General features: G+C 50.7%; 82 protein-coding genes. 62 read left to right on the plus strand and 20 right to left on the minus strand.

The features are described 5' to 3' along the window. Positions 1–471 (minus strand): hypothetical protein (locus BUE76_RS06065; RefSeq protein WP_216820632.1); only part of this gene is annotated, 471 nt, incomplete at its 3' end. A gap of 106 nt (positions 472–577) precedes the next feature. Here BUE76_RS06065 and BUE76_RS06070 point away from each other — a divergent pair. The 9 genes from BUE76_RS06070 (at position 578) to BUE76_RS06110 (ending at position 8,744) form a co-directional block, all read left to right on the plus strand. Further along, positions 578–2,020 carry an LptF/LptG family permease gene (locus BUE76_RS06070; protein ID WP_073040838.1) on the plus strand — a complete coding sequence of 481 codons (1,443 nt, stop codon included), beginning with the start codon at positions 578–580 and terminating at the stop codon, positions 2,018–2,020. Positions 2,021–2,061: 41 nt separating this feature from the next. Next, positions 2,062–2,811 carry a superoxide dismutase gene (locus BUE76_RS06075; protein ID WP_073040836.1) on the plus strand — a complete coding sequence of 250 codons (750 nt, stop codon included), beginning with the start codon at positions 2,062–2,064 and terminating at the stop codon, positions 2,809–2,811. Positions 2,812–2,927: 116 nt separating this feature from the next. Next, on the plus strand, positions 2,928–3,968 hold the full coding sequence (locus BUE76_RS06080) for a cation diffusion facilitator family transporter (RefSeq protein WP_073040834.1): 1,041 nt from the start codon (positions 2,928–2,930) through the stop codon (positions 3,966–3,968). Between the two features lie 66 nt (positions 3,969–4,034). Next, positions 4,035–4,424, plus strand: a complete 390-nt coding sequence (locus BUE76_RS06085) for an OsmC family protein (RefSeq protein ID WP_073040832.1) — start codon at positions 4,035–4,037, stop codon at positions 4,422–4,424. Positions 4,425–4,488: 64 nt separating this feature from the next. Further along, positions 4,489–4,938, plus strand: coding sequence for an RrF2 family transcriptional regulator (locus BUE76_RS06090; protein WP_073040830.1), 450 nt, complete (start codon positions 4,489–4,491; stop codon positions 4,936–4,938). Positions 4,939–5,014: 76 nt separating this feature from the next. Further along, positions 5,015–5,656 carry a peroxiredoxin gene (locus BUE76_RS06095; RefSeq protein WP_073040828.1) on the plus strand — a complete coding sequence of 214 codons (642 nt, stop codon included), beginning with the start codon at positions 5,015–5,017 and terminating at the stop codon, positions 5,654–5,656. Positions 5,657–5,736: 80 nt separating this feature from the next. Then, complete coding sequence (locus BUE76_RS06100) at positions 5,737–6,435, plus strand: phosphoadenylyl-sulfate reductase (RefSeq protein ID WP_073040827.1); 699 nt, start codon at positions 5,737–5,739, stop codon at positions 6,433–6,435. A gap of 57 nt (positions 6,436–6,492) precedes the next feature. Next, the gene (gene cysD, locus BUE76_RS06105) at positions 6,493–7,404 is read left to right on the plus strand and encodes a sulfate adenylyltransferase subunit CysD (protein ID WP_073040824.1); all 912 of its coding nucleotides are present in this window, start codon (positions 6,493–6,495) and stop codon (positions 7,402–7,404) included. Positions 7,405–7,499: 95 nt separating this feature from the next. After that, positions 7,500–8,744: a sulfate adenylyltransferase subunit 1 gene (locus BUE76_RS06110; protein WP_073040822.1), complete on the plus strand. Its 1,245-nt coding sequence runs from the start codon at positions 7,500–7,502 to the stop codon at positions 8,742–8,744. A gap of 458 nt (positions 8,745–9,202) precedes the next feature. On the opposite strand, the gene BUE76_RS06120 is transcribed toward BUE76_RS06110, so the two are convergent. The 5 genes from BUE76_RS06120 to BUE76_RS06140 all read right to left on the minus strand — a co-directional run bounded on the left by BUE76_RS06120 (position 9,203) and on the right by BUE76_RS06140 (position 14,041). Further along, entirely contained in the window at positions 9,203–9,913 is a 711-nt protein-coding gene (locus tag BUE76_RS06120) for an RluA family pseudouridine synthase (RefSeq protein WP_073040818.1), read from the minus strand. 248 nt (positions 9,914–10,161) lie between these two features. Beyond that, the gene (locus tag BUE76_RS06125; RefSeq protein WP_073041018.1) at positions 10,162–11,076 is read right to left on the minus strand and encodes a pseudouridine synthase; all 915 of its coding nucleotides are present in this window, start codon (positions 11,074–11,076) and stop codon (positions 10,162–10,164) included. 90 nt (positions 11,077–11,166) lie between these two features. After that, positions 11,167–11,763 carry a hypothetical protein gene (locus tag BUE76_RS06130; protein WP_143157220.1) on the minus strand — a complete coding sequence of 199 codons (597 nt, stop codon included), beginning with the start codon at positions 11,761–11,763 and terminating at the stop codon, positions 11,167–11,169. A 388-nt stretch (positions 11,764–12,151) separates the two neighbouring features. Beyond that, on the minus strand, positions 12,152–13,216 hold the full coding sequence (gene rlmN, locus BUE76_RS06135; RefSeq protein ID WP_073040814.1) for a 23S rRNA (adenine(2503)-C(2))-methyltransferase RlmN: 1,065 nt from the start codon (positions 13,214–13,216) through the stop codon (positions 12,152–12,154). A gap of 60 nt (positions 13,217–13,276) precedes the next feature. Beyond that, positions 13,277–14,041 carry a DUF2490 domain-containing protein gene (locus tag BUE76_RS06140; protein ID WP_073040812.1) on the minus strand — a complete coding sequence of 255 codons (765 nt, stop codon included), beginning with the start codon at positions 14,039–14,041 and terminating at the stop codon, positions 13,277–13,279. Between the two features lie 152 nt (positions 14,042–14,193). Between BUE76_RS06140 and BUE76_RS06145 the strand changes: the two genes are divergently transcribed. The 3 genes from BUE76_RS06145 to BUE76_RS06155 all read left to right on the plus strand — a co-directional run bounded on the left by BUE76_RS06145 (position 14,194) and on the right by BUE76_RS06155 (position 16,329). Further along, the gene (locus tag BUE76_RS06145; protein ID WP_073040810.1) at positions 14,194–15,405 is read left to right on the plus strand and encodes an acetyl-CoA C-acyltransferase; all 1,212 of its coding nucleotides are present in this window, start codon (positions 14,194–14,196) and stop codon (positions 15,403–15,405) included. Position 15,406: 1 nt separating this feature from the next. Then, positions 15,407–15,826, plus strand: coding sequence for a hypothetical protein (locus BUE76_RS06150; RefSeq protein ID WP_073040808.1), 420 nt, complete (start codon positions 15,407–15,409; stop codon positions 15,824–15,826). Positions 15,827–15,936: 110 nt separating this feature from the next. Next, entirely contained in the window at positions 15,937–16,329 is a 393-nt protein-coding gene (locus BUE76_RS06155) for a DUF3471 domain-containing protein (RefSeq protein WP_073040806.1), read from the plus strand. A 27-nt stretch (positions 16,330–16,356) separates the two neighbouring features. Here BUE76_RS06155 and BUE76_RS06160 read toward each other — a convergent pair whose 3' ends face one another. The 3 genes from BUE76_RS06160 to BUE76_RS06170 all read right to left on the minus strand — a co-directional run bounded on the left by BUE76_RS06160 (position 16,357) and on the right by BUE76_RS06170 (position 18,994). Beyond that, the gene (locus BUE76_RS06160) at positions 16,357–16,911 is read right to left on the minus strand and encodes a Uma2 family endonuclease (protein ID WP_158069932.1); all 555 of its coding nucleotides are present in this window, start codon (positions 16,909–16,911) and stop codon (positions 16,357–16,359) included. A gap of 53 nt (positions 16,912–16,964) precedes the next feature. Beyond that, positions 16,965–18,341, minus strand: coding sequence for a histidine--tRNA ligase (gene hisS, locus BUE76_RS06165; RefSeq protein ID WP_073040802.1), 1,377 nt, complete (start codon positions 18,339–18,341; stop codon positions 16,965–16,967). A gap of 182 nt (positions 18,342–18,523) precedes the next feature. Next, a complete protein-coding gene (locus BUE76_RS06170) occupies positions 18,524–18,994 on the minus strand; it encodes a low molecular weight protein-tyrosine-phosphatase (RefSeq protein WP_073040799.1) in 471 nt (156 codons plus the stop codon). Between the two features lie 237 nt (positions 18,995–19,231). Here BUE76_RS06170 and BUE76_RS06180 point away from each other — a divergent pair, with 237 nt between their 5' ends. The 29 genes from BUE76_RS06180 to mnmE all read left to right on the plus strand — a co-directional run bounded on the left by BUE76_RS06180 (position 19,232) and on the right by mnmE (position 45,778). Further along, positions 19,232–20,047, plus strand: a complete 816-nt coding sequence (locus BUE76_RS06180; protein WP_073040797.1) for an energy transducer TonB — start codon at positions 19,232–19,234, stop codon at positions 20,045–20,047. A 45-nt stretch (positions 20,048–20,092) separates the two neighbouring features. Next, positions 20,093–20,332, plus strand: a complete 240-nt coding sequence (locus BUE76_RS06185; protein WP_073040795.1) for a hypothetical protein — start codon at positions 20,093–20,095, stop codon at positions 20,330–20,332. 8 nt (positions 20,333–20,340) lie between these two features. Continuing rightward, positions 20,341–21,261: a PstS family phosphate ABC transporter substrate-binding protein gene (locus BUE76_RS06190; RefSeq protein WP_073041017.1), complete on the plus strand. Its 921-nt coding sequence runs from the start codon at positions 20,341–20,343 to the stop codon at positions 21,259–21,261. A gap of 59 nt (positions 21,262–21,320) precedes the next feature. Continuing rightward, the gene (locus BUE76_RS06195; protein WP_073040793.1) at positions 21,321–22,982 is read left to right on the plus strand and encodes a tetratricopeptide repeat protein; all 1,662 of its coding nucleotides are present in this window, start codon (positions 21,321–21,323) and stop codon (positions 22,980–22,982) included. A 132-nt stretch (positions 22,983–23,114) separates the two neighbouring features. Then, positions 23,115–23,528, plus strand: coding sequence for an NADH-quinone oxidoreductase subunit A (locus BUE76_RS06200; RefSeq protein ID WP_073041016.1), 414 nt, complete (start codon positions 23,115–23,117; stop codon positions 23,526–23,528). Between the two features lie 184 nt (positions 23,529–23,712). After that, positions 23,713–24,297: an NADH-quinone oxidoreductase subunit B gene (locus BUE76_RS06205; RefSeq protein ID WP_073040790.1), complete on the plus strand. Its 585-nt coding sequence runs from the start codon at positions 23,713–23,715 to the stop codon at positions 24,295–24,297. A gap of 66 nt (positions 24,298–24,363) precedes the next feature. Beyond that, complete coding sequence (locus BUE76_RS06210; RefSeq protein ID WP_073040788.1) at positions 24,364–24,936, plus strand: NADH-quinone oxidoreductase subunit C; 573 nt, start codon at positions 24,364–24,366, stop codon at positions 24,934–24,936. 92 nt (positions 24,937–25,028) lie between these two features. Continuing rightward, a complete protein-coding gene (locus tag BUE76_RS06215; RefSeq protein WP_073040786.1) occupies positions 25,029–26,261 on the plus strand; it encodes an NADH-quinone oxidoreductase subunit D in 1,233 nt (410 codons plus the stop codon). 64 nt (positions 26,262–26,325) lie between these two features. Then, positions 26,326–26,823, plus strand: a complete 498-nt coding sequence (locus tag BUE76_RS06220) for an NADH-quinone oxidoreductase subunit NuoE family protein (protein WP_245798310.1) — start codon at positions 26,326–26,328, stop codon at positions 26,821–26,823. 140 nt (positions 26,824–26,963) lie between these two features. Beyond that, entirely contained in the window at positions 26,964–27,377 is a 414-nt protein-coding gene (locus BUE76_RS06225; protein ID WP_073040782.1) for a VOC family protein, read from the plus strand. A 120-nt stretch (positions 27,378–27,497) separates the two neighbouring features. Continuing rightward, positions 27,498–28,850, plus strand: a complete 1,353-nt coding sequence (gene nuoF, locus BUE76_RS06230; protein ID WP_073040780.1) for an NADH-quinone oxidoreductase subunit NuoF — start codon at positions 27,498–27,500, stop codon at positions 28,848–28,850. A gap of 2 nt (positions 28,851–28,852) precedes the next feature. Further along, positions 28,853–29,176 carry a nucleotidyltransferase domain-containing protein gene (locus BUE76_RS06235; protein WP_073040778.1) on the plus strand — a complete coding sequence of 108 codons (324 nt, stop codon included), beginning with the start codon at positions 28,853–28,855 and terminating at the stop codon, positions 29,174–29,176. Then, the gene (locus tag BUE76_RS06240) at positions 29,166–29,558 is read left to right on the plus strand and encodes a HEPN domain-containing protein (RefSeq protein WP_073040776.1); all 393 of its coding nucleotides are present in this window, start codon (positions 29,166–29,168) and stop codon (positions 29,556–29,558) included. The genes BUE76_RS06235 and BUE76_RS06240 overlap by 11 nt, the downstream gene beginning before the upstream one ends. Beyond that, positions 29,559–30,722 carry a 2Fe-2S iron-sulfur cluster-binding protein gene (locus BUE76_RS06245; RefSeq protein WP_083596385.1) on the plus strand — a complete coding sequence of 388 codons (1,164 nt, stop codon included), beginning with the start codon at positions 29,559–29,561 and terminating at the stop codon, positions 30,720–30,722. 130 nt (positions 30,723–30,852) lie between these two features. Then, positions 30,853–31,899 carry an NADH-quinone oxidoreductase subunit NuoH gene (gene nuoH, locus BUE76_RS06250; protein WP_073040774.1) on the plus strand — a complete coding sequence of 349 codons (1,047 nt, stop codon included), beginning with the start codon at positions 30,853–30,855 and terminating at the stop codon, positions 31,897–31,899. Between the two features lie 85 nt (positions 31,900–31,984). Next, entirely contained in the window at positions 31,985–32,287 is a 303-nt protein-coding gene (locus BUE76_RS06255) for a nucleotidyltransferase family protein (RefSeq protein ID WP_073040772.1), read from the plus strand. Next, the gene (locus tag BUE76_RS06260; RefSeq protein WP_073040770.1) at positions 32,268–32,615 is read left to right on the plus strand and encodes a HepT-like ribonuclease domain-containing protein; all 348 of its coding nucleotides are present in this window, start codon (positions 32,268–32,270) and stop codon (positions 32,613–32,615) included. Before BUE76_RS06255 ends, BUE76_RS06260 begins: the two co-directional genes overlap by 20 nt. Next, on the plus strand, positions 32,616–33,164 hold the full coding sequence (gene nuoI, locus BUE76_RS06265) for an NADH-quinone oxidoreductase subunit NuoI (RefSeq protein WP_073040768.1): 549 nt from the start codon (positions 32,616–32,618) through the stop codon (positions 33,162–33,164). Positions 33,165–33,233: 69 nt separating this feature from the next. Beyond that, positions 33,234–33,791, plus strand: a complete 558-nt coding sequence (locus BUE76_RS06270; RefSeq protein ID WP_083596384.1) for an NADH-quinone oxidoreductase subunit J family protein — start codon at positions 33,234–33,236, stop codon at positions 33,789–33,791. Between the two features lie 43 nt (positions 33,792–33,834). Further along, positions 33,835–34,173: an NADH-quinone oxidoreductase subunit NuoK gene (gene nuoK, locus BUE76_RS06275; RefSeq protein WP_073040766.1), complete on the plus strand. Its 339-nt coding sequence runs from the start codon at positions 33,835–33,837 to the stop codon at positions 34,171–34,173. Between the two features lie 68 nt (positions 34,174–34,241). After that, positions 34,242–36,122, plus strand: a complete 1,881-nt coding sequence (gene nuoL / locus BUE76_RS06280; protein ID WP_073040764.1) for an NADH-quinone oxidoreductase subunit L — start codon at positions 34,242–34,244, stop codon at positions 36,120–36,122. A gap of 185 nt (positions 36,123–36,307) precedes the next feature. Continuing rightward, entirely contained in the window at positions 36,308–37,783 is a 1,476-nt protein-coding gene (locus BUE76_RS06285) for a complex I subunit 4 family protein (protein ID WP_073040762.1), read from the plus strand. Between the two features lie 2 nt (positions 37,784–37,785). Further along, positions 37,786–39,165, plus strand: coding sequence for an NADH-quinone oxidoreductase subunit N (locus tag BUE76_RS06290; RefSeq protein WP_073040760.1), 1,380 nt, complete (start codon positions 37,786–37,788; stop codon positions 39,163–39,165). A 285-nt stretch (positions 39,166–39,450) separates the two neighbouring features. Further along, positions 39,451–40,725 carry an ABC transporter permease gene (locus BUE76_RS06295; RefSeq protein ID WP_073040758.1) on the plus strand — a complete coding sequence of 425 codons (1,275 nt, stop codon included), beginning with the start codon at positions 39,451–39,453 and terminating at the stop codon, positions 40,723–40,725. Positions 40,726–41,022: 297 nt separating this feature from the next. Further along, positions 41,023–41,892 (plus strand): MotA/TolQ/ExbB proton channel family protein, encoded by an 870-nt coding sequence (locus tag BUE76_RS06300; RefSeq protein ID WP_073040756.1) that lies wholly within the window; start codon positions 41,023–41,025, stop codon positions 41,890–41,892. Between the two features lie 62 nt (positions 41,893–41,954). Further along, positions 41,955–42,608 carry an ExbD/TolR family protein gene (locus BUE76_RS06305; protein WP_073040754.1) on the plus strand — a complete coding sequence of 218 codons (654 nt, stop codon included), beginning with the start codon at positions 41,955–41,957 and terminating at the stop codon, positions 42,606–42,608. Between the two features lie 36 nt (positions 42,609–42,644). Further along, positions 42,645–43,211, plus strand: a complete 567-nt coding sequence (locus BUE76_RS06310; RefSeq protein WP_073040752.1) for an ExbD/TolR family protein — start codon at positions 42,645–42,647, stop codon at positions 43,209–43,211. 30 nt (positions 43,212–43,241) lie between these two features. Continuing rightward, complete coding sequence (locus BUE76_RS06315) at positions 43,242–44,078, plus strand: energy transducer TonB (protein WP_073040751.1); 837 nt, start codon at positions 43,242–43,244, stop codon at positions 44,076–44,078. A 326-nt stretch (positions 44,079–44,404) separates the two neighbouring features. Beyond that, positions 44,405–45,778, plus strand: coding sequence for a tRNA uridine-5-carboxymethylaminomethyl(34) synthesis GTPase MnmE (mnmE, locus tag BUE76_RS06320; protein WP_073040749.1), 1,374 nt, complete (start codon positions 44,405–44,407; stop codon positions 45,776–45,778). A 333-nt stretch (positions 45,779–46,111) separates the two neighbouring features. Here the strand turns inward: mnmE and BUE76_RS06325 are convergent, their stop codons facing one another. Beyond that, on the minus strand, positions 46,112–49,081 hold the full coding sequence (locus BUE76_RS06325) for a ligand-binding sensor domain-containing protein (RefSeq protein WP_073040747.1): 2,970 nt from the start codon (positions 49,079–49,081) through the stop codon (positions 46,112–46,114). Between the two features lie 411 nt (positions 49,082–49,492). On the opposite strand from BUE76_RS06325, the gene BUE76_RS06330 reads away from it, so the two are divergent. The 8 genes from BUE76_RS06330 to BUE76_RS06365 all read left to right on the plus strand — a co-directional run bounded on the left by BUE76_RS06330 (position 49,493) and on the right by BUE76_RS06365 (position 64,652). Next, entirely contained in the window at positions 49,493–50,305 is an 813-nt protein-coding gene (locus tag BUE76_RS06330; protein ID WP_073040746.1) for a hypothetical protein, read from the plus strand. A gap of 66 nt (positions 50,306–50,371) precedes the next feature. Next, positions 50,372–53,476 (plus strand): SusC/RagA family TonB-linked outer membrane protein, encoded by a 3,105-nt coding sequence (locus BUE76_RS06335; RefSeq protein ID WP_083596383.1) that lies wholly within the window; start codon positions 50,372–50,374, stop codon positions 53,474–53,476. 42 nt (positions 53,477–53,518) lie between these two features. Then, positions 53,519–55,192 (plus strand): RagB/SusD family nutrient uptake outer membrane protein, encoded by a 1,674-nt coding sequence (locus tag BUE76_RS06340; protein WP_083596382.1) that lies wholly within the window; start codon positions 53,519–53,521, stop codon positions 55,190–55,192. A 74-nt stretch (positions 55,193–55,266) separates the two neighbouring features. Next, entirely contained in the window at positions 55,267–58,632 is a 3,366-nt protein-coding gene (locus BUE76_RS06345) for a VCBS repeat-containing protein (RefSeq protein ID WP_073040744.1), read from the plus strand. Between the two features lie 49 nt (positions 58,633–58,681). Then, positions 58,682–59,866, plus strand: coding sequence for a family 16 glycosylhydrolase (locus tag BUE76_RS06350; RefSeq protein ID WP_073040742.1), 1,185 nt, complete (start codon positions 58,682–58,684; stop codon positions 59,864–59,866). Between the two features lie 107 nt (positions 59,867–59,973). Continuing rightward, positions 59,974–60,870, plus strand: coding sequence for a glycoside hydrolase family 16 protein (locus BUE76_RS06355; RefSeq protein ID WP_216820633.1), 897 nt, complete (start codon positions 59,974–59,976; stop codon positions 60,868–60,870). Between the two features lie 40 nt (positions 60,871–60,910). After that, positions 60,911–62,203 (plus strand): glycoside hydrolase family 2 TIM barrel-domain containing protein, encoded by a 1,293-nt coding sequence (locus BUE76_RS06360; RefSeq protein ID WP_216820634.1) that lies wholly within the window; start codon positions 60,911–60,913, stop codon positions 62,201–62,203. A gap of 565 nt (positions 62,204–62,768) precedes the next feature. Next, the gene (locus BUE76_RS06365) at positions 62,769–64,652 is read left to right on the plus strand and encodes a T9SS type A sorting domain-containing protein (protein WP_083596381.1); all 1,884 of its coding nucleotides are present in this window, start codon (positions 62,769–62,771) and stop codon (positions 64,650–64,652) included. Between the two features lie 172 nt (positions 64,653–64,824). Here the strand turns inward: BUE76_RS06365 and BUE76_RS06370 are convergent, their stop codons facing one another. Beyond that, the gene (locus tag BUE76_RS06370) at positions 64,825–65,022 is read right to left on the minus strand and encodes a hypothetical protein (RefSeq protein ID WP_073040734.1); all 198 of its coding nucleotides are present in this window, start codon (positions 65,020–65,022) and stop codon (positions 64,825–64,827) included. Positions 65,023–65,205: 183 nt separating this feature from the next. On the opposite strand from BUE76_RS06370, the gene BUE76_RS06375 reads away from it, so the two are divergent. Continuing rightward, positions 65,206–66,147, plus strand: a complete 942-nt coding sequence (locus BUE76_RS06375; RefSeq protein ID WP_073040732.1) for a sugar phosphate isomerase/epimerase family protein — start codon at positions 65,206–65,208, stop codon at positions 66,145–66,147. A 225-nt stretch (positions 66,148–66,372) separates the two neighbouring features. On the opposite strand, the gene BUE76_RS06380 is transcribed toward BUE76_RS06375, so the two are convergent. Both BUE76_RS06380 and BUE76_RS06385 read right to left on the minus strand, forming a co-directional pair. Next, positions 66,373–68,913: an ABC transporter permease gene (locus BUE76_RS06380; RefSeq protein ID WP_073040730.1), complete on the minus strand. Its 2,541-nt coding sequence runs from the start codon at positions 68,911–68,913 to the stop codon at positions 66,373–66,375. Between the two features lie 112 nt (positions 68,914–69,025). Then, positions 69,026–69,727, minus strand: coding sequence for an ABC transporter ATP-binding protein (locus BUE76_RS06385; RefSeq protein WP_073040728.1), 702 nt, complete (start codon positions 69,725–69,727; stop codon positions 69,026–69,028). A gap of 100 nt (positions 69,728–69,827) precedes the next feature. Between BUE76_RS06385 and BUE76_RS06390 the strand changes: the two genes are divergently transcribed. Continuing rightward, positions 69,828–70,508, plus strand: a complete 681-nt coding sequence (locus BUE76_RS06390; RefSeq protein WP_073040726.1) for an arylesterase — start codon at positions 69,828–69,830, stop codon at positions 70,506–70,508. Positions 70,509–70,840: 332 nt separating this feature from the next. Here BUE76_RS06390 and BUE76_RS06395 read toward each other — a convergent pair whose 3' ends face one another. Both BUE76_RS06395 and BUE76_RS06400 read right to left on the minus strand, forming a co-directional pair. Then, positions 70,841–71,602, minus strand: coding sequence for a ThuA domain-containing protein (locus tag BUE76_RS06395; RefSeq protein WP_073040724.1), 762 nt, complete (start codon positions 71,600–71,602; stop codon positions 70,841–70,843). Positions 71,603–71,751: 149 nt separating this feature from the next. Then, a complete protein-coding gene (locus tag BUE76_RS06400; protein WP_073041006.1) occupies positions 71,752–72,606 on the minus strand; it encodes an alpha/beta hydrolase in 855 nt (284 codons plus the stop codon). Positions 72,607–72,764: 158 nt separating this feature from the next. Here BUE76_RS06400 and BUE76_RS06405 point away from each other — a divergent pair, with 158 nt between their 5' ends. Next, positions 72,765–73,766 (plus strand): glycoside hydrolase family 5 protein, encoded by a 1,002-nt coding sequence (locus tag BUE76_RS06405; RefSeq protein ID WP_073040722.1) that lies wholly within the window; start codon positions 72,765–72,767, stop codon positions 73,764–73,766. Between the two features lie 358 nt (positions 73,767–74,124). On the opposite strand, the gene BUE76_RS06410 is transcribed toward BUE76_RS06405, so the two are convergent. Next, positions 74,125–76,437 carry a T9SS type A sorting domain-containing protein gene (locus tag BUE76_RS06410; RefSeq protein WP_073040720.1) on the minus strand — a complete coding sequence of 771 codons (2,313 nt, stop codon included), beginning with the start codon at positions 76,435–76,437 and terminating at the stop codon, positions 74,125–74,127. A 354-nt stretch (positions 76,438–76,791) separates the two neighbouring features. Further along, positions 76,792–78,075 carry a Gfo/Idh/MocA family protein gene (locus BUE76_RS06415; protein ID WP_073040718.1) on the minus strand — a complete coding sequence of 428 codons (1,284 nt, stop codon included), beginning with the start codon at positions 78,073–78,075 and terminating at the stop codon, positions 76,792–76,794. A gap of 126 nt (positions 78,076–78,201) precedes the next feature. Between BUE76_RS06415 and BUE76_RS06420 the strand changes: the two genes are divergently transcribed. From BUE76_RS06420 to BUE76_RS06455, 8 genes are all read left to right on the plus strand, one after another. Continuing rightward, positions 78,202–78,831 (plus strand): 3-keto-disaccharide hydrolase, encoded by a 630-nt coding sequence (locus BUE76_RS06420; RefSeq protein WP_073040717.1) that lies wholly within the window; start codon positions 78,202–78,204, stop codon positions 78,829–78,831. A gap of 250 nt (positions 78,832–79,081) precedes the next feature. After that, on the plus strand, positions 79,082–80,203 hold the full coding sequence (locus BUE76_RS06425) for an acyltransferase family protein (protein ID WP_073040715.1): 1,122 nt from the start codon (positions 79,082–79,084) through the stop codon (positions 80,201–80,203). A 390-nt stretch (positions 80,204–80,593) separates the two neighbouring features. Beyond that, positions 80,594–81,619: a glutamine synthetase beta-grasp domain-containing protein gene (locus BUE76_RS06430; RefSeq protein ID WP_073040713.1), complete on the plus strand. Its 1,026-nt coding sequence runs from the start codon at positions 80,594–80,596 to the stop codon at positions 81,617–81,619. A 196-nt stretch (positions 81,620–81,815) separates the two neighbouring features. Then, complete coding sequence (gene mnmH, locus BUE76_RS06435; RefSeq protein WP_073040710.1) at positions 81,816–82,892, plus strand: tRNA 2-selenouridine(34) synthase MnmH; 1,077 nt, start codon at positions 81,816–81,818, stop codon at positions 82,890–82,892. Then, positions 82,876–83,931 carry a selenide, water dikinase SelD gene (gene selD, locus BUE76_RS06440; RefSeq protein WP_073040709.1) on the plus strand — a complete coding sequence of 352 codons (1,056 nt, stop codon included), beginning with the start codon at positions 82,876–82,878 and terminating at the stop codon, positions 83,929–83,931. Before mnmH ends, selD begins: the two co-directional genes overlap by 17 nt. A gap of 524 nt (positions 83,932–84,455) precedes the next feature. Continuing rightward, on the plus strand, positions 84,456–88,400 hold the full coding sequence (locus BUE76_RS06445) for a glycosyltransferase (RefSeq protein ID WP_083596380.1): 3,945 nt from the start codon (positions 84,456–84,458) through the stop codon (positions 88,398–88,400). Positions 88,401–88,409: 9 nt separating this feature from the next. Continuing rightward, entirely contained in the window at positions 88,410–89,804 is a 1,395-nt protein-coding gene (locus BUE76_RS06450) for a glycoside hydrolase family 2 TIM barrel-domain containing protein (protein WP_073040707.1), read from the plus strand. A gap of 239 nt (positions 89,805–90,043) precedes the next feature. Continuing rightward, on the plus strand, positions 90,044–91,162 hold the full coding sequence (locus BUE76_RS06455; protein WP_083596379.1) for an NHL repeat-containing protein: 1,119 nt from the start codon (positions 90,044–90,046) through the stop codon (positions 91,160–91,162). Positions 91,163–91,236: 74 nt separating this feature from the next. Here BUE76_RS06455 and BUE76_RS06460 read toward each other — a convergent pair whose 3' ends face one another. Next, positions 91,237–91,734, minus strand: a complete 498-nt coding sequence (locus BUE76_RS06460) for a DUF4112 domain-containing protein (protein WP_216820635.1) — start codon at positions 91,732–91,734, stop codon at positions 91,237–91,239. 133 nt (positions 91,735–91,867) lie between these two features. On the opposite strand from BUE76_RS06460, the gene BUE76_RS06465 reads away from it, so the two are divergent. Continuing rightward, the gene (locus BUE76_RS06465; protein WP_083596378.1) at positions 91,868–92,674 is read left to right on the plus strand and encodes a 3-keto-disaccharide hydrolase; all 807 of its coding nucleotides are present in this window, start codon (positions 91,868–91,870) and stop codon (positions 92,672–92,674) included. A 63-nt stretch (positions 92,675–92,737) separates the two neighbouring features. On the opposite strand, the gene BUE76_RS06470 is transcribed toward BUE76_RS06465, so the two are convergent. Then, positions 92,738–93,253 (minus strand): SET domain-containing protein, encoded by a 516-nt coding sequence (locus BUE76_RS06470; protein WP_073040705.1) that lies wholly within the window; start codon positions 93,251–93,253, stop codon positions 92,738–92,740. 201 nt (positions 93,254–93,454) lie between these two features. Beyond that, complete coding sequence (locus tag BUE76_RS06475; protein ID WP_073040703.1) at positions 93,455–93,811, minus strand: hypothetical protein; 357 nt, start codon at positions 93,809–93,811, stop codon at positions 93,455–93,457. Positions 93,812–93,990: 179 nt separating this feature from the next. Between BUE76_RS06475 and BUE76_RS06480 the strand changes: the two genes are divergently transcribed. Continuing rightward, the gene (locus tag BUE76_RS06480; protein ID WP_073040700.1) at positions 93,991–96,543 is read left to right on the plus strand and encodes an outer membrane beta-barrel family protein; all 2,553 of its coding nucleotides are present in this window, start codon (positions 93,991–93,993) and stop codon (positions 96,541–96,543) included. Positions 96,544–96,614: the final 71 nt, after the last annotated feature.

Below are 96,614 nucleotides of genomic sequence, written 5' to 3' on the forward strand. Positions count from 1 at the left end.
ATCGTCCAGGCCGGCAATAGCGATGTAGTTGTCCTGCTCAAAATGATGCGCCCATGTATCGGTACCTATGTGCAGGTAGTAGGCACCATCGGCCAGTACCTGCCGGGCCCCAAGGAGCGCATCTTTGTTTTGTGCTGCATGGCTGCCGGCAAGGTGAAGGGTGCTGCTGTAAAAATTGCCCCACCAGAAAAAGCTGCGTATGGCAAAGATATCGGGGTTGCCAAACAGGCGGGGATAATCGAGCACCAGCCAGGGCAGGCCTTTGTAGTTCTCGCCCCTGGAGATTTTTCCGGCATTGGCAAAGAGGGCAGGAGCGCCCCTGTTTACTGCCGCCATTTCCACCATTTGGTGCTGCAGGCCTGCCAGCAAATGGCTTGTTTGCTCCAAAATATGGTTCTTCGTTAAAATGATGTGGGCATCGGCAAACAAAGCCAGCGCAGCATCCGAAAGCGTTATTTTTGCCGCAGACATATCCGTCAAAATTAATTAGTTCACAGTCAATAGCTGAAAGGGGAAGTGCTGGTGTTGAAGGCCGTGCCTTTGGTAGTGCTTCCCTTTTTGTATCCAAACAAAGCCGGTGTTAAAAAAACTCGATAAACTTATTATCAGGGCCTTTATTGGGCCTTTTGTAGCCACCTTCTTCATCACCCTGCTGGTGCTGGTGCTCCAGTTTTTCTGGTTGTACATCGATGATTTTGTGGGCAAAGGTCTGAGTGCCGGCGTTATCCTGGAGTTTATCTGGTACCAGAGCGCCGCCCTGGTGCCGCTGGCGCTCCCGCTGGCGGTGCTGCTTTCCTCGCTCATGACCTTTGGCAACCTGGGCGAAACCTACGAGCTGGTAGCCATCAAATCGGCAGGTATCTCGCTGCTGCGTTTTATGCAGCCCCTGTTGTGGGTGGTACTGCTTATTTGCGGGGTCGCTTTTTTATTTGGCAACTATATTATCCCGGTAGCCAACCTTCGAAGCCGCACCCTGCTGGCCGATATCGTGTATGCCAAGCCCAGTTTCGATATCAGGGAAGGCGTGTTTTACGACAAGATCACGGGGTTTGCCATCAAAATCGGGAAGAAGGAAGCCAACGACAGTATTATCCGCGACATCATTATTTACGAGCAAAACAGTGTACACCAGGACAACTTCATCATCGCCAAAGATGGCGTGATGCGGGTGAGCGATAATAAGCGCTACCTGGAGTTCAACCTGCGCAACGGCTGGCGCTACCAGGAAAAAGGCAATTCGGGCCGGGAGAATACCGACTTTATACGCCTCGGCTTCAAGGAATACAACAAGCAATTTGACCTGAGCTCTTTCCAGTTTCAGCGGTCCGCAGATAGTGTGAACAAAAACAACCAGCGGATGCTGAGCATGCGCCAGCTGGATGTGGCCATCGACTCGCTGCGCAAGGATGCTTTTTCGTTCAGCGATGAAGTGCAGCGCGATGTGCTGCCCTCTATTGAGTTTGTGCGCTTCCTGGACAGCCCCTGGAAAAAGTATCCCACCGCCAGCAAGGCCCGCAGCCTGGATGCCCTGATTGCCGATTCACTGAAACAAACCATCTGGCTGCGCAGCCAGGGTCTTGCACAGTCGCTGAAATCGAATAACGAAATGATAGCCGGCCAATACGAGGAAAAGCAAAAAGACCTGTGGAAGCACCAGATTGAGTGGCATCGAAAAATATCGCTTTCGCTGGCCTGCCTGGTGTTGTTCCTGATTGGTGCGCCGTTGGGTTCCATCATCCGCAAAGGCGGGTTGGGTAGCCCGCTGGTTATTTCGGTCGTATTTTTTATGGTCTTTTACTTCCTGGGAACCACGGGGGAAAAATTTGCCAAGGCAGGCACCATGAGCCCCTTTTTCGGGATGTGGTTGTCTACATTTGTGCTGGTACCTGTTGGCTTATTCCTGACCGCCAAAGCCATCAATGACTCGCAATTATTCAATAAAGAATTTTATTACCGGGGCTGGCAAAAGTTGCAGGTTTACCTGCGCCGGAAAAAAGAAAAACGGGGCGCTACCGCTTAGTGAATGCCTGCTGTTTTTTACCCTAAAAAAACCTTCCTTCCATGGCTGAACCAAAGAACCGTCGTAAGTTTTTGATCGATACCGGAAAAGCGGGCCTTGGCTTGTGGGCCGCAGCAGGCGCTGCACCCTTGATTAGTTCCTGCACTGTATTGGGCAAGGTTGCCGGCAACAGTGCCGCCACCGGCTTCAAACAGGATCCGCTGCCTTATAGCTATGGCGCCCTCAACGATGCCATCGACGCCACTACCATGGAGCTGCATTTTACCAGGCATGCTGCGGGCTATGCCACCAACCTGCAGGATGCAGCTAAGGCTGAAGGCGTGGATATGAACAAGCCTTTGGAAGAGGTGCTGCGCAATATTTCGAAGTACTCGGCCAAGATGCGCAACAATGGCGGCGGGCACTACAACCACGAACTGTTTTGGAAAATCATGAGTCCCAACAGCAGCGGCAAACCTTCGGGTAAATTGGCGACGGCTATCGACAGCAGCTTTGGTTCTTTCGATGCATTTAAGACCCAGTTTACTGATGCCGGCAAAAACCGCTTTGGCTCGGGCTGGGCCTGGCTGGTGCTGGACGGCGACAAGAAGCTGCGTATTGGTTCGACACCCAACCAGGACAACCCGCTGATGAATGTATCCGAACTCAAAGGTTTTCCCATCATGGGCTTGGATGTGTGGGAACATGCTTACTACCTGCGCTATCAGAATAAGCGTCCCGACTATATCGCGGCCTGGTGGAAAGTGGTGAACTGGGATTTTATACAAAAACGCTACGATGCGGCTGTATAAGTACTGAGTCTGGAGTTCAAAGTTCAAAGTTGGAAAACTCCTTTGCGCTTTGAGCGATACAGGTGATATGTGAGGTGCCCGACTTTGAACTGTGAACTACTGACTGCCGATATATTATGACCGCTCCTGTTACCGATTCGCTCCGCAACATCCGCCTGCAAAGGGCCATCGCTATCCTGTCGGCACTGCTGCTGATCGTAAAGTTTACGGCCTGGTGGCTCACACATTCGGTAGCCGTGCTTACCGATGCCTTGGAGAGTATTGTGAACGTGGTGGCCGGTTTTATTGGATTGTACAGCCTGCATGTGTCGGCAAGGCCACGTGATGAAAACCACCCGTATGGCCATGGCAAAGTAGAGTTTATTTCGGCGGCTGTAGAAGGTACGCTGGTGCTGGCAGCAGGCGCCATCATTTTTTATACCGCCATCAAAAACCTGATTCACCCGCAACCTTTGCAAGAGGTGGATACCGGTATGTACCTGGTGGGCGCCACAGCGGTCGTAAACTGGCTGCTGGGACTAATGGCCCTGCGGCAGGGCAAAAGCACGGGTTCGCTGGCACTGATGGCCAGCGGCAAACACCTGCAAAGCGATACCTGGTCAACAGCGGGCATTGTTGCCGGCCTGTTGCTGGTAAACCTTACGGGGCTGGCATGGCTGGATGCTGCAGTGGCTCTTGGCTTTGGTGCTTTTATTTCCTATACCGGTTACCAGATTGTGCGCCGCTCGGTGGCAGGCATCATGGACGAGGCCGATATGGAGCTGTTGAACCAGATGGTGGGTATCTTGAACGCCGCACGCCGCGATGCCTGGGTGGACCTCCACAACCTGCGGGTAATAAAGTATGGCAACCTGCTGCACATCGACTGCCACCTTACCGTACCCTGGTATTTCAATGTGCACCAGGCGCACGAAGAGGTAGACCAGCTGGCGGCTGTGGTGCGCAAAGAATACGGCGAAAGCCTGGAACTGTTTGTGCACTCCGATGGTTGCCTGTACTTTCAATGCCCGCTCTGCGATAAAAAAGCCTGTCCTGTACGCCAGCACCCTTTTAAGGAAAGGCTGGAATGGACGGTGGAAAATATCCAGCAAAATCAAAAACACGGATGGAGCGAGGCGCCTGAAGAAGGCCAAAAGAGTGCGGAGCCGGCAAAGTGATTGTATGCACTTTTCTTTGCCGCAGGGTGCCCTGGCTTCGGTACATCATAAGCTTAATAGATCGTTATGGAAACAACTACTGTTTGGAAAAGCGCACATGCCTTTACCAGTACTTACAACAACAGCACCATTGAGATTGATGGCAATGGCTATAGTCCCAAGGCACTGCTGCTTACCGGCCTGGCTGGTTGTACGGGCATCGACCTGGTAGATTTGCTGGAGAAAATGCGGGTGCCCCATGGCGGTGTAGAAATCAAAGTACAAACCGAGCAAACCAGCGAACATCCCCGCGTGTTCAAGGACATTCATATTGTGTACCGCGTAAAAACAGGCGCAGAGAACCGCGACAAGGTGAAGAAAGCCATCGATCTTTCGCTGGAGAAATATTGCGGAGTGTCGGCAATGCTGCAGAAAAACTCTAAAATTGATTATTCAATCGAGTTGCTTGAAGCTTGATGGGATCGGTCAACCTATAAGGTTTTAAAAACCTTATAGGTTGAGTGTACACAAACTGAAAACTATGTTAACCAAAAAAGCATACTATGCCTTCCAGGCGCTTACCCACCTGGTGGAAAAATACAACGAGGGGCCGGTGCTGATTTCCGAGATCGCAGAGGAAAGGAAAATTCCGCTGAAGTTTCTGGAAAACATCCTGCTGCACCTCAAAAACACGGGTATCCTTGATTCCAAAAAAGGAAAGGGTGGGGGCTATTTTCTCAAAAACTCCCCTTCGGAAATCAAAATTGCAAAGGTGTTCCGCCTTATTGACGGGCCCATAGCCATGTTGCCTTGTGTAAGCCTGTACTTCTACCAGCGTTGCGAAAACTGCAACGAGAAGTTTTGCGGTCTGCACGATATACTGGTAGAAGTGCGCGATGCCACGCTGGCCATTATGGAAAACCGGACCCTTGCCGACCTGATATTGCGGGATAAGAACCCTGTTGGCGGATTGGTATCACCTGAAATGTGAAAAAAGTCTACCGGTTTGGTAGGGTGTTTAAAAGAACCTACTTTTACGCCCATTCGTCACCAAAAAACCTCCTGTTATGTCATTAAGATTAGGCGATATCGTTCCAAATTTCCAGGCCGACACCACTGCTGGCCACCTCGATTTCTATGAATTCCTGGGCGATAGCTGGGGTATCCTGTTTTCGCACCCTGCCGATTATACTCCTGTATGCACTACGGAGCTGGGTTTTACCGCAAAGCTGAACGACGAGTTTGCCAAGCGCAATGTAAAGGTGCTGGCAGTAAGCGTTGACGGCATCGATTCGCACCATGGCTGGAAGAAAGACATCGAAGAAACACAACTATGCAACGTGAACTTTCCCATCATTGCCGATGAGAACCGCACCGTTGCTACTTTGTACGATATGATTCACCCCAATGCTTCTGAAAAGGCTACCGTTCGCAGCCTCTTCATCATTGGCCCTGATAAAAAACTTAAGCTGAGCATCACTTACCCTGCTTCTACCGGCCGCAACTTCAACGAAGTACTGCGCGTGGTAGACTCCCTGCAGCTCACCGCCCAATACCAGGTAGCAACACCTGCCAACTGGAACCACGGCGAAGACGTGATTGTGGTACCTGCTGTTAGCACCGAAGATGCGATCGCTAAATTCCCCAAGGGTGTGAAAGTGGTAAAGCCTTACCTGCGCTATACCCCTCAGCCCAACGTGGAAGGATAATGAATAATGAGTGATGAGTAATGAATGATGAGCAGCTAACTCATTATTCATTACTCATCACTCATTTAATAAAACTGCACATGCAACTGCTGGAACAATTACAACACCTTTTTGAAAGTGAGCCGATAGAAGTGGCGCTGCAAAAAACAGCAGAACTTTTCCCCGGCCGTGTGAAGTTTTCTTCTTCGCTGGGCCAGGAAGACCAGGTGCTCACCGACATTATTGCCCGCAACAAAATAGGCGTCACCATCTTCACCATCGATACGGGCCGCCTGTTCAACGAAGTATACGATACCATGGAACGTACCGAAGCCCGGTACAAGATGAAGTTCCAGGTCTTCTTTCCCCAGGCACCTGCCGTACAGCAGATGGTGGAGGAAAAAGGCATCAACCTCTTTTACGAGTCGGTGGAAAACCGCCAGACCTGCTGTGGCATTCGTAAAGTGGAGCCGCTGAACCGTGCACTGGCAGATGCCGATGTGTGGATCACCGGTCTGCGTGCCCAGCAGAACGACCACCGCAAAAACATTCCGATGGTGGAATGGCTCGAAGACAAAAAGATGTACAAGATCAACCCCCTGCTCCACTGGAGCTACGAGGAGATGATGGACTACATCAAGGCGAACAATGTTCCCTACAATCCCCTCCACGACAAAGGCTTTATCTCGATTGGCTGTGCGCCCTGCACCCGTGCCATCGAGCCCGGCGAGGATCCGCGTGCCGGCCGCTGGTGGTGGGAAGCTTCGCACAAGGAGTGCGGGCTGCATTTAGTCAAATAGTTATCGCGCAGCTCTTCCATCTCTCAAAGAGATGGAAGAGCTGTTTAAATAAAAGCAATGAGTGCATTAGACCTGACCAATACTTTTCCCCGCGAACTGGAGCATGAGGCCATCTATATCATGCGTGAGGTAGCCGCCCAGTTCGAGCGCCCCGTACTGCTGTTCTCCGGCGGTAAGGATTCCATCACCCTGGTACGCCTGGCCATCAAGGCTTTCTATCCTGCCAAGGTACCCTTCCCCATGCTCCACATCGATACCGGCCACAACTTTCCCGAGACCATCGCTTTTCGCGACTGGCTGGCAAAGGAAAGCGGCATGCAGCTGATTGTACGGTATGTGCAGGACAGCATTGACCAGGGCAAGGTGAAGGAAGAAACCGGTAAATATGCCAGCCGCAACATGCTGCAAACTGTTACCCTGCTCGACGCCATTGAAGAAGGTAAATACGATGTCTGTATTGGTGGTGCCCGCCGCGATGAAGAGAAAGCCCGTGCCAAAGAGCGTATCTTCTCGGTACGTGACGATTTTGGCCAGTGGGATGCCAAGAAGCAACGCCCCGAACTGTTTGATATGCTGAATGGCAAGATCAACGTAGGCGAAAACGTACGCGTATTCCCCATTTCCAACTGGACCGAGCTGGATGTATGGAATTATATCCGCGAAGAAAAGATGGAGATTCCTTCCATCTACTACTCGCACAAGCGCCAGATCATCGAACGCGATGGTATGTACTGGCCTGCTTCTCCCTTCCTCAACACTACCGAAGACGAAGTGCCCTTTGAGGCTACTGTGCGCTTCCGTACCGTTGGCGATATGACCTGTACCGCAGCCGTGCTTTCCGAAGCCGTTACGCTCGACAAGATCATTGAAGAAATCAAGGAAGCCACCATCTCCGAACGCGGCGCCCGCATCGACGATAAGCGCTCCGAAGCGGCTATGGAGAAGCGGAAGCAGGTAGGTTATTTTTAAAAGCATTTGCCACTAAGGCACTAAGACAGAAAGTAACACAAAGACTTTGTGCTCCTTTGAGCCTTACTGTCTTTGTGGCAATAATTTAAGATATCATGGATGTTTTACGTTTAGCAACAGCAGGCAGTGTAGATGATGGCAAAAGTACCCTCATCGGCCGGCTGCTTTATGATACCAAATCGATCACCAAAGACAAGCTGGAAGCCGTAGAAGCCTCCAGCCAGCGAAAAGGGCTTGACTTTGTAGACCTGTCGCTGCTTACCGATGGCCTCATCGCAGAGCGTGAGCAGGGTATTACCATCGATGTGGCGCATATCTATTTTTCAACCGACAAGCGCAAATACATCATTGCCGATACGCCGGGCCATGTGGAGTATACCCGCAACATGATCACCGGTGCTTCGCATGCCGAGGCTTCCATTGTGCTGGTGGATGCACGCAATGGCGTGAGCGAGCAAACCCGCCGCCACCTCTTTATTTCCTCTTTGCTGGAGATCGATACGGTGATTGTTGCCGTAAACAAAATGGACCTGGCCAATTACGAACAGGCCACTTTCGAAGGCATCAAAGCCAATGTAGCAGGGCTGGCGCAAAAGATCGGTTTCAAAGGATCGCTGACCTTTATTCCACTGGCTGCCAAGTACGGCGACAATGTAGTAACGCTTTCCGATAAAATGCCCTGGTACACCGGTCAGCCTCTGCTCCAGTACCTGGAAACCATGCCCGTACACCAGCGCGACGAAAGCCTGCCTGCCCGTTTTCATGTGCAGTTCGTGATCCGTCCGCATAGCGACGAGCACCACGATTTCCGTGGTTATGCCGGTAAACTGGTAAGCGGTTCGCTTAAAGTTGGCCAGCGCGTTGCGGTACTGCCTTCATTGAAAGAAAGCACCATCAAAGCGATCTATTCCGGTCTCAATAAAGTAGAACAGGGCCATGCCGGCGACAGCCTCAACATCGAACTGGAAGATGATGTGGACATTAGCCGGGGCAATACCCTGGTGCCTGTAGATGCGCCTTACCAGCAATTGCAACAGTTTGCTGCCAAGCTTACCTGGATGGACGAGCAGCCGCTCACTGCAGGCAAAACCTTTTTGCTGCAGCATGGTGTGAACCGCATCAAAGCAAAAATTAACTCTGTTGCCCATGTCATAGATATGAGCACCATCGAGGAAAAAGCCGATGCGCAAGCTTTCCGCCTGAATGATATTGGTGAAGTAAGCATCAAAACTGCCAAGCCCATTTTTGCCGATCGTTATGCCGACAACCCGAAAAACGGTGCATTCATCCTCATCGATGAATTCAGCAATACTACCGTGGCAGTGGGTTTTATCCTGTAAGTAGTAATTAGTTAGTGGAGATATAAAAAGGAGCAGCCTCAGGGTTGCTCTTTTTTGTTTCACGCAACGGCGCAACGGAGCCACGGCGCAACGAAAGGTTTCACGCAAAGGCGCTAAGGGGCAAAGTCGCCAAGAAGTTTTTGCGCGAAGGCAGGAATACAAAAGGCCTTGCTGGAAGATTAGGACGGGTTTTTTGGATTATTGATGATCATTCCCGGCCCCGACTTGGCATCCTGAGCGCAGCGAAGGATCTGAATGCCATAGATGGGAACACTTAAAGACTATTTTTTAATTCCATCTTTAAAACACAAAGAGCAGATACTTCGCTTCGCTCAGTATGCCAAAGAAAAAGTCCTGATCATCGATCAGGACTTCATTCTAAAATTCGTTGTGCCGTGGCTCCGTGGCGTCGTTGCGTGAAAATATACTTTGTTCCTTAGCGCCTTGGCGTGAAAATCCTACTTGTTCTTCCGCAGCTGTTGCAACGTAGCCCTGATATCCTTTGGTGGCTCTGCTTCCAGGTTGTATTCTTTGCCAGATAAGGTGAAAGACAGCTTATAAGAATGGAGTGCCAGGCGGGCAAGCAGTGGCCTTTCTTCCAGTTCCTCTTTTGATAAGTTGTATTTGGTCTTAATACCGGAAAGAAAGACCGGTTTGGCATCGCCATACAATTCATCACACACCAGCGGGCAGCCAATGTCTTTCATGTGTACGCGTATCTGGTGCATGCGGCCGGTATGAATGCGGAACTGCATCCAGGTGTACTGGCGGAAAGATTCCAGCATTTCATAATCTGTGATGGAAGTTTTGCCTTTTCTATTGGCCACCATCATGCCCTTACGTACAGGATGTTCCAGCAACCCGATATCTACAGTGCCCGACTCATAAGGTGGTTTGCCCACCACCAGTCCAACATAGTACTTAGCAACATCGCGGCCTTCAAACAGCATGGACAACTGCCGGTGCGCAGTTTCGTTCTTAGCAAATACGATCATGCCGCTGGTATCTTTATCGAGGCGGTGTACGGTAAAAATTTCACCATACTTGTCCTGCAATAAATTTTTCAATGCAGGGTTGCCTGCACGATCCTGGATGGACAGCATGCCAGCAGGTTTGTTGATGGCTACCAGTTGGTCGTCTTCGTATACGATGTGGTCGTTAAGCTTCATAGTTGTCGTGAATCGTGAATCGTGAATCGTGAATCGTGAATCGTGAACAATTTTTTAAGGTACAACAAGTAGACTGTCTGGTATTGGAAACTTACTCACCATTCACCATTGACCATTTACATTTCACGTTTCACGTTTGTCGTTCTACGCCATTCACTATTGCCCATTCACCATTCACGCCTTACAAAAAATGGGCATCACCACGGACACCCATTAGCACAATCGCTAATTATCACATTAGCTCATTATCATTTCCCCCTGCCAAAAAACTTCAGCTCCCTGACTTCCCTTTCGGTGAGCAGGCGCCATTTGCCGCGGTTCACGTTCTTCTTGGTGAGGCCGGCAAACATTACGCGGTCGAGACCTTTTACATCATAACCGTAATGCTCGAAGATGCGGCGTACAATGCGGTTGCGGCCGCTGTGTATTTCAATACCAATTTGTGTTTTATCGCCAGCTTCGGTATAAGCAAGTGCATCAACATTGATGATGCCGTCTTCCAGTTCGGTGCCTTTTACAATAGCATCAAAATGCGCCTTGGTCAGGGGCTTGTCGAGGCTAACGGCATACACCTTTTTGATCTCGTTGCTGGGGTGCGTCAATTTTTGCGACAGCTCGCCATCATTGGTGAGCAGCAGTACACCCGAAGTGTTGCGGTCGAGGCGGCCTACGGGGTATACTCGTTCTGAAGTAGCCTGTTTAATCAGGTCGAGTACCGTTTTGCGGTTCTGCGGGTCTTCGGTGGTGGTGAGGTAATCTTTGGGTTTGTTCAGCAGGATGTACACCAGGCCTTTTACCGGTGTTACTTTTTTGCCATTCACCGTTACTTCATCCTTGACCTTAATTTTGTGGCCAGGCTCCAGGATGGTTTCACCGTTCACGGTAGCTTTGCCGGCTTTGATCAGCTCCACGGCATCCCTGCGCGAACACACGCCACAATGGGCGATGTACTTGTTCAGCGGCATATTGTCTTCCGCCTTGCGCTCAATGATAATGCGGGGCTTTTTTTCGCCTTCGGCCTTAGCTTTCAGCTCCAGCTTTTTGCGCTCCGCCTGTTGGGTCAGCTCTTTCTTGAACTGACGCTTCTCCTGGCGAAACTGCTCTTTCTTGGCGCCGCTGCTTTGCCCTTTGGCAAATTTTTCAAAACCTGTTTTCTTCTTCATCGCTGTAAATAAGTCTGCAAAGGTAAAAAAGACCATGCAGCGCATGGTCTTTTCTTTTTCTAAACCGACGGTATTGTAGTTAAACAGGCGTTATTTCCCGTTTTTGTTACGGTGTTCCTTGCGCAATTCCTGCATTTTCTGCTGCTGCTCGGTGGTAAGTACACCTTTCAGCTCCTGGCGGTGTTGCTTTGCCAGGCTTTTCATTTGCTCCTTTTTTTGTGCATCCGAGAGGGCTGTATTGCCTTTCAGGCTTTCACGTTTGGTCCGAAAATTTTTATTCAGGCTTTTCAGTTTTTCCTGTTGTGCCTGGCTCAGGTTCAGTTCCTGCTTTATTACTTTCCTGCTTTCCTGCATTTTACCACGTGCTTCCTTGCGGTGTTCGGAACGCAACTTGGCTAATTGCTGCTGCTGTTCGGCAGTGAGGATGGCTTTACGTTTTGTTTGGAACTGCTGCATCAACTCGCGGCGTTGCTTTTGCGCTGCTGCATCCTGGCCTTTGCTTTTAAGTTCGGCCCAAGCTTTTTTCTGTTCTTCATTGAGTGCCTGCAGTTTCGATTTCTGGTCAGCCGTGAGGTTCAGTTGCTCCCATTGTTGCCTGCGGTGTTCTTTACCTTTTTGTACGCTTTGCGCTTGTGCTGCCCCGGTGATGAGGAGGAGCGAAAGGGCGCCCATAATTATTCTTTTCATGCTTCTGTTTTTAGTTGTACAGGATAGACCGCAACCAAACAGTAGCGTTTAATGAACAAAGGTTAATGATGGTTAATGCCCCTTGTTCTTCTAAATGGGAGCTTAGGCCGGATTTGTTGAATGAAGATTACTGTATCAATACTTTTTGATGGGAACACGGATGGAACGGATATAACGGATAGGTACGGATATCCGTCTCATCCGTTCTATCCGTGTTCCCATCAAATTCCTGAACAAAGGTTTTTAACGGCAGTAGGTGCGAATCTGGAACAAGTTCAAGTCAATGCTGTCTCCAAAGCTTGATAATAGTATCGCTCCAAAAGCAACAAAGCCACCCTGCATAGGAGTGGCTTTGTTTTGAACAATCATATGAATGTGACTTTCCCTTTTAAGAGGAAAGTGGTTGTTGCTGCTTGTTCGCCAATTGCCCGCAAGCCGCATCAATGTCCTTACCGCGGCTACGGCGCAGGCGTGCATTCACCTTGTTCTTCTCGAGGTAAGCCATAAAGGCATTGGTCTTTTCCTCTGAAGGCTTTTCAAACGTAGCGAGGTCAATGGGGTTGTACTCGATGATGTTCACCAGGTCGGCGGGTACCTGGCGGTATACCTTAATCAGGTCGTCGGCATCCTTCAGGCTGTCGTTGAAATCCTTGAACAGGATATACTCAAGCGTGATCTCGTTCTTGGTCTTTTTGTGAAAATAGTTGAGTGCTTCAATCAGTGCCTTCAGGTTGTTGCTTTCGTTGATGGGCATGATCTCGTTGCGCTTGGCATCATTGGCGGCATGCAGCGAAAGAGCCAGCTTAAAGCGCACTTCATCGTCGCCCAACTGCTTGATCATTTTAGCTACACCCGCAGTAGATACGGTAATCCGGCGCGGGCTCATGGCCAGGCCGTCTTCAGCGGTGATGCGCTCGATAGCTTTCAGCACGTTCTTGTAGTTGAGCAGGGGCTCACCCATACCCATGAACACGATGTTGGAAAGCTTTTTACCATATGCCTTTTCGGCCTGCTCGTTCAGCAATACCACCTCATCGTAGATCTCGTCGTAATCGAGGTTGCGTTTGCGGTCGATATAACCGGTAGCGCAAAACTTGCAGCTCAGGGAGCAACCAATCTGCGAAGAAACACAAGCCGTGTTGCGGGTATCGGTGGGAATAAGCACACCTTCGCACAAGTGGCCTTCGTGGGTAACAAAACCCGTTTTGATGGTGCCATCGGCGCTGTGCTGCGATGTGTGGATGGTAAGTGCAGGCAGGGAGAAATGCTCGCCCAGTTTTTGGCGGAGGTCCTTACTCAGGTTGGTCATATCGGCAAAGGACTGTGCCTTTTTTTGCCAGATCCATTCCCATACCTGCCTGGCACGGAACTTCTTTTCACCCATCAGGATAAAGAAGTTCTCCAGCTCGTTTAAACTTAAATGGCGGATATTTTTTGCTGCACTCGCGATCATCGCGCAAAGGTACAGGCATTGTACCAGCCTTTATGTTAGCACAGGATTAAAAAGGGGTATTTATCGGCCGGACAGGTCGAAGTTCAGGTAAGTGTTCAAAATGAGGCCCCTGTTGTGCTGGAAAACATTGCGGCCTTCGACTTCGCGGCCCAGTTGTACAATCTGCTGCAGGTAGCCAGCTTCCAAACGAAAAGCTTTGCTAAAGCGGTAGCCAAGCAACAGCGAAAGGCGGTTTTGGTCAAACACATTTTCGCCTACATTTTTCCCAAAACCCATCAGTATTTCATCATAGCCAGCAACGTACAGGGTTTTGTCGCCCATTGTGGGCTTGTTCAGCGGCACCTGTGCCCGCAGCATGTACCTTACCCGGTTGGTGTAGCGGAAAACATCTTCTTTCTCTGCCTGCGGATCCTGGTACTGGCCCACCCAGCGTTGCTCCAGCATCAGCCGGTGGCTAAGGCCCACACGGCCTACTTCGTCGGTAAGTGTTGCCATCTGGAATGCGCGGTGTTCGGTATAGGTGCGGCCGATGGCCTGTATAGGGATGTCGCCATAAGGATAGGTTTCGGCCCAGGCATACCCAGCTCTCAGCTGCAGGCGATCGGTGGCTTCGTAGCTGATGCCGGTGCGCAAAAGCCCCTGCTGTCCATGTTTGATCAGCTCATCGCGCCGCCACTGGTATTCAAGGTGGCCGCTCCATTTGGGATGAAAGCGCAGCGTGGTTTGGTTGGTGTACCAGCCAATGGTGTTGACATCTTTGATCCGGCCAGTTTGGGCAAAAACTGGTAAGGATAGCAGCAGTAAAAGAACAAGGATAATGCGCATTGGGGTATTGGTTAAGGGAGGGCAAAGCTATGGGATTACCGAAAAAGGCAGGATACGGTTAAATGGCTATTACAAAAAAGCAGGGCCAGGCCGGTGTTGCATGTTTTTGGTGAAGCCAACCTGCATTGAATCATATCGCTATATTTAGTTGTATGAATGGAGTGCAACAAGTTTATGTGATTGATGCCCTGCGAACCCCCATTGGCAAGTACGGCGGCGCATTGAGTGCCATCCGCCCCGACGACCTGCTAGCCCATGTGATCCGCGACCTGGTGGCCCGTTTTCCGCAGATCAATCCCGCTGATATCGAGGATGTGATTGCCGGCGCGGCCAACCAGGCCGGTGAGGACAACCGCAACGTGGCCCGTATGGCTGCCCTACTGGCTGGTCTGCCCACATCGGTGGCGGGTACCACCGTCAACCGATTGTGTGCCTCCGGGCTTGAAGCCATCATGAACGGCGCCCGGCAGATACTATGCGGCGATGCCGAACTGGTGATTGCCTGTGGTGTGGAAAGCATGAGCCGTGCGCCTTTTGTAATGGCCAAGGCTACAACGCCTTTCCAGCGCAATGCGGAGGTTTGGGATACCACCATGGGGTGGCGGTTTATGAATCCGAAGCTCTCTGCATTGCACCATCCCTACAATATGGGCGAAACCGCTGAAAATGTTGCCCGGCAGTGGCATATCTCGCGGGAAGCGCAGGACGCCTTTGCGGCACGGTCGCAGGAGCGCTACTTTGCCGCACTCGAAAAGGGTGTGTGGAAAGAGGAGCTGGTAGCTGTTACCGTGGACAATGAAAGGGGCCATACGGCGCTGGTAGATACCGACGAACATCCAAGGCATACTACCATCGAAAAGCTGGCGACCCTAAAGCCTGCATTTGTTCAGGATGGTACGGTAACGGCAGGCAATTCCTCCGGCATCAATGATGGTGCGGCCGCCATGCTGCTGGCTTCCGAAGAAGCGGTACGGAAATATGGCCTGAAGCCCATGGCAAAAATCGTTTCCATGGCAGTGGCAGGCGTAGACCCCGCCACCATGGGTATGGGCCCGGTGCCCGCCACGCAAAAAGCTTTGCGCAGGGCATCGCTTTCTATTGCCAATATGGAGCGGATTGAATTGAATGAAGCCTTTGCTGCCCAGGCGCTTGCCTGCATGCATGACCTGCAGCTCGACCCCGAAAAGGTGAATGTAAATGGCGGCGCTATTGCCCTTGGTCACCCGCTTGGATGTAGTGGTGTGCGCATCAGCACCACGCTGGTACACGAATTGAAGCGGAGTGGTACCAAGTATGGCCTGGCCACCATGTGTGTAGGCGTGGGGCAGGGTGCTGCGGTCATTTTTGAAAATTGTAAACGCTGATATGCGGATTATTCCATTCTTGCTCTTGCTGCTTTGTTCGGGTTGTGCGCTCTTTGGCGATTACCGCCACCAGTATTACGATGCCGGTACTTTGGGCAAGGTAAAACTGCGGGTACCCAGAGGATTTTCGGATAAAGAATACACTACCGATAGTATGGGGCATCGCAGCCTGGTGTACCGTTATCCATACAACCAATCGCTTTTCATCACTACCGATACAACCCTGTCTGCGTACATCGACACGGCGGTACACAATGCACGTCCGCACTTGCAGGGTGGCCGTTTTTACAAAGGTGTATTACCCCAGCTCCAGTTATGGCGCGAAGTATATAGCCAGGGGCTTAAATACGGCTACCGCAATGCCAACCTGGAAGAAGAGCCGCTGTTTGATTCATCCCTGAATTTTATCCGGGTTAAATAAATTTTCGCTGCTACTGTAACTTATTCCGGGGCTCACCCGTTAGGCTGGTACATTCAATCAGTGCTATAATAGTGCTGTATCTATTTGCCCAATCACCAAAACAAAATCAAATGAAACGCGTATTGTTTCTGTCGGCTTTATTGCTGGCTGTAGGATCTGTTTTTGCACAAACCAAAGACACTGCCCTTACCAACTATGTTGGCAAGTACACTTTCCCTGAAGGAAGTTTTGTTACTGCTGCCGAAATTTCGATGCAGGGAAATGTGCTTTCCGTTTCGTCCACCCAAGGTGGGAGCGTATTGGAAAAGCAGGGTGTTGATACTTTCACCATGAAAGAGTTTGAAGGCAGCCGGATGGTATTTTTCCGCAACAAAGAAGGAAAGGTTGCCCGCATCAAAGTTGAAGTAGACGACATCCTGTTGGAAGGCGCCAAAGAAGGTGTACCCACGGCATGGTTGCGCCCGTTTTTGACAGATGACCGTAAAAACAAACAGGCCCGCTAAGGCCTGTTTGTTTTAGGTGTTGTAAGCTTACTGTTGTTGAAAATCTACGTTTCGGTACAACTCTTTTACCGGGCAACTAAAACCAATTGTTTCTACCTGGAACAAGCCTTCTGCATCACGTGTGTCGCTGAAGGCCCAGTGATGCGGCGCCTGCTTTACATATCGCTGCACCATTTGTTCTGTTGAGGCAATAAGGATGTACTCTTTCAAAGGAGGAATATCTCGGTATAGTTTGAATTTATCGCCTTGGTCGTAGCCTGCAGTAGAAGGGGAGAGCACTTCAATAATGACGGATGGATTAAGAATCATATCCGTTCGGTTATTCCACAATTCCGGCTCGCCACACAATACTGATACATCGGGGTAAGTAATAAGTGAGTTTGCTTCAATTCTTACCTTCTGATCGCTGTTGAATACTCTGCATGGTTTATCGCGTAGAAAATTCCAGAGCAGCGCTGTTGTGTTGGTAGAAATAGTATTGTGTGCAATACTCCCACCCGACATGCCAAATACTTCACCTTTATAGTACTCCGACTTTTCTACAGCCGTTTCTTCCATTTGCAGGTATTCGGCTAGGGACATAAGCTTTGTTGCAGGTACAGCACTCATGCTTTTTGCTTTCTGTAAATATACTTTTATTCGAAGCTCTGTGTCAACAGGTCGGCAAAGCCAATGGATTGCTGCTGTCCGTTGCGCAGGTCCTTTACATTGCAGGTGCCGCTTTCCAGTTCTTTGGAGCCAATGATGATGGCATAAGGAATGCCTTTCTTTTCGGCGTATTTGAACTGTTTATCCATCTTGGCTTGCTCGTGAAAGAGCTCAGTGGCAATACCCTTACCGCGCAGTTGCTGCACCAATGCAAAGGCCTGTTTGCTTTCCGATTCACCTAAATTGAAGAAGAGTACTTTGGTGCCCTGCGCTACGGTGTCTGGAAACAAGGCCAGTTCTTCCAGCACATCGTAAATACGGTCTACGCCAAAAGAGATACCCACGCCGGGCATATTGGGTACGCCGAACAAACCGGTGAGGTCATCATAACGGCCACCACCACCAATAGAGCCGATCTTTACGGTAGCGGGTGCTTTTACTTCGAAGATGATACCGGTGTAGTAGTTGAGGCCGCGGGCCAGCGTAAAGTCAATGATTAACGGTGCATTGGTGCCTGCCAATTGGGTGCGCTCCAGTACAAAGCGGATTTCGGCAATGCCCTTTTTGCCCTGTTCACTTTCGCTGAGCAGGGTTTCGATGGCAGCCAGCTTTGCTTCGTTGCTGCCGTCAATGGCCAGATATTGCTTAATGGTGCTGATCTGGGTTTCCTGCAAACCGCGTTGCCCCAGTTCTTCCTTTACTTTTTCAATACCGATCTTATCCAGCTTGTCGATGGCAATGGTGATGTCTACCATCTTGTCGGCGCCACCACATATTTCGGCAAGGGCTGCCAAAATTTTGCGCGAATTGATGCGCAGTTCAAAGCCGTCCATCTTTAGGCGGTTGAACACTTCGGTGTAAAGCTGCACCAGTTCCACTTCATTGAGCAGGGAGTTGGAGCCCACAACGTCGGCATCGCACTGGTAAAACTCGCGGTAGCGGCCCCGCTGTGGGCGGTCGGCACGCCACACGGGCTGCACCTGGTAGCGCTTAAACGGGAAGGTGAGCTGCCCGTGGTTCATGGCCACAAAGCGGGCGAATGGAATCGTGAGATCGTAACGCAGGGCACGCTCGGTAAGGTCTTTTGTGTTTTTCCCTTCCAAAGCTTTTTCAAAAGCAGCACGGGTGGCTTCCTGCTTGGCAGGGTTGTCCAGGCCATTGTTCAGGATCTTAAAAATCAGCTTATCGCCTTCTTCGCCGTACTTGCCCATGAGGGTTTCCAGGTTTTCCATGGCCGGGGTTTCCAGCGGCTGAAAGCCATAGAGCTCAAATACGGTTTTGATGGTGTGGAGAATATATTGCCTGCGGCGCACTACATCGGGTGCAAAATCGCGGGTGCCTTGCGGAAGGGAGGGCTTAGCCATTATGGGAGCGGTTCAGATTTTTGAAAAATTGAGTTTTGCGAATTTGGATCGCTGATTTGTGAATTTGTGATCGCGGATCTTAGATTTAGAAATATCTGGTTGCAAGTTTTTATTGAACAAATTCTGGAATCATCAATCCTAAATCAGCAATTACAAATCCACAAATCAGCGATCCGAAATCCTTATGCAGTTACCTGCCTGTACTTTCGAACAATGGCCTCGCAGGCCTTTTCTATTTCTTTATAAACGGCCATAAAGCCCGGCTCGGTACCATCGTACCAGGGATCAACTACCGAGCGGTTTTCACCGGGGTAAAGTTCGTTGAGCAAAAGGGCGGCTTTGGCAGCAATGAACTTTTTACCACAAATTTCCTGCATGTGCTCCAGCACGTCAGCCGACATGGCGTATAGCTTGTCGTAACGCTCAAAGTCGGCGGCTTCAAAGCGCCTGGCCAGCTGCTGGCAGATATCTACACCGTGGTGGAGCGCCACTTTTTGAGACAGCTTGTGCGGCGGCTCGCCCACATGGGCACCCAGGGTGCCGGCGCTTTCAACTATCCAGTCGAGACCGGCGGCATTGGCTTTGTGTTTCAGGATGCCCTCAGCCAAAGGGCTCCGGCAGATATTGCCCAGGCAGACCATCAAAATTTTCATGGCGGCAAAGGTAACCGGTGATGGGCAGGATTTGAAATGGAGGAACGAAAAGGTTTGGAATGAAGACAACAGATTAGGGACAACAGACAGCAGACGACAGTTGGCCAGCGCAACACAGACTATGGTCTATGGTCCATGGACCATAGACCATAGTCTGTCGTCTTCCCTTTACAACTTCCTGCCTTCACCCTTATGTATTTCCCAATTTCCCGCATCTCATTGGCAAACCACACAACCATGACCAGCTCTGAAATTCTTCATGCCGACGTTCTGGACATTGTATTTGACAACCGCAACAAAGCTTATGGCGCCTATGCACTCCGGAAGGATTACGAAAAACGATTGTGGCTAGCCGTTGGACTGGCTTTGGCAATAGGTAGTTTGCTGTTCCTGTTGCTGGCGCAAGAGCAGCCTTCCGATACCACTAGTGTCAAGGATCCGGGGCCGCTTGTTCTATCTACTGTGGAATTGCCCAAGCCTTTAGCCCAACCTGAAAAGCCAGCCGCTCCCAAATCCTCCAGTCAGCAGGTAGCTGCGGAGCATTTTGCAGGCAAAATCAAAATTGTTCCAGACCAACTGGTGCCACCCGAAGCAGAAGTGCCGCCGGTGCAAACCCTTGCTGTGGCAGCTTTTGGTACGGAAAAGCAGGAAGGCGACGCGCCAGCAGGTGATGATGCGCCCAGCCCTGCGCCAGCCACACCCGCACCGGAAGCGCCGGCACCGGAGCCAACTGTTATAGATGCTGCAACTGCTGAAGAGCCAGCCCTGTTTCCCGGCGGCCCCGAAGCATTTGCCCGCTACCTTTCGCGCCAAATCGGGCAACCCGAAGGTTTGGGCGCAGGAGGTGCGCTTACCACAAAAGTTCGTTTTGTAATAGGAAAAGATGGAACGGTTTTGGCTACAGAGGTGCTGCAATCATCAACGGTAGAGCTTGATAGGATTGTGCTGCGTGCACTGCAGCGTTCGCCGAGGTGGAAGCCGGCGCGGCAGCATGGAAAAGAAGTAGCTGTGCTGTTTACCCTGCCGGTAACATTTGTGGGAAGTGAAGAGTGAAAAATCCCTAAATTGCCAACCCCGGTGCTAAAGGACGGATTTGCAATGATTGAAGAATACGAAAAACAAAGACGCAAACAGGTTGCCGGCATGCGCTCCATACTGGACTACGGCATGGGAGTATTGTTTATAATAATAGGGGGCTATTTCCTGTTGTACGAAGCCCTGGACATGAACATTTTCCGGCAGAAACCTTCTGCAATAGACAAATTTGCCGGTGTCCTCTTCCTGATTTACGGCCTGTGGCGGATTTATCGTGGGTACAAGAAGAACTACTTCAGATGATAAGAAGCATGTATACAAAACTGTATGGCTGGCTGGGTACCCTGGTGATTTCCGCCGCCATCACAGCCTGTGGGAATAATACAGAGAGCGCACTGCCCACCGACACCCGTGAAGAAGGAACCATTCATATCAGTGCCGACGAGTCGTTCAAGCCGGTAATTGATGCGCAGGTAGCCGTTTACGAGTCATCCTATCCTAAAACAAAGATCATTGTGCACTACAAACCCGAGGCCGAGTGCCTGAAGGATTTTGGTGTAGACAGCATCCGGATGGTGATTGCTACACGGGGTTTTACGCCAGCAGAAGAAAAGTTTATGACCGACTCTTTTAAAGTGGCGCCTAAATACTCGACGGTAGCATTTGATGCCATTGCCGTTTTGGTAAACCCCACTGCCCCCGACTCTTTATTTACGGTACAGGAACTCAGGGATATCATCAAGGGCACCAGCCCCAAAAAACTGATCCCTGTTTTTGATGGGGTAAGGGCCACCAGTACGGTTCGGTATATCATGGATTCGGTACTAAGGGGCGATTCGCTTGGTCCCAGCGTGGTGGCGGCGCAAACCAGCGAGGGTGTTGTTGATTATGTAAGCCGCACACCCAATGCCATCGGTTTTGTAGGTGTAAGCTGGGTAGGCAACCGCCAGGATTCAACGCAACTTTCTTTTTTGCAAAAAGTAAAAATTGCGCATCTTGAAAGCCGCGACCTCGAAGGAAAGTTTGTACAACCTGTGCAGGCAAATATTTATGTAGGCCGTTACCCTTTGATCAGACGTTTGGTATACAATCTGAAGGAAAGACATAGGGGATTGGGCAATGGTTTTGCTTCATTTATGGAAGGTCAGCGTGGACAGCTTATCTTTCGGCGGGCATTTTTGGTGCCGGGTACATTGAAACTCAATGTGCGGCCCACCAGCATCTCGGAGTAACATTAACAAGTAGTAAATAAACCCCTGTACATTTTTTGACCTCTTAAAAGAAAAAAGAAATGAAGAAATCAGCGATTGTATTGTTTTTCGCGGCTTTCCTGTCTGTTGCTGCTTTCGCGCAGAACGTACAGGAAGGCGTCAACCACCTGTATGCGGAAAGGTATAAGAGTGCGAAGGACGTGTTTGACAAACTGCTGGCCGCAAATCCAAACAATATGGAGGCTGTATACTGGGCAGGCCAGCTGGCCCTGGCTCAAAACGATGCAGCCGGCGCTAAAGCCGTTTATGAAAAAGCACTGTCTGCCAATGGCAATGCCCCGCTGGTTTTGGTGGGTATGGGCCAGGTAGAGCTGCAGGAAGGCAAGGCCAACGAAGCCCGCCAGCGTTTTGAAACCGCCATTTCCCTGAGCAAAGGCAAGAAAGCCAACGATCCAAAGGTGCTTACCGCTATTGGTCGTGGTATTGCCAATGTGTATTCCGATAAAGAGAAAAAAGGCGATATCAACTACGCCATCACCAAACTGCAGGAAGCTACAACCGTAGACCCCAACAATGCTGATGCATGGCTGGCCCTCGGTAACGCTTACCGCAAGGCACACAATGGTGGCCAGGCCGCAGTAGCTTACCAGACTGCCGTTGCCAAGAACCCCAAGTTCGCCGTTCCTGCTTTCCGCCTGGCCGGTTTGTACACCAGCCAGCAAAACTGGGATGTGGTAGTAGAGCAGCTAAACAACGCGGTAACTGCTGATCCATCGTTTGCACCAGCTTACATGGACCTGTACGATTATTTCCTGCGTTACAAGCGCGACTTCCCCAAGGCTGAGGAGTATGCTAACCTGTACCTGAAGTATGCCGACCCCAGCCCCGAGAACGAGTACCTGAAAGCGCAGACTGCGTTTGTTCAGAACAAGTTTGATGATGCGATTACCATTGGTAAGAACATCATCAGCCAGGCTGGCGAAAAAACCCGCCCCAATGTTTACCGCCTGCTGGGTTACAGCTATGTAGGTAAAGGCGACTCTACTGCTGCCTGCCAGTATGTAGGACAGTTTTTTGCCAAGGCTAAAGAAGAAGATATCATTGGCAATGACTATATCCTCCAGGCTGATGCCTGCGGTAAGGACAACCCTGCCATTGTAAAAGAAAGCTACTACAAGGCTGCTACCATGGACAGCGTGCTGAGCAAGCAGGTAAACCTGCTGAACGAAGGCATTGAGCGTTTCAAGAAAGTGGGCAACAAGCGTTTTGAGGGCGACCTGCGCCTGCTGAGCTACCAGCTGCGTGGCACCCAGGCCAACCCCGCCGAACTGTTCCAGATCGGTCTGCCTTACTACCAGGCTGGCGACTTTACCCGCGCCGACTCGGTGTTTGGAGCTTATTCCAAGGCTTTCCCTGATAGCGTTTACGGTTACCTGTGGAGCGCCCGCTCGCTGGGTCGTATCGACAGCACCATGGAGCAGGGCCTGGCTATCCCTCAATACGAGCAGCTGCTGCGCGTATCTGAGCTGGACAAAACCCGTTTCAAGCCTTATGGCCTGGAAGCTGTAGGCAACCTGGCTCAGTACTATGTTAACGTAAAGAAGGATAAAGACAAAGGCGTTACTTACCTGCGTAAGGGCCTTGAGTTTGATCCTGAAAACGCCGCGTTTAAGAAGAATATCGAAATTCTGAGCAAGCCTGCGCCTGCTGCAAAGTCGTCGGCGGGAAGTAAGGGAAAGTAAATATTCAAATATTTTAATAGGTAAAAATCCCCCTGTTTTGCAGGGGGATTTTTTATTGTTTTTAGCTGATAAAGATTAACTGCGGTTGTAAACCAAACCCGCTTATTTTTGCTTGCCATTTTTTACACTTCTATGATCCACATTTTACAGGCAAATGTCACTACTGCGCTTTCCGGGGCTGCCAATAATGCGGAAAGTTACCTGCCCGTAGGCTTGCAACTTTTGTTTGCCGTTGGTCTGATTGGTTTTCTGATGACCCTGACCCACCTGGTAGGGCCCAAGCGTAAAACCACCGACAAGCTGGAAAGCTTTACCTCAGGTATCGAAACGCATGGCGACGCCCGCCAGCCTACGGCTATCAAGTACTTCCTGGTGGCCATCCTGTTTGTGCTGTTCGATGTGGAAGTGATCTTTTTCTATCCTTACGCTGTTAATTTCAGGGGTTTGGGTTGGAGTGGTTTTTGGGCAGTACTGATGTTTGTGGCTTTTTTCTTCTGCGGGTTTATTTATATCCTGAAGAAAGGCGCTTTGGATTGGGAAGATTAATTCCTGCCTCCCTGCAAAAGGGAAATTAGGCCGGAATAGCAGGAATATAAGGATGGTTCTTTTAGCAAAGAATTCCGGAAGTGGAGCCAACAAATAAGGTTTGGTAATCGTCTTTAGGGAGTTCAAAGTATTGTAAAACAGTTTAAATCTAAGTTCTCCTTTAGGAGAACGGGAGGATTTTAATATGGCACGTCCAGTTTCATATAATGTCAACGAGAAGCCGCTGGTGCAGGATATCAGTATGGCGGAAATGCCCGAAGGTTTCGAGGGTGAAGGCTTTTTTACCACCAAACTGAGCGATGTGGTAGGCCTGGCCCGGAAGAATTCTATCTGGCCCCTGCCTTTTGCTACTTCCTGCTGTGGTATCGAGTTTATGGCTACCGCTGCCGCCCACTACGACCTGGCCCGCTTTGGCGCAGAGCGTATGGGTTTCTCGCCCCGCCAGTGCGACCTGATGATGGTGATGGGTACTATTTCGAAGAAAATGGCACCGGTAGTGCGCCAGGTATACCTGCAAATGGCTGAGCCCCGCTGGGTGATGGCCGTGGGTGCCTGCGCCTGCAGCGGTGGTATTTTCGACAGCTATAGCGTACTCCAGGGCATCGACCAGGTAGTGCCTGTAGACGTGTACGTGCCCGGTTGCCCTCCCCGTCCCGAAGCCATCCTTGATGGTTTTATGAAAATCCAGGACCTGGTAGGCAAGGAAAGCATCCGCCGCCGCAACAGCGAGCATTATAAGAATTTGTTACAGAGTTACGGAATACAATAAGCCATTGGCTTTTAGCTGTTAGCTGTTAGCTAACAGCCAAAGGCTAACAGCTAACAGCTTTACATTATGTCCCTGACAAACGACTATATCCAACAGCGGCTCGAGGAGCAGTTTCCCGGGCAGCTGACCCAGTTCGAAGAGCCTTATGGCATGCTCACCTTTGAAGCTCCCCGCGAGCTGAACCTGAAGGTGATGCAGTTCCTGTTTGAAGACCCCGAACTGTCTTTCCGTTTTCTCACCGACCTCACTGCCGTACACTATCCTGCCTATACAGGCCGCGAGCTGGCTGTGGTGTATCACCTGCACAACCTGGTGGCCAATGTGCGCATCCGCTTTAAAGTGTATGCACCCATTGCCCAGCCCGATGTGTTTTCGGCTACCAAAATATTCATGTCGGCCAACTGGCAGGAACGGGAAGCTTTCGATTTCTACGGGGTCAATTTTGTAGGGCATCCCAACCTCAAGCGCATCCAGAACGTGGACGAAATGGATTATTTCCCCCTGCGCAAGGAGTTTCCGCTGGAAGACCAGACCCGTATTGACAAGGACGATGAAATGTTTGGCCGCGGTGGATCGTTTGATTTTGGCAACCGCCAGGAAGACGGCGCCCCAAGGCAGATACCGGATACCGAACAGTAAAACAGAATAAGGTTACGGTTGAGGTTAAGCATTGACGATTCACGCTTCAGGTTTAACGCACTCACCATTCACCATTCACGACAAAGCACACCATGGCACTGATTACTGCACCCAATATTTTCCCGAACGAAGAGCCGCTGGAAGCAGGCACCACCCGCCTCAACCTGGGCCCCACCCACCCGGCAACGCACGGCGTGTTCCAGAATATCCTGGAGCTGGACGGTGAGCGCATCATGTCGGCGGAACAGACCATCGGGTATATTCACCGCGCTTTTGAAAAGATCGCCGAGCGCCGCCCCCTGTACCAAATCACCCCGCTGACGGACCGCCTGAACTATTGTTCGGCGCCCATCAACAATATGGGCTGGCACCTGACCTGCGAAAAGCTGTTGGGTATCTCAACGCCTAAAAGAGTAGATTATCTCCGCGTTATCATCATGGAACTGGCCCGTATTGCCGACCACCTGATCTGCAACTCCATCGTGGGTGTGGATACCGGCGCCTTTACCGGCTTCCTATACGTGATGCAATACCGAGAACTGATCTATGAAATATGGGAAGAAGTGTGCGGCTCGCGTCTCACTACCAATATTGGACGGATCGGCGGTTTTGAGCGCGACTTCAACGATATCGCCTTCACCAAGCTGGAACGCTTCCTGAAAGAATACCCTGATGTGCTGCGCGAGTTTGAACGCCTGTTCAACCGCAACCGCATCTTTATGGACCGTACCATTGGTGCCGGTCCTATTTCCGCAGAGCGGGCACTCAATTACGGTTTCACCGGTCCCAACCTGCGTGCTGCCGGCGTGGATTACGACGTTCGGGTGCACAACCCTTATAGCTCTTACCAGGATTTTGAATTTGACATTCCAACCGGTACTACCGGTGACTGTTACGACCGCTTCCTGGTACGTAACCAGGAGATGTGGCAATCGCTGCGCATCATCGAGCAGGCATACCGCAAGATCCAGGATATGAAAGGCCAGGAAGGCACCATTTTCCATGCCGATGTTCCTGAGTACTACCTACCCGAGAAGAAAGATGTATATACCAAGATGGAATCCCTGATCTACCATTTCAAGATCGTGATGGGTGAAGTGGATATTCCACCGGGCGAGGTTTACCATGCTGTGGAAGGCGCCAATGGTGAGCTCGGTTTCTACCTGCTTTCCGATGGTGGCCGCAGCCCTTACCGCCTGCACTTCCGCCGTCCCTGCTTTATTTATTACCAGGCCTACGAAGAACTGGTGAAAGGAAGCATGCTGAGCGATGCCGTGATCGTACTGTCTTCGCTGAACCTGATTGCAGGGGAGATGGACGCCTAATAATGTGCTAATTAGCTAATGTGCTAAACAAGCGGCACAATAGTTCACCATAATAAATCGAACAGTGGTTTTTTCAGAAGATAAACTGCAGAAAGTACAGGAAATCATCGCCCGCTATCCCGAAGGAAAGCAGAAGAGCGCCCTCATCCCGGTGCTGCACCTGGCGCAGGAAGCCAACAATGGCTGGCTGAGCCCCGAGGTAATGGATTATGTGGCTGGCCTGCTCAGCATCAAGCCCATTGAAGTATACGAGGTGGCTACCTTTTACAGCATGTACAACATGAAGCTCATTGGCAAATACCTGTTTGAGGTTTGCCAGACCGGGCCCTGCATGCTCCGTGGCAGCGACGATATTATTGCCTACATCAAGGAAAAATTAGCCATCGGGGTGGGAGAGACCACGACCGATGGGATGTTTACGCTTAAAACCGTAGAGTGCCTCGGTGCCTGCGGCTATGCACCCATGATGCAGATGGGCAAGTTCTATAAAGAACACCTCACCCGTGAAAAGGTGGACCAGATCATTGAAGAGTGCCGCAGCAATGCAGCACTGAACAACTAAGGCGTTTTGTTATTGCTAAAAGAACCTATCTTTTTGCAATAACCTGCGCCGCCATCCTGCCTCGTGCAATAAACATTGAAGAAGGGAACCAACGGCATAACAGGTAAAATCGTTTGCACAACAAACCAAACATCAGCCATATGCAAGTAACACCCTACTTCACATTTGCAGGCAACTGCGAAGAAGCATTGAACTTTTACGCCAAGGCCTTTCACGGACAAATCAAAAACCTGTCGCGTTTTGAAGGCTCACCGGCGGAAGAAATGAGCCAGGATGGAAACAAAGTGTTGCACGCACAGTTTTGCGCCAAAAAGCTCCAGTTTATGGCCTCCGACAGCGGGGACAAAGACTGGAAAGCAACAGGCGGAAACATGGTGCACCTCAGCATCGATTTTGACGAGCCCGGCGAGCTGGAAAAAGTGTTCAAGGCACTAAGCGATGGCGCAACCATCACCATGCCTTTGCAGGATACCTTTTGGGGCGCCCGCTTTGGCATGCTGACCGATAAGTTTGGCATCAGTTGGATGTTCAACTACGATTATAAACAGGATTAAGGAGCTGTTGGCTATTGGCTTTTAGCTGTTAGCAGATCATGAAAATGGCAGCTCTTGAAAAAAAAAACGGCGGCTTGCCTGGCCAACAGCCAATAGCTAACCGCCAACAGCTACTATACCATGGGAAGAAAAGTCTTACTGGATAAAGCCCACATCGAAGGCATTCGTTATTACGACGTGTACCGTAAAAACGGTGGTTATGCAGCCGTGGAAAAGGCTCTTAAAATGGCCCCCGGCGATGTGGTGGAAGAGGTAAAGAAAAGCGGCCTCCGCGGCCGTGGCGGTGCCGGTTTCCCTACCGGTATGAAGTGGAGCTTTTTGGCCAAACCCGAAGGTGTGCCCCGCTACCTGGTGTGCAACGCCGACGAGTCGGAGCCCGGCACCTTCAAGGACCGTTACCTAATGGAGTTCCTGCCCCACCTGCTCATCGAAGGCCTGATTGTGGCCTCCTGGGCGCTGGGTTCCAACCGCACCTATATCTATATCCGTGGCGAATACGCCTGGATCGTCGACATCCTGGAGCAGGCCATTGCCGAAGCCAACCAGGCGGGCTTCCTGGGTAAGAATATCCTGGGTACCGGTTTCGACTGCCAGATCTATGTTCAGCGCGGCGCCGGGGCTTATATCTGCGGCGAAGAAACAGCCCTGATCGAATCGCTGGAAGGTAAGCGCGGCAACCCCCGTATCAAGCCTCCCTTCCCTGCCATTAAAGGCCTGTACGACTGCCCCACGGTGGTAAACAACGTGGAAACCCTGGCAGCAGTAGTGCCCATCATGAACCTGGGTGGCGAGGAGTATGCAAAGATTGGTGTAGGTAAATCTACCGGTACCAAGCTGATCTCCGCCTGTGGCAATATCAACAAGCCCGGTGTGTACGAAATCGACATGACCCAGTCGGTGGAAGAGTTCATCTTTAGTGACGAATACTGCGGTGGTATTGCTAATGGCAAACGCCTGAAGGCCTGTATCCCCGGTGGTTCGTCCGTACCCATCCTGCCTGCCAACCTGCTGCTGAAAACAGCCAAGGGCGAACAGCGCATGATGACCTACGAAAGCCTCGCCGACGGTGGTTTCCCTACCGGTTCGATGATGGGTTCGGGTGGTTTCATTGTACTGGACGAAGACCAGTGCGTGGTGCGCCACACCCTTTCGTTGGCCCGTTTCTACCGCCACGAAAGCTGTGGTCAGTGCAGCCCCTGCCGCGAGGGTACGGGTTGGATGGAAAAGATCCTCACCAAGCTCGAATACGGTAAAGGACAAATGAGCGATATCGACCTGCTCTGGGATATACAGCGCAAGATCGAAGGCAACACCATCTGCCCCCTGGGCGATGCCGCTGCCTGGCCTGTTGCCGCCGCCATTCGTCACTTCCGCGACGAGTTTGAGTGGCACGTAACACACCCTGAAGAAGCGCAGGTAAGGAATTTTGGGCTGGCCCATTATGCCGATCCGTTGGAAGTAGCCGTGGGATAAATATGGTAACAGACAAAGAGATAAAAGAACTAACCCGCCTGGTGGTCGATACTGTCCAGCCAAGAAGTCTTTATCTCTTTGGAAGTTATGCAACTGGAGCACAAGGACCGGACAGTGATGTTGATTTCCTGATTGTGATGCCTGACAGGACTAAGAAAGTTCAGGAAGTTATAGCCGGCATTCGCAAGGAAATGGGATGGAACAAGTATCCATTTGCAATTGACTTTGTGGTGGAGTACGCCGATAAGTTTGACAGGTTTTCAGACGTTCCACACTCGTTTATTGGCAATATTGTCAAAACCGGTAAGCTGTTGTATGCATCCTAAGCAGCAGGAACTGATAGAAGAGTGGTACGCCAAGGCCGATGCGGATTTGCAGACCTGCGAAATATTGCTGGAGTCGGGTGTGCAGTTATTTGATGTAATAGCCTTTCATGCACAGCAATGTGCTGAGAAATACCTGAAAGCTTATCTGACATTTCAGGAAACGATGGCTCCGAAAGTGCATGACCTGGCGGTTTTGTTGGGATTGGCCATTAAAATGGATGCAACATTTGAATCTTTGCAATCCGCTGTTACGCTTACACCTTACGCCGTTTACACCCGTTATCCCACAGATATGGGCGTAACAGATAAGGAAGAAGCAGAAAATATTGTAAACGAAGCAAGGTTGGTTAAAGACTTTGTACGGAATAAAATAGGAATATAGATGTCCGAAGAAAAAAAGTTATTCAAAGTAACTATTGACAATATCACGGTTGATGTTGAACCGGGAACTACCATCCTCATGGCCGCCCGTAAGATCGGTGGTGATGTGGTGCCCCCCGCCATGTGCTTTTACAGCAAGCTGCAAGGCAGTGGTGGTAAATGCCGTACCTGCCTGGTACGCGTAGCTGCCGGCTCTACTGCCGATCCGCGTCCCATGCCCAAACTGGTGGCCTCCTGCCGCACTACGGTAATGGACGGAATGGTGGTGGAAAACATCACCAACCCCGCCGTGCTGGAAGCCCGCAAAGGCGTGGTGGAATTCCTGCTGCTTAACCACCCCCTGGACTGCCCCGTGTGTGACCAGGCCGGTGAATGCGACCTGCAGGACCTGAGCTACGAGCACGGCTCGCAGGGTACCCGCTACGAGTTCAAGCGCCGAACGTTTGAGCGTATTGATATCGGCCCCTACATCCAGCTCCACATGACGCGATGCATTTTGTGCTACCGTTGTGTGTACACTGCCAACCAGGTGGCCGGCAACCGCGACCACGGTGTGCTTGACCGCGGCGACCATGCTCAGATTGCTACCTACGTGGAAAAAGCACTGGACAGCAACATGATCGGTAACGTGATCGATGTTTGCCCCGTAGGTGCGCTTACCGATAGAACCTTCCGTTTCAAAAACCGCGTATGGTTTACCAAACCCGTAGACGCCCACCGCAACTGCTCCTGCTGCAGCGGCAAGGTGCGCCTGTGGATGCGTGGCGATGATGTGCTCCGCGTTACTGCCCGCAAGGACCAGTGGGGCGAGGTGGAAGAATGGATCTGTAACGAGTGCCGTTTTGAAAAGAAAAAGGTTAGCGACTGGGTGATTGAAGGCAATACCAAACTGGACCGCCACTCGGTAATCAATGCCGGTCATTATACCAACGTGGTGAAGCCAAAAGAAACGTTTAAGGACGTAATGAAGGGCCGTGATCCGAAGTTGCTGATGGACATCCACGAAGTAAGCCAGGTAAACACCGTTGACCTGAACGTGCTGCCCGGGCCTGCAACAGCCGCCACCTTCAACGGTAATCCCAATGCCACCGGTACCAATGTTACCGATGTAAAGCAGGGTACCGGAAGGAACCTGGCAGGTACGGACACGACCAATGCGCATTAATTGAGACCGGAAAGTCGGGAAAGTCAGTAAAGACGGAAAAGCTTATTGACCATTCACGATTGCCGATTTACGAATAAACCGGAGCGGATCAGGCCAGAAGCTATTCGCTAACCGTTAACAGCCAAAAGCTATGTACTTATTGCAATTCGACTGGTGGATCATTTTAGAGAAGTTCATCCTCATCGCCATTATTGTAACCACGGCGCTGGTGGTGGCCATGTACAGCACTTATGCCGAGCGTAAGGTTGCGGCTTTCCTGCAGGACCGCCGCGGCCCCAACCGTGCAGGCCCCTTTGGTATCCTGCAGCCCATGGCCGATGGATTGAAGCTGTTCATGAAGGAAGAAATCATCCCAACGGCTTCCAACAGGTTCCTGTTTATCCTGGGACCTATGCTGGCGATGATCACCGCCACCATGACCTCCGCGGTAATTCCCTGGGGTTCTACCATTGATATCGGCGGCAGGCAGGTAGCCCTGCAAATTGCAGATATCAATATCGGTGTGCTCTACATCTTTGGTGTAGTGAGCCTGGGTGTATATGGTATTATGATTGGTGGCTGGGCTTCCAACAACAAGTTCTCCCTAATCGCCGCTATCCGTGGTGCTTCGCAAATGATCTCTTACGAACTGGCCATGGGTCTTTCGCTTATTGCCGTTCTGATGATCACCGGTTCGCTGCGTATGAGCGAGATCGTGAATTACCAGATTGCCAATGGCTGGAACCTGATTTACCAACCACTTGGTTTTCTGATCTTCTTTGTGTGTGCCCTTGCCGAGTGTAACCGGACACCTTTTGACCTTCCCGAAGCAGAGAACGAACTGAACTTCGGTTATCACCAGGAGTACTCTTCCATGAAACTGGGTTTTTACCTTTTTTCCGAATACATCAACATGTTCATCAGCAGCGTGGTGATGGCAACCCTCTTCCTGGGTGGTTATGATATTCCTTTTGTAAATGAAGCTGCCTGGGGTAATGCCTGGTGGGTAGGCCTGGTGGGTGTAGGCGTGCTGATGGCCAAAGCCTTCTTCTTTATCTTCTTGTTTATGTGGATCCGCTGGACCATCCCGCGCTTCCGCTACGATCAGTTGATGAACATGGGCTGGAAAAACCTGCTGCCTTTGGCATTGATCAATATGCTAATTACCGCAGTAGTGGTGTTGCTGTTGAACAAATAACGAGGAGTTGTAAAACCTGTCCAATTACAGTTGAATGGCAGGGAGACAATATATTTGCGGCGGAAGGCCAGCATAAATAGATTACATGCTTACAACCGATCAAATAAAAAAGACAGTATCTGCTTATTTCAGTGATAAGCCGGTAAAGAAGGTTTATTTATTTGGTTCGTATGCCCGGAAGGAAGCGGATGAAAGCAGTGATGTAGACTTATTAGTTGACCTGAACTACGAGGAGAAAATTGGCTGGCAGTATTTCATTTGGAGCGAAGATCTGCAGCAGATACTTGGTTCCAAAGTGGATGTAGTCAGCTCTAAAGGATTGTCGCCTTACCTAGCTCCCTTCATTCATAAAGAAAAACAACTGTTGTATGATAGGAGCGGCGGCTGACAAGCAAAGGCTGCTGCACATTCGGGACGCGATAAAGGAGATAGAGCATTATGTAGCAGGCTTGACTGCTTCAGTGTTTTTCGAGAATTCTTTGATCCGGTCCGGCTGTGTTTTCCAATTGCAAATAATTGGTGAAGCAGCAAACCATGTGTCAGAAAGCCTACAGTTGCAGCATGCCGAAATAGAGTGGAGGAGTATGGCAGGTTTGCGCAACATTATCGTTCACGCTTACTGGGGTATCGATTATGTTCAGATATGGCGGATTATTAAAGAAGATCTGCCGGCATTAAAAAATAATATTGATAAAATTCTTAGGAGTTTACCATAAATGCAATCACTTACCAACAGAGGAAAACAGGTAGAACGCAAGCCCATGACACTGGTGGAGAAGATGTACCTCCCCGCCATCTTCAAAGGCATGGGCATTACCTTTAGCCACCTCTTTAAAAAACGTCCTACCATCAGCTACCCCGAAGAGCAGCGTCCGTTTTCGGCCGTGTTCCGCGGACTGCAGATACTGAACCGTGACGAAGAAGGCCGGGAGCGTTGCACCGCCTGTGGCCTGTGTGCCGTTGCCTGCCCAGCAGAAGCCATTACCATGGAAGCCGCCGAGCGACAGGCCGGTGAAGAAAACCTGTACCGCGAGGAGAAGTATGCGGCCAAATACGAGATCAACATGCTGCGTTGCATTTTCTGCGGCCTGTGTGAAGAAGCTTGTCCTAAGGATGCCATTTACCTGTCGCAAACCTTTGCGCCCGCCAACTACGGCCGCACCGGTTTTATATATGGTAAAGAAGACCTGCTGATTCCTAACCCGGTTACCGATCCGGAAGGATACGCAAAAGCAAAAGGAACCATTCCGCAAGCAACTAAATAAGTAATAAAACAAGACCACGGACAACGGACGACTGATGTCTGTGGTCTGTTGTCCGTTGTCCCATTTATCATGAGCATTTCTGAAATTCTCTTTTACGCCCTCTCCGCTGTTTCGCTGGTAAGCGCCCTGATGGTGATCACCAGCAAGAACCCGGTGTACAGCGTACTGTGGCTGATCATCACGTTCTTTACTATTTCGGGTCACTACCTGTTGCTGAATGCACAGTTCCTGGCCATTGTAAACATCATTGTTTATGCAGGTGCCATTATGGTACTGTTCCTGTACGTGCTCATGTTGATGGACCTGCGTAAGGAGTCCGAGCCCCAAAAGAACAAATGGCTGAAGCTGGCTGGGGCCGTTGCTGGCGGCTCATTGCTATTGGTGCTGGTGGCTGCCCTGCGCAATGCCGATACCCGCATGGCGGAGATCAATACCGGTAATATCGGTTTGATTGAAAACCTGGGCAGGGTACTGTTTACGGAGTATGTGGTGCCTTTTGAAATCGCTTCCATCCTCTTCCTCAGCGCCATGGTAGGTGCAGTGGTCATTGGTAAAAGAGAAAAGACCATCCGGACTACCACCAATACCCTGCAGCAGGAAAAAACCGCAGAAGCGGTAACTGCATAAAGGATGAACCACCAACTTCGAATCCACTAAACCAATTCCGGCAATGCCAATCAACTATTATATCTTCTTATCACTTGCGTTGTTCATCATCGGCATCATCGGGGTGCTTACCCGGCGCAACGTGATCATCGTGTTCATGTGCATCGAACTGATGCTGAACGCCGTTAACCTGCTGCTGGTTGCTTTCTCCAAAATGCACCACCTGGCTGCCGCAGGCGCCGGCAACGCGGTGAACAACGTAGGTTCCGAAGGACAACTTTTTGTATTCTTCATCATGGTAGTGGCCGCCGCCGAAGTGAGCGTGGGCCTGGCCATCATCGTGATGTTGTACCGCAATACCCGTTCGGTGGATATCAATTTCCTGAACCGACTAAAACACTAATACAGCCTTTAGCTGTTAGCTGTTGGCCTTTGGCTAATAGCTAACAGCCAACAGCTAACAGCTCTTTTATGAAGAACTTGATTGCACTGATTCCACTGCTGCCTTTTATCGGATTCCTCATCAACGGCCTGGGCCGCAAGGTGCTGCCCAAGGGTGTTGCCGGCCTCATCGGCAGCGGCACCGTGCTGGCTTCCTTTATCATCAGCCTTACCATCTTTTTACAGGGCAACTATGCTGCGCCTGTGGTTCACCTGTTCGACTTTATATCGGTAGGTAGCCTGAAGATTCCGTTCGCCTTCCAGGTAGACCAGCTCACTACGCTGTTCCTCCTCATCATCACAGGCGTGGGTTTCCTCATCCATGTGTACTCCACCGCTTACATGCACGAAGAAGCCGGCCAGCATTTTGCCCGCTACTTTGCTTACCTCAACCTCTTCGTATTTTCGATGCTGTTGCTGGTGATGGGTGCCAACTTCGTGATCATGTTCATTGGCTGGGAAGGTGTAGGCCTTTGCTCTTACCTGCTGATCGGTTATTGGTTTAAAAACGTAAACTATACCGCTGCTGCGAAGAAGGCCTTTGTAATGAACCGTATTGGTGACCTGGGTTTCCTGCTGGCCGTGTTCTGGATCATTGCCAAACTGGGTACTGTTTCGTACAACGAAGTTTTTACCGCCGCCAACCTGGCTAAACTTTCTGCAACTGATATAACGGGCATTACCCTGCTGCTCTTTGTAGGTGCCACCGGTAAAAGCGCACAGATTCCGCTGTATACCTGGCTGCCCGATGCGATGGCGGGTCCCACACCTGTATCGGCGCTGATCCACGCCGCAACGATGGTAACTGCAGGTATCTATATGATTGCCCGCAGCAATGCGTTGTACCAATTAGCTGGGACAACTAATGCCATCATCGCCATCATTGGTGCAGCTACCGCACTGCTGGCTGCAACCATCGCCCTGCGTCAGAACGATATCAAAAAGGTACTGGCTTATTCTACCGTGAGCCAGTTGGGTTATATGTTCCTGGCACTGGGCACCGGCGCTTATACCGCTGCTGTGTTCCACGTAATGACACACGCATTCTTCAAAGCCCTCCTCTTCCTGGGTTCGGGTAGCGTGATCCATGCCGTGAGCGGTGAACAGGATATCCGCAACATGGGTGGTTTGAAAAAAGCGCTGCCCATCACTTACCTTACTTTCCTGATTGGCTGTATCGCCATTGCCGGTATTCCTCCGTTCTCCGGTTTCTTTTCTAAAGATGCCATCCTGCTGAATGCATTTGCATACGATAAGTTCCTGTGGGCTGTTGGTTTGCTGACGGCTGCACTCACAGCTTTTTATATGTTTCGGTTGCTCTTCATCACCTTCAACGGTTCGTTTCGTGGCACCGAAGCCCAGCGCCATCACCTGCACGAAAGCCCCATTGCCATGACCCTGCCCCTGATCATCCTGGCAGTGTTGTCGATTGCTGGTGGTTTTGTGGGTATTCCTGCACTGTTTACCGAAGGCGGTGAAAAACTGGCCGAGTTCCTGAAGCCTGTAATCAACCCTGAACATACCGTACACGTAGAACACAGCACCGAATGGGTACTGGTAGGCCTTACTACGGGTATCGCTGTTGCCGCCATCATCGTTGCTTTCCTGCGCTACCGCAACTACAAGGCAGAACAGCCTTCTGCTGTAGGCCGCCTGCTGGAAAACAAATGGTATGTTGATGAACTCTATAATGGTGTGGTGGTAAAACCTATCAATGCACTTGGTTCTTTTGCCAACAGCTTTATTGAAAAGAGCGGTATTGACGCCCTGGTAAATGGCGTAGGCAAACTGGTGAACTACAGCGGCCGCCAGTTGCGCTGGTTGCAAAGCGGCCAGGTAGGTAGTTATGTATTGCTGATGGTGGTGAGCATGGTGATGTTTTTTGTGCTGCAGTTTTTCCTGCGCAGGTAAAAACCACACCCCCTAGCCCCCTGAAGGGGGAACTTAGGTCGGAGTGTCTGGTAAATAACAAAAGTTCTTTTACGCAATAGATTTTTTAACAAGTAAAATTCCAAACACCCATTGCTTTGAACCGCTTCAAAACAGGTAGGGTAGATGGACCTAAGTTCCCCCTCTAGGGGGACAGGGGGTTTGATATGGTTACATTATTACTTTTTCTCGTTCCGCTGATCGGCGGCCTGGTAAGCTTCGGGCTCAAAGACGACCGCACTGCAAGAGGCTGGGCCCTGTTGGTAGCCACCATCGGCGTAGCACTGGCTGTGTGGGGTATCAACCTGCCCGCAGTAGATGCCGGCCGAAACTTTCATGCCGGTTGGATGGGCTCGCTTGGTTCTTCTTTTTCGTTGAACCTCGATGGCCTGTCAGGTATACTGACCCTGCTCACCACCATTGCCTACCCTGTAATATTGGTAGCAACATGGAACAGCACCTATAAAAAATCAAACAGTTTCTTTGGACTGATGCTGCTGGCACAAGCCGGTATCATTGGCGTGTTCCTGGCAACCGATGCACTTTTGTTCTACTTCTTCTGGGAACTGGCGCTCATCCCTGTGTACTTCCTCTGCTCGCAGTGGGGTGGGGAGCGCCGCATTGCCGTGACCTTCAAATTCTTTATCTACACCTTCACCGCATCGGTGCTGATGCTGATCGGTATTTTATACCTCTATTTCCAAACACCGGATAAGTCGTTTTCGCTGCAGTCGTTTTATAACCTCAATCTTTCTACCCGCGAGCAGTCGCATGTGTTTTGGTTGATGTTCCTGGCTTTTGCCGTGAAAATGCCCATCTTCCCTTTCCATACCTGGCAACCTGACACTTACGAGCAAAGCCCTACGGCCGCTACAATGGTGCTGAGCGGCATTATGGTGAAAATGGGTGTATATGGTGTGATCCGCTGGGTAATGCCGGTAGTACCTGCCGCTGCATACTCCTGGGGTGATGTCGTGATGAGCCTTTCGGTGATCGGTATCATTTACGCTTCCATCATTGCCATCCAGCAAAACGACCTGAAGCGCCTGATCGCTTATTCTTCTATCGCGCACATTGGTTTTATGAGTGCTGCGCTTTTTGCCGAAAGCACCAGCGGTGCACAGGGCGTGATGATGCAGATGTTCAACCACGGTGTAAACATCATCGGTTTGTGGATCGTTGTCGAATTGATCGAACGCCAGATGGGTACCCGCAAACTGAGCGAACTGGGCGGACTGGCACAAAAGGCGCCGGCGCTGGCCATCCTGCTGGTAATCGTTGCTTTTGCCAATATCTCCCTGCCTTTAACCAATGCCTTTGTCGGTGAGTTCCTCATGTTCAACGGTATCTTCAACAGCACCGTTACACAGTACAACCATGTGTTTGCCGTACTGGCAGGTCTCAGCATCATATTGGGCGCAGTATATACGCTGAACATGGTGTCCAAAGTGTTCTTTGGCAATACCAACCAGCTCACCGCCCGTGCTACCGACATCCTGTTCAACGAACGCGTGGCCTTGTCCATCGTTGTTGGAATCATAATCGTATTTGGTGTTTACCCGCAGCCTTTGCTCAACCTCACTGCTGGCTTTGTTGACAGCCTGTTGAAAGAAGCTTCTGTTGCACAACTGATCGGAAAATAATTATGAACGCTCTGATTTTTTCGGCCCTCAGCGGCGTGGCGATGATGTTTAGCGGTATCCTGCTGCACAACAAAGCTGCCATCCGCAACCTGGCCATTGTATTGTTGCTGGCAGTAATAGTGGCCAACATCGCCGAACTCCGTGGTGTGTCGTTCTTCAACATCAACACCGCAGGCCTGATGGCTTTTGACTCTTTCGCCCTCCTGTTTTCCACCATCGCGGCTGGTGCCACCCTGGTATTCTTCCTGCTTTCGGGCAGCGATATGGAAAAGGTAGGATCTAACTTTTCCGACTATTTTGCCCTCATCTTTTTTATCCTTTGTGGGGTAATCATTTCGGCGGCTTTCCAAAGCCTGCTGATGCTCTTCCTGGGTATTGAGATCATGTCCATTCCGCTGTACATCCTGGCAGGATCGGACAAGCGCAACCTGAAGAGCAACGAAGCTTCGCTGAAGTACTTCCTGATGGGATCTTTCTCTACCGGCATCATGCTGATGGGTATTGCCCTTTGCTATGGTGCAGCAGGCAGTTTCAACCTTACATCCGTTGCTTTTGATACCGCAAAGATTCCCGTACTGCTCATCGCAGGTATGATGCTCCTGCTTTTCGGTATGTCGTTCAAAGTATCGGCCGCGCCCTTTCATTTCTGGACCCCCGATGTGTACGACGGATCGCCTACGGTATTTACCTCTTTCATGGCTACGGTGGTAAAAGCCGGTGGCTTTATTGCCTTCATGCGTTTGTTTGCCGAAAGCTTCAATACCATACAAGGCGAATGGAAACTGCTGGTGGCCATCATTACGGCAGCTACGCTTTTTGTGGGCAATATCACGGCCGTTTTCCAGCAAAGCGTAAAGCGCATGCTAGCCTATTCCTCTATTGCACAGGCAGGTTTTATGATGCTGGCAATCTATGCCATCAACAGCGATGCTAAGGAAGGCCTGCTGTTGTATGCCGCAGCTTATTCGCTGGCTACCATCGGCATCTTTGCTGTGTTGATCCGCATGCAGGATTACACATTTGATGGTTTCAACGGCTTTGCCCGACAGCAGCCCGTGGTTGCCGCCGCACTGGTAATCTTTATCCTGTCTCTGGCCGGTATACCACTTACAGCCGGCTTTCTTTCCAAGTTCATGATGCTGCGTGCCGCCATTGCCAATGGCAGTGTATGGCTGGTGATCTTTGCAGTACTCATGGCCGCTGTTTCGGTGTACTATTATTTCCGACTGATACAGGCCATGTACTTCAAGGAGCGCACCAGTGGCAATGCCCTGGTGTTTAACGCCTCCCCTGCATTTACCTACACCCTGGTGGCAGTGGCAGCCATTACCATCATCCTGGGTTTATTCCCAAGCCTGCTGACCTACTGGCTGTACTTCTAAGTTGCAGCAGGTACAGAATGTTCAATATTTGCAAAGGTTCGCTTCGGCGGACCTTTTTGCTTTTTACGAAGAGTAGGCAAGGGAGCAGCGGGGCACAGAATAGATAAGAAAACAGGCAGGGAGATTTTTAAAGGTTCGCGCTCAATCCCGGTGCAGCATTGGCCTGCTTTGCTGCTTGGCGCTTTAGCATACATTATTCCTGTAGCCCAAACTGCGGTGCGTCAAATATTAGCTTTCCGTGAAACTTTCCGGCGCACTATTTAAATTCCTACCTTAGGCGTTGCCATGCATTTCTCCGACGTCTTCTCCCTTTCTTTCCGCACCGTGCGCGGCAATAAGCTGCGTACCGGCATTACGGTGGCCATCATTGCCTTTGGCATCATGGCCCTGGTAGGTATTATTACGGCCATCAAAGCCATGAACCAAAAGCTGACTGAGAGTTTCTCTACCATGGGGGCTTCCGGATTCAGCATCCGTTATAAAGAGCGGAATATCCGCTTTGGCGGTGGTGGTTCCGAAACATCGGTTACCCGCAAGGGCGCACGCCGCGAAAAGAAATCGAATCTCGATAAATTGGTTACTGAAGAGGAAGCTGCGGCTTTTGTCAACCGCTACCAGTTCGGTGCTACGGTAGGGGTATCTGTATTAGCCAACCGCAATGCCATTGTCAACAGCGGGTCGCGCAAAACCTCGCCTAATGTTTTTGTGTTTGGTGCCGATGACAATTACCTCACGCTTAATGGCTTCAACCTGCTGGCTGGCCGCAACTTCAGCAGGCAGGATATCAGGTCGGCAGGCAACTTTTGTTTGCTTGGATATGATGTAGCGAAGAAACTGTTCAAAACAGGGCCGGAAAAGGCGGTAAATGCCGTTGTCCGCATCAATAGTATTCCTTACCGCGTTATTGGTGTTCTGGCCAGCAGGGGCTCTTCTTTTGGCTTTAGCCGCGATAATGTTGTGGTGGCACCGTATAAGAACATTGAACAAAATTTTGGCGGCAAGGCTTCCTATGTAATTGGCGTTATGGCCAGCGACCTGTCGCAGGTAGAAAATGCGATGGGGGAGGCGGAAGGTATATTCCGCGCTGTACGCAAACTGAACACTACTGAGGAAAGCAATTTTGTATTGGACCGCGCAGACAGTGTTGCTGAAAAGGCAATGAACAGTTTGGGATTTCTCACAATCTCCGCAACCGTTATTGGGCTGATTACCCTGATAGGAGCGGCCATTGGATTGATGAACATCATGCTGGTATCGGTAACCGAGCGTACCAAGGAGGTAGGCCTGATCAAGGCCATTGGCGGCAAAAGCAAGGTGGTGCGCAGCCAGTTTCTGATAGAAGCCATCATCATATCCGTCCTTGGTGCAATATTTGGTATTGTGCTTGGTATCGGGGTTGGCAACCTGTTTTCATTTTTTCTTAATACGGGTTTTGTTGTTCCATGGGACTGGATATTTTACGGAATCATCATCTGCACTGTAGTGGGTTTGCTTGCAGGCTTGTACCCCGCCCTGAAAGCAGGAAAGCTAAATCCCATTGAAGCATTGCGGTACGAATAGAGACAAATAGCGTGCTGCGGAAGGAACGACAAATGGCTTATTTGCGTATAAATGACGCTTATTAATTCAATAGCTTCAATGCCCTGAAACCTTTGTCCCGCCTTCATTAAAGCTACGCTCCAAATAAGTAACCACCTGATTTCTGTCTGCTTGCATGTAAAAAAAACGCATGTGGGTAGTGATTGGGAAAATTTTTTACCGTTGGTAATATTTCACACAATTTTTCCTTAGAATTGTGCACTTGAAAAACAAAAGCAAAAACAAAATTCTCTTTTCAAATTTCAAAAATTAACGATCATGGCAGAAACAAGACCGACTGCAACCGCGACAGCCGCTAACGTGAAGGCTACCTCTGTGCAACCGAAGAAAAGCAGCAACGCCATTTCCTGGCTCGCTCCCATTTTGTGTATCCTGGCCGGTTACAGTGTTTGGCGTTTTTTGATGGGTAGTGCCGACAACTTCAAGCAACCCGACGCAGCTGGTGGTTTCTGGCCGCACCACGTAGGTCCCAAAGGTGCATTTGCTGCCATCTATGAAGGAGGTATCATCGTTCCCCTGCTGATTGGCCTGCTGTTCATGGTAATCGTATTCTCGATTGAGCGCCTGCTCACCATCAACAAAGCCCTGGGTAAAGGTTCAATCGCCGACTTCATCCGCAAAGTTCAGTATCACCTTGCTAACCGCAACGTAGACGCCGCCCTGGCTGAGTGCGACAAGCAGCGTGGTTCTGTTGCCAACGTAATGAAGGCTGGTCTGCGCCGTTACAAGGAAATGATCAACAACACCGAAATGGACACCGACCAGAAAGTGCTGAGCATCCAGAAAGAAGTAGAAGAAGCTACTGCCCTGGAACTGCCCATGCTGTCGAAGAACCTGGTGTTCCTGTCCACCATCGTATCGCTGGGTACCCTGGTAGCCCTGTTGGGTACGGTAATGGGTATGATCCGTTCTTTCGCCGCCCTGGGTGAAGAAGGTGGTGCCGGTGCTGCTTCCAACCTTGCCGTTGGTATCTCTGAAGCCCTGTACAACACCGCCCTGGGTATCGGTACTTCCGCCCTGTCGCTGGTTATGTACAACGTATTTACCACCAAGATTGACGCGATCACCTACGGTATCGATGAGTCTGGTTTTACCCTCACCCAATCTTTTGCTTCGCTTTACAAATAAGCTGCAAAAAGTTTTGTGGAAACAGGTAACAACTAGCATCTCATTCTAAATTCCTAACAAACATGCCGAGTGTAAAAGTTGCAAGGAAGACTGCAGATACGGATATGACTCCCTTCGTGGACATTGCCTTTCTGATTCTTACCTTCTTTATCATGGCAACCAAGATGAAGCCACCCGAGCCCGTGGAAATTACCACGCCCAACTCGGTGTCGACAAAAGAGTTGCCTGCCAACGATGCCGTAATGGTAGAAATGGACGGTCAAGGCCGTGTATTCTTTACCATGCTGTCGGAGAATGATCCCGAGGCGAAGCTGACCGTGATCCGTAACCTGAACCAGAACAAAAACCTGGGACTGACGGAAAACGAGATGAAGAACTTTGTGAAATCTTACTCCATCGGTGTTCCCTTTACGCAGCTGAAGCCCCTGCTGGCTACGCCTGCCGAACAGCAAAAGGACATCAAGCAGCCCGGTATTCCTGTTCGCGATACCACTAACAACGAGCTGACCACCTGGATCCGCGACGCTGTTACTGCCATGTCGGGTCGTAAACTAAACTACCTGATCAAGGCCGATAACAACGCCAAGTATCCCGATTTCAAGCACGTGTTGACCGCGTTCAAGAAAAACGACATCTACAAATTCCAGCTGGTAACCTCTCCTGAAGATGTACCTGCTGGTACCGACCTGGCACGTAGCCGCGCCGGTGCCCAATAAGTAAACAAGATCAATTCATCAAATTAACCAAACGGTATGGCTTCATTAGATACTGGTGGTGGCGACGTTGGCCATAAGAAAGGCCCGGGGGTCAAGAAGCAAAAGAAAATGTCTACCCGGATAGACATGACCCCGATGGTGGATCTGGGCTTCCTGCTCATTACCTTCTTCATCTTTACCTCTACCATGAGCACGCCCGCTACAATGGACCTGTTCATGCCCAAGGATACCGATAAGGACGAAGAGCAGAACAAAGCCAAGGAGTCTGGAGCGCTGACGGTAATGATGAGCAAAGACAACCACGTATATTATTACGAAGGTCAGCTTGCTCCCGATGCGTCCAACTTTAAAAGCACCAACTTCGATCCGGAATCCGGCATTCGTAAGGTGATCATGGACAAAAAACGCAGCACCAACGCTGAAGACCTGGTGATTGTAATCAAACCCGGAAAGGAAGCTACCTACAAAAACACGGTAGATATCCTGGACGAGATGACGATCAACGAGGTGAAGCGTTTTGCGCTGGTGGACATCTCCGAAGTTGAGGAACAGCTGATCGCTGCAACTGAAGGTGGTGGCGCGCCTGCCCCTGCAGCACAGTAATTGTAACGCAACCCATTTTAAACAACAAGCATGGAAGCAAATAAAATTCTGAGTGCCGATGTTTTGGATATCCTGTTTGAAGACAGGAACAAGGCCTACGGTGCTTATGAACTGCGCAGATCCTATAACAAGCGCATCTGGCTGGCGCTTGGTATTACTGCTGCCCTGGCACTTGCGCTCTTCCTCTACAGCTTTATTTCGAAGTCGCTTGCCGACAACGATAAAGCCGCGCTGGAGATCAAGGAAGTAGTGTTGGAAGACATCAAGCAGGAAGAAGAGAAAAAGCCCGAGCCACCTCCGCCGCCCCCGCCGCCAAAGCAGGAGCCGCCCAAAGTGGAAATGACCAAATTCACACCTCCCAAGATCGTTAAAGATGAAGAGGTGAAGAAGGAAGACATTCCACCAGAGGTTGAAAAGCTTGAAGACACCAAAATCGACGTAATCAGCCAGGAAGGTGAAAAAGATCTCGGTCTTGCAGCGCCTCCCGTAGTTGATGCCGGTAAAGGTGTTGTGGAAGCGCCCAAAGTAGAAGACGAAAACAAAGTATTCGAAAAAGTGGAAGTTGATGCCTCCTTCGTTGGTGGCGAGAGCGCCTGGCGCCGCTTCCTGGAGCGCAACCTGAACCCCAGTACACCTGTTGACAATGGTGCGCCTTCGGGTACTTACACTGTAGTAGTACAGTTCATCGTGGACAAAGGCGGTAACGTTTCCGACGTTAAAGCCCTGAGCAACCACGGCTTCGGTATGGAAGAAGAAGCAGTTAAGGTTATCAAGCGCGGTCCCAAGTGGACGCCTGCTATCCAGAACGGCCGTAACGTAAACGCCTACCGTAAGCAGCCCATCACCTTCGTGGTAGCTGAAGAATAATGGAACGTTAGACGTAAACCGTCAACCGTGAAATAATAGAGCCCCCTGCGTGCGCAGGGGGCTTTTTCGTGACCGCAGATTTGTGTGATTGGAAATGATTTGTATGATCGGTTAAAGAAGGTGCAGGATCAATACCAATCTTGTATTTTCTGAGTATGGCTACAAACAATAATCATTGTCTGCTATAATCCATTTGAAATAATAAAGTTTGTAAGCCAATCCTACCTAGCGAATAAGAACGCTGTTCAGAACGCGGTAATGTGCCGGCCAGGGATCATACAAATCATTTTAAATCATACAAATCTGCGGTTCTACCTTTGCAGCCTATGAGCTTAAAGCTTTCCGGTTGGGATGATACGATTGTAGCACTGGCAACACCCCCCGGTGTGGGTGCTATTGGCGTGCTGCGCCTTAGTGGTGCCCAAGCCATCGATGTGGTGAATGGCCTGTTCCCTGCAAAAGATTTGCATGCGCAGCCATCGCATACCCTGCATGTAGGTGCTATAAAAAAGGGCGGAGAGGTGCTGGATGAAGTAGTGATATCGCTCTTCAAAAATCCGCGCAGCTATACCGGTGAAGATGTAGTGGAAATCTCCTGTCATGGTTCCCCCTATGTACAGCAAAGGGTGCTGGAAGCCTGCATTGCTGCCGGTGCACGACTGGCCAAACCCGGTGAGTTTACCCAACGCGCTTTCCTTAATGGCAAGCTTGATCTTACCCAGGCTGAAGCTGTTGCCGACCTTATTGCAGCCAATACAAAAGCCTCGCAAAAAACCGCTCTGCATAATATACGCGGTGGCTTTTCTACGGTGCTCAGTGCACTGCGCGAACAGTTGATCCGCTTTTCCGCATTGATCGAACTCGAACTGGATTTTTCGCAGGAAGACATTGAGTTTGCCGACCGTACTGACCTTAAAAACCTCGTAACAGCAATCCTGAACCAGACCGGTTCCCTGCTGCAATCCTTCCAATTGGGTAATGTCATCCGGAATGGCGTGAGTGTAGCCATCATCGGAAAACCCAATGCAGGTAAATCTACATTGCTCAATGCCCTGTTGAATGAAGAACGGGCCATCGTGAGTGACATTCCCGGTACCACACGCGACACCATTGAAGAAACCCTCAACATTGACGGTATCCTGTTCCGGTTGATTGATACAGCCGGTATACGCAGCCACAGTGTTGATGCCATCGAACTGGTAGGTATTGAGCGCAGCCTGCAAAAGCGCCGCGAGGCCGACCTGGTACTGTACCTGTTTGATGCCACCAGTACAACGCCTGATGAACTGCTGAAAGTAGCCGATGACCTCAGGACTGAAGGCATTCGTTATTTGCTGGTAGGTAATAAGGCGGACCTGACAAGCGCCAACAACCTGAAGTTTGGCCAGGAGACATTGCTCATTGCTGCAAAAACTGGTACCGGTATCGACACCCTGCGCCAACGGATGGTAGCAGTTGTGTTACAGGAAAACACTTTGGGTGAAAACGTTGTAGTAACCAATGCCCGCCACTACCATGCATTGAAGGAAGTACAGCAATCCCTGCAAGAAGTTTTGAATGGATTGGATTTGAATATTCCCGGCGACCTGCTGGCTCTGGACATCCGTCGCAGCCTGCACTACCTGGGCGAGATCACCGGTGAGGTGACGAATGAAGACCAGTTGGATTTTATTTTTTCAAAGTTCTGTATCGGAAAGTGACCGGTCTTTCTTTAAGTTGCATTTAGTATAGTTTTTCCTGCTTTTAGCAGCACTTTCCTTGTCATTGCTTTGGTTACTTATCTCGCCTCAGTCATTATGCACTAAGGTGTTTTTGAGATAAGCTCTAGCAAACGAAGTTCTTGTGATCATAACAAAATCAGCACTGCTGCAGTCAAGCGACCAAATGCTGTCGTTTATTTCTGTTTGCAAAAAAAGGTATTCAGCCCTGTTGAAACGATTATATTTTGTTTATGGCATCTAAACAGGCAGTAAAACTGCTTTCTTTGATTGCAGCAGCTGGTGCCTTTGGCAATTTGATACCGTTTTTGCACTTTAATTCTGTGACCCGGTTTGTATGCTATTCAGCGATGCTTTCAAATCCGGTGCTGCATGAGGGCCTTTCTTGATTTCAAGGCTTAGCATGAATTGCGACAGGTTTACCTCTGTGGCTAGTTGCAGTTTTTTGCGCAACCGGTAACGCCCTATTTCCACGCCACGCACGGAAATATTCATTAGCTGCGCAATTTCTTTGCTGGAAAGATTCATGCGTAGGTAAGCACATAGCTTCAGTTCGTGTGGTTTCAAATCCGGATATCTTTCTTTCAGCATCAACAGAAAGTCATTATGAACTTTATTAAAGTGGACTGCAAATTGCTCCCAGTCTTCGTTTAATTTTTCCTCGTCACTTAATATGCGGATTACCTTTTTAAGGTCGTTCAGGGGCTCTAAATGCTTTGGATTTTTGTTCAGGCGCTGTAGTTCGTCTTTGATCTTGGTGAGCAGTTCTCCTTTTTGCACCAGGTGCATGGCAATGGACGCCAGTTCGGAGTTCTTGTATTCCAGTTCCGCGTTCTTGTATTCTATTTCTGCTTCCAGCTTTTCATTTTTCAGCTTTACAATTTCCTTTTCGTTTTTATCAATTTCCAGCTGATGGAGGTACTGCAGGTGTTCCTGCTCTTCGCTGTGTTTTTGCTGCTGGCGCAAAAAACGTTTTTGCTGTCTTTTGTACAGCAAAAAGGCGCCGAGGCAAGCCAAAATAAAATACGCCGCAAACGCCCAGGCCGTTGCGTACCAGGGCGGAAGCACCACAAAAGAATAGCTGCTGACGGTCGATTCGTTTCCGAGATTGTTTCTTGCCTTCACCTTGAACGTGTAGCTTCCTGCCGGCAGCGCGGTGTATTCTTTTTCGGTTTTTTTACTCCATTCCGACCAGCCTTTATCCAGGCCTTCGAGCTGAAAGGCATACTCAATATTTGCCTGCTGTTCGTAAAAAGGTGCCGAGTAAGAAAAGTGAAAAGAATTACGGTTGTGCTCAAGTTCGGCCTTGCTGACCTTTTTTCCAGCCGCACTGTTATAGCCCCCATATAGAAGGGTGTCTGTTTTACCGATGGCTTCCACCGAGCGGATCAAAACGTTCAGGCTGTGGGTATGGCTTTTATATTGCTCATAATTGATGTGGTAAAATCCTTTTTCGGCGCCAACCAAGATATTATTTTGATTGATGGGGTAGATATGCTCGTAGCCACTTACGATTTTTCGATTCAGCTCCGGCAGGTAAATGATTTTTGGCTTTAGGGTAGAAAAGTCAGCCACGCCCACGCTTTTTTCGTGGATAAACCAAATGTTGCCGGCTGCATCCTCTTTCAAGTAGCGAACGCTGGTGGTACCAAATACCGGTCGAAAGTACTCCGACGGTTCAAAGCGGTCTTTAGCCGGATCATACTCGTATATGCCGTGGATGGTAGCAACGACCATCCGGCCTTTCACTTTAAATACATGGTTGTCGAGCGAGGAGGGCAACCCGTCTTTACTGGTGTATAGCTTTCGGGATTTTTGATCAGGTCCTTCAAACAGGTAAATGCCTTGGTAAGGGTGGGAGGCCCATATGCGGTTTTCGTTGTCTACCACCAGAAAACGAGCTGATTCATCAAATGCCGGTATTGGTCGGGCAGACGCCATTGCACTGGTGCCGGTATTGAATAAGCTGATGCCGTGGTAATTGCCGGCAAGCACCTGGCTATCGCCATTAGTGTTTTGGTAGGGTTGAAAAGTCCAGTACCCTGTACCTTTTGCAATAGGCACGGCATGGGTGCCTTTTAGGGAAAACAAACCATCATGGCCACCAAGCAAAAGCAAATTGCCAAAGAGCCCCAGGCCATAAACCTGCCCTTCCGCGCCTGCCACGGGATGATAAGCGCTGGTGGCAAAGCTGTAATCTTTTAGTTTAGGCAGTTCCAGCCGATACAGCCCGTTGGAAAGTCCAAGGTAAAGCTGATTTGCATACACCAAGGCGGCATAACCGCTGCCATCGTTGAAAACGGCCGGATTGATTTTTTTAATGGCATTGTTGTAGGCAATAAAATCAATGCCGCCTTCCAGGCCTACCCATATATTTTTATTAGCGTCCTGAAAAAGGTTGGTGATGCGGTTGTTCTGCAGGCCGGTTTCCCGGCTAAAGTTCTGGATTACCTCACCGCTCATACGCACGATATAACATCCATTTGCACTGCTCCCCAAAGCCATTGTTTCCCCATCCAGCCGAACGGCCGTGGTAAAATGCATGCCCGCCGGAAAGCGGGCCTGTTTCAGGGTAAATGGAGCGATTTTCCCTGGTGTAAGCAAAAGCATGCCCTTATTAACCGTGGTAATGATCATGCTGTCAGCACCGCAACTGGTAAATGCACTGATGCGGAGCTCGCTGGTGAGTGGTTCCGGCAGGTTGAGGTGCTGCCATTGGCTGCCATCCCACTGGAAAAAGCCCGCTTTCAGGTCGTAAGCGTAAACCTTGTTGCTGCCCGATCCGATAAAACCCCAGCCGTTTTTGCTGGGAAATACCGACATGCTGCCATTTTGCAGGCGAAATATTTTGTTGCTGGTCCGGAAAAAAACATGGTTTCCCTGAAACTGGATATTCCATACATCGGCAAAAGGCCGGTGATTCCTGGGCACTATGTGTATCAGCGAAGTAAAAGATAGCCGGCCTGCAGCGTCCGGGCTGAAATAACCGATCTCGTCCTGGCCGCCTACATAAATCTTTCCATCGGGCGCAATGGCCACTGACCGTACAATGGTTTTATTGGGGAGCGGGTATAGCTTCCAGTAAGTACCGTCAAAACACAAAAGACCTTCGTTATTAGCAAAATACATAATGCCGTTTGCATCCTGGGCTATTTCCCGGTTTTGTGCACCGGCATTGTAGATGTTTTTGTCAAAATTGTCAGTTACCGGCAGCCCGATGGTATTTTGGGCAATGGCGGTAGCGGACCAGGTTACTAAAATAAATGCAAGCAGTTTCCTCAGCATACAGTAGCGCAACTAATGACGGAAAGGTACAAGGAATCGAAGATGTACTACAGATGTAGTGAAAAAGCATTGAAAACGAAGGCTTTTTAGCACCAGATGTAGTAGGGATGTAGTATAAAATGCAAGTGGGATGATGCAAGGAAGGTACTTTTGATGTTCGGCTGTACTGCAAAAATGCGGTTCTGGCCATACCGTTAACTGCGAATGCCTGTATATGAAACCTGATTGCTTTTTTCGCTGGCTACTTTCACTTCCGCATAATAATGCTATTGCCGGCCGCCATTCTGGCAGCCAAGGCCCATGTGCCGGGTCTGCTGGGCCCAGTGCAATAGCATCTTCCTGGGCTTGTATAACCTGCATCTTTTTCCACGCCTTATTCCTTACTATTTCTTTTTATCAACAATCTGCTATATGAAACTTAAATCGACTCCGACACACCTTACTGTTGGGCTGTTTGCTGCTTTCCTTTTGGCATCTGGCTGCTCCAAGGACGAAGGAACCCTTGGCAGCCCGGCAAAAGCTTCTTTTACGGCAACGCCTGTACCCGGCAGGGTTAACACCTTTGTCTTAGAAAGCACTTCCGAAAATGCATTTGCCTTCCAGTGGGATAAAGGCACAGGCAATTTTGTAAAAGGCAGCAAGATTGATACGGCTTATTTTCCTTTGAAGGGAAACTATACCATCAAGCTTCGGGCATTTGGAAGGGGCGGCTACGACAGCACCGGGCAGGCAGTAACGGCAACCGTTGATGATATTTTAAACGACCCCAATTTCAAGCTGTTGACTGCTAAAAGCTGGAAACTGGATCCCAATGGTGCCAATACCATTATTGTAGGTACAGAAAACAACCCGGCCGCATATTTTGGCGGCGGCCCGCTTTCCGATTGCCAGTTGGATGATTTGTATACGTTTTCCACTACGCTTAAGCTGACCTACAACGCCAATGGGTCTACCTTCAATGCCGGGAACATTCAGCCGAACTATACCTGTAGCGGCGACCGCTCATTTGCCAACGCCAGCTATTTGTTTGACCCAAGAAAGCCCGCACAGGGTGCCGGTATTGCTTCTATCACACTGTCGGCCCCGGTACCCAACCAGTTTATTGGCGTAACAGATATTTCCTCCAACAATTACCGGATTATTTCTATTTCACCCACCGCCATGGTGCTGCGCTCTGGGCTGCCCGGCGAAACCGTGCACCAGTTCAAGTTTATAGCCCAATAAGAATTACGCGCAGCAAGCCTTCGGGTTTGCCTATTACAACACAGTTAAACATTTTAAAAGCTGCATATGAATCTGAAAACCCTTTTTTTTTCAGCCATCCTGATGCTGTTGTGCTTCTTTGCAGAAGCGCAGGCACAGAATGTACCGGTAACCGGGCGTGTCACCCGCAAAACCAATGGGGAGCCGCTGTCCGGTGCCACCATTACCCTCAAAGGCAGTACTACTTATACTGTTTCCAATGATAGCGGAGTGTATACTATTTCCGTTCCGCGCAACGGCTCCTCGCTGCTGGTGTCTTACACAGGCATGGCTAATCAGGAAGTGCCGGTTAACGGCGCAAGCGTGGTTAACATCGTACTCGACGAAATAGCCACTTCTATGAACGAAGTAGTGGTGGTGGGATACGGTCGGCAACGCCGGGGCAATGTAACCGGTGCCATTGCTACGGTAAACAGCAAGGAACTGACGCAAAGCCCCGTAGCTGATATGAGTACTGCGCTGCAGGGACGTGTGCCTGGCATCATCAGCAAGCAGGCATCGGGCGAACCCGGTGCCGATGCGGCCGCCCTGTACATCCGTGGTAACTCCACTTTCGCGGGCAGCATGCAACCCTTGTTTGTGGTGGACGGTATTGTGCGGGATCAGCGCGACTTTTCGCAACTGGATCCCAACGAGATTGAATCGGTGAGCGTGTTGAAAGATGCTTCTTCTGCTGCCATCTTTGGGGTGAAAGGTGCCAACGGCGTTATTCTGGTGACCACCAAAAGGGGCCGCTCCGGCAAAATATCTACCAACTACTCCTTTAACTATGGCATACAAAAAGTAACCAGGTTCAACGACAACCTGGGCGCTTATGAATATGCCACCTTGCTGAACGAGGCGCTTTTGAACGATAACCTGCCGTTGGCCTTTACCAACGAGCAGATTGAAAAATACCGCACCGGTGCCGATCCGGTGTTGTACCCAAATACCGACTGGCAGCGTTTGGTACTGGGCGGCAACGCACCGCAGATGCAGCACAATCTTTCCTTCAACGGTGGCTCCGACAAGGTGCGGTATTTTGCCTCACTGGGCTACCTGGATCAGGATGGCTTGTACAAGTCGTTGAACTACAAACGCTATAATGTGCGCACCAACCTGGACATGCAGGTTACCCGTACCACCAAGTTCTCGGTGGACATTTCGGGCCGCATTGAAGACCGCACAGCGCCCACTACCGGTATTTCCGGCATCTTTGAACATACTACCCGCAACCCGCCCACCATTCCTGCTTATTATAATGGTGTAGGTTATGCGCAGGTAGGTTCCTATGTAAACACGCTGCGGGCCATTGACCCTGCCGCTGGCTACAACGACAACGAAGCCACGGTGCTGCTCTCAACCTTCCAGTTGGAACAGCAGATTCCATGGGTAAAAGGTCTTTCGCTGAAAGGCGTACTTGCTTACGACAAACGTTTTTTCTACAATAAGCGGTTTAGCGATAACGTATATGTATATACCGCCAACCCGGCTAACCCAACGGGCTACGACCGTTCGGCTTATCAGAACCCCAGCGTAGGCGAAAGTTTTACGCAGGTGCGGGCCACCGAACTGCAAGGTCATATCAATTATGAAAACAGGTTTGGCAAGCACGGTGTTTCAGCGCTTGTATTGCTGCTGCAGAAAGAATCGCCTTCTAATGGATTCAATGCCTCCCGCTCGGGTTACGAGTTTTCTACGTTTGACGTACTGGACCAAGGACCAGCTACCAACCCTGCCGGTGTAATTACGGAAACCATTGGCGGATGGAAAGACCGTACCGCGCTGCGCAGTGCCGCTGCCCGGGTAAACTATGATTATGACAACCGCTTCTTATTTCAGGCCAGCCTGCGCCGTGATCAGTCGGAGAACTTTGCGCCTGATGTACGTACCGGTTATTTCCCTGCATTTTCTGCCGGATGGGTACTTTCGAACGAGAAATTCATGGATGCTACTGATTCCTGGCTCAGCTATCTGAAAATCAAGGGATCCTGGGGTAAGTTGGGAAGCGATGCCCTTGGCAGCGGTGCCCGCTTTCTGTACCTGGCCAGGTATGGTTCTGTGGCGGCAAACTACGCCATTGGTGGTACCGTGGTGCCTGGCTTGAACCCCACCGCCGCTAACCCGCTGGTAAGTTGGGAAAGTTCGACAAAATCGGATGTGGGTTTTGAAGCACGTCTTTTTAACGGGCTGTTTGGTCTGGAGGTAGACTTATTTAAAGAACACCGTACAAATATCCTGGCTACCCGCTCTGCGCAGATTCCTGCAACTTTCGGCGGACCGCTGCCGGCCGAGAACATCGGTGAAACCGAAAACCGCGGCGTGGAAATTTCAATCAACCACGACAAACGCATCAGCAAAGACCTGTCGTACAGTGTCCGTGCAAACCTGACGCTGACCAACAACAAGATCATCTATGCCGCCCAGGCCAATAATGTGCCCGACGCTTTTAAAGTGGCTGGTCATCCCATTGGCTCTTATTTTGGTTACAAAGCCATCGGTATTCTTCGCGACTCGGCTGCTTTCAAGGCCTACGGTAAGCAGACACAGTATCCCGTTCAACTCGGCGATATTATGTATGAGGATGTAAACAATGATGGAAAGATCGACAATGCCGACCGGCAGTTCTTGAGCACTGGTCCCGTGCCTTTGGCAGTGTATGGTATTTCCGGTGGTATCAACTTCAAAGGTCTTGAACTGAACTTCCTGTTCCAGGGCGCTGCCAAAACAAATATGCAGCTAACCAACAATGCCGGATTTGCATTCTTTAATGGTGGCCGTGTTACAAGCGAGTGGCTTGACCGCTGGACGCCGGACAACCCGAATGCAGCATTCCCGCGCTTGTCTACCAACGCCACTGCCAGCACCAACAACTACCAGATTCCTGGTGCCCCGCCGTATGGAATTGGTGCCAACAGCTTCTGGATTCAGGATGCTTCTTACCTGCGCCTGAAAAACGTAGAGCTGGCTTATACATTCAAGCCTGTCTTTCTGTCGAAAGTGGGTGTGAGTCAATTGCGGGTATACGCAACAGGTCAGAACCTGGCAACCTTTACCAATATCCGGAACGTAGACCCCGAGAACACAGACGCTGGTGGCTGGTACTATCCAGTGCAGTCGGTATACAACTTTGGTGTAAACCTCCAGTTTTGATTTTTGGCCAACTGTAAATAACTACTATCAACAAACGATTTTATGATTGTTAATAAACTGAAACAATTTGCATCCTTGCTGCTGGTTGTGGTGCTGGCCGGTTCCTGTAAAAAGGACCTGCTTGACATCAAGCCAAGCGATGCCTTGTCGGATGCCGACGTGTGGACCGATTTACAATATGTGAACCGATTCTTGAATAACATATATGGAACCCTCCCCAGTGGCTTTGCCCGTGCCGACCAGGGCGTAGCCAACGGATGGGCGCGTGGCATGAGTGCCTTTGCCATGGCTACCGACGATGCCGAAGCCAACAACCTGGCAGCTTCTACACATACCCTAAACCAGGGCGTGATCCCCACTACCTGGGGCTACTCCGAGGACATGTGGAACCAGCACTACGCAATAATTCGTAAATGCAATATCCTGTTGGGAAGGATTGACGAAGTGCCTGGCGAAGCTACCCTGAAGGCCCGCATGAAAGGCGAAGCACAGTTTCTGCGGGCATTTGCCTACGAGGAACTGATCAAGTGCTTTGGCGGCGTGCCCCTGATTTTAACCGCCGGAACGCCTGATGAAGCGATTGTTGCCCGCAACTCCTACGAGGAGTGTGTAACCCAGATTATTGCAGATTGCGATGCAGCGGCTGCAAACTTGTCCGCAACTTACCCGGCCTCCGAAATGGGCCGTGCTACCAAGGTTGCTGCGCTTTCCCTTAAAGCACGGGTACTCCTTTATCGTGCCAGCCCCTTGAATAATACCAGCAGCAGTGCAGCACTCTGGAAGCAAGCTGCCGATGCAGCAAAAGCGGTAATGGCATTTGGCCCTGCTCCGGGCAGCGGCGACTATGGCCTGCACCCCGATTATTACAAAACCTTTATTGACAAGGTGGGCAACAAGGAAATCATTTTTGCACGCAAATTTCAAAATCCCAACGTACAGCCAAGCGATGGTGCCCGTGCCAAATGGTATATGAGCGTGCCGGGTGTAGGCGATGGTGCCTGGGGCAGCTTTTCGCCCACCCAAAACCTGGTGGACGCTTACGAAATGAAAAATGGTAAGCCTATCAGCGATCCTTCGTCTGGCTACAATCCACAGGATCCTTATAAAGACCGGGACAGCCGACTGGATAAATCGGTATTGCACCAGGGCTCTAAGTATAAGATGGGCGTGATCATTGAAACTTACCGCGGTGGCAACACCAACAACTCCAACCGCCTGGATAGCTCCAAGACCGGTTATGGTTTGCTGAAAATGGTGGATACTTCCAAGTATGGCGCTGCCGGTGGTGCAGACAACGACTGGATTTTCATCCGCTATGCCGAAGTGCTGTTGAATTATGCCGAAGCGCAAAACGAAGCAGTTGGTCCCGATGCATCGGTGTACGATGCAATAAACCAGGTGCGTGCCCGCTCGGGCCAGCCTGCGCTTTTCGGTTTGTCGCAGGCCGACCTGCGCGAACGCATTCGCAATGAACGCAGGGTAGAACTTTCTTTTGAAGAGCACCGGTTTTTTGATGTGCGCCGCTGGAAGCTTGGATCGGCATTATTCGAAGAACCGATCCGCAAGGTAAGCATCACCCGTAATCCTGACGGTACCTTTAGTTATGCTTACCCCGTATGGGAAGACCGCACTTTTAAAGATTTCCAAAACCTGATGCCTATTCCGCAATCGGAGATTGACCGCAACGCCCAGTTGGTTCAAAACCCGGGGTACTAGTTTCAGCTTTTTATGTATCATGGACTTCGGCGCTTGCCGGAGTCCATTTCTATCTTTATCTGCACTGATTGTTTATGCCGAAACGTGTTGTACTGATTTCTTTTCTTTTATGTGTCCTGGTTGCCTGCCGGCAGCAGCATACCTTATTTGAAAAGCTGCCCGAAAGTGAAACGGGTATTAATTTTACAAACACCATCACGGAAGACCAGGCGCAAAACGTATTTACTTACCAATATTATTACAATGGCAACGGCGTAGCCATTGGCGACATCAACAACGACGGCCTTGCCGATGTTTTTTTTACCGGCAATAAAACACCCTCCAAACTATACCTCAACAAAGGCGGTTTTCGCTTTGAAGATATTACGGCAACAGCCGGTGTAGCGGGCAAAGACGCCTGGCGCACCGGTGCCAATATGGTAGATATCAACGGTGATGGTCTGCTCGATATTTACGTTTGTTATTCGGGCTTTGGCTCCGATACCGACCGCGCCAACCAGTTGTTTATCAACCAGGGCACGGGGAAAAATGGTGTTCCTTCTTTTTCTGAACAAGCTGCGGCTTACGGTATTGATGCTCCAGGTACCTACACCAGCCAGGCGGCATTTTTCGATTTTGACCAGGATGGCGATTTAGATATGTTTTTGCTGAACCATGCCGCCGAGTTTTATTCTCCTTTTTTCAACACTACCCACCTCCGCAATTTGCGCCATCCTAAATATGGCAACCGGCTTTATCGCAACGATGCGGGTAAATTTTCAGATATCAGCGCCAGCGCCGGCATTTACGGCAGTGGCCTCAATTTCGGCCTGGGTATCGCAATCAGCGATATCAATAACGATGGCCTGTCCGATATTTTGGTGAGCAACGATTTTCACGAGCAGGATTTCTGTTACCTCAATAAAGGCGACGGCACTTTTAAAGAGATTGCCCAGCAGGCATTTCCGCACATGAGCCGCAATACCATGGGCCTCGACATAGCCGATTACAACAACGACCTGCTGCCCGATGTGGTGACGATGGACATGCTGCCCGAAACAAATTACCGCCAGAAAATATTGCAGGGCCCCGACGAGTACGACAAATACACCCTGATGGTAGACAGCGGCTACGGGCACCAAAACAACCGCAACGTGCTGCAACTGAACCGTGGCAGCGACGCTAACGGCATGCCTGTTTTCAGCGAGATCGGCCAACTGGCCGGCGTGTCGAATACCGACTGGAGCTGGGCCGCTCTTTTCGCTGATTTGGATAACGATGGCTGGAAAGACCTGTTTATAACTAACGGCTACCTGCGGGAATCCACCAACCTTGATTTCATGAAGTATCAGGTGGCTGAAGCGTACCAGCAGGCCGTGACAAAAGGCCTCGACGTTTCCACCAGGGAAAGCTACGAACGCAATATGCCCCTGTACGACCTGGTACAGAAAATGCCTTCCACCAAAATCAGCAACTATGCCTTTCGCAACAGCGGCGACCTTCGGTTTACCGACGAAAGCAAAGCCTGGGGTCTCGATGAGCCCGGTGTAAGCAATGGCGCGGCCTATGCAGATTTGGACAATGATGGCGACCTCGACCTCATTGTGTGCAACAACAACGATCCGGCTTGGGTGTATCGAAACAACACGGACAGGCAAAAGGAAAATAACTTCATCAGGATAAAGCTCACCGGCAGCAAAGGCAATACGTTTGGCCTGGGTGCAAAAGTGGTTGTAACTACGGTATCGGGCAGCCAGCTTCAGGAGCAATACCCCGTGCGGGGCTACCAGTCCTCGGTAGATTATGTGCTCAATTTTGGTTTGGGAAAAGAAAAGGAGGTTAAGGAAGTAAAAGTGCTGTGGCCGCGTGGCGGTGTGTCGGTGCTCCGCAATCCGGCCATCAATAAGGCACACTTGATTAAGGAACAGCAGCGGAGCGAAAGCCAGACTCCTGAAAAGGCTACCCCTGCATTTTTTACCGATGTAACCCCCACCAGCGGGCTCAGGTTCCGGCACCAGGAAAACGAGTTTGTTGATTTTAAAAGAGAATACCTTATTCCGTACCAGCTTTCGCGCCAGGGTGCCCGGATGAGCAAGGGCGATGTAAACGGCGATGGCCTTGAGGATGTGTACATTGGCGGCGCTGCCGAACAAAGCGGCGCCCTGTTTCTGCAAACTGCCGATGGGCGTTTTGTAAAGGGAAGTGAAAAGCCTTGGCAATCCGACGCCATTTATGAAGATGTTGGTTCCCTGTTTTTGGACGCCGATAGAGACGGCGATCTCGACCTGTACGTGGTAAGCGGCGGAAGCGAGTGGTCGGGAGCAGTACCGGGCCTGCAGGACCGATTATATGAAAACGACGGAAAGGGCAATTTCAGGCGCCAGCCCCTTGCGCTGCCCCGGGAAGCGTTTAGCGGCAGTTGTGTAACGGCTGCGGATTTTGATAAAGACGGCGACCTCGACCTGTTTGTAGGCGCCCGCTCTATTCCAGGCCGATACCCGTTTAGCGAAGGCAATATGATCCTGCGCAACGACGGCGGTGCGCAAGGCCTCAAGTTTACCGACGTTACTGATGGCTTAGCGGGTGTACATTTTACCAACACAGGCATGGTAACGGATGCAACATGGTCCGATATAGACAAGGATGGTTGGATGGACCTGATAGTGGTAGGCGACTGGATGCCTGTTAAAATTTACCGCAACGAGCAGGGCAAAAAGCTAAGCGACATTACTGCAAAATGGGGCCTGGAAAAAACAGGCGGCTGGTGGTGCAAGATCCTTCCTGCTGATGTGGATAAAGATGGCGATGTTGATTTTATTGTGGGCAACGCCGGTACCAACTCGCAGTTCCGGGCAAATGAGCAGGAGCCGCTTATTACTTATGCCGGACCTTTTGCTCCCGATGGTTCGATCGTGCCCCTGATGACTTATTATGTTCAGCATGCCAGCTATCCGTTCAACTCCCGCGATGAGGTGGTGGAAAAAATGCCGGCACTGAACAAGCGCTTTTTGCGCTACGCCGATTTTGCCAATGCCACCATCAACGACATCCTCTCGCCTGAGCAGCTGGCCGCAGCGGCCAAGCTGTACATCTACAACACACAGTCTTCCTTGCTGATTAATGAAGGCAGCCGCTTTTCCCTCAAACCCCTGCCATTGGAAGCGCAGTTTAGCATGGCCAACGGCATATTGTACAAAGACTTTACCGGCGATGGGAAAGAAGACATTCTGCTTACCGGCAATTTTTATCCCTTCAGGGTGCAGCAGGGGCGGTCCGATGCCAGCATCGGCTCTTTGCTCATGGGTAATGGAAAAGGAAGTTTTACGCCGGTAGCTGCTTCAAAAAGCGGGCTGCTGGTTAAGGGTGATGTGCGGGATATGCTGGAACTAAACGGCGGCAAAAAAACGTGGATTGTAGTATCAAAGAACAACGATTCGGTTCAGGTACTGTCCCGCAACTGATTAAATAATAAGACATAGCTAAAACAAAGCAAGATCTGGTTTACCGTTTATGAAAAAAATCATTGTAGCCTCGGTAATTGCAATTTGCGGATGCAGCAAAGGCAGCTCAGGCGAACCCGAAAAAACGCCCGCAATATCCATTTCAGATGTTGCTACCCGTGAAGGCAATACGGGCAAAAATGCTTTCGACTTCGAGGTGCGTTTAAGCAATAGCTTTTCAAAACCCGTAACCGTAAGCTATAGCACCGCCGATGAATTTGCCAAAGGTGGTGAGGACTTTGTGGCCGTGTCGGGCGGTACTGTAACCATCCCCGCCGGGCAAACAACAGGCAAGATATCCATTGAAGTAAACGGCGACGATGTACGGGAAGGCAACGAAACTTTTTCCGTGCGTTTGTCCGGCCCGGTAAATGCCACAATCAGCCGCGGAATTGCCAGCGGACGCATTGGAAACGATGACACCCGTATCGCTTTCAGCAATGAAGGTTTTGATGCGCCAGCAACTTATCCCGGTTACTCGTTGCTGTGGAGCGATGAGTTCAACGGTACGTCGTTGGACCAGGCTGCGTGGACCGCCGAAACCGGCGATGGCTGCCCCAACTTGTGCAGCTGGGGCAACAATGAACTGCAGTACTACTCCGGTAGCCCCAATACTATTTTTTTCCAGGATGGCAAAATGATCATCGAAGCTGCCAATGAAGCTTTTGGCGGCCGCAACTATACTTCAGCCCGTATCAAAACACAAGGCAAAAAAGCTTTCAAGTATGGACGTATTGATATCAGGGCAAAACTGCCGCAAGGCAAGGGCATCTGGCCTGCGTTTTGGCTGATGCCCGAAAACAGCGTATTTGGCGCATGGCCGCGCAGCGGCGAAATCGACATGATGGAGCTGCTGGGGCACGAACCTAATAAGGTGTATGGCACTGTGCATTTTGGGCCCGGCCCGGGAAGTACGCAAATCAGCCGCAGCACCGTAAACGCCGCCGGTGCTTTGTCCAACGCCTTTCATGTGTACTCGCTTGAGTGGAAAGAAGACCAGATCCAGTGGCTGATTGACGGCAATGTTTTTTCAACCATCAGTAAAGCTGATTTGGGTACCAACAATTACCCCTTCAACGAAGCTTTTCACCTGATTGTAAACCTGGCGGTTGGCGGCAACTGGCCTGGCAACCCCGACGCCAGCACCTATTTTCCGGCGTGGCTGATTGTCGATTATGTTCGGGTATATCAATAAGCAACTGAGGGCAGCAATGACAGCCTTACAATGCTTGTTTCATAAATGATTTTTCAAGAAAACTATAGCAGTAACCCTTTTTTCCTCAATTACCATTAACCAATTTCATGATGATGCTGAAGTCAATGGGCTGGGCCGGGCTTTCTATTGCCCTTACCGGCACCTTTTTCCTTTCGGGCTGCGCTGCCACACAAAACACCGCCAGGACGGCCAGTGAAGCTGCCACCATCTTTTTCGATGATTTTTCCGGCGCTTCGCTCGACCGGAGCAAATGGAACGTAGTAGTTACCGGCGGTGTAGTAAACAACGAGCAACAGGCTTATGTCGATTCTTCGTTGACGCTGTACATCGCCAAAGGCAAAGAAGCCGAAGGTGCCCAAAACGGTGCTTTGGTATTGCACCCGCGTTTTGCACCAGGCTTTGTAACCAGGGAGGGCAAAAAGTTTGACTTTATTTCCGGCCGCATCAACTCACGTGGCAAAGTGGATTTTACCTACGGCACTGCATCGGCCCGCATAAAAATGACTGCAGGCACCGGCCTTTGGCCCGCATGGTGGATGCTGGGAAACGGCCGCTGGCCCGATGCAGGAGAAATTGACATCATGGAATATGTGGGTGAAACCGACTGGACCAACGCCGCCGTGCACGGCCCCGGCTACTCCGGCGAAACGCCATTTGTAAACAAGTTTTTTTTTACCGGCAAAACAGATGTAACCCAGTGGCATGTGTACTCGGTGGACTGGACGCCGGACAGCATGTTGTTTAAGGTGGATGGTGTGCTGTTTTACCGCCTTACCAAGCCTATGGTGGCGCATTATGGTAAATGGGTTTTTGATAAACCCCAATACCTGATACTCAATTTTGCCCTGGGTGGAATTTATCCGGTTAAGGTAAACGGCATCAAGGAACCCTACTATGGCATTCCGGCCGAAACAGTAAACCTGATAAAGGACGGCAAATGCAAAATGCTGGTAGACTGGGTACGGGTATCCGGCGCCCAATAGAACGCCACAACATGTTAAGTAATAAAATATCATGCTTCATATGAACAATCGCATCATACTTTTTATAGCCGGCTTCTTATGCACATCGGCAATATTTGCACAAACAGGAACAGCAGCAAAGGGGGCTGTCAGGGTTGAACTGCGCCAAAGTGAAAACAAGTACCAGTTTTACCGCGATGGCAAGCCTTATTTTGTCAAAGGCGCTGGCGGCAGCGTTTATGCCGATCGCATTGCTGCATACGGCGGTAATTCTATCCGTACCTGGGGCACTCGCGGTGCCGAACAGGTACTGGACTCTGCACAGAAATATGGCCTTACTGTGCTGATGGGGCTCGACGTGGCCCGCGAACGCCACGGCTTTGATTACAATGACTCTGTAGCGGTGCGTAAACAGTTGGAGCGTATCAGGGGCGAAGTGCTGAAATATAAAGATCATCCAGCCATACTGGCCTGGGGCATTGGCAACGAGCTAAACCTGCAGTACAATAATCCAAAAGTGTGGGATGCGGTAAACGAGATCTCCAAAATGATCCACCAACTCGATCCAAACCATCCAACAACAACGGTGCTTGCCGGCGTAAACAAAAACCTCGTAGATCATATAAAAACCCGTTGTACCGATATTGACCTGCTTTCCATTAACACATACGGCGGCCTGGCAACTTTACCGCGCACCATCGCGGCAAGCGGATGGAACGGTGCTTACATGGTAACTGAATGGGGGCCAACGGGTCATTGGGAAGGCCTGCAAACGGAGTGGAAGCAACCCATAGAAGAAACCAGCAGCGAAAAAGCTGCCGTGTACCGGAGCCGCTACGAGTATGGCGTTGAGAACGACAAAGACAAGTGCCTGGGTTCTTATGTTTTCCTTTGGGGCCAAAAGCAGGAGCGAACGCCTACCTGGTACGGGGTGTTTACTGAAAAGGGCGAAGAATCGGAAGTGGTTGACGTAATGCAGTTTTTATGGTCCGGCAACTGGCCAAAAAACAGGGCACCACACCTGTACTCTTTTCAGCTTGATGGAAAAAAAGCTACCCAAAATATTTACCTGAAAGCGGGCACTACCTACCCGGTACTGGCAGTTGTTAGTGACCCGGACAACGACAAGCTTAGCTACCATTGGGAACTATTGCCTGAACCAACTAAAGTAGGCGAAGGCGGCGACCACGAAGACCGGCCCAAGCCTGTAGTAGGGGTATTTTTTAAAGCAACCGGCGGGCAGGTAACCTTTAAGGCGCCGGAGCAGGAAGGCGCTTACCGCCTGTTTGTGTATGTAACGGACGGCAACAATAATGTGGCTACGGCAAACATCCCGTTTTATACCAATAATTAGTTGTTGGGTAGTCGAAACTGAATTTTGGTGGCGTTAGTTTAGATACCTTTCAAAAGGTGGGATCAATCAGAGCACTTGAGTGCTCTTTGATTGCTCCCACCTTTTTTATGCAACTATCCCTTGTCAACGAATCAGGCTCTAAAGAAAGGTAGCCATCCTATTTGTTGTGTACAACGGGAACAACCTTGACGAACCGTATGTATGGTGGCAGATAAGCTACAGCAGAAGGCCCCGGCGAAATCATTCACTATTTTGTATCTATTTATTCTGGAACCCGCATCAATACAGGCGTCTTCACTTTTTGTATCGGAAAGTAAGGCTTTCAATTGGGCATGGCCGCATTTTCATAATGCCTATGAAAACTTGTAAAGGTTGCTGATAAGCATGCCTCATTACACCTGTTCGTGCCTGAGCAACCAGCATCAATTGTTGCCTTTGTTTGCCACACTGCATTTTGATCTGTATGGAGTCAAGAAAAGGCTTAATGCAGCCATAGCATAAGTTATCAGTTTCTGCCGTTACCTTCAAAGGGATATTTTATCTCTTACCTAACCAACGAAACTTCATGGTCCCTTTTTTACTCCGTTATTCAATGCACCGGGTAATCGGTGCATTGCTTTTCCTGTCCGTTTTATTAAGTGCTACACCAGCATGGGCCCAATCGCCAGACTCGGTACTCTTTAAAGATGATTTTAATTCGGCCACCCTGGACAACCGCTGGGAAACACCTACTTCCTGGACCATCCAGGCTGGTGCTGCTTACCTGTTTGCCGGCTCCGACAGATGGTTGCGTACCAATAAAGGGTATGATCTCCATTCTTACATTATTGAAACGGCAGCCATGGGTTTTACACCTGGCTACCACAGAAAATTCCACATCAGTTTCGGCCAGGCAGATGCCTCTTTGCAGCATATGTACATGCTCCAGTACCAACCTGATTTTGGGGGTATTTTGACGCTGGGCAAATCGACCGATAACTATTATCATCCCGAGAAACTGGACGAGGGTGTGCTTTATCCCAATCTGGCCGTAGACAGATGGTATAAGTTCAAGATTGCCCGTTATAAAAGCGGTTTGATCCAGGTGTATGTGGATCGGGGCTCGGGTTATGACAGCAGGCCTTTCCTGGAAGCTATCGATAGCAGTTACCTGCCCATGGGGAAAATAGGGTGGCGGGTAGATACAGAAACTTCTGATGAAGCCTTCTTCGTGGATTGGATTTCGGCACGCAAGCCTGCATTTTCGAAACCTGCTGTCAGGGAAAAGCCCGTTGAAGATGCACTGGTAAAACAGGTATCAGCCGCCAGCGGCCGGAATTATACCGTTGCCAAACTCGTTAAGGGTACGCGGCCTTATTCGGACCGGGACTATACCATAACGGGTTTCCCCGACTTTATGCAGGGTGCTTCTCTGGTACAAACGGCTATGGAGGACAAAAAAAGCAGCGCGGCCACTTTCCTGACTTCGTTTATCAAAAAAAGGGCTGTGTTGTATGTAGGGTATGATCCAAGGGCCAAAGTCATTCCTGAGTGGCTAAGCACCTGGCATAAAACCGGTGAACGGATCACCCTTACTGATCCCGGCACTGCTTACCTTGATGTATACAGCAAGGAAGTTTCCTATTGGCAAACCTACCCTTACCCGGTGCAACTGGGAGGGAATATGGCAGCCCCTGCAATGGGATCGCAAATGAACTATATTATGGCGGCAATTGAAGTGCCGGAGAGCAATAAGCTTGAAGCCGAAAATGCCCTTTATCAGGGTGCCAGGGTAGCCAGGAATCAGCCGGGTTTTTCCGGAACCGGCTTTGTGGATTACCAGAATAAAAGTTCCGATTTCATCGAGTGGGATGCCAAAGTAACCGTTCCCGGAACCTATACCCTTGGTGTTACTTTTTCCAATGGCAGCACTACAGGCCGGCCACTGCAATTCAGCCTGGATGGGCAACCCCTGGCGCGATTGGATTTTATGCCTTCTTTTTCCTGGCAATCGTGGGCTTTCATGAACGGCCCTGCAGTTTACCTCAAACCTGGCGTGCACAAAATCAGGGCAACAGCCATCGGTGCAAGCGGCCCCAATATTGATTACCTGAGCATGATATTTCAGGACGCGGGACCTTCCGGCATGGCATCCTTAAAACTCATGGCAAGCGCACCCGCAACAGCTCCCAGGTTGGATGAAGAAGCAAACCGGCGCCCATCTGTGCAGGCTTACCCCAACCCTTTTACCAATCTTACCTACCTGTCGTACTCTGTGTTGCACAAGTCAAAGGTTCAGCTATCGCTTTTTGACACCCAAGGGCAGTTGATTTCAAAATTAGTGGATGAGGTGCAGCAACCGGGTACCTACAGGATACCGGTAAGCGGGGTACAGATCCCTTCAGGTACTTACTACTATAGGCTGAGTTCAGGCGGAAACATGCAAGTGGGCAAGCTGGTAAAACAGTAATCAAAAGCATAGCGGGTCCAGTTCCTTTTCCAGGCATGCTGCATACCATAACATTGAAGTTGTGAAAAGTGCAACTATCGGGAAAGGACGAACGAAATATCCTGTAGAAAATAAAAGGGCGGCACAGCTGATGTACCTATCGCTGTGCCGCCCTTTTTGCTGGGTGTTTACATTAGAACTTTACAGCTGTGCTGTCCTTTTTGGGCGCTACGGTATCCTTTACAGGTTTCGTAGTGTCCTGCAGGTTGATCAACGCAGTGTTGGTGTGGTGGTAAAAAGTAGCATTCTTTTCAGCACCGCTAAATTGAGCAACACTAACTGTGGCAGCACCTGCAACAAAAATGGAAGCGAAAAAAAGGATCTTTTTCATAATGGTGACATTTATAGGTTAAGATTGGGTCGCCATAGTCAAATAGCTTGCCATTTTTACTTGAATGAAAAAATTAATGTGGCGAAAGCGGGTAGCATGGTATTTCAGTTTCAATTAATATGGAAGGGTTTGTTATTAGGCCTGATAGCGCTATCTTTTACGACACCTACAACAACCTGCCATATGACCAACCGCCGCGCCTTTGTAAAGCAGTCGCTGTTTGCCTCCTGCGCAATGCTGCTGCAGCCATCCATAAAAGCCTTGCAGCCACCCGCATCCGATATTAAAATTTCCCTTGCCCAATGGTCCTTGCACCGCACGCTGAAAGCCGGGAAATTGATCAATTCCGATTTTCCGGATAAGGCCCGTAAAGATTTTGGAATTGATGCTGTTGATTACGTTTGCCAGTTCTTCGGCGACCGGAAAATGGACTGGCGTGCAGCCGCTGCAGATAAGAAGTATTTGGCTTACCTGCTCCAGCGCAGCAAGGATGCCGGTGTGTACAACCACGTGGTGATGGTGGATGAAGAAGGATTCCTGGCTTTGCCCAATGATAAGGAAAGACTACAGGCAGTTAACAACCACCGGAAGTGGGTGGAAGCTGCTGCTTTTCTTGGATGCCGCAGCTTGCGGGTAAACCTGCATGGCAGCGGCGCTACCGGAGACAAACGCCTTGCATCTATTGATTCGCTAAGCCGTTTGGGCGAGTTTGCCGCACCCATGCATGTCAATATCGTGGTGGAAAATCATGGCAGCGATTCTTCGAAAGGACAATGGATGGCAGCCGTAGTAAAAGGCGTGAACAAACCCAATGTAGGTACGCTCCCCGACTTTGGTAATTTCTGCATCGCGCAGGAGTGGGGCACCACCCAGGGCGATTGTGCAGATGCATATGACCGCTACAAAGGCATTGAAGAAATGCTCCCCTACGCCAAAGCCGTGAGTGCAAAAACCTATGACTTTGACGCCAATGGCGAACAGCCCAAAATGGATTATAAACGGCTGCTCGATATCGTGAAAGCTTCCGGTTTCAAAGGGTATATCGGGATCGAATTTGAAGGATTTACCCAGCCGGAAGAAGAGGGCGTTCGCAAGACCAAGGCGCTTCTTGAGAGATATCTGTGAGCGCGCCAATAAAGACGATGGATGATAGACGATAGACCATGGGAGTAGGGCCATGAGCATGCACGATCGGCTGCACCAAAGTATCAAACAAGTACAGCATCCATTTAGGGATGCTGTACTTGTTTAAACCATATCAAAGGGTTGGAAATAAAATGGCAGGTACCACCCTTGCAGCTTGTAGCTAAAAGCTTGTAGCTGTTCAATGTTAACTACCAACCCAACTACCTATACTTCCTCCCGCAACACTTCCAGTGGCGGCCTGTTGACCACCGTGCGGCTGTTAAACAATCCAATCAGCACGGTCAGTCCGCAGATGGCAAGGGCCACTGTTAGTAGCGGCAGCAGTTGGGGTGTAAACTCGGTATCAAAAAAGTAATGCGCCAGCAGCCAGCTTGCTACAAGCGATAAGGCAATACCTGCCAATGCGGCCAGTGCACCCAAAAAGAAATACTCCAGTGCAATGATGTAAAAGATTTGTTTTCGGCTGGCACCCAAAGTGCGCAGCAATACGCTTTCCTGCATCCGCTGGTACCTTGAAATGAGTACCGATGCAATCAGCACCACCAGGCCGGTAACAATGCTGAAGCCCGCCATAAAGCGGATAACAAAACCCACCTTTTCCAGCAGCTTATCCAGCACACTCAGCACCAGTCCCAAATCGATAATGGAAACATTGGGAAACTGCCTTACAACCGCCTGCTGGTAGCGTGCCGATACTTCCTTGCCCGGTATGCGGGTGAGCAGCACGTGAAACTGCGGTGCCGCTTCCAGCACGCCGGTGGGAAACAGTACCAGGAAATTGGTTTGAATCCGGTTCCAGTCCACGGTGCGCAAACTGCCCACCGTGGTGGTGATGGGTGCGCCCTGCACATTAAAATAGAGCGTATCGCCCAGTTCTATTTTATTGCGCTCAGCAAATCGGGCCTCCAGCGATACCGGGATAGCACCCGCCCCGGCAGCAGCCTTGCCCTGCCATTTACCCTTGCTGATCTTTTCCGAATCGCTGAGGGTATCCCGAAAAGTAACGCGGTACTCGCGGCTGAATATCCAGGATTGCTGCGGCAGGGTACTGTCTTTGAGCAGGCTTTCGCCAGTGATGTTGTTGATACGTTCCAGGCGCATGGTAACAATAGGAACGGTACCCTGCACGGGCAGCCCTTGCTGTTGCGTAAGGGCCACCAGTTGTTCTTTTTGCCCCGGCTGGATATCAAACAATACCGTATTGGGTTGCTGTTCGCCTGCCGAGCGGCTTACGCGGTTGAGCAGGATGGTTTGTATGGAAAACAGGGTGCAGATAAATGCCGTTCCCAGGCCAATCACCACGATCAGGATGGTGGTTTGGTTGTTGGGCCGGAACAGGTTGGCCAAACCCTGCCTGCCGGTAAAAGGCAGCGATTGCGGGAAAAACCTTCGGATGGTGCGCACCAGCAGGGCTGCAATGCCCGCCAGTGCCAAAAAGGCTACAGCAATGCCTAGGGTAAATGCAAGGGCATTGTTCCAGCTACCCAGTTGCAGGCGGCTGAAACCCAAAACAAACAACAGTATCAAGCCATAAACCAGCCAACGTACCGGGTCGCGTTTTCCTGCGTCCTGCTGTAAGGAAGCCCTGAGGGTATTGAGCGGCGAAACATTGCGGATGCTCACCAGTGGCAGCAGCGCAAATAGTGCGGAAATGATGGTGCCGACAAGGATGCCCTGCAGGATGGCTTTCCAGCTGATGGAAGGTTCCAGGTCAACAGGCAGGAAATCCTGCAGCAGCGCAGGCAGGAATTGCTGAATCACCGTTCCCAATACCGCACCCACAATGGCGCCCAAGAATCCGATGACAATGATTTGGATCAGGTAAATCAGGAAAGCCTCTTTGCCCGCTGCACCCAGGCAGCGCAGGATAGCAACGGCGCCGATCTTTTCCCGGACATAAATCTGGATGGCACTTGCAACGCCAATACAGCCCAATAGGAGTGCTATAAAGCTTACAAGGGCCAGGAACTGGGTAAGGTCGCGTAAGGAGCGATTGGTGTCCTCTTTTTGGCTTTCAACGGTATCGTAGCTCCAGCCTTCCTTTTCGAGCATCGGCTCAATGCCCTTTTCAAAACGTTCAGTGTTGAGCGGCTTATCCAGTTTGAAAAAGTACTTGTAGTTGATGCGGCTGCCTTTCTGCATCAGCCCAGTGGCTTCCAGGTACTGCATGGGCAGGTATACAATGGGCGCTACCGATGCGGCAATGCCCGTTTGGCCCGGTGCGCTCAGGAGGCTGCCGGCTACCCTAAACGTAAGGTTGCCCACTTTTACCGAGTCGCCGGGTTTTGCATCAAACTGGAGCAGCAGGGTTTGGTCTACCAGTGCATTGCGGCCATTGCGGAAACTGCGGCTAGCTGCGGCGGGTTCTGTTTCCAGTTCGCCATAGTAGGGAAAGTTGCCTTCAAGTGCACGCACCTGTACCAGCCTTGATCCGCCATTTTTAGGGAAATAAACCATCGAGGTAAAATCCCTTTCCTCCGAGCGCTGCCCGCCCAGGGAGTCGGCAAGTCGCAGGATGCGGGTTTCGGGGGCTTTATTGCTCCGCAATTCCAGATCGGCACCCAGCAGGGAGGCCGCCTGCCGGTCCACTTCGGCCTGCATATTTTCCCGGAGTGAATAAATAGCAACCAAGGCGGCAATACCCAGTATAATGCTGGAAACAAAAAGGAGCAGGCGCGACCGGTTGCGGCGGCTATCACGCCAGGCCATTTGCAGGAGCCAGGAAAAAGGAGGTGCAGGCTTCATGAATTATGTTGAAGAAAGACTGGTTGGTAAAAAGTTTTGGAGGCAATATCAGTTTCCCTATTTCCATTATCCGCTAGCAGTACCGGCAACTGGCAACCTGCAACCTGCATCCTCACCCTGCCAGCGCCTGGTTGAGGGTTGCTTCGTCCGAAACAATCCGGCCGCCTTTAATGCGCAGTATCCGGCCGGTACGACTTGCCAGCTCCGAATCATGGGTAACCAGCACCAGGGTGGTGCCCGCTTCCCGGTTCAGGTCAAAAATGAGTTCAATGATCCGGTCGCTGGTTTCGGCATCGAGGTTGCCGGTGGGTTCATCGGCAAAAAGGATGCGGGGCTGGTTGGAAAAAGCACGGGCCAGTGATACCCTTTGTTGTTCGCCGCCGCTGAGCTGCAGGGGGTAGTGGTGACCACGGTCGGCCAGTCCTACTTTTTGCAACAGGGCTTGTGCCCTGCTTTTAATGTTGCGCTCGCCCCTTAGCTCCAGGGGCACCATTACGTTTTCGAGTGCCGTAAGGGTGGGCAGCAGCTGGAAATTTTGAAAAATAAAACCCACGTGCTGGTTGCGCACCGCCGCCCGCTGGTCTTCACTCATTTTGTCCAGTGCAATGCCGTTCAGCAATACCGATCCGGTGCTGGCCCGGTCAAGGCCGGCAGCCAGTCCCAGCAAGGTGGTTTTGCCGCTGCCCGACGGACCCACAATGGCCATGGTAGCGCCTTCCTCCAGGGTAAAACTCACCTGGTCCAGTACCGTGAGGCTGCGGCCGCCGCTTTGATAGGTTTTACCGACCGATTGCAGATCCAGAATTGAAGCCATGAGCGAAATGTTTTGTTAGGGTGTTGCACCCGTGAACAATAAAAATACCGGAAAGGTTTAAATTGGGCCTGCCGTTTACACAATACTTAACCAGCCGGATATGATGGTACCCAACGTAAAGCAGACTGTTTTCTTTGTTGCCGCAACACTCTTGCTGGCTTGCGCCAACAATGCACCGGCAACAAATGGCGGAGCAGACACCACTGCTGCCAACCCTGCAGCCACCGCTAAAAACAAAACCATCGTATTCTTTGGCAATAGCCTGAGTGCAGGTTACGGCCTCACGCCATCGGAAGCTTTTCCCGCAATCATTCAAACCAAAATTGATTCGGCTGCCCTGCCCTACAAGGTGGTGAACGCCGGCCTGAGTGGTGAAACAACAGCGGGGGGGCTCAGCCGCATCGATTGGATACTGCAACAGCCGCTGGATGTTTTTGTATTGGAGCTGGGGGCAAACGATGGACTGCGGGGCATACCGGTAGCAGAAACAAAACGCAACCTGCAAAGCATCATCGACAAGGTGAAAGCTAAATATCCCACCGCGCAGATCGTGCTGGCAGGGATGCAGATACCCCCCAATATGGGAGCCGATTACGCCCAAACCTTCCAGGCCATCTATCCCGATCTGGCCAGCAAGAATAAGATAACCCTCATTCCATTTTTGCTCGAAGGCGTAGGTGGTGAGGCCAGATTAAACCAGCAGGATGGCATTCATCCTACTGCCGAAGGGGCCCGCATTGTGGCACAAAATGTTTGGCAGGTGTTGCAGCCTTTGCTTTGAGCAGGGCCGATGGTACAGTTCTTCCCTTCCGGTTGCAGTTGATGCAGGAAAAACAGCAGTTCGAGCAAAACAACATTGTGCCAGCTGCTGCGGCGTATTAGTTTTGATGTAACAAAGGATCGCAACCAATACCAACTACAGATTTTTCATCTTCATATGGCAAGCAATCGTTAGTCGCCCGCTGTTTTTACAGTGGGCTTTTTTGTAAAATAATGAACCACAAAGACACAGTGGACACTAGGTGCACAAAGGAATATTGCATTGTTTGTGCACGCTTTACTCCTTGTGCTGCTTTGTCCTTTTGGGTCTTTGTGGTTCAAATTAAATAGCGCTTACTTTCTGCCCGTTGCCGCCCATAGGATGCCGGCATACAGGTGGTCGAGAAATGCGGGGTTGCTGAAGTTGGTAGGCAGGTGTCCTAAAGCCGTATAAAATGCGCGGCCGCCATCATAGTTGTGGTACCAGGCCATTGGGTGCACCTTACCCATGCCTTCTCCTTTTTTAGGTCCCCATTGCACCTTGGGATTGTAGGTGCTTTCATCTACCGAAAGCACCACCTGCAGGTCATTGCTTTTGGCAGGGCTAAATTCATAGTATTCTTCTGTCCACAGTTTGCCGTCCAGGTCTTTCAGACCCGGGAAGCTTTTGTCCAGCACCTGCAGCTTGGCGGTTTGCACGGTGGGATGGATATGAAACATATGCCCAACCATCTTGGTGTACCATTCCCAATCATACTCGGTATCGGAGGCGCTGTGTATGCCCACAAAACCTTTACCCGATTGTATAAAACGCTCCATTACTTTTTGCTGCTCGGCATTCAAAATATCACCCGTGGTGTTTAGAAAAATAACTGCCTGGAACTGCTTCAGGTAATCGTCGGTAAAGCCGTTGGGGTTTTCGTGTAACACCGCATCAAAAAAGTTCTTGTTGGCCATTTCCTTTAAGGCCAGCACACCGGCGTGCAGGCTCTCGTGGTGCCACCCGTTGGTAGTGGTTACAATCAGGGTTTTAAACTGTTTTTGTTGTGCGTGTACGGAAGTGCTGAAGAATGTGCAGGCAATCAGTAAGGCAAGCAATAGTTGTTTTGTTTTCATCTTGTTTTTGCTGTGTTGGGAAATAAAAAGGAAAGATGCGGTTGTATTGTTTTAATAATGACTTTTTAAGGTGCAAATACAAAAAGGCCGCTTGCAGCTTGTAGCTAAAAGCTTGTAGCCTTTACTGCCATCAAAACGTTTTAATCATATCAAAACTGGTGGAAACTCATGGATACAAAGTTGAGTACGGTTGGCAGTGCATTGCGCCAGTAAGTCCAGTTGTGGGCGCCATCCTGTATGCGGAATTCGTGCGGGATTTCTTTTTTGCGCATGGCAATATGCACCAGTGAATTGCCTTCATACAAAAAGTCATCATCCCCGCAATCAATATACCAGCGAACAGATTTTTTCAGCGTATCGGCCATGTTGTTTACCAGCGAAAGCGCATTGTGACGGGGGTAGTAAGTGGCGATGGCTTCATCGCTGATGGTGGGATTGTTGCGGCGGTAAGCGGTCTTGGCCTCTTCAAGCGAAACAGGACCAGTGGATGCACTCAGGGGGCAGGCTGCAGAAAAAAGCTCGGGCCTGTGGAGTGCATACATAAAGGTGCCGCCGCCGCCCATGGAAAGACCGCTGATGGCGCGGAACCTTTTATCGTTCTTGGTGCGATAGGTCTTTTCAATAAAGGGCATGAACTCTTCGAAGAAGAAATCCTCGTAGCGCCAGTCGCCCTTGATGTCGTTGAAATAACCACGGCGGCCGGTATTGGCATCGGGCATAACAATGATCATGGCTGTTGCATGTCCTTCCCGGATGGCCTTGTCGGTAATGTTCTGTACTTCGCCAAACTGTACCCAGCCGGTCTGGTCGTCGCCGCCACCATGCAGCAGGTACAGCACGGGGTAACTGCGTTGCGAGGTTTCGTAATCGGGCGGCAGGTAAATGGCATACTTGCGGTCCATGTTGAGGATCTTGCTTTTCAGCGAGAGGTTGTCCATCACTTTGCTGCCTTGGGCAAAAGACAGGAAGGGCAACAATAGGAGCAGGGGCATCAATCGTTTCATGCCCATTAAGATAAGGGAAGCTGCTAATACTGCAACCGATATGTGATTTGCCTCCAACCGGAAATATTTTTACCCCAACATCTACTTTCATAATCATTATGCTTCCTGCGTATTTGCCCCCGGTTGTTTATATTGAACCTCGTTCAACCCATTCCATTATGAAATCGATTTGTTTGTCCCTGCTCTTTTCTTTTTTGATTCATATGGCCGCCTTCGGCCAGGTCGCTACCAGCCTTGATCGGGTAACGGTATCCGGCAACAAGTTTATGGCTGGTGGCAAGGAAATCATCTTCCACGGCCTGGATGCCAGCGACCCCGACAAGCTGGAAAAAGCCGGTCACTGGAACCGGGAATATTTTGAACAGGTAAAAAGCTGGGGCGCCAATATGGTGCGCTTTCCCGTACACCCCAATGCCTGGCGCAGCAGGGGCAAGGATGCTTATATCAAACTGTTGGATGCGGGCGTGCAATGGGCCACCGAACTGGGACTTTATGTTACCATCGACTGGCACAGCATCGGCAACCTGCGCACCGAGATGTACCAGAATGCCATGTACGAAACCACCCGCAAGGAAACCTACGAGTTCTGGCGTACCATGGCGCTGCACTTTAAAGACCATCCTACAGTAGCCTTATTTGAACTGTTCAACGAGCCTACGGTAATGAGTGGCCAGCTGGGTACCTGCTCCTGGAGCGAATGGCGGCAGATGAATGAAGAGATGATCACCATAATACGGGCTTGCGGCTCCAGGGCCATTCCATTGGTGGCGGGCTTCAACTGGGCTTATGATCTTACGCCTGTAGCCAATGATCCCGTAAAGGCGGAAGGTGTTGCTTATGTCAGCCATCCTTACCCCATGAAACGCGAAAAGCCCTGGGAGCCCAAGTGGACTGCCGACTGGGGATTTGTAGCTAAAAAATACCCGGTTGTCTTAACAGAGATCGGTTTCTGCGGACCCGATGAAAAGGGGGCGCATGTGCCCGTGATCAGTGATGAATCGTATGGCGAGGCCATCACGAAATATTGCAAGGACAACGGTATTTCTTACAGCGTATGGGTATTCGATCCACAGTGGGCACCCATGCTGATCAGCGACTGGAATTTCACCCCAACAAGGCAAGGCAGGTTTTTCAAACAAGCCATGTTGCGTTCCAGGTAATGGTACAGGCTTTTGCCTTTTATAGAAATATGGATTTTACAATCAAAGAGCGCCCTGTTGATGAACAGGGCGCTCTTTGATTAGCAAGTTATGTAGCATGTAATTGTACATGGTGTATTGCAGAGGCTTTGCCTAATCTTGCCTGCGAAATAAATATGCAAGTGCCATCAGCAGCAGTACCAGCAACAGGAGTACCCAGCCTGCTTTGGCCCAGGACTTTTGGTTGACTACCGGTTGCCTGGGCAGGTCAATTTCTAATTTGCGAAAGTCTTCTTCCTGCATACTTAAACTTAACTTTTTCCGGGCAAAACACCGCGCATCTTTTGCGCCAATGGCACAGGTAATGGTTGCAGTAACTTTATTGCTTCCAGATTTTATGCGTATGTACCTGCCCGTCGGCTGTACTGATGCGTACAAAATAGATGCCTGTTGTGAGCCTTGAACTTTGTAATGTTTTCCGGTGCACCATACCGCTGTCGGTAATACCTGAAAATACATCCATCACTTTTTTGCCCAGTGCGTCCGTAATCACGATGTTTACGTATTGTGTCCGGGGCAGTTGGTAACTAAGGATGGCATCCTGGAATGCGGGATTGGGATGTACCTGAACCGTTATCTTTTCCTTTTCCTGCAGGCTGGTTACACCAAGTTTATTGCTGGGTGTTGCAGCAGTTAAAACATCCGTGCTGTTGATGATGGTGATGGTGATGGACCGGCGGTTGCCAGCCGTTCCGCGGCCATTGCGGTCGCTGAAGGGCGTAGCATTGATGGTATAGGTGCCCGGCAAAACATACCACCTGTAGTAATTGCTCGCTGTGTTGGTGGACAGGGCATAAGGCGGTTTGTTTTCGGTACGATACCGGGTGTTATTATTAAGGCCTATAACCACGCTGCCTGTGAGTCCTTTACCCGAATCTATCCGGATGGTAAAATCAGGTGTTGTTGCCAGGTTGATGACATCACCATTTTTCAGCTGGCGCAGGTCATAGTCCGCTCCTGAATGTACCAATGTAAATCCGGAGAGCGAAAGGTCGTTGATGATGTTGAAGCTGATATCCAACTGTTCGCCCGCTACACCCATACCACCTTTTTCACTATATGGCGTAGCACTTAAACTATAACTGCCCACTGCTGGTTGCCAGGGATTGTAGTTGTTGCCATCGCCGCCAAAAAGTGCATAAGGAGTTAGTTGCTCTATTTGGGTATGTACCTGCTTGCCGGTTAGTTTCATCATCACGCTGCCTACTTTAGCAGGCGTGGTATTTGCCCGGATATTGATGGCCCTGCCTTTATAATCTGCCAGGTTGATGGTCATGCCATTGGTAATGGTTTTTATAGGCATATCGCTTGTTGCATCTACCAGGGTAAAGGAGCCTACGGTTGGCGCTGCATCGAGTTTGAAAGCAGCAATGAATGCAGTGAGGCCAGGTGGTTTTTGAAGTGATCCTGTTACATACAAATTGTTTTGGAACAACGTAGCATCCGCTACAAATCCCGGGTGGCTGAAGGGAATAAAAGCTTTTCCTTCAGGGCCAAAACCAGCATCCGGTAACCCATTGAGCGTGTAGGCTGCCAGTGCCATACTTGGTCCTTGTGTTTGGAAATTGCCAATTTTGCCTGTGATGATAAACCTGTCCTTCGTTTGAAATACATTGCTAACCAGTGCCCAGTTATTATCAAAGCGGGTAATCGTAAAGCCTTTGTTGCCAAAACTGTTATCCAGCTTTCCATCCGGTAGAAAACGGGCTAAAAGAAAGGCGGGATCCAACCTGGGTTCATCGATAGCGCCTCCGCCTGCTGTTCCGGCAACTACAATTTTGCCATCGGCCTGCAACTGCAGCGCATACCCTGCGGTTTCAGGCATGGCCTCTAAAGTAGCAATACCATCATCACTGAAACTGGAATCCATTTTACCCGCAGGGTCGTACCGCACTAAATGCAATATTCTCCTGATACCGGGCCAGTCCCTGAAACTAATGGCTTCCCCTACCATCAGGATTTTTCCATCCGGTTGAAGGACCACCTGGTAACACCGGTTATCATTCGTTGCGCCCTGAACGTAGGCTTCGCCTTTTTCACCAAACGAAAGATCCAGGGTGCCATTAGCATTAAACCGGATAAGCGAAAGCCTGCCGATTTCATCATTTATGTTGGTGGTATATCCGCCCACAATAATTTTCCCGCTTTGCTCTATTACAATGGATTGCGGATTGAAGAGGTATTTGGGATGTACATATTTGCCTGTGCCTCCGTTGCCAAAACTTGCATCCAACGCGCCATTTGCTTGCAGGCGCATCAATATCAAAGCATCCGTACTTTCTCCTGACTGCAGGCCCGCAACTAAGATCTTTCCATCTTCCAGTAAATACAGCACCAGGTCTTCCCTGCTCAATATCGTACTGGTGGCACCGGGTATCAGTTGGCTGCCTGAAGAGCCGAAAGACTGGTCGGGTTTGCCATCGGTAAGGTACCGGCTGATAACAATACCCTCTTCGGTATAATGCCCCGTAATGATGTTGCCATCCTTGTCCACGGCAATGGTATTAAAACGGGGATGGGTAGCACTGTAAACAAAGCCATTGGTGCCAAATGATGTGTTGGGCTGAATGGGCTGGGATGTGGCATGCAGTTGAACCAGGATGGCAAACAAAAAGAGTACTGTTTTATACATGGTGTTTCGTTTTAGGTGCAATCATGATCAGGGTGGTACAACTGATGTGGCTGTTGCATAAGCATCAATGAAAAAAGGTAATTGCCGCTCAGGTGGAGTGATGGTGTTGCAATCGTATCGGGCTTTCAGTGCCGGTTCTTTGGAGTTATAGCTAATGGCTATTGAATGTACTGGGTCTGTTTAAAATCAACAAGGTCATGCAATGAACAAAATCCCTGTTTCGATAACACAACAGCCCTGCATGGTGCAGGGCTGTTGTACATACTATTGCTTTGTTTGCTGCTTATCAATCTGCCTGGTGCGCTATGCAGGTTTGCGCTGTGTTTGTTGGTGCAGTAGCTGCAACCGGGCGACTTATATCAACTTCCATTCTTTGCGGTACTCGCGATGCAACAGGGCATCTGCTTCTTTATCGCCCACAAATTTTTCCCGCTTATCGTTCCACTCCAGCTTGCGGCCAAGCCGCCAGGAGATCAGTCCCAGGTGCATGGGCATCGTTAGCCTGCGGGCATACTCCAGGTTCGACTCCGGCTGGGTGCGGTTCTTCACTGCATCTACAAAATTTTGCTGGTGGCCGGGTGAACGCGGTATGCTGCTGGCAACAGATGGAATGTCCTGCATCGTTTCACCGTTGATGGTGATCAGCCTGGTGTTGTAGTCGCAAAGCAAGGTGCCTTTATCACCTTCAAAATAGGCACCGATGTTTTTATCAGCTGCACCAGGCACATCAGGTGGATTGTGCGTCCAGAAAACTTTGAGGTTGTCAAATTGGTAATCCACATCAAGCCATTGCGGCGTATCGCCAATGCCCGGTGCTTTTTCCCCACGGGCATGGATGCTTTTCAATCCTTGCGGGTTCAGTGCCCAGAAAGCCACATCAGCAATATGGCACCAGAAGTCGGCAAACACACCACCCGAATAATCGAGAAAATAGCGGTAGGTAAAATGACAGCGTTGCGGCATGTACTCGGTATAGGGTGCCGGTCCCAGCCACATGTCCCAGTTCAGGTTGGGCGGTGGCGCCATCACTTTGGCTGCGCCCAGGTCGGGCGGGGCGCCGGTTTTCCAGAGCCTTACCGTATGCACCTTTCCGATGGCGCCAGACCGGATCAACTCCACCACGCGGTGGTAATTGTCGGTGGCATGTATTTGGGTACCCATCTGGAAAATGCGGGCCTGTTTTTTCATTACCTGCAACATCCGCCGGCCTTCTGCCACGTCGTAGGAGAGGGGCTTTTCGCCGTATACATCCTTGCCGGCATCAAAGGCCAGCGTAGCAATTTGCGCATGCCAGTGGTCGGGGGTGGCGCAGGACAGTGCGCCGATATCCTTCCGGTCCAATATGCGGCGGAAATCGCCATAGCCTTGGGCCCTGGTACCTGGGTTCAGTTCGCGCAAAGTGGCCAGTGCCTTGTCTACCCGTTCGCTGTCCACATCGCAAAGCGCCACCACTTCCACGTCGGGCAGGGCGGCAAACCACTTGAGGTGGGCCGTGCCCATACCACCCAGGCCAACGATGGCCATCTGCAGGCGGTCGGAAGGAGCGGGCATGCGCATAAAGGAGGGCAGCAGGGTGTAACCCAGTGTAGTAGCAGCCCCTTGTTTCAGGAAGCTGCGCCGGTGTAGCGGTTGTTGCATGGCAAGGCTTTAGGTTGCTTTAAAATAGGGATTGCAGCGCAATGGCCCATAGTTTTTTGCGCAAGCATTTGCGCCGTTCTTTTTCAATTTTCCTGCTTACATTCAGCGCCTACACAAATCACCATGATGAAACCAATTGTTTGCCTGCTGATGGCTGCCCTGTTCCTTGCCTGTTCTCCTTCGCGTACCTCCAAAGGATGGATCAATTTGTTTGACGGCAAAACCCTCAACGGCTGGCGTGCCAGCGAAAACCCATCCACCTTCCGCGTGGAAGATGGCGCCATCGTGGTGCATGGCCCCCGTGCCCACCTGTTTTATGATGGCGCGGTGCAGCAGGCCAATTTCAAAAACTTCGAGTTCCGTACCAGGGTGATGACCACACCCGGCTCCAACTCCGGCATCTTTATTCATACCGGCTACCAGGAAACCGGCTGGCCCGAGAAAGGTTATGAAGTGCAGGTAAACAATTCGCAAAGCGACTGGCGCCGCACCGGCAGCCTCTATGCAGTGGATGATGTAAAAGAAGTGTATGTAAAAGACAACGAGTGGTACACCGAATACATCCGCGTGGAAGGCAACCGCATCACCATCAAGATCAACGACCGCACCGTGGTGGATTACACCGAGCCCGCAGGCGTAGAAAAAGAACAGGGCCGTGCCCTCAAGCACCTCTCCAGCGGTACCATTGCCCTGCAGGGGCATGACCCCAACAGCAAGGTGTATTTTAAGGAAGTGCAGATCAGGCCGCTGCCGTAGGATGGACGACAGACCACGGACGACAGACGGCGGACTACGGACTATGGACGACGGACTATGGACGACATTGAATGCAGCACACCTGAAATTGGGTAAGCCAACTATTGTCCATCGTCGACCTTCTTCGTCGTCCGTCGTCCTTGTTGTCGGTCGTCCTCGTGGTCCGTCGTCTTTATCGTCCGTCGTCTGCTTCCCATCGTCTATCGTCTATCGTCCATGGACCACCAACCATCCCCCATCCTCCATCCCCATGCAGGTTGCCACTCCCATTCCTGAGCCCCGTATTGCCACCCGCCTGCAGTCGCTCGACTTTGTGCGGGGGCTTACCATGGTATTGCTGACCCTGGAAAGTACCCGGCTGTACGAGCACCTGGAGCCTGCGCTGGCTGGTACAGCAGCTGAAGGCTTGCTGCGCCAGTTTTTTCACCATCCCTGGCATGGCCTCCGCCTTTGGGACTTAGTACAGCCGGTATTCATGTTTGTGGCGGGTGCTGCCCTGGCATTTTCCATGCACCGCTACCTGCGCGATCATGCCTGGATTTCGGCTTTTCAAAAAGTACTGAAGCGTTGCGGCTGGCTGTTTTTCTGGGGGGTACTCGACTATGCCGTGCGGCCCGGCGGGCTTTCATTCGAACTGTGGGATGTGCTCACGCAGTTGTCGTTTACAACCCTGGTAGCCTTTCTGCTGTTGCGCTTTCCGGCACCGGTGCAGGTTGCCGGCAGCCTGTTTTGCCTGTTGCTTCCCGAACTCTTGTACCGGTACACCCATATTCCCGGCTTCGACCAGCCTTTTACCGACCAGCACAACTTTGGCAACTATATGGATTGGGTGCTTATGCGCAAGATCAACGATGGAGGGTGGGTGGCCATTAACTGCATCAGCACCAGTGCCCACACCATTTGGGGCGTGCTGGCAGGGCAGTTGTTGCTGGGTGCAAAACCTGGAAGTACCAAAATCAGGAACCTCTTGTTAGCGGGTGGGGCTTTGTTGCTCCTGGGTTATGGGCTCGATCTTGCAGGCATCACACCCATCATCAAACGCATTGCTACCAGCTCCTTTGTGCTGGTTTCCGGTGGCTGGTGTCTCCTTTTACTCGCGCTGGCTTACTGGTGGATTGATGTAAAAGATCACCGCAAGGGTTTGTTCTTCTTTTCCCTTTTTGGCATGAACGCCATTTTCATTTACCTCTTCTTCGAAATTGTGGCCGCCCGCTGGTTCAACGATTATGTGCTGGCGATAACCAATGGTTTGCTGGGCTTTGTGCATTTCCCCGGAGTGCCTTCCTTGATTATTGGCTCCCTGGTGATATTTGCACTGGAAACGGGCATGCTGTACTTCCTGTACCGTAAAGGCATTTTCTTCAAAATCTAAATTCTTGCGGTAAGCATGCTACTGTTGGCCACTTATATAGTGCGGCAAGCTTTTTCCTATTACATGGTTTAAAAATATTATTCGACACTTTGTGGCGGTTTTTTAAAGAAAAACAGGTTGAAACTGATTGGAATAGAGAAATTGCAACAAACCATTATTCACATTACTGAATAAAATATTTTACATCATTATTGTTGTTTGTTTAATTTCGATGCAGAAATCGCAAGTTTCAAACAAGATATTGCTTGTTTATTAGCCGGTTTTGGTGAAAAATGGGCAATATCTTTTGAAATATTCAGGTGGAGCAAGTTAAATAGTAAAAATATCTGGTTTGACTTCCTGCGATGATTTTCCTGACAAATTCATTTCGTTTATAAAAACAGCCGCACAATGTCTGTAGCAAAATTGGAGTACATCTGGCTTGACGGTTATAAGCCTATTCAAAGCCTGCGTAGCAAAACAAAAATCGAACGTGATTTTTCCGGTAAACTGGAAGATTGCTCCATGTGGAGCTTCGATGGTTCTTCAACCGAACAAGCTGAAGGTGGTTCTTCCGACTGCCTGCTGAAGCCTGTTTACATCGTAAAAGATCCCCAGCGTAAGAATGCTTACCTGGTAATGTGCGAGGTTTTGAACCCCGATGGTACTCCCCACGAGTCGAACGGCCGTGCGCTGATTGAAGACGACGACAATGATTTCTGGTTTGGTTTCGAGCAGGAGTACTTCCTGTGGAACCCTGCCACGGATAAGCCCCTGGGCTTCCCCGAAGGCGGTTACCCCCGTCCCCAAGGTCCTTACTACTGCTCGGTAGGCGCTGCCAACGCTTATGGCCGCGATATCGTAGAGGAGCACCTCGACGCCTGCCTGGAAGCCGGCCTGAACGTAGAAGGCATCAACGCCGAAGTAGCTGCCGGTCAGTGGGAGTTCCAGATTTTCTCTAAAGGTGCCAAAGAAGCCGGCGACCAGATCTGGATTGCCCGCTACATCCTGGAGCGCATCGGTGAGAAATATGGTGTTACCATCAACTGGCATTGCAAACCCCTGGGCAAGCTCGACTGGAATGGTAGCGGTATGCACGCCAACTTCTCCAACAGCACCCTGCGCACCTGCGGCAGCCGCGAAGTGTACGAGCAGATCTGTGAGTCGTTCCGTCCTTACATCAAAGAACACATTGACGTATACGGTCCCGACAACCACCTGCGCCTCACCGGCAAGCACGAAACTGCTGCCATCCACGAGTTCAAGTATGGTGTTTCCGACCGTGGTGCTTCTATCCGCATTCCCATTGCTACCGTTGAGCGTGGCTGGAAAGGCTGGCTGGAAGACCGTCGCCCCAACAGCGCCGCTGATCCGTACAAAGTGGCCGCCCGCATCATCAAGACCGTTAAGACGGCTGATGTGGCTGTTACCGCCTAATCGTTCATCCTGCCTCATCATAGAAAAAGGAACCCTGCTCGGGTTCCTTTTTTATTTTGGATTTATGATCTCAAATTGCCGACAGCTTCCGAAGCAGGAAAGCCTACCTTTTTAAATACTCCAAAATCATAAATTAGAAGTCTTCGCCCGCAACCCAGGGTTTTCAGGTGGCCCCCAAGTATTAAATTCGTGCACCATGCCTGCAACCCGTATTGATGTTTCCCGCTTCCTGGAACTCTCCGCTGAACTGCCCGTATTTGATGTACGGTCGGAAGGTGAATTTGCACATGCCCATTTCCCGGGAGCGCATTCCCTGCCCTTATTCAACAACGAGGAACGCAGCGTCATCGGCACGGCTTACAAGCAGGAGAGCCAGCAAAAAGCCATTAAAATTGGCCTGCAATATTTCGGTCCCCGTATGGTGAGCATGGTGGAAGCCGTAGAGCGCCAACTCGAGGGCCGACAGCGTAAAGCTGTAATGGTATACTGCTGGCGGGGCGGCATGCGCAGTGGAGGCGTGGCCTGGCTGCTCGACCTCTATGGTTTTGAAGTGTACACCCTTATAGGCGGTTATAAGGCTTTCCGCACCTGGAGCATCCGCCAGATGAGCCGCGAATATCCACTTCAACTGGTAGGCGGTTATACGGGAAGCGGCAAAACCGAGGTGCTTGCCGAACTCCGGCGCAAGGGTGAAGCCGTTGTGGACCTCGAGGCACTGGCATCACACAAGGGCTCTGCTTTTGGCAACATCGGCATGACCAACCAGCCCAGCCAGGAAATGTTTGAAAATATGCTGGGCTTAGCCCTTTGGCAAGCCGAAACAAAGGCAACAGCCAGCAATAAAGGCATTTGGGTGGAGGATGAAAGCCAGCGCATTGGATCCGTCAATATTCCAACGCCGCTTTACCAGTTTATGCTAGGCCGGCCGGTATACTTCCTGGAAATCCCGTTTGAAGAGCGGGTGCGCCACCTGGAACGCGGGTACGGCAAGGCCGACCGCGAAAAGCTGGTAAACGCCATCCTGCGCATCCAGAAGAGGTTGGGCGGACTGGAAACCAAGAACGCCATCAACCACATCATTGAAGGCAATATTGCCGCAGGCTTCGCCATATTACTGCGTTACTACGATAAGTTTTACCGAAAATCTTTGGAGCTAAAGGCGGATATGGCCAGCCAGGTCATTCCCATTTGCTGCGAGCAGGTAGATGCCCGGTCCAATGCCCTGCAGATTCTTTCCCAACAAACAAAACAGGAACATGCCCGAACAATATAATCTTACCCAGTATTCGCACGGCGGCGGTTGTGGTTGCAAAATAGCCCCCGGCGTGCTGGAAGAAATTCTCCAGTCGCAGTTTGCTTTTCCCGATAATAAGAACCTGCTGGTGGGCAACCACAGCAAGGACGATGCAGCCGTATACGACCTGGGCAATGGCACGGCGGTGATCAGCACCACCGACTTTTTTATGCCCATTGTAAACGATGCTTTCGACTTTGGCCGTATTGCCTCTGCAAACGCCATCAGCGATGTATATGCCATGGGCGGCCGCCCCATTATGGCCATTGCGGTGCTGGGCTGGCCGGTTAATACCATTCCTCCATCGGTTGCCAAACAGGTGATTGAAGGAAGCAGGGCTATTTGCCAGGAGGCCGGTATCCCGCTGGCCGGTGGCCACAGCATCGATGCGCCTGAGCCCATCTTCGGGCTGGCGGTCACCGGTATCGTGGATATCAAAAATCTGAAACAAAACAATACCGCACAGGCAGGGGATTACCTTTTCCTTACCAAAAAGCTGGGTGCAGGTGTACTGGCCACGGCGCAAAAGCGCGGGCTGATCAGCGATGCGCATTTTGAGCAGCTGGTAAACCAGTTGGCACGCCTCAACAACATTGGCGAACAACTGGGCGCATTAGAAGGGGTACACGCCATGACCGATGTAACAGGTTTTGGCCTGCTGGGTCACCTTTCGGAAATGGCCGGTGGGAGTGGCCTCAGTGCACAATTGCACTACAGCCAGGTGCAGCAGCTGGATGGCCTGGCGCAATACCTGGACCAGAAAGTAGTTCCGGGCGCCACTGCCCGCAACTGGGCCAATGTGCAGCCGAAAGTGGGTATTGCAGAAAACCTGACCGATCCTCACCTGGTGAATATCCTCAACGACCCGCAAACCAATGGCGGCCTGCTGGTGGCTGTGGCTCCGGACGCAGTAGCGGCGGTGCAGGCTTTGCTGCGTGCTAATGGTTGTAGTGCTTTTACTAACCCAATTGGCCGGATGAAGGAGCAGGGAGCCTTGCTGATCGAAGTAGGCAAATGATCTGATCAATATTCAAATAAATAGGCAGGGTACTAATTTTTTAGGGCCCTGCTTTTTTTTGGGCCCTATCCCGACTATTTGAATCAACAGCCAGGTAGGGCAGTTATACGCTTTACAACCATAAAGCATATTTATTTTAATAATTATTAAAAAATGATCAGGTGTATTCTTTTGGGGGTCAAAACGCTTATTGTTAAGTGGTTTTAATTGCTTGCCGATAAGGGTTTTTTCTGTTTGTTTGTGGGCTGCAAGTCGGTATTTGGATGGTAAAAGACTTGCATATTGATCAGCTAATGGTTACATTAACCATTGAATTTTTACTACACCGCTTCACCTGATGCGGGTTTTCCTCCCTTTTGGGCTTTCCTATATCCACCCCGATGACCGTACCTGCCAACCTGCGAAGAATGCTTTAAACCGCTCTGCTCAGCTGACATGCACCCTTGTCCTGCTGGCTGTGCTTTTTGAAGCTTCAATGAGGAAACCAAACCTAATTTTTTATCGGTAAGCCCTTCTTAACCTTAATGAAAAAACAAACCCAGGTCCCATCCACAAAATCCGGCATAGCCAATTCACAGTTGGCTACGGCAAGCCCTTTGGCACTGGAGCCAAAGGCAAAAGCGGCGGACAAGCAGATCCTGGGTGCAGCCCCTGTGGGCTACCGCCAGCGGCTCCTGCTCCGGAGCCTGGTATTGGCAGGTATGGCCGCACTGTTGCTGCTCTGCTACTGGCTGTTCGACCGGCGTTATGCTGGATTTACACCTTTATACTTTTTGCTACTTATATCTATTGGGTATAAAATTCTGAAGGTACTTTTTGAATGGTATCACTATTGGAACCTTCGCCATCCTGCTCCACCTCCGCCTTTGCGCCGGCAATGGACAGTGGATATGTTTACCACGGCCATGCCTGGCGAGCCATTTCAGTTGATTGAAGATACTTTGAAGGCCATGGTGGCCGTGCGCTACCCCCACACTACCTACCTCTGCGACGAAGGCAACGATCCGCAACTAAAAGCTTTGTGCGATTCTTTGGGCGTGCGGCACATGACCAGGGAGATTAAAGTGGATGCCAAAGCGGGTAATATCAACAATGCGCTGCGTAGTGCTACCGGTGATATCTGTGTTATTTTGGACCCTGATCACCGGCCGGTTCCCCAGCTGCTGGACGAGACCCTGCCTTATTTCGAAGATTTCCAGATTGGCTTTGTACAATCGGTACAGGGGTATAAAAATGCAGGTGAAAGCCCCGTGGCACGTGGTGCCGCCGAGCAAACCTATACCTTCTACGGTCCCCTGATGATGGGTATGGGCAGCTATGGCACAGCCCAGGCTATTGGCGCCAACTGTGTTTTCAGGCGTGCGGCCCTCGATTCTATCGGCGGGCATGCACCAGGCCTTTCCGAGGACATGCACACGGCTATGCGGCTACACGCAAAGGGCTGGAAGTCGGTATATGTGCCCAAGATCCTCACCCGCGGTTTGGTACCTTCCAATATCAGTGCTTACTACAAGCAACAGCTGAAATGGTCGCGGGGTACTTTTGATTTATTGTTTTGGGTCCTGCCCAAAATTTTTGGCGGCCTTACATGGCGACAGAAATTGCATTACAGCCTTATTCCCCTGCATTTTGCCGCAGGCATAATCGCACTGATTGATATCATTATTCCACTTGCGGCCTTGCTCACCGGCGAGTCGCCCCTGCTGCTCGAGTTTTCCAGGGCTTACCTGTTCCTGCTCCCGTTTTTTGTGCTGGTACTGCTCACCCGGCAGTATGCGCAAAACTGGTTGATGGAGCCAGCGGAACGGGGCCTTCACCTTACCGGTGGGGTATTGCTTTTTGGTACCTGGTGGGTGCACCTGGTAGGCTTTATCTATACCCTGCTTGGTATCAAAGTGCCTTATATTCCGACGCCAAAGGACGATGAATACAGCAACCATTTTAAAGTAGGTCTGCCCAACCTCCTGGTTGTGCTGGCTAGCGGGATCATCATTGCTTTTTGTTTGCACTACGATTCCAATCCATACAACCTGGTGATGGCGGGCTATGCAGCCCTGAACATGGTGCTCCTGTTTTATGTTGTGCTGGCCGGGCTCGACGGTTGGCGTATGGCGCTGGCTGCAGGCCTGTACACCCGCAGGTGGTGGGCTGCCACTGTTCAAAAGGCCGGTAAGAGCTGGCAAGGTTTTGCGGCTTCCCTGTTTGGCCTTTTGAGCCGCCGGGCACCACAAATGGCCTTTGTTTCCATAGCCGTATTCCTGTTGCTGGGTTGGCAGGCAGCCAACAGGGCCGAAAAGCAAATCAACCCCGATTTCAAAGCAACGGGTGGCTTTTACCTGGGCTTGCCTTTCAACCCTGCCGATCAGTACCAGGCAGCCGGGCTGGGGAGCAAGCAGGCGGGTAGCCTTCCACAAACCAATGTTCTTGCCCTGCCTTGGAGCTGGGACCAGAAGCAAACGCCCCAATCATTCATAACGGCGGTAAATGATATTGCCCGCAAGGGCGCCATCCCGCTGGTAACCTGGCTGCCGGTGCATTTTGCCGTAACGGCACATCCTGCAGAGGGCATTTTTACAGCCATAGCCCGTGGGCGGTATGATGGTTTTATCCGCAGCTATGCAAAAGAAATCAGGGAGCTGCATTATCCTGTGTTCCTGAATTTTGCCCCCGAAAGTGATAACCCTGCTGTGCCCTGGACCCTGAGCAGGCAAAATCCCTTGAAACAGTACCTGGCAGCCATGCGCCGGGTAAAAGATCTGTTCAATGCCGAAGGCGCCAATAATGTAAGCTGGATATGGACGCTCTGGCATCCCAATAACGCCACCATCATGTATCCCGGCGCCGATTTCGTAGACTGGGTAGGGATCAATCTGCGGGGAGAAAGGGCACCCCTGACAAAAACCTATGCCGCTTTTCACAAAAAGCTCCACCTGTACCGCAGGCCTGTGATGCTGATGAATGTGCCGGTGCAGGACGATGCAATGGGAGCAGAGTGGATGGACGATGCGGCCGGCACCATCAAAAACCAGTACCGGGAAATTCGTGGGTTGGTTCTGGGCAGTGATGCAATGCAGGCCAGGGAATCCGCCATCCAAATAAAAAACTCCGGCCAGCAGGCTTCCGGTTTCAAAGCCGCATTGGGGCATTTGCCCCGGCTGGCCATGCCTGAAGGAATGCCAACTGCTGCCAATGCTCCTGTTTCCACCACCAGGCTACATAAAACTGCGAAGGGTTTTCAGCTAATGGTAGGAGGTAAGCCATTTTACATAAAAGGAGTGGCCTACAACCTCGAGCACAGCTGGCGCGACGGTTATGCACCCCTGAACCGTAAAAAGCTTGAAGCCGATTTCAAGGCCATAAAAGCCATGGGCGCCAATACCATCCGGCGATATGCACCATCCCTGTACGACCGCAACATTCTGGCTGTGGCCCGTGAGCAGCAACTGAAGGTGATGTATGGGTTTTGGTTTGATCCGAAAAACGATTACCACAAGGACAGGGCTCAGGTGGCAAAATACCTGCGGGAGGTAACCACAGCGGTTAGGCATCTGAAAGATGACTCCACCATCATTGCATGGAACATCGGCAACGAAACCAGCGGTATCCTCAAGGATTTCTACGCCCAGCCTTACCTCACCCAGGTGCGCAGGGGTTATATGGAAATGATTGAAGAACTGACCAGGGCCATACATGCCATTGATCCGGTACGGCCTGTAATTTCTTCGCTGGAACACACCGATCAACTGCCCGGTGAGCTGTACAATTTCAACCGCTACACGCCATCGCTGGATGCGATGGGCATCAACTCCTATTATACGGAGCAGATTGGCAGGCTGCACGGGTTGGTACACCAATTCTATCCCCATAAGCCCTATGTGGTTACGGAGTTTGGCCCTGCTGGATATTGGAGCCCTCGTTATACCCGGTACGACCGCTACTTCAACCCCATTGAAGACAGTGATAAGCGTAAGGCCGAACTGTATATGGAAGAGTGGCAAAAGGATGTGCAGGACCATGCAGGGTGCAACCTTGGAGGCGTTGCCTACTGCTGGCAGGACCGTTATGAAGGTAGTGCCACCTGGTTTGGTATTACCAGCAGCGATGGAAAGAAAAAGCTGGTATACAGCGCCTTACAGCATGTATGGGCCGGTACAGCCAAACCCCAGTTGCCGCATTTATTCATTGCGGGGCCAACCTTTCAGGTAAAGCCAGGCGGGGCCTACCAGTTTACAGTTGTACATAAAGACAGTAGCCTGGGCAGGTATTCCTGGAAATTGCTGCGCGATGATTACCTGGAAGAAGCGGGTAAAATATACCCTTCGGACAGGCCCGACAGGGTATGGGTTTTCCTGCCGGCGGCAGGAGCCCGGTTCCGGCTGTACGTGGTTGCCGAAACAAAGGATGGGAAGGAAGTGTCTGCCAGCTTCCCCATCAATTTGTATCAGGGTGTTTTGAACTCGGGTCTTTAAAATAAGGTCATGAAATTTTTATTATTAGGACTAGCCCTGGTGTTGGCTGTTTTGGGGATCAGCCTGGTGTGGAATCCTTTTGCTGCCACACCTCACCGCGACACATCGGCCGCCAGGGTGCACATACAGAAAGAGCAGGAAGGATACCGCATTATCCGCAATGGCAATCCTTATGATATCAAGGGCGCTGCCGTAACGGATACCAGCATGCTGCGCAGGGTAAAGGAAAACGGGGGCAACTCCGTGCGGGTGTACGATGTGCAGAACGCACAGGCCTGGCTCGATGCTGCAGCACACTACGGCCTGTCGGTTATTCTTGCCCTGCCCATCAAACAGCAGGGTAATGGAATAGATTATGGCAACGATGCCGCGGTTCAGGCACAGCGTGCGCTGGTAAGGAATACCATATTGCGTTACCGGCATCATCCGGCCTTGCTGATGTGGGTGGTTGGAAACGAACCCACCATTTTTGTGGAACCGGAGTACAGCAATTTTTTTCTTTTGCGTAAGGTGCTGAAGGCTGTCGACGAAATAGCGGTTTTGGTGCATCAGCTCGACCAGGACCACCCTGCTGTATTGGTACACGCCGGTTTTTTTCCAAAACTGCTGAAGCTGACCGGCATTTTTTGCCCTAACATAGACCTGATCTGTTTCAACTCTTTTTCTGCCGTTGCGGGCTTTATAAAAAAGCTGGAATCTGCAGGCTGGGACAAGCCATTCTTTTTTGCGGAGTTTGGATCGCGGGGTTACTGGTCGTGGAAGGAAACCGACTGGCTGAGCCGGCTGGAGCCCACCAGTTTTGAAAAAGCCCGCTACCTGCAATCGCAATTTCAAAGCCTGGCACAGGCTACCCGCAACAAAAAATGCCTGGGTGGGTATGTTTTTTTATGGGGTATCAAAAATGAATACACCCCTACGGCATTTAGTTTGTTTGCACCCGGCCGGGAGCCGGCAGCAACCGAACTGGTGGATGTTTGCCGTAAGGCCTGGCTGGGAGCCGGTTCTGAATGTGCCGCACCCAGCATTGCCTATTTAAACCTGGACGGTAAAAAAGACGAGGAAAACGTTTACCTCCTGCCGGGGGCAACGGCGAGGGTAGGCCTGGCCTGGGTGGGCAGGCCATCGGGTACGCTCCGGGTGCGCTGGGAGTTGCACGAGGAAAGGGGCGAGTACCTGCTTTCGAGCTATAAAGATCAAAAGCAGGAACTAATCCGCTCCGATAGTTTTGCTATTATGCATGAGTCTAGCCCGATAGTTGCAACCAGTAACCAAAGCAGTGGTGAGCAGTTGTTTGACTTGCAGGTTCCAACAAAGCCGGGGCCCTACCGCTTGTATGTATATGTGGCAAACGACTGTCAGAAGGTAGCAACGGCAAACGCATGTTTTTTTGTACAGCCAGATTAAACCAATACAAAATTGTCTGGTCCGTGTTTGCGAATCTTTGTTTAGAGCCCGGATGATACCTGTTGTCTCTATACATTTTTACCAGATTTGGCACATATGCCCTAAGTTTACGGCCCATTATCCTACGCCTGAAAAATACTGCCGAGCGAAACCGGCATCCATACATCCTGCTAAAGAAAACACCCGTAGCCTGCTCCATTGATGCAGGCTGCAAACCAAGGAATTTTCATCTCTTAATCATGAATAACACTTACATCAGATTCTCAACAAGGCGTATTTGGACTATCGGCCTGGCCGGTGCCCTGGTATTAACCGCATGTCAGAAAGGTACTTCTGGCGATGATCCCGAACCCAATCCTACCCCCACGCCCACTCCAACAGGTGAAAAAACAGAACCAGTAGCCGGTTCCGGTACTGCCGGTTCCGCAGATGGTCCATTGGCTACAGCCCAGTTCAGTCAGCCCAAAGGCATTGTGCTGGATGCCGCCGGTAACATGTTTGTTGCCGACTGGGGCAACGAGCGCATCCGTAAAGTGTCTGTCGATGGCCAGGTAACCAACCTTGCCGGAAGCACCAAGGGCTTCATCGATGGAAAGGGCGCCGCAGCTAAGTTCAACGAACCCAGCGATGTAGCAGTAGATGGACAGGGTAATGTGTATGTAGCCGACATCAATAACAACGCGGTGCGCAAAATTGCCCCCGATGGTACCGTATCAACTTTTGCCGGTGCAGCCACCCAGGGATATGCTGATGGTACCGGTACTGCTGCCCGCTTCAATAATCCCCGGGGTGTAGCTGTTGATGCACAGGGCAATGTGTATGTGGCCGATATGACCAATAACTGTATCCGCAAGATCACCCCCGCAGGTGTGGTGAGCACTTTTGCAGGGGCTAAAACTGCCGGTTATGCCGATGGTACCGGTACTGCAGCCCGCTTTACCAATCCCCGCGACCTTACTGTAGATGGTCAGGGTAATATTTACGTTGTAGATTCTGACAACAATGGCATCCGCAAGATCACGCCTGCAGGCGTGGTTACCACCATTGCCGGTGGCAGTGGTGCCGGTTTTTCCGATGGTGCCGGTGCTACAGCTAAGTTCAACGAACCCAAGGGTATTGTTGCCGCTGCTGACGGAACCCTCTATATTGCCGATACTGAAAACAACCGCATCCGCCGCGTTTCCACCACCGGTGTGGTGACCACCCTTGCCGGTGACGGTACGGCCGGTTATGCCGAAGGAGCTACCACCACGGCCCGTTTCAATGCCCCCAGGGGTATTGCCCTGGATGCCAGTGGTAAAGTGCTCTACATCGTAGACCAGGACAATAACCGCATCCGCAAAATTGCACTGAAGTAATCAGCAGTGATTGCCGCATAAAAGAATAGCCCATACCGGATGGTATGGGCTATTCTTTTATAAAGTGCTATTCTTTAAAAAATGGCTGCCAGCAGGCGGTAAACGCCATATATCAGCAGGCCAATGACAAGGGCCAGAACAATTAATACCGGCAGGATTACTTTCCAGGCGCCTCCGCGGTGCCGGCCTTCGGCATAGTGTTCCTCCATCAACCGGAGGTTGCGGGTATTGGCTTTGAAAGCAAAGTCGAACAGGTCGCCGATAAGCGGTATGGACCCGATAAGGGTATCCAGCAGGATATTCAGGGTCATGCGGGCCAGCACAAAACCACTGGCGCCATTCTGTGCCATGATCATCAGCATATAACCCGATACGGCAAAAGTGCCCAGGTCGCCCACACCCGGAATCAAACCCAGGATGCCATCCAGCCCAAAACGGAACTGGGTACCCGGGATGCTGAACTGGGCATCCATGAGCTTGGCAAGGCGCCGCACCTTACCCAAACCCGGGTGCTTGGTGCTGGTATAGTTATAGGCGGGGCGGCCGCCGCGGTATGCAAGACTGTTTTCCACAATATTCGTTTAGCGAGTTAAGGCAAACATCGTGCAAGACCATTTTGCCCTGCAAGCAGGGCTGTATGTTTTTTGCAGCAAAATAAATGGGCTTGCCTGCCCGGTTAAGGCTGCCTTCCCTTAACTTAAACCCATGAAGCTTGCACCTACCAAACCTGTTTTGATGGCTGCCCTCCTTTGTTGCAGCATCCTGCTCAGCGGTTTTCAAGGTTCCGACAAAGGCTGGATACGCCTGTTCAATGGCAAAAACCTGGACGGCTGGATCGCGAAGATCAACCACCATGATGTGGGCGTCAATTTTGGCAATACTTTCCGTGCCGAAGACGGCATCATCAAAGTGCGCTACGATCAGTACGACGACTTCAACAACCAGTTTGGCCACCTGTATTTCAAACAACCTTTTTCGCACTACCACCTGAAGATGGAATACCGTTTTGTGGGCGAGCTGCAAAAGGGTGCACCTTCCTATACCATCCGCAACAGCGGTGTGATGCTCCATGCCCTGGACCCACGCACCATGCTCCGCGACCAGGACTGGCCTATTTCGGTGGAGATGCAGTTCCTGGGCGGGTTGGGTGATGGCAAGCCGCGCCCAACGGGCAATATGTGTTCGCCCGGTACCGAAATCATGTACGAAGGAAAGGTATACCCCGGTCATTGCCTCAACTCTACCTCCAAAACCTATGAAGGCGACCAGTGGGTACGTGCCGAGGTTATTGTGCTGGGCGACTCCCTGATTACCCACATCATCAATGGCGATACTGTGTTGCGCTATTCCAAACCCCATATTGGCGGCGGCGTTGCCAATGGTTTCGACCCCCGCCTGAAGATCGATGGCAAACCCCTGCGCGAAGGGTATATCGGTTTGCAAAGCGAAGGGCAGCCGGTGGATTTCCGCAATATTGAGTTGATGGAATTGCCCGGTGGTAAAAACAAATGAACACGCCAAGGCAGCCCATTTGCGCCAAAACAAAAGCCCGGCTCCTGGAGCCGGGCTTTTGTTTTATCCTTTCTTTTTGGTACTTGCTTTCTTTCCCTTTGTTTTCGTTTTTACGCTTTCCTTGTCCGCACGCTTATTTCCCTTTTTTGCGTCTTTCTCTTTTTGCTTTTCAATGCGGAAGTTTTCCCGCATCACTTTCCAGTAGTCGTTGCCATAACCCACGAAAATTTCGCCGCCTGCGGGTATGTCGCGTTTGGCTTCAATAAAAACGCGGTTTTCCTCGTCCTGTACATAATAACAGTTGTTGGTGATGCCCTTGATGCGGGTAAAACCGCGGGCATCGTTGGCATAACGGGCAAAGGTTTTGAGCGCCTTGCGGGCATCTATTACATGGTCTTCGGTAACGGTAAAGAGGTAGGCATTATCGTGATCGTCTTCCACTTCCTTCCAGGTAGTGATGCGGCCTTTGTACTCCACGATGCGGGTGCCGGCAGGAATAAAAGTTTTGGTAAACAGGCCCTGGCCGGCATTGGGCAGGGTAGAGGTTTTTACCACGAGAAATTTTTCCAGATAAGCCATAGGCAGCGAAGAAAAGAAAGAAAGATGAGATATGGGATTTCGGATGTCAGATTTCGGATTCAGGTTACACCTAAAAGGCCTTTAAGAACTGTTAGGTGTAACACTCTTTAAACCCGCAACCTGCTTAACTTAGCTCAATACATGGTAAGCGCCTGGTTCCATTGCCACTGGTGAACATGCCGCCCGCATTTCAATAACTATTTACTTTCCCTTGTAATACTCACTCCGGTCGCTCAGCACCTTGGTCCACTGGCGGTGGTGGCTTTGCTGCCATTTGAAGTCGCCCTGTACGCTCCAGTCGGCGCTTTCCAGTTGCCGGCCCACAAAAGCCCGCACTTCGGGGTGTACAAACAGCGGGTGCTGAAAATACCAGTGCAGGTCCTTGGTCAGCATTTGCCAAAAGGCCGCAAAGGAAGCATAGGCCGTGGTGAATACCCTCGTTTCATCGCGGTCTTCATCATGGGTGCTGTGCTGCCACGAAAAGGAGCCGTTGGGTAGCCGGTACAAACTGCCGCCGCTTTCTCCCTTGCTGATATCGAAGTACAGTTCCTGTTGCATGGTGTAAAGGTGTTACATATTGGGAATGGATGTTGTGCCTGTAAAAAAAGTTTAAGCTGTAAAGGTTGTTTTGGTGTTCTGCTAACCTTTATTAACATGCCAAATCCTCCGTTAGGTGTTAGCTGCATGAAGCTTGCTGTAACTTGGCGGCCCCAACCCTTAATCTTAAGCAGAAGGATATGATGTATCGTTTTTTGATAGGCATGGTGATGACGGTGTGTTGTTTACCGGCCCTCGCCCAGGAAGAAATAGAACCCCCTGCCGAGTTGCAGGGCGGCAGGCCGCAACAAACAAGAACCGGAATTATCGGTAAGGTGGTAGACAGCCGCAACCGCAAGGGTGTGGAAGGCGTAACCGTTCAGTTGTATGCCCAGATAAAAGACAGTACCGGCAGCAGCCGACTGACGGCTGTAGGTACACAGGTGTCGAAGGCCAATGGTGATTTCAACTTCACCACCCTACCCCAGGCCGATTCTTTCCAGGTATTGATGTCGGGGGTAAATTTTGAACCCTTCGAGCAGTGGGTAGTGGCCGGCCGCCAGCCCCTTACCGACCTGGGCAACCTGGTGCTGAGCCCTTCCGTGCAAACCCTGCAATCGGTAGTGGTAACGGCACAACGCTCCGCCCTGCAGATGGGGGTGGACCGCAGGGTGTTCAGCGCCGACCGCAGCCTTACCGCAGCCGGCGGCACCGCGGTGGACCTGATGAAGAATATCCCTTCCATTACCGTGGATGTGGATGGCAATATTTCGATGCGCAATGCAGCGCCCCAGATATTTGTAGATGGCCGGCCCACCATCCTTACCCTCGACCAGATACCGGCCGATAATATCGAAAGGGTAGAGCTGATCACCAACCCTTCGGCCAAGTTTGATGCTTCTACCAGCGGCGGTATCGTCAACATTATTTTAAAGAAAAACAAAAGGGTGGGCATGAACGGCATCCTGTCGGCAGGTATCGGCGCACCCGATATCCGCACCGGCAGTATCAACCTGAACATCCGCCAGGGCAAATTCAACTTCTTTGCCGTGGGCTCCCTGTTCCAGGGTGGTGGTATTGCCCGGGGCGAATCGCGCCGGCAAAACCTGAATGAGGGGCTCGTTACTTCTTATTTCAACCAAAATTCGCAAAATGACCGGTTGCGGCGCTTTGGCAATATCCGCGTTGGCGCCGATTTTTTCCTCGACAACCGCAATACCATTTCGCTGACGCAAAGTGCGGTGAATGGCAATTTCAGCAACACCCAGCGCCAGGACCAGGAGTTCTTGGATGAAGTAAAATTGCTGGAGCGCACCGGCAACCGCCTGCTGACCAGCAGGAGCAATTTCCGCAGGTACAATACCCAGCTCAACTACGTACACAAGTTCCCGCAGGCAGGCCGCGAACTGTCGGCTAACGTGAATTACAACTATGGCAATGGCGGCGATAATACCTTTATCGACAACCTGTTTTTCAACCCCAACGGCACGCCCACCAATGCCTCGGCCCGGCTGCACAATACCGGCAGCAACAGCAACGACCAGCTGACCTTTCAGGTGGACTACGAAACCACGCAGGGCGAAAACGGCAAACTGGAAACCGGTGTGCGCAGTTTTATCAATAACCAGCAAAGCATTTTCAACTCCTTTTCGGTGAATAACGGGTTGGAAATAAAGCTGCCCCTGAGCAACAATTACAAGTATCGCGAACTGATCAATGCGGCCTATATCACCTATACCAACAAAATAGGCAGCATCGGCTACCAGGCGGGCCTGCGTGCCGAGCACTCGCAGTTTGACGGCGAGCTGGTAGACAGTGCCCGTAAATTTGGCTATACCCTGCCTACGCAGTTGCGCAATATTTTTGACGGCCTGTTTCCCAGCTTGTACCTCACCAGGGAAGTGGGCGAGGGGCAGCAGTTGCAACTCAACTACTCGCGCCGCATCCGCCGTCCCGATTTCTGGAACCTCAATCCTTTTGTTGACATCAACGACCCGCTCAACATCAGCCAGGGCAACCCGCAACTGCGGCCCGAGTTTACCAATAGCCTGGAGTTCAACTACAGCACGGATTATAAAGGCGGCAACTTCCTGGGATCGGTTTACCTGCGCAACACTCAGGGCGATATTACCCGCTACAGCGATACGCTCAGCAAGGTGCAGTTTGCACAGTTGAACAATAGCGCCATCGACAGCAATGCCATCCTCAACACTTTTGTCAATGCCGATCATACCAACCGGCTGGGAGCGGAGTTTACCCTCCAGCAGAAATTTGGTACCCGCTTCGACCTTACACCCACGGTCAACTTTCAGTACCGTGCCGTTCGGGGCAGGGTAGGAGCACTTGTGCTCGACAACGAAGGCTTTAACTGGGAAGCAAAACTGATTGCCAACTACCGCGCAGAGCCCGCCAACAAATCTTCCATCTTCACCGACTTCAGCGTGCAAGCCATCGGCGAGTACGAGTCAAGGGAGGTGGTGCCACAGGGTGTGCGCATTCCCAACTATAGCGTGGACCTTGCCCTGCGCAAAGATTTCCTGAAAAACAAAAAAGCCACCGTCACCTTCAGCGTACAGGATCTGTTCAACCACCTGCGTTTTGGTTCGGAGTTGCAAACGGCAACTTTTTACCAGGAGTCCTGGAGCCGCCGCAATGTGCGCTCTTTCCGCCTGGTGTTTACTTACAAGTTCGGCGATCCCAACTTTGCCTTCGGCAAACGCAATGGAGATAGAGACCGGGATAATGAAGACTAGTAAAGTCAGTAAAGACGGGAAAGACGGGAAAGACGGGAAAGACGGGAAAGACGGGAAAGACGGGAAAGACG

The sequence above is a fragment of the Cnuella takakiae genome (assembly GCF_001953305.1).
Classification (GTDB): domain Bacteria; phylum Bacteroidota; class Bacteroidia; order Chitinophagales; family Chitinophagaceae; genus Flavisolibacter; species Flavisolibacter takakiae.

Excerpts from the sequence above, each read along its gene's own strand:
- BUE76_RS06075 (WP_073040836.1), top strand. The coding sequence starts at position 2,062 with ATGGCTGAACCAAAGAACCGTCGTAAGTTTTTGATCGATACCGGAAAA.
- BUE76_RS06080 (WP_073040834.1), top strand. The coding sequence starts at position 2,928 with ATGACCGCTCCTGTTACCGATTCGCTCCGCAACATCCGCCTGCAAAGG.
- BUE76_RS06085 (WP_073040832.1), top strand. The coding sequence starts at position 4,035 with ATGGAAACAACTACTGTTTGGAAAAGCGCACATGCCTTTACCAGTACT.
- BUE76_RS06090 (WP_073040830.1), top strand. The coding sequence starts at position 4,489 with ATGTTAACCAAAAAAGCATACTATGCCTTCCAGGCGCTTACCCACCTG.
- BUE76_RS06095 (WP_073040828.1), top strand. The coding sequence starts at position 5,015 with ATGTCATTAAGATTAGGCGATATCGTTCCAAATTTCCAGGCCGACACC.
- BUE76_RS06100 (WP_073040827.1), top strand. The coding sequence starts at position 5,737 with ATGCAACTGCTGGAACAATTACAACACCTTTTTGAAAGTGAGCCGATA.
- cysD (WP_073040824.1), top strand. The coding sequence starts at position 6,493 with ATGAGTGCATTAGACCTGACCAATACTTTTCCCCGCGAACTGGAGCAT.
- BUE76_RS06110 (WP_073040822.1), top strand. The coding sequence starts at position 7,500 with ATGGATGTTTTACGTTTAGCAACAGCAGGCAGTGTAGATGATGGCAAA.
- BUE76_RS06120 (WP_073040818.1), bottom strand. The coding sequence starts at position 9,913 with ATGAAGCTTAACGACCACATCGTATACGAAGACGACCAACTGGTAGCC.
- BUE76_RS06125 (WP_073041018.1), bottom strand. The coding sequence starts at position 11,076 with ATGAAGAAGAAAACAGGTTTTGAAAAATTTGCCAAAGGGCAAAGCAGC.
- BUE76_RS06130 (WP_143157220.1), bottom strand. The coding sequence starts at position 11,763 with ATGAAAAGAATAATTATGGGCGCCCTTTCGCTCCTCCTCATCACCGGG.
- rlmN (WP_073040814.1), bottom strand. The coding sequence starts at position 13,216 with ATGATCGCGAGTGCAGCAAAAAATATCCGCCATTTAAGTTTAAACGAG.
- BUE76_RS06140 (WP_073040812.1), bottom strand. The coding sequence starts at position 14,041 with ATGCGCATTATCCTTGTTCTTTTACTGCTGCTATCCTTACCAGTTTTT.
- BUE76_RS06145 (WP_073040810.1), top strand. The coding sequence starts at position 14,194 with ATGAATGGAGTGCAACAAGTTTATGTGATTGATGCCCTGCGAACCCCC.
- BUE76_RS06150 (WP_073040808.1), top strand. The coding sequence starts at position 15,407 with ATGCGGATTATTCCATTCTTGCTCTTGCTGCTTTGTTCGGGTTGTGCG.
- BUE76_RS06155 (WP_073040806.1), top strand. The coding sequence starts at position 15,937 with ATGAAACGCGTATTGTTTCTGTCGGCTTTATTGCTGGCTGTAGGATCT.
- BUE76_RS06160 (WP_158069932.1), bottom strand. The coding sequence starts at position 16,911 with ATGTCCCTAGCCGAATACCTGCAAATGGAAGAAACGGCTGTAGAAAAG.
- hisS (WP_073040802.1), bottom strand. The coding sequence starts at position 18,341 with ATGGCTAAGCCCTCCCTTCCGCAAGGCACCCGCGATTTTGCACCCGAT.
- BUE76_RS06170 (WP_073040799.1), bottom strand. The coding sequence starts at position 18,994 with ATGAAAATTTTGATGGTCTGCCTGGGCAATATCTGCCGGAGCCCTTTG.
- BUE76_RS06180 (WP_073040797.1), top strand. The coding sequence starts at position 19,232 with ATGACCAGCTCTGAAATTCTTCATGCCGACGTTCTGGACATTGTATTT.
- BUE76_RS06185 (WP_073040795.1), top strand. The coding sequence starts at position 20,093 with ATGATTGAAGAATACGAAAAACAAAGACGCAAACAGGTTGCCGGCATG.
- BUE76_RS06190 (WP_073041017.1), top strand. The coding sequence starts at position 20,341 with ATGTATACAAAACTGTATGGCTGGCTGGGTACCCTGGTGATTTCCGCC.
- BUE76_RS06195 (WP_073040793.1), top strand. The coding sequence starts at position 21,321 with ATGAAGAAATCAGCGATTGTATTGTTTTTCGCGGCTTTCCTGTCTGTT.
- BUE76_RS06200 (WP_073041016.1), top strand. The coding sequence starts at position 23,115 with ATGATCCACATTTTACAGGCAAATGTCACTACTGCGCTTTCCGGGGCT.
- BUE76_RS06205 (WP_073040790.1), top strand. The coding sequence starts at position 23,713 with ATGGCACGTCCAGTTTCATATAATGTCAACGAGAAGCCGCTGGTGCAG.
- BUE76_RS06210 (WP_073040788.1), top strand. The coding sequence starts at position 24,364 with ATGTCCCTGACAAACGACTATATCCAACAGCGGCTCGAGGAGCAGTTT.
- BUE76_RS06215 (WP_073040786.1), top strand. The coding sequence starts at position 25,029 with ATGGCACTGATTACTGCACCCAATATTTTCCCGAACGAAGAGCCGCTG.
- BUE76_RS06225 (WP_073040782.1), top strand. The coding sequence starts at position 26,964 with ATGCAAGTAACACCCTACTTCACATTTGCAGGCAACTGCGAAGAAGCA.
- nuoF (WP_073040780.1), top strand. The coding sequence starts at position 27,498 with ATGGGAAGAAAAGTCTTACTGGATAAAGCCCACATCGAAGGCATTCGT.
- BUE76_RS06235 (WP_073040778.1), top strand. The coding sequence starts at position 28,853 with ATGGTAACAGACAAAGAGATAAAAGAACTAACCCGCCTGGTGGTCGAT.
- BUE76_RS06240 (WP_073040776.1), top strand. The coding sequence starts at position 29,166 with ATGCATCCTAAGCAGCAGGAACTGATAGAAGAGTGGTACGCCAAGGCC.
- BUE76_RS06245 (WP_083596385.1), top strand. The coding sequence starts at position 29,559 with ATGTCCGAAGAAAAAAAGTTATTCAAAGTAACTATTGACAATATCACG.
- nuoH (WP_073040774.1), top strand. The coding sequence starts at position 30,853 with ATGTACTTATTGCAATTCGACTGGTGGATCATTTTAGAGAAGTTCATC.
- BUE76_RS06255 (WP_073040772.1), top strand. The coding sequence starts at position 31,985 with ATGCTTACAACCGATCAAATAAAAAAGACAGTATCTGCTTATTTCAGT.
- BUE76_RS06260 (WP_073040770.1), top strand. The coding sequence starts at position 32,268 with ATGATAGGAGCGGCGGCTGACAAGCAAAGGCTGCTGCACATTCGGGAC.
- nuoI (WP_073040768.1), top strand. The coding sequence starts at position 32,616 with ATGCAATCACTTACCAACAGAGGAAAACAGGTAGAACGCAAGCCCATG.
- BUE76_RS06270 (WP_083596384.1), top strand. The coding sequence starts at position 33,234 with ATGAGCATTTCTGAAATTCTCTTTTACGCCCTCTCCGCTGTTTCGCTG.
- nuoK (WP_073040766.1), top strand. The coding sequence starts at position 33,835 with ATGCCAATCAACTATTATATCTTCTTATCACTTGCGTTGTTCATCATC.
- nuoL (WP_073040764.1), top strand. The coding sequence starts at position 34,242 with ATGAAGAACTTGATTGCACTGATTCCACTGCTGCCTTTTATCGGATTC.
- BUE76_RS06285 (WP_073040762.1), top strand. The coding sequence starts at position 36,308 with ATGGTTACATTATTACTTTTTCTCGTTCCGCTGATCGGCGGCCTGGTA.
- BUE76_RS06290 (WP_073040760.1), top strand. The coding sequence starts at position 37,786 with ATGAACGCTCTGATTTTTTCGGCCCTCAGCGGCGTGGCGATGATGTTT.
- BUE76_RS06295 (WP_073040758.1), top strand. The coding sequence starts at position 39,451 with ATGCATTTCTCCGACGTCTTCTCCCTTTCTTTCCGCACCGTGCGCGGC.
- BUE76_RS06300 (WP_073040756.1), top strand. The coding sequence starts at position 41,023 with ATGGCAGAAACAAGACCGACTGCAACCGCGACAGCCGCTAACGTGAAG.
- BUE76_RS06305 (WP_073040754.1), top strand. The coding sequence starts at position 41,955 with ATGCCGAGTGTAAAAGTTGCAAGGAAGACTGCAGATACGGATATGACT.
- BUE76_RS06310 (WP_073040752.1), top strand. The coding sequence starts at position 42,645 with ATGGCTTCATTAGATACTGGTGGTGGCGACGTTGGCCATAAGAAAGGC.
- BUE76_RS06315 (WP_073040751.1), top strand. The coding sequence starts at position 43,242 with ATGGAAGCAAATAAAATTCTGAGTGCCGATGTTTTGGATATCCTGTTT.
- mnmE (WP_073040749.1), top strand. The coding sequence starts at position 44,405 with ATGAGCTTAAAGCTTTCCGGTTGGGATGATACGATTGTAGCACTGGCA.
- BUE76_RS06325 (WP_073040747.1), bottom strand. The coding sequence starts at position 49,081 with ATGCTGAGGAAACTGCTTGCATTTATTTTAGTAACCTGGTCCGCTACC.
- BUE76_RS06330 (WP_073040746.1), top strand. The coding sequence starts at position 49,493 with ATGAAACTTAAATCGACTCCGACACACCTTACTGTTGGGCTGTTTGCT.
- BUE76_RS06335 (WP_083596383.1), top strand. The coding sequence starts at position 50,372 with ATGAATCTGAAAACCCTTTTTTTTTCAGCCATCCTGATGCTGTTGTGC.
- BUE76_RS06340 (WP_083596382.1), top strand. The coding sequence starts at position 53,519 with ATGATTGTTAATAAACTGAAACAATTTGCATCCTTGCTGCTGGTTGTG.
- BUE76_RS06345 (WP_073040744.1), top strand. The coding sequence starts at position 55,267 with ATGCCGAAACGTGTTGTACTGATTTCTTTTCTTTTATGTGTCCTGGTT.
- BUE76_RS06350 (WP_073040742.1), top strand. The coding sequence starts at position 58,682 with ATGAAAAAAATCATTGTAGCCTCGGTAATTGCAATTTGCGGATGCAGC.
- BUE76_RS06355 (WP_216820633.1), top strand. The coding sequence starts at position 59,974 with ATGATGATGCTGAAGTCAATGGGCTGGGCCGGGCTTTCTATTGCCCTT.
- BUE76_RS06360 (WP_216820634.1), top strand. The coding sequence starts at position 60,911 with ATGAACAATCGCATCATACTTTTTATAGCCGGCTTCTTATGCACATCG.
- BUE76_RS06365 (WP_083596381.1), top strand. The coding sequence starts at position 62,769 with ATGGTCCCTTTTTTACTCCGTTATTCAATGCACCGGGTAATCGGTGCA.
- BUE76_RS06370 (WP_073040734.1), bottom strand. The coding sequence starts at position 65,022 with ATGAAAAAGATCCTTTTTTTCGCTTCCATTTTTGTTGCAGGTGCTGCC.
- BUE76_RS06375 (WP_073040732.1), top strand. The coding sequence starts at position 65,206 with ATGACCAACCGCCGCGCCTTTGTAAAGCAGTCGCTGTTTGCCTCCTGC.
- BUE76_RS06380 (WP_073040730.1), bottom strand. The coding sequence starts at position 68,913 with ATGAAGCCTGCACCTCCTTTTTCCTGGCTCCTGCAAATGGCCTGGCGT.
- BUE76_RS06385 (WP_073040728.1), bottom strand. The coding sequence starts at position 69,727 with ATGGCTTCAATTCTGGATCTGCAATCGGTCGGTAAAACCTATCAAAGC.
- BUE76_RS06390 (WP_073040726.1), top strand. The coding sequence starts at position 69,828 with ATGATGGTACCCAACGTAAAGCAGACTGTTTTCTTTGTTGCCGCAACA.
- BUE76_RS06395 (WP_073040724.1), bottom strand. The coding sequence starts at position 71,602 with ATGAAAACAAAACAACTATTGCTTGCCTTACTGATTGCCTGCACATTC.
- BUE76_RS06400 (WP_073041006.1), bottom strand. The coding sequence starts at position 72,606 with ATGAAACGATTGATGCCCCTGCTCCTATTGTTGCCCTTCCTGTCTTTT.
- BUE76_RS06405 (WP_073040722.1), top strand. The coding sequence starts at position 72,765 with ATGAAATCGATTTGTTTGTCCCTGCTCTTTTCTTTTTTGATTCATATG.
- BUE76_RS06410 (WP_073040720.1), bottom strand. The coding sequence starts at position 76,437 with ATGTATAAAACAGTACTCTTTTTGTTTGCCATCCTGGTTCAACTGCAT.
- BUE76_RS06415 (WP_073040718.1), bottom strand. The coding sequence starts at position 78,075 with ATGCAACAACCGCTACACCGGCGCAGCTTCCTGAAACAAGGGGCTGCT.
- BUE76_RS06420 (WP_073040717.1), top strand. The coding sequence starts at position 78,202 with ATGAAACCAATTGTTTGCCTGCTGATGGCTGCCCTGTTCCTTGCCTGT.
- BUE76_RS06425 (WP_073040715.1), top strand. The coding sequence starts at position 79,082 with ATGCAGGTTGCCACTCCCATTCCTGAGCCCCGTATTGCCACCCGCCTG.
- BUE76_RS06430 (WP_073040713.1), top strand. The coding sequence starts at position 80,594 with ATGTCTGTAGCAAAATTGGAGTACATCTGGCTTGACGGTTATAAGCCT.
- mnmH (WP_073040710.1), top strand. The coding sequence starts at position 81,816 with ATGCCTGCAACCCGTATTGATGTTTCCCGCTTCCTGGAACTCTCCGCT.
- selD (WP_073040709.1), top strand. The coding sequence starts at position 82,876 with ATGCCCGAACAATATAATCTTACCCAGTATTCGCACGGCGGCGGTTGT.
- BUE76_RS06445 (WP_083596380.1), top strand. The coding sequence starts at position 84,456 with ATGAAAAAACAAACCCAGGTCCCATCCACAAAATCCGGCATAGCCAAT.
- BUE76_RS06450 (WP_073040707.1), top strand. The coding sequence starts at position 88,410 with ATGAAATTTTTATTATTAGGACTAGCCCTGGTGTTGGCTGTTTTGGGG.
- BUE76_RS06455 (WP_083596379.1), top strand. The coding sequence starts at position 90,044 with ATGAATAACACTTACATCAGATTCTCAACAAGGCGTATTTGGACTATC.
- BUE76_RS06465 (WP_083596378.1), top strand. The coding sequence starts at position 91,868 with ATGAAGCTTGCACCTACCAAACCTGTTTTGATGGCTGCCCTCCTTTGT.
- BUE76_RS06470 (WP_073040705.1), bottom strand. The coding sequence starts at position 93,253 with ATGGCTTATCTGGAAAAATTTCTCGTGGTAAAAACCTCTACCCTGCCC.
- BUE76_RS06475 (WP_073040703.1), bottom strand. The coding sequence starts at position 93,811 with ATGCAACAGGAACTGTACTTCGATATCAGCAAGGGAGAAAGCGGCGGC.
- BUE76_RS06480 (WP_073040700.1), top strand. The coding sequence starts at position 93,991 with ATGATGTATCGTTTTTTGATAGGCATGGTGATGACGGTGTGTTGTTTA.